Origin of the sequence: Sivoneniella epilithica UHCC 1019 (genome assembly GCF_040830845.1) — a bacterium.
GTDB lineage: Bacteria > Cyanobacteriota > Cyanobacteriia > Leptolyngbyales > Leptolyngbyaceae > ULC077BIN1.
The window spans coordinates 1-115,343 of sequence record NZ_JBFPDP010000009.1 but is presented as its reverse complement, the minus strand read 5'-3'; the positions used below and the strand labels follow the sequence as shown (position 1 = coordinate 115,343).

The window sequence follows — 115,343 nt, the reverse complement described above, 5'->3', positions numbered from 1 at the left end:
CTGGCGGCACCCCTAACCACAACGATATTTCTGGGAATCTCTATATCCTGCTTAAATCTGCGCTCAAGGGCAAGGATTATCGAATTTTCTACGCAGACCAGCGGATAAGGATTCCAGCGGTTAATCTCTACACTTATCCTGATGTCGTGGTGGTGCCCAAGCCGCTGGAACTTCAAACCGGACGCAAAGATACCATTGTGAATCCTTGTTTCATTGCTGAAGTGCTATCTAAATCTACTCAAAACTACGATTCTCCTGCGGAGACGCTATGCGATCGCAGCGAAAAGTTTGCCGCCTATCGCACCATTCCCACCTTTCAGGACTATCTTCTGGTCGATCAACATCAAGTTCACGTTGAACATCATGTGAAAACTGCCGTCAATCAATGGCTGTTCTCGGAATACGATGATCCAAATGTCGTGTTGTCGTTTAGCGCTTTTGAGTGTCAAGTTCAAATCGCCGACCTGTATGAAGCGATCGATTTCACTAGCGTCTAGAGTTTTAGTAGCAGCAGACAGTAGCAGCAGGGAGATATGCAGCGGTTCACGCAGTTGTTTCAGCAGGTGGATGCCACCACCTCAACGAACGGAAAAATTCGGGCGTTGCAAGCCTATTTTCAGGCGGAAGAGGCTCAAAATGCGGTGTGGGCACTGTATCTGCTGTTGGGCAAAACTCGTAAGCGGCTGATCACGTCTCGAATACTGCGGGATATTTTCCTGCAAATCTCCGATATTCCCGAATGGCTGTTTGAAGATTGCTATGCCCAGGTTGGCGACACTGCCGAAGTGATTGCGCTGCTGCTTCCTGCTGCCGTCCCTTCACTCTCTACTTCCCATTTCCCTTTACACCATTGGATGGAAGTGATCATTCCTCAAGTCAAAGCCGTGAAGTCGGAAGTGGCTTTAAAAGAACTGGTGATTTCTTGGTGGTTTTCCCTCAGTTCTGTGGAAGTGTTTGTGTTGAATAAGGTATTAACGGGCGCGTTTCGGGTTGGGGTTTCGACCAAGCTGGTGATTAAAGGATTGGCGGCAACATCGGGCGTGTCGGAAGCAGTGTTGGCGCATCGGTTGATGGGCGATTTTGTCCCCTCGATCGCCGCTTACACCCAACTAATCCAGCATGAAGAATCGGCGCGTGTCCCTAGTCAGCCCTATCCATTTTTTCTGGCATCGTCGTTGGAAGAAGATAAGTTTGCGTTGGAAACCTTGGCTCATTGGCAGGCTGAATGGAAATGGGATGGCATTCGGGCGCAGATCATTCGCCGCAATGGAGAAGTCTTCATTTGGTCGCGGGGCGAGGATTTGATTACCGAACAGTTTCCCGAACTTGCCCAAGGATTTTTAGCGTTGCCCGACAGCTTGGTGTTTGATGGCGAGATTGTCTGCTGGCAGGACGATCGCCCCCTCAGTTTCAACCATCTGCAAAAACGGCTGGGCAGAAAGCGGGTGACGCAAAAAATGATACAGGAAAATCCAGCCCATTTGATTGCTTACGATTTACTGGAATATGAGGGTTTGGATATTCGCGAAACGCCCCTACGCGATCGCCGTTCCCTGCTTGCAGCATCCCTACAAATTGCTGATCCTGCTGTGGTTACTCTGTCCGAAACCATGCCGATTGAGTCGCTGGAAAATTTGCGATCGCTAAGGGAACAAGCCCGTGATCAAGCAGCCGAAGGCTTGATGATCAAAGCCTTAGATAGCCCTTATTTGGTGGGTCGAAAACGTGGCTACTGGTGGAAATATAAAGTTGATCCAATGTCGTTGGATGCGGTGTTGATCTATGCTCAGGCAGGTAGCGGCAAACGGGCAAACCTATTTACCGACTACACGTTTGCGCTATGGCAAGGCGAAGATCTGGTGCCCTTTGCCAAAGCCTATTCCGGTTTAGATAATAAAGAAATTGACGAGCTAGACCAATGGATTCGCAAACACACGATTGAGAAATTTGGACCCGTGCGATCGGTGGAACCCATTCACGTCTTTGAAATCGGGTTTGAAGGCATTTCTCAATCCAACCGCCACAAATCCGGCATTTCAGTCCGCTTTCCTCGCATCTTGCGCTGGCGAAAAGACAAACCCGCCCCCGAAGCCGACGCGATCGCCGCTGCCCTCCAACTACTAGAAATCACTTATAGCAACAGATGAATAGATTAGGACACAAAAATCCTTGAGAAGTAAAGAATAACGGACAGTTGTTGTCTTAACCTTTCCTCGTACCGTTTTAACAGCCAGACAAACCTTAAACCTTTTTGGCTCAAGCATCTCCATTCAACCCTTAGCCCTTATGATTTTGAGAGTTGTGATGGAAGTGGAAACAATGCAGACGATTGTGGAAGTATTGCCCGATAAAAATGAATTGATTGCGCGATCGCTGGAAATCGTGCTTGCCAAAATTGAAGACGCGATCGCCCAGCGAGGCATCGCCACTATCGCTCTCGCAGGCGGCAGCACCCCCAAACCCTTATATGAAAAACTAGCAGAGCAAGATCTCCCCTGGGAAAAAATCCATATATTTTGGGGTGATGAGCGCTACGTGCCTGCCGACCATCCCGACAGCAACCAGGGCATGGCACGACGCGCATGGCTGGATCAAGTGCCATTGCCAGCCGCCAACATTCACCCCATGCCCACGAGCGCACCTGACCCAGCCGATGCTGCCGCCCAACACGAAGCCGAACTGCAAGCCTTTTTCAAACTCTCAGCCGGAGCCTTCCCCGCCTTAGACATCATTCTCCTAGGAATTGGTGATGATGGACACACCGCATCGCTGTTTCCCCATACCGATGCTCTCCAGGTGCGCGATCGCCTAATCACCGTTGGCAACAAAGATGGACAACCCCGCATCACCTTCACCGCGCCCCTAATTAACCATGCTCAGACCGTTCTCTTCCTGGTTGCCGGAGCCAGCAAACGCCCTGCCCTAGACCACATTTTCGCTCCCGAAGACGACGACACCCTCTACCCCGCCCGATTAATCCAGCCCCAAGGCGAACTTTGGTGGCTACTTGATCGCGCCGCTGGGGAAGAGTGACGAAACTCGAAATATCTCCTAGATCAACGCTACGCGAACAAAATTCAAAACTCAAAGCTCAAAGCTCAAAACTCAAAACTCAAAACTATCCCTAACCCCGTCCCCAAAACCCACCCCCTGTTGTACTCAATCGCCGCGATCGCGAATATGATAGTCCTGAGAACTATGAAAACGCTATGATTGTTTGTCCAAATTGCAATCATCCCAATCCCGATGGTGCTGTGCAGTGTGAAGCTTGTTACACGCCCCTTCCAGCTACATCCGCTTGCCCAAATTGTGGGGCGATCGTTCAAGCAGACGCAAGCTTTTGCGGTCAGTGTGGATTTAACTTACGTGCTGCTGGAGTCACTTCTGCGGCGGCTGAACCCGATAACATACCTTCGCCTGATATGGCTCCCGCGATCGCCCAGACTCCAGCAAGTGTTTCGGAGCTAAGTGTTCCCGACTCACCCACACCGCAACCTTTAACCTTCGTGCCTAGCATTTTAGCTGAGCCAATTGAATCGGTGCCCATCTCAGTTGCGCCGCCAGCCGTAGCTGCATCCATTGAGCCAGTTGAGCCAGCAGCTACGGCTGGTAATCTTCCCATAGCGGTTCCCCGCGAAACAAGTACCCAACTCCAAAAACAGACCGCAAAGCTCCTACATATCCAAACCAATACCACTGCCGAGCTACCCCAAGGTTTGATGGTGATTCATATTGGCAAGCCGAACGATCGCATCCCGCCTGATATCGACGTGTCTGGCTTTCCCCATTCTGAAGTTGTTTCGCGCATTCATGCAGATATTCGGCTAGAAGGAGATAGCTATTATATTGAAGATGTCGGTAGTTCCAATGGAACCTACATTAACAATTTGCCCTTAGCCATGGGGAATCGCCATCGGCTGCGACCCGGCGATCGCATTGGGCTAGGGAAAGGTGATAAAGTGACATTTCTCTTCCAACTTTCGTAGATTCCTCTCAAAATTGAGTTACGTTAGATGACGGAGACTCTTTTGAACCTGCTTAAAAGACTGCTGAAAATCGTCCGCACTGAACCTCAGATCTTCATACACTGTTTGTAATTCATTCTGGTTCTCCTATCGCCTTTGAATGAAGCCTTCGATCAACGGGCACCAAAGCACCGTAGGATAGAAGCAACTTTCTGGCATCAGAAGCGCAGTCCGCAGTACAAATTTTCGGCTCTACCTGCCAGCGTGATTACCCTGACCTTGTTGCATCCCATGCAGTCCGTTCCCGTTCAAAGCTGGATCTTTGAACATGAGTCTGTTGTTCGGATTGGACGCTCTACCGATAACCATGTGATTTTATACAGCGCCGTTGTCTCTCGACATCACGTTGAAATTCGTCAAGGGGAAACAGGCTGGGAAATTGTCAACTTAGGAGCAAACGGCACGTATCTTGAAGGACGACGAATTACAAAAGTTCCAGTTGAAGACGGCGTAATTATTCGACTGGCGCGCTCTGGACCGAACGTTCAAATTCATCTTGGCGTAAAAAGCGCTGATACGGCTTACCCTGCATTAGGTGAGAAAACAGTTGGTCAGCGTACTCGCCCTACCTCCACTGCGGCAGCTAATGTCCAAACTTCTGCACCTAGCTCTGAGTTAACCCCAACCTCCAGCCAAGATCCTCAAGCTGATATTAGCAATACGGCTCAGAGCGCTGAGCAACGCGGCACTCATGCCCAAACGGTAGTGGATGTGGAAAGTCAGGCGCTACCCAATTCTGGACTTAATTCCGACGATAAACTAATTCTTTCAGCGTGCTGCCAGCGCTATGTTGCTACAGAACGCTTGTTTTGTCTCGATTGTGGCAAACCGCTGAATACCTTGGGCACGATTGATGCATATCATGTTGTGAAGGTGTTGGAACACGATCGCTTAGGCATTACCCAATTAGTTTGGCAAGATGGGCAAACGTTCATGCTGCGAACTTTAAACCCTGAATGGGCTAGCCATACCGAAGCGATAGAGTTGTTTGAACAAGAAGCTGAGCAACTGCTGAAGGTAAACCATCCCATGCTGCCTCGGTTTATTGATGTTTTTGTTGCAGGTGGACAACCTTATCTGGTGATGCAACCGCTGTATGGGCAGTCGTTACAGCGAGTGATTGCGACCACGGGTGTTGTTTCTTTACAGCAGGCGATCGCCTGGGTGCTTCAGGCATGTCATGCTTTAGAGTATCTGCATCAGCAAACTCCTCCTCTGATTCATCAAGATATTTGCCCCGAAAATTTGCTCCGGCGGGCGGCGACAAATTCAGAAATTACCCTCGTAGGTCTTTATCCCTGTAGAAGCCTAAAAATGGCAATTCAGCCAGACTTTGCTGGATACCCTGCCCCTGAACAACAGCAAGGACAGGCATTTATTGCATCCGATTTGTATGCGCTTGCCCCAACCTTAGTTTATTTGCTCACTGGAAAACCTCCCAACACCTTCTATACTCAGCGCGAACAGGGCTATCGGTTTTATCCAGAGTATGTGCCAGGACTTGATGCTGAACTGGTGCCAATTTTGCGAAAACTTACCAATCCTGCGCCAGATGAACGGTATTCTTCTACCCGCGAGTTAGTTGAAGCCCTACAAGAACTGGTGCCCATTGGAGTTTAGACTCTGAAATAGTCGTTTCAAACCCATTTCTCTTAATTTTTTCTCTAGTTTAGAGAAGGGTTGTTAGAGCATGGAATAATTTGGGCAGTCTGATAAGATTACTTTTTTCAAGCGATTTTATCTTCAGGACATCTTGCCTGTGTCACGTCAATCCTGTCAATCGCTGGCTCCAACCCTATCCGAGGGAAGCTATGAGGCTCTACACTTGGAGTCTACGCTGCAAGACTTGCCTTTGCATCGATTTGAAATTGAAATCCGGGATGCGGGATGGCAACTTGCCGAGGTTTTTGAACATCATCCGTTTCTGCCAGGAGCCGTTTTAGTCAATCAAGGCACCTACGTGGGCATGTTGTCGCGACAACGACTATTAGAATATTTGATTCGTCCCCATGGATTGGATATTTTTCTGGCGGAGCCACTTCAGGTGCTTTACAGCTATGCTCGATGTGATGTATTGGTGCTGTCGGGAACTACGCCGATTTTGGTTGCGGCTCAGCAAGCTTTGCGGCGATCGCCTGACCTATTAGGTGAACCCGTGATTGTTCAAGATGACCAGACCTATTTCCTATTAGATATTCACGAACTCAATATTGCCCACTGGCAAATTCGCGGCATTGAAACACAAGTGCGCTATGAACGCATTCAGGCGCAAATGATTCAGAATCATAAAATGGCAAGTCTAGGACGATTAGTCGATGGGGTTGCCCATGAAATTCTAGATCCAGTTAGCTTTATTTGGGGTAATCTCAGCCATATTGCCAGCTATAGCAACGATTTACTCACCTTGCTAGATGCTTACGAACAGCACTTGTCTATCCCTCCAGCAGCGATTACTCAGCTAAAAACTGACCTGGATATTGATTATTCGCGCCAAGATCTCCCCAGAGCGATCGCCAGCGTTAAAACAGGGGCGGAACGCTTGTCTAAGCTAGCCTCCAGCCTACAAAACTTTTGTCATATTGATGAGGTTTACCCAAAACCAGTTGATTTGCATGAGGCGATCGATGGTATTTTGTTGTTACTCAAAAGCCGCTTGACCAGCGAGATTCAAGTGATTCGTCAGTATGGTCAGTTGCCACCCGTGTTGTGTTTTCCAGGGCAATTGCAGCAAGTTTTCATGAATATTTTAAGCCGTTGTTTAGATACCTTGTTGAATCAGGCAGTTAGCCAAGAACTTGATCAAGCGTTTCGATCGCGTCATGCTTCCCAAAACCCTGCCGTTTCTACCAAACCTACGATTCAAATCACCACTCAAGTTTGCTCCATAGCAATGGGCGATCGCGCTCCGGCTCGGTGGGTGTTAATTTGCATCGCTGACAATGGACCCGGTTTATCGTCTGAAGCGCAGCAAGAGATTTTAGAATCATTCTCCGTTAAAAAACGGGCGGAAAAAGAAACTAGCCTTGCCGTGAGCTATCAAATTGTCACCGCCAAACACGGCGGCAAATTGTGGGTGAGATCGCGAGGCGCAACCCTAGGCGACTCCCGTACCAAACACTCAGACCCTCCACCCATTCATCCCGGTTACCCAGAAAACCCAATCCACGTCGGGGGCACTGAATTCGAGATTTTGTTACCCCTGGGATAGTGGAGTTTGAGTTTTGAGTTTTGAGTTTTGAGTTTTGAGTTTTGAGTTTCCTACCCTCTCGCCCCTCGCCTCTCGCCTGTCTTAAAATAACCAAAGTCATTAATTTCTAGGTATTTAGCTATGGCAGACCCGATCCCAGTGTTGGTGAATGGTGCGGCGGGCAAAATGGGGCGTGAAGTCGTGAAAGCGATCGCCCAAGCAGACGATATGACCCTCATGGGAGCCGTCGATCGCAGCCTTGAATATTTGGGGCAAGATGCCGGAGAACTGGCAGGCTGTGGCGCATTAGAAGTTCCGATTACCAACGATTTTCAACCGATGCTGGCATTTGTTTCTCAAGAAAAACAGCCTGCTGTGATGGTTGACTTTACCCATCCCGACTCGGTGTATGAAAATATTCGGACCGCGATCGCCTATGGAGTTCGCCCGGTTGTGGGCACCACTGGACTTAGCCCCGCTCAAATTGCCAACCTGACTGAGTTTGCCGATAAAGCAAGTATGGGCTGTCTGCTGATTCCTAATTTTTCTATTGGCATGGTTTTGTTGCAACAGGCAGCCATTCAAGCCTCTCAGCATTTTGACCATGTGGAAATTATTGAGCTACACCATAATCAAAAAGCGGATGCTCCTAGTGGAACCGCTTTGCAAACGGCTGAACTGTTAGGAGAAATCGGCAAACCCTTCAATCCACCCAGCGTCGAAGAAACAGAAAAGCTTGCAGGCGCACGCGGCAGCCTCACAGAAGACGGTATTCGGATTCACAGCATTCGCCTACCTGGACTGATTGCTCACCAGGAAGTAATTTTTGGGGCACCGGGTCAGATCTATACGCTACGTCATGATACGAGCGATCGCGCTTGCTACATGCCGGGAGTTTTGCTTGCCATCCGTAAAGTGATGCTGTTGAAATCGTTGGTTTATGGTCTAGAAAAAATTCTGTAACGCCAGTGTCTAAGGTCCCCTACAAGTTACTCAATCTTGGGCTGTGATATCGATCAACCGATTTGCTTGGGTCGATCACCACGATCTCGACCCAAGCAATGAATAATCTAGTAGACCTAGCAAATTGTTTTGTGAAGTCGCACCGAAAGTCGTAGTGCTAACTCAAGGCATTAAAAGAAAATCGCCTGACCCTTAAAAGCCCCCAGGGTCAGGCTGTCTACCTGTAAAAACGCTTTTCTAACTGAAAAAACTAAGCCAACATAGTTGCCCCCTAGTTACTTAGCTTTTCCGAATTACGTTCTTTTCAGATGTATCTTAATTTTGCGGCATAGTGGTTCCATAATCCATCCGCATAGTCCCGAATATTTTACTGGATGCCATATGAAAGCTAGAGCAAGATCTTGCGTAAATTTACTTTAGATTTATCTCAGTAGATTTTTCATCCTAGAAATTGCAGAGATACTTTCCTGTAGCTTCACTTGTTCGTCTGTACTAAATCCCATTCACTACAGACGAACCACAAGTGTTAGGCTCATAGCAATTATCTGAGTATTTGACCCGTCATGCTAGTTCCTCTTACCCGAAAAACTTTTGAGACTCTGATTCCACTAGTCGCAACGGGAGGGCAATATGCCTATTTTTGGGGCAAGCCACGCGATGTGTTGAAGCGGGTTCTAATCTCGGTGGTTGGCATCTTCGCGATCGTGCTGATTCGGGTGCTGCTGTTTGGGGTGATTCCCGATGGCATTCTATTATTTGTCGGGTTAGCCATTGGGCTGTATTGGATTTGGGGACCGATCCTATGGGCAAGCCTACGCAATATCGAATATCGTCGATACGGTTATGCTGGCTTTTGGCAAGGTCGAATAACGGATATTTTTTTGACAGAAGAACTGATTGGCACTGAAGAAAATGTTAATAATCGGGGGGAATTAGTCGTTGTAGAAAACCGGGAGCGCTGCTTGAATTTAGAAGTGGGCGATGAAACAGGCTTTACGGCTCGGTTGCAGGTTCCACTTAAGCGATATCACCGCGCGATCGACTTAGGGGATGTGGCAGAAATGCTAGTGCTGTCGAATCGGGGCGATTTGGGACGTATTGCCCAAACGACTGATATTTACATTCCGGATCATAATCTTTGGGTAAGCGACTATCCCTATTTACAGCAGGATGCCTTTATTGATGTCAGCCGGAGGCTAAGTACTCAATTTCCTGAGGCAGTAAATCCTGTGGAAAATCCGACGGAAACTGAGCCTATCCGCCTTAAGCGAACTCCAAAAAGTGCGAATTCTCAGGGTAGCGCGCTCACACGCAGCCGAGCCGATGAGTCACCCGATCGCCGCAGACGCAGCACACCAGCAGTCGAGTCTGATTATCAGCCAACGTCGTCTCAAAAACGGCGATCGCGTCGTTCCACGAACAACGATTGGTAGTTCTCAATCAACTCACGCCTAGCTGTTCCTGTCCGTAGGCTTGCCATGCTAAATCGACTAAACCATTAACAATTGCCGCTGCAACTACGGGACTGCCTTTTCGTCCGGCAATAGTGATGTAGGGCACGAGCGAATCGGCTAATCGATCTTTTGCTACGTCTGCCCCAACAAAACCAGCCGGGGTGCCAATCACAAGCGCGGGTCGAATGTCTTCGGTTTCAATGAGTTCTGCGATCGCGGTCAACGCTGTTTGAGATTGTCCTATCACAAATATTCCTTCAGGATAGCGACGCGCCAAAGTTTCAATTCCCCAAGCGGCGCGGGTTTTCTCCTTTTGAGGACGGGTTAAGGCATCCATGCTGCAATAGACCGGATTAGCGAAGGTGTGCTGAATGGTAGACGCGATCGCCACCTGCACCATTGGCACATCGACCACAATCGTAGTTCGAGCCGCCAGGGCTGCTGCCCCAGACTGTAAGGCGGCATCTGAAAATCGGATCAGCGATTGGTAGTCAAAATCTGCCGTAGCATAGATTACCCGCCGCACAATCTCATACTCTGCTGGCGAGAACGTATGCTCTCCGACTTCTCGATCAATCAGCGCTAAACTCTGCGCGTCCGTCACATGCCATTCCATGGTTTTGCCTTAAGACTCATCTACTAATCGGCAAAGTGCCGAAGAGACTAAAAACCAGGATAGGCGATTATGTTTCAGATGGCGAAGAACGATTCAATATAGGGACTAGAAATGCCACCAGTGCGCCAATTAAAAAGCCTGCAACATTGCGGAATAGGGGCAACCAATCGGACGTGCGCGTTACTACTGGACCAATGCCAAACGCAATAAACAAAATACCCCAGAGCGGCGAAAAGATTAGCGCCCACTGCCAGGAAAAAACCTGTCCTTCCTTGCGGGGATGGGCGGCAAAACCGCAGATGACTCCACCCAAAATTGAGGTGATTAGGGTTAAAATCCACTGTTCCCTAGGTAAGCCTGGAACAACTTGACAGCCTCCCTGCACAATGCAGGTTTTGATGGACGCGATCGCCCCCAAAATTGCCTGATCTTCCCCATTCTCCCGCACGTAGAATTGATTGCCAAAGCGAGTTTGTAGCTCAATCCAAAACACACGCGGCATCAGCGGATAAAAATCATCCCCAACACTGAAGTTTAAGATATTGCCGCCTCTAGGATCAGCTACCAGCAATACGCTGTGGTCATCCAGTCCCCAATAGTCTTTTACCGCCGTCCCAGGAGTGCGATCGAATTGGGTTAGGACTTTTAGTTTCCAGCCAGTGGTTTCTTGAAACTGCTCTAAATCTTTTGCCAAAGTAGCTTCTTGGTCGCTGTTCAAAAACTTTGCCAGATCAATCACAGCGGTATCTGTTTTTGGCAACAAATCAGGATTGTTAAACGCATAGGCATCAGAACTGGCGAACAGCCCAATCGGGTTAAGCCATACCGAGAGGGTCACCAAGCCACTAAATAAGTAAATCAGCCATTTCTGAGAGAAGCGATGACGAGATTGCATCCCTGTAAGCAGTTCAGATTGAGCCATAGGTAACGCTGGGATGAGCAGTGAGAAAAGCATCCAAAAAAGTTCAATGAAGCAAATTACTTAACACTTGTTAATCGTATTCTAATACTAAGGATGTCGGGCGATCGCCGTCAATGTTGGTTATCCTAAAAATAGGGTGCTTTGCAAAACTTCGCATCTTGTTTATGCTTCTTTATGCTGCGATCGCCTGGAATTTATGAAATGTACGATTAATCGTCGCGCCCAATTTTCTGCTAGTCATCGCTATTGGTTGCCAGAATGCAGCGAGGCAGAAAACCTAACCCGCTTTGGTGCCTGCACTCGTTTTCCAGGACATGGGCACAACTATGTTTTGTTTGTCTCCATGCTGGGCGATTTAGATGAATATGGCATGGTGCTAAATCTCTCCGACGTAAAACACACTATTAAACGCGAGATTACCAGCCAACTTGATTTTTCCTACTTAAACGAGGCGTGGGAAGAGTTTCAGCAAACCCTGCCAACGACTGAAAATATCGCACGGGTCATTTGGCAGCGGTTAGCCCCCCATCTTCCGCTCGTTCGCATTCAGCTATTTGAACATCCCGAACTTTGGGCAGATTATTACGGAGACGATATGGAAGCTTACCTCACTGTTAGTACTCATTTCAGCGCGGCTCACCGATTGGCTCGTCCTGATCTAAGTTTTGAAGAAAACTCAGAAATCTACGGCAAGTGCGCCCGACCCAATGGACATGGACATAATTACCATCTAGAAGTGACAATCAAAGGAAGCATTGATCCACGCACTGGGATGATTGCTGATTTGGTTGGCTTTCAATCGGCGATCGACACTTTTGTAGTAGAGCCGTTTGATCACACCTTTTTAAACAAAGACATTGCCTACTTTGAAAATGTAGTGCCTACCGCAGAAAACATCGCTATTCACATTCGTGATTTGCTGCAAGCACCCATCCAGCAAATCGGCGCACAGTTGTATAAAGTGAAGCTGATTGAAAGCCCTAACAATTCCTGTGAAGTGTATTGTACGGAACCTCAAGAATCTCGGCGATCGCTTCATCAACAAGTCCCTACCTTAGTCCAGGTTTAACCATCCTAAGTAGAAAAAGATTATTATTAAGAACGCTGGATTCAGTGTCTTTTTATTTAATGTTTCTTGTAAAACGCTAAATTTGGTTGAAACTCTTGCCGGATTAACGAGACTGCCTTAGACTAATCACCGGATAACAGGTTAAAGATTAGACTCAGCCAAACAGTTTGTTCTTTATCCTTCAAGATTTTCATTGAGAAGCTTGTGAACCTACGTCACCTGATTCCGTTTTTTGATACTACCGCCCACGATTGGTCTATAGAAGCACGATTGCTTCGTTGGCTAACTTTTGTATGGGTGTTTATTGGCTTAGCGATGGTTTTCTCGGCTTCCTATGCCGTTGCAGATGCGGAACAGGGAGACGGATTGTATTACTTTAAACTCCAAATTGTTTGGGTTCTCATTGGCTTAGTTGGCTTCAATCTTTTGGTTCATACTCCGGTGCGCTTCATTATTGGAGTTGCGGATTGGGTCTTGCTGCTCGTTTTGGGGCTAATCTTAGTGACCCTGATTCCGGGGGTAGGGATTCTGGTTAATGGCTCATCTCGCTGGTTATTCATTGGACCTTTTCCCCTACAACCATCGGAACTGATTAAGCCTTTTCTGGTGCTGCAAAGTGCGCGGATTTTTTCTCAGTGGGATCGGCTGCGGTGGTCGATTCGGTTCACTTGGCTAGGAATTTTCTTAGTGGTTGTGGCGGCGGTGTTGCTACAGCCAAATTTAAGTACGGCGGCACTTTGCGGCATGATGCTATGGCTAGTTGCGTTGGGGGCGGGTTTGCCATACATACAATTGGGCGGAACTGCATTGGCTGGTTTGCTGGTTGTGGCGTTGAGTGTCAGTTTGCGTTCCTATCAGTTGCGGCGCATTCTTTCATTTTTGAATCCTTGGGCTGATCCCCATGGAGATGGCTATCAGCTAATTCAAAGTATTTTGGCAGTTGCTTCGGGTGATGCTTGGGGGACTGGGTTTGGGTTGTCTCAGCAGAAGTTGTTTTATCTGCCGATTCAATATACTGATTTTATCTTTGCGGTTTTTGCTGAAGAGTTTGGCTTTTTAGGCTGCTTAATGCTGCTGATCATGCTGGCGGTGTATGCCACGCTGGCGTTGAGGGTGGCGCTGAAGGCAAGTACGACCGTTCATCGTTTGATAGCGATCGGAATTATGGTGCTATTAATTGGGCAATCGTTGTTAAATATTGGTGTGGCGACGGGTGTATTACCCACGACGGGGTTACCGTTTCCGTTGCTCAGCTATGGTGGCAGTTCGATGATCTCCAGCTTGATTGCAGCGGGGTTGCTGATTCGGGTGGCGCGGGAAAGTGGTGAAGCAAAAGTGGTGCGTTTGGATGATCACCGGAATAATCGTCAGCCTGTTACTCTAAAATCGCGAGTTGTAAAACGTTCGCGAAGCGTCTCCGAAGGAGAATCGCTCCAAGAATCGCCTCGCATTTCTAAGATTCCTCGTCGGGCAACCTGATGTCCCTCGGTACAACGCAGTAAGAAGATTAAGATAGAGAAGTATTTGAACGATCGCTTGTAGTTTAAACAGGCATAGTTAAAAGGCGCGATCGCAACAGAAAGAATGTTTGAAGCCCTCCAGACTCAGCTTTATCAATTGGCTCAGTTTGCCAATACGCTTGTTTCAACCCAACTGGTTCATCTCACGCCCGTCAGCGTGGGGATCATTTTTTTGGCGGGGTTATTGACCAGTCTCACGCCCTGTACGCTGTCCATGCTGCCAATCACGATTGGCTATATTGGTGGCTACGAAGCTAAAACCCGACTACAAGCAGCGGTGCAATCGACTTGGTTTGCTTTGGGGCTTGCAACGACACTGGCAGGCTTAGGAATCTTGGCAGCCGTGGTCGGTAAAATCTATGGACAAATTGGCTTGGGTTTGCCGATTGTAGTCAGCGCGATCGCGATTTTGATGGGTTTAAACCTGCTGGAAGCATTGCCTTTCAGGTTGCCATCCTGGGGCGGTATGGATTGGTTTTCGCAAGAGTTGCCAACCAGTGCAAAATCTTACTTAATTGGCGTAACCTTCGGTCTGGTAGCCTCTCCTTGCAGCACACCCGTTTTAGCTACGCTGCTTGCCTGGATTTCCACCACCAAAGATCCTGTCTTGGGTAGCCTCTTGCTCTTGGCTTATACGGCGGGTTACGTGACTCCGCTAATTTTGGCAGGCACGTTCACCGCTTCACTTAAAAAGCTGCTGGAACTGCGTCGCTGGTCGGGCTGGATTACGCCAGCTAGCGGTCTTTTACTCGTGACTTTCGGGGTGTTCTCGCTGCTATTTAGAGTAACCAGTTTTTGAGTTTTGAGTTGATGCTTCATTTTAAGGATGGGGCAATCGTTTAAAGGCAATAGGGCAATGACTGCAAAAGATACTTTTTTGTCAAAATTTTCTACGATTACTGCCGCTCCTCAAACTTTTTTTAAGCGAGAACTGGTGCCGTTTTTGGCGGATTTGAGGTTGGCGATCGCCCTGCTCTTGCTGATTGCCCTATTCAGCATCTCCGGCACGGTGATAGAACAAGGACAACCGATCGCGTTTTACCAAGCGAACTACCCCGAACAGCCTGCCCTATTTGGGTTTCTTACCTGGAAAGTATTACTCACGTTGGGACTCGACCATGTGTATCGTACTTGGTGGTTTCTCGGCTTATTAATCCTGTTTGGGTCTAGCCTGACTGCCTGCACCTTTAAACGACAAATTCCCTCTCTCCGCTGGTTTTCTCGCACCTGGAATTTTTATACCCAACCGCGCCAGTTTCAAAAATTTGCCCTCAGCGCCACCTTAGACCAGCGATCGCTCGATGATTTAGCGCCCCTGTTGGCAAGTCGTCGCTACCGCATTTTTCGTCAGGGAGATTCTCTTTATGCTCATAAAGGGTTAGTGGGGCGAGTGGGTCCCATCATCGTCCACATCGGCATTCTGATTATTTTGCTGGGCGGCATTACGGGGGCGCTGACTGGATTTATTGCCCAGGAAATGATCCCCAGCGGCAACACGTTTCAAATTCAAAACATTACCGACGCTGGACCCTGGGCAACGCCGCAGATCCCTAAGGATTGGTCAGTTAAGGTCAATCGCTTCTGGATCGACTACACGCCCGAAGGCAACATCGACCAGTTTTACTCTGATATGTCGGTCTTGGATGGTAAAGGTAACGAAGTAAAGCGAAAAACAATTCATGTGAATGAACCGCTGACGTATAAAGGAGTGACGTTGTATCAAGCATCTTGGGCGATCGCGGCTGTGCGGGTGCGGCTGAATAACAGCCCCATTTTTCAACTGCCCATGGCGCAACTGGATACGGGCGGCAAAGGGCAACTCTGGGGCACTTGGATTCCCACAAAACCAGATTTGAGTGAAGGAGTGTCGCTGATTGCCAAAGACCTCCAGGGCACTTTGATTATCTATGGCAACGATGGCAAGCTCATTGCCACGGCGCGAGCAGGCATGGGCACTGAAGTGAATGGAGTCACTCTCAAAATTCTGGAACTGGTGGGCAGTACGGGACTACAGATTAAAGCCGATCCGGGAATTCCCCTCGTGTATGCCGGGTTTGCTTTACTCATGGCAGGCGTAATCATGAGCTACGTTTCCCATTCTCAAATCTGGGCATTGCAAGCAGACGGGCAATGCTATGTAGGTGGCACCACCAACCGCGCTCAGGTCGCATTTGAACGAGAAGTAATTGGCATTTTGGATCAACTAGAGCAGACGAATGAACCAGCTTTGAGCTTAGTATCTTGATGGTTAGAGGATTGTTGGAATAAGTAATGATTCAAAGTATTTATACAGACGGCGCATGTAGTGGCAATCCGGGACCCGGCGGCTGGGGCGTAGTCGTTTATTTCCAGGATGGCTCACGTCATGAATTGGGCGGTGCGGATCGGCAAACCACGAACAACCGGATGGAAATGCAAGCCGCGATCGCAGCGCTGACATTCTTCACCCAGTCTCACCAATCAGACGCGATCGAGCTTTATACCGATAGCGAATATGTCAGAAAGGGCATTACTGAGTGGATCAAAGGCTGGAAACAAAAAGGCTGGAAAACTTCCACAGGCAAGGATGTGGTTAATAAAGACCTGTGGCAAGAATTAGATCTCTTAAACTCCAAACAGGTGCAATGGCGCTATGTACGCGCCCATGCGGGAAATGAAGGGAATGAACGCTGCGATGCGATCGCCCGTGCCTTTAGTCTTGGCAAAAGTCCTAAGCTGACCCAAGTTCAAACCAGTCAGACAATCACTCCCAACAAAACCGAATCTCTGACTATAAAAACTCCGCTCAAATCAGTTCAACTGGAGTCAGCCAACTTAAAGCCCAACACTATACAATCCGAATCTATGTTTACCGATGTTGCGACGCTTGAACCGATGACAGATATACAATCCTCTTTCACGCCAGATCTAGTGGACGGCGCTCCCCGTGAGGTCAAAGTTGCTCAACTGCGCGATACTGTTGAATCTCTTCGCATGGCAGATGAAATTGCCGAAAAAGGGTATTTAATAACTAGTTCAGAACTAGCAGATTTAATGGATGTGAACGCTAGCGCTGTGACCAGCCGTGGAGATAACTGGGTCTGGCGTAACTGGGCAGTCTCCCGCGTTCGCCGCGAAGGAAACCAAATCCTCTGGCAACTAGAACGTCTGAGTTGAGCAGAAGACTAGACTCCATTCTTAAAATTGCGCGGTCCCTGATAGCCTGACTTAGTTGCCAAATCGCTTAATTGCTGAGTGCCAGTTAAATACTGATCCTTAATTTCCCAAGTCGGAAACCCAAAATTCTGCCCCGTTTGTTTCTCAATTTTGGGTGCAACTTCCTGGCAGAGTGCTGTTTTAGAGTTCACTCCATCGGGCGCACATTCCACATAGGGATAGATTGCAGCGGCTTCTTTGCCAAATAGTTCTTTTTGATCATGGCAATGCGGACACCAGTAGGCTCCATACATTTTTGCCCCAATCTGCTTCAGATGCTGTGCCAATTCAATCTCAGCCGGAGACGATGTATTGACAACCGCAGGTCCAGCAGTGCCGCCCGATGCTGAAGGCGAAGACGAGGAAGGAAGATTTGCATAAATGAGCAGGGTCGTGATCAAGGTGATCATCACGGTGATAATCCCCGTGATCACCAGTTGCCCTACATCATCCCAGTCGCGTCCAATTAGAGTTAGGACAAGCATACTGAGGGCAAACAGCGCAGAGGCAATACAGTAGTAGCAAATCCCGCCAGCCCCAAATTTTGAAACAAACTGCGACCCCATGATATACATCAGGTAGCCACTAAAGACGGTCATGGCAGTTGCGCCAATGAACAATAGCCGCCAAGTGATGCCTTCTAAAGTGGTTCGCAGTTTTCGGTTTTGTTCAGGGTTGACTGCTAAGGGCGCTAGAGCAAAGACTGCCATGGCGATATAAGCTGCCAAGCCAAACAGAGCCAAGGGCAACCCAAACACGGTGGCATAGGGACTGTCTAAAACTCGTTCGCACCCGCTTGTTGGGCAAGCCGCAACGGTTTTTGAGAGTTTGGTAATAGTGATGTATGCCGTATTAATCGCGCCGAGAATGGCGATCGCCCCAATAATTTGGCGTGACCAACGGTGAATCCATGGAACATTCCGACGACGACCCACAAGACTAGACATAGCTCAACCCCATACGATTAACCAGAATCCAGATATAGGAATCTCGTCTTTATTTTGCCCCATTCTGTTCCCGTTTGTGTTTAAGGAACGATTTCCTCTGACGCTGCACATACTCCTATTCTGAAATCCTAACCTCTAATACTCGATACCTGCACCTGATCCCCGCCTAAAACTTAGTGGAGCCTTTATACCCAGATGCTTTTGCTAATTCTTCTAAAGATTGGACTCCGACATATTGTTTGCCCTTGATTTCCCAGGTAGGGTAGCCAGTAATTTTGGCGGCTTTACATAAGTTTGGCTGAGCATTTTCACCACGGGGATCGCATTCAATATAGGAAATCGATTGAATTGCCGACTTGCCAAACAGGTCTTTCTGACGAGTACAGTGAGGGCACCAATACGCACCATACATTTTGGCGTTGATTTTCTTTAAGTGCAGGGCTAACTCGGTTAATGCTTTGTTATCGGTAACGCTGACGGAAACTCCAGCAGGTTTGGCGCTGGTAGTCGCTGGGTCAACAGTCATCACTGCGGTGCCCATGGCAAGCCCAAGTAGAGCGATCGCGTAAATTTGACGATTCATGACCAAGTTCCTTCAAAACTGCAAATGGTTAGGAATGTAAGCGAACAGAAGAAAGCGATTGAGGTTGAACGATAGGGACACCCCGCCGCACGGCTTCTACAAACCGACCCACCCGGATGGGATCAATGGGTTGATCCCGACGACCGTGGCGCTTCAACGAGCTACAGGTAATCACGCCATCAGCCGCCTGCATTAAAGTCCCCACATTTTCCCAATCTGCTCCACTGCCGATAAAAACAGGGCTTTCATGTGCTGCGGCTTTTGCAAGTTCCAAGTCTTCAAGACTAGGAGGGCTACCCGTTGCCCAACCCGATAAGATAATCGCATCGGCTAGTCCACGCTCAATCGTATCCTGCACAGCAACGGTCAGATTGGGAGAACTCAGGGGACGGGCATGTTTGACTAATACATCTGCAAAAATCTTGACATCACTGCCTAATTCGCGACGATAGCGCAATAGTTCATAGGCGCAGCCTTCGATCAAGCCTTGATCCGTTGCCATCACTCCTGTTAGCACGTTGACCCGAATAAACTGAGCATTGGTGCAGGTGGCGATCGCGATCGCACTGTGAGCATCATTTCGCAGCACATTAATGCCAATCGGCAGCGTCACCAAATGCATCAACCGCTGCACAATTAGACTCATGGCACTGGTCACCGCAGGATCAACTTGACCGCTGGTAAAGGGTGCATCGAAAAAGTTCTCTACAATAATGCCATCTACGCCGCCTGATGCTAGAGCGACTGCCTCTTGCTCTGCGCGATCTATCACCGCTTTGAGGCTGCCGCCCCATTGGGGTGAGGTTGGCAAAGGCAGGAGATGGACAACGCCAATCACTGGATTTGGAGTTTTGAAAGTTTGGATTAAGTCCACGTGTTTATAAATCGGACTCATCTGAATCTGAAAAAGGTCAGTTGTGGCAGATTAGTCGGTAAGAGTAGATGAGTGACGGGGAGCAATGCCTGTGTAATCCAAGGTCTACTCTGTCATTTATCCTGAATCTTAATCGCTACTGCTCTATCCAAATAATAGCCTTTCACTGGAACGATCCTTACAGTAAATCATCGCTCTCTCTTAATCTCTTTTAAATTGAGTTGAAATCTCTTATTCTGATTCCAGATCAAAACTCTATCCTGTAAAGTATCGTAATATTTTCATTTTCAAGTTAGTATATAAGCTGAACATTATCTGAGCGATTGCACTCAGGAACTGAATAGCTGATGCTAATAGGTTTGATGCGAGGGGATAAGTCCGTCGCGACGCGATCGCCAAAGTACGACGACTGAATTTCCCTTTCATAGGATTATTACTAGCTTCATGGGCACTAAGCCAACTATTGCCGTCTCACATCTAGGCTGTGAGAAAAACCGGATTGACACCGAGCATATGCTGGGTCTCCTTGTTCAAGCGGGATACTCAGTAGACGCAAACGAGGAACTCGCAGACTACGTGATTGTCAACACCTGTAGCTTCATTCAATCGGCTCGCGAAGAATCGGTTCGTACCCTAGTTGAACTGGCTGAAGCCGACAAAAAAATTGTGATTACGGGTTGCATGGCACAGCACTTTAAGCAAGAATTGCTGGACGAGTTGCCCGAAGCCGTCGCCCTAGTTGGGACAGGCGATTATCACAAAATCGTCGATGTGATTCAGCGCACTGAAGTTGGAGAGCGGGTGACAGAGATCTCGTTGCAGCCGACTTATATTGCCGATGAAAATACTCCCCGCTATCGCACGACAACTGAGGGAGTTGCCTATCTGCGGGTAGCTGAAGGCTGTGACTATCGCTGTGCTTTTTGCATTATTCCTCACTTGCGCGGAAATCAGCGATCGCGCACCATTGAATCCATTGTGGCTGAAGCTAAACGGTTAGCCTCAGAAGGAGTGCAAGAGCTAATCTTAATTTCCCAAATCACAACAAACTACGGCATCGATATTTACGGCAAACCCAAACTCGCTGAGCTTTTACGGGCGCTTGGCAAAGTCGAGGTTCCCTGGATTCGGATTCACTATGCTTATCCCACGGGCTTAACCCCTGACGTGATTGCCGCGATTCAAGAAACGCCCAACGTTTTGCCCTATATGGATTTGCCGCTGCAACACTCTCACCCTGAGGTGCTGCGATCGATGAATCGTCCCTGGCAAGGACAAGTCAATGATGCGATTATTCAGCGGATTAAGGAGTCTATTCCTAACTCTGTTTTGCGAACCACTTTTATCGTGGGTTTTCCCGGTGAAACAGATGAACACTTTGAACATTTGCTAGAGTTTGTTCAAAGACATGAATTTGATCATGTAGGCGTATTTACGTTTTCCCCAGAGGAGGGAACTCCAGCCTATACCCTTCCAAACCAACTTCCTCAAGCTGTGATGAACCAGCGCCGTCAAACCTTAATGCAGGTTCAGCAGCCGATTTCTTTAAAAAAGAATCACCTGGAAATTGGCAAGGTTGTCAATGTGCTGATTGAGCAAGAAAACCCTGAAACTGGGGAACTGCTCGGTCGCTCGTCTCGTTTCTCGCCAGAGGTTGATGGCTTAGTATACGTTTCTGGTGAAGCGAGTTTAGGGTCTTTGGTGCCAGTTGCCATTGACGATGCCAGTGAATATGACCTGTATGGTCATATCGCAACCGCAGCAGATTTATTTAACCATCAACCTCTAGCCGTCCCATAAATCGCTGCATTTCAAGAGTAACTCTTCTAAGAGTTGCGGCTTTGTCGGGTATTTTCCTGACGTTTAAGCCTTTTGATCCCGTCTCATTTCTGATATTTATAGGAGATTCAATGACCCTTTCGTTTAACAGCCTTGGTCTATCTGATGCCCGTGTCCGTTTTCTAGAGTCCTTAGGATTCACCGCCCCTACTCCGATTCAAGCCGAAGCGATCCCCCATTTGCTGGCAGGTCGTGATGTAGTGGGTCAAGCGCAAACCGGTACTGGTAAGACGGCTGCTTTTTCTTTACCAATCCTAGAGCGGATCGATGTCTCGTCCCCGGTGGTGCAGGCACTCGTTCTAACTCCAACTCGCGAACTGGCGATGCAGGTTTGTCAGGCAATTCGTGATTTTAATGACGATCGCCATCTGAAAATTGTTTCCATTTATGGGGGGCAAGCGATCGAACCCCAAATTTCCCGGTTGAGACGCGGTGCCCAAATGGTCGTGGGAACTCCGGGTCGAGTGCTTGATTTGTTGAGCCGGGGCGATTTGAAGCTCAACAATGTCCAGTGGTTGGTGTTGGATGAAGCCGATGAAATGCTGAATATGGGCTTTATTCAAGATGTGGAAAAAATTCTGAACCAAGCACCCACTGAGCGACAAACTGCGTTTTTCTCTGCCACGATGGAACCGTCTGTTCGCAAATTAGTAGCTAAGTTTCTGAGATCGCCCGTTACAGTCACTATTGAGCAACCTAAAGCGGCTCCTAGCCGGATTAACCAAGTTGCCTACATGGTGCCTCGCGGATGGACAAAGCCCCGTGCGCTTTTGCCCATCCTTGAACTAGAAGATCCTGCTTCTGCCTTGATCTTCGTTCGCACCCGTAAAGCAGCCGCCGACCTAACCAGTCAGTTGCAAGCAGCAGGACACAGCGTCGATGAATATCATGGAGACTTGAGCCAATCTCAGCGTGAGCGTCTCTTGCTCCGGTTCCGTCAGGGTCAAGTGCGTTGGGTTGTCGCAACCGATATCGCAGCCCGTGGAATTCATGTGGATGACCTGACCCATGTCATCAACTACGATTTGCCGGATAGCGTCGAAAATTACGTTCATCGCATCGGTCGGACGGGACGAGCCGGGAAGGAAGGTATGGCGCTTACCCTAGTTCACTCAATGGATCGCCGCAAGCTAAGAGACATCGAAAATCATGTCCGTCAACGCTTGGAGATCGTCTCTATTCCAACTCGCGCTCAAATTGAAGCACGGCAGATTGAAAAGCTACAAGACAGTCTCAAAGAAGCGCTGGCTGGCGAACGCATGGCATCGTTCTTACCTATTGTGGCGAAACTTTCGGAAGAATACGAACCCCACGCGATCGCGGCAGCAGCGTTGCAGATGGCGTATGACCAGATTCGACCTGCCTGGATGCGTTCTTCTCAAGAAGCAGGTGGAGATTACAACGATGATGACAGAACTTCTTCGCCTAAATTGAAGCCAATCAAACGTGCCAAACCGAATGGCAATCAGCGTCAAACTGCTTCCAGTTCTCACCGCTCCTCTCATGGTGGGTCACACCTCTCTGAGCGGTAGTAGTAAATTGATTCACTAGCTTTAAAGGGCGCGAGATTTCGCGCCTTTTTTCTGTCAGATATTTTTAGCCCCTACAAACCGCCGTGCTATCCACCGAGTTGCTGTATTTTTATCGTCAGGTGAGTCAACAAGTCCTAACAGTCGTAGACGTAGAAACTACAGGACATCACCCCAAATCTAGCCGCGTGATTGAAATTTCGGTTTTGCAAGCCACTTTAGATGCAGGCATTCATCACCAGCAAACCCACTTAATTAATCCACAGGTGCCTGTGCCAGAGAGCATCACTCGATTCACAGGCATTTCTCAAGATATGGTGAATCAAGCAGATTCAGCAGAAGATATTTGGCAGAAATATTTGCCGTTATTGAATACGGGCACCTTGACTGCTCACAATCTCGCATTTGACTATGGGTTTCTTCAGTCAGAGTTTGCTCATTTGGGTGCAGGCTTTACTCGCCCGAATTCTGAACAACTCTGCACCGTGATTTTGGCACGGCTGATGTTGCCTGAGTTGCCGTCTCGCAGTCTGCCCAATCTAGTACAGCATTTTGGCTTTCCGGTTAACACCTCTCACCGAGCAGAGGCGGATACTCTCGCGTGTTGGCTGTTGGCAAAATTGCTATTAACAGAGATTCAAAATGAGCCAGATGAAACCTTGCTCGATCGCTTTGCCAAACAATGGCTATCCCTGCGATCTGCTGCAGCAATTTTAGGAGTTTCAACTCAGCAAGCGCGGACTTCCCTCAAGCGAGCGAATATTCAACCGCGTCTGGTAGGACAATACCGCACTCCTCAATATCAACGAGGAGAGGTAGAACGCCTTTTTCAAGAAAAGCAAAGCTCCAATCAACTTTCGTTACTGTAAGATCTGTAACCTTTCTATAAGCCTAAAACGTTAGCTATAAAAAAGGCTGGGCGATCGCCCAGCCTAAGAACCAAACTTTAGGACAACTGCTGAGTTAGCGTTGCCCTCCATCAATAATCCTTTGCACGTCACGACTAGGCGTGTAGCCATAGCCAAAAGCGCTGGAGTTTGTGTCATCCAAAATCCGTGGAGTAACTAGCACAATCACTTCCCGGCGCTGCTGTTGCTTCTCGGTTCGGCGGAAAAGCGCTCCCAGAATTGGAATATCCCCCAAAATAGGAATTTTGGTCACCGTAGCGCGGTCTTCATCTTGAATGATGCCAGACAGCAGCAGCGTTTGCCCATCGCGTACCCGCACCAGCCCTGAATTAACAATTCGCCTTGCTAACAGGGTAATCGGGTTGGTAACGGTTTGACCCTGGTTTGTAAAGGAAATATTGACGGTTTGATCCGGTCGCGTAATCTCTGGATTAATGGTGAACGAAATAAATCCGTTGTCATCAATTTTTTCAACTCTAACCGGTAGAGTTAACCCCGCTGGCGCTTTTTCAACTTCAACCGTGATTTGAGTAGAATTTTGAGTCGCTGTCACCTGCTGCCGAATGTTGGTGATAACTTCCTGCGCCAACTGAACCTGTGCCTGCTGTCCTTCTTGGACTACCAGGGTGGGATCGGTCAAAATTTTGGCATTGCCTGTGGTGACAGCCGCCTGCAATTGCAGCAAGAAGTCTCGTGTAAATCCGCCGGCATTGTTTGCGATCGCACCTCCAAAAATCGCGGGTGCGGCTCCAATCGTGCTGCCCGTATTCAGCGTAGAACTGAGTCCATTAAAGCTGGGAGTTTGTCGCCCAAAGTTCAGTAAGCCAATCCCACCCGTGTTCACAAACTGCGAGTCGTTCACTCCAAACGAGAAGCTAGCACCCACCCGATTAAAGGCGATCAGGTCAATATCGATCACTCGAACATTAATGGCAACCTGACGACGACGCGCATCAAGCTGCGTTAACAAAGAGGTTGCCACTTCAACTTTGCGAGGAGGACCCACTAAAGTAATTGAGTTCAAGCGATCATCCGTGGCGATCGATAAGCCTCGTAACAACAGAGGAGCCGTGCCCTCTCTTGCCTCTAGGGGACGAATTTCAGTATCGCGGGTTTCAACAAACCGACGGTTAATCCCTGTTCCCACTTCCTCAATCCGTACCACGTCAACGGAACGCAGAGTGGATGCTCCCACGCTACTTAGGTAAGCAGAGGCAGCAGCAACGGTCGCTTGGTTGAGGCGTAAGGTGCGAGTGACGAGACTCCGCGCATTGTCTGGCAGTCGAGGACTGACAAAAATAGTACGACCCACTCGGTTTGCTTCTAAGCCAGTAACTTGCAGAATATAGTTAAAAACATTCTGAACAGGTTCATTTTCAATATCTAGAGTGACTTTGGGACCACCAGTATCCTGCGTTACAGGTGCAGCAGTTTGAATCGTTCCTCCGAGAGGCTGTGGAGGAGCATAGGCAATGTTCAAGCCGACAGAGCGGGCAAGTAGAGAGAGCGCTTCACGGGCGGAGGCATCTCTTAAAACCAAACGGGGGACGCGCTCATTTGTCCCTAAATCAATTGATGTTGAAGTAGAGTCTACTTGCCCAACTGCGATGTCTCCTACTGGAGGCGCAATAGCTCTGGGGAGCAAGTTCGGCGCAAATGGCGGCACGGCTGGCGGGGGTTGGTAGGCGGCACCATCCACTTTTATTTGGGGATTGGGCACCAGCGGGGCACCCCCTTGAAAAGCAGGCAGTGGACTTTGGGCGGGTTGTGATTGGGTGACCGATTGCCCCGGTTGAAATTGACCCGGAGGCGTGACTGAAGCCGGGGGCAATTGGGCAAGCGGTTGAGCGTTGGGCAAGAAGGGAGAGCGAGGCGCTGGTGCTGTTGAAGGCTGAACGGCTGGCAAAGGTGCTTGGAAGGATGGCGCTGGCAAAGGCGGCAGCGTGTTTCCGGCTTGAGTGCGGCGCAGGGAAGTGTTAGTAGGCTTGGCGGCGGTGGTGACAGGTTTTTTGCCTGGTGCTGCCTTGGTTGCTTTGCCTGGTGCTGCCTTGGTTGCTTTGGCGGGTGCTGCGGTCATGCTAAACAGGAGCGCGCCTTGATTGCGGGTGACTTGCCCTGCTACGGCAGATCCGCTGCTGGTGACGGTGACCCGGACGCTGGTGCGATCGAGAGGGGCAACGGTCACCATCGAAATTCCAGGCGCAGGATTTGCCTGCTGAAACCGTCCTCCCGGCATGGCAAGCTGGGTGTTAATCAAGTCTGCCGTCCAAGTGCGACCGCGATTGACTGAAAATACTTGGGGGCGATCGCTGCCATTGGTTCGTAACATCAGCGTTGCTCCCTTTGCGGTAGGAGATATCTGTACCGCAGTCACCTGAGCCGCTGCAAAAACAGGCTGAGCCATTGCCACCATCGCAGCACTGCCCAACAGACTAGTCATCAAAATTTTAGTTAATCCCTGTTCCGGTTTCACGGTTTCTCCTCACATGATAAATAAGCGGGGGACGTTACTTTGTCTGGGCAGGCTGAGGCGCTGCTGGAGCAGCCTGCACCACTTCGTCTGGTCTTAATGGCAGCAATGCCTCTAGCTGAAACTTCGTTGTAATTTTAGGATCGGGTTGGCAGAGTGATAAGCGAGTAAAATCTCCAGTGCCGGTATAAACCGTCGTGTTTTTTGATTTATCGCTTAGGTTTGAGGTTAGTTCTCGAATGACTAGCAAAGGCTGAAGTCGTTCGATACTTTGCAAAATGGCAGAGGTCTGTTCATAGTTGCCGGATAACTCCACTGAAACGGCTTGACGCTTCAGCTTGCCATTGACCTGAGTACCATAAGAACTATCGGTAATCACACCCGTCCGATCCTTGTTGGGCGTAAAGCCTCTTAGTTCAGCTTTAGCAGCCAGATCCCCATATTTATCCTCAAACTCACGAATATTTTGCTGAATGGTCGGCGGACACAGCGCCAACTTCTGCGATCGCCGCTTCCCTAAATCCACATTCCGAGCATCAATTTGACGATTGAGATCGAGCAAAAGCGTATCCAACGAGGCTTCATTTGCAAACAGAGTCAGGACATCATCTCGTTGCCGCTGAGCCGTTTCCAACTCTTTCTTAGCGGTCTCTATTTCTTGTAAACGAGCTTGCTGCTGCTGAATATCATTTTCGGTTTGTTTCACTTTGGCATCCAACTCCTGATACCGTTCCCATTCAGGCAATCCCAAATAGAACAGCAACGCTCCAGCCCCTAGCAATCCCAGCACTGCCAGCGCAATACCGCTAACTATTGGCGTAAAGCGGATGCCAAAAACCGTCGGATAATCGGGTTCTGCATCAAACGGTTGATCACCAGGAATAAAGTCTCCACCTGCACTCATGGCTTAACGACCCCCTTCTGGCGTAACGTTTCAATTCGAGTAACCAGCCCAGTCGCTTTTTTGCTTTCTAGCTCTTGCAATAGCTCCGAGGCAGGCACATCTGTTAGCTCGGTTTGAATCACGAACGCAACCTCACCCGGCAACTTCACTTTATCTCTGTCTGCTGCTGCGCTTGAGCCACCCACTTGAACAGCTTGGGGTAATTTGGGTTCACCCAACGTGGCACTCAGAATTCTAGCGGTGTCAGGTTTAACAAATTTAGACCGCTGCAAAATCAGCAAAAAATCATTGACATCATTAAAACTAGTGGCTGTACCCGTAATCTGAATCACGCCACTTGGCGGGGGCGCAGGTGCTGCGCCTGGGGCAGGGCTAGGGGAAGCCGCTGGCGTAGCAGGACTCGGCTGAGGTAACGCCGCGATTTCTTGTGCGGTCAACTCTTTAATGTCGAGAATGCGAACTTTGGGCGGGGTACGCGCACTGATATCCCCAAATGTTGCCGACCATGGCTTGATCGTGTTGAATACACTGGCAAAGGCAGCAGTATCTGCTTTTGCTTGGGTTGTTTGCGCTTTGACTGAGGCTAATTTTGCTTGCTCCGCTTTAATAGCGCTGATCTGAGCATCTAATTCTGCTTGTCGTTGAACCAACTGCTCATTTTGAGACTGCAGAAAAAACCATCCTCCAGCAGCCAGTCCCAACAACGCTAATCCTGTCCCTGCCCCTAACCAAAGGGGGCGCTTACTTTCAGGAGTGCTTAAATCTCGCCGTCGCGAACTTTGAGTCAGTTCTGGTCGATATTCTGGGCGATCCTTTAAAAAGTTAATGTCTAAGCCGTACATACTACGAAACCTCCCGCAATCCTAAGCCCAGCACAACGCTGAGTCCTGCCCTTTGAGTGGGAGGAATGTCCTCACCGACTTCTAGATCTAATGCGGCAATGGGATCAACCTGAGTGCAAGGCAGACTGAGCCGACTTGCAAAAAATTCGTCTAACTGCCCGATCGCCGCGCCTGGACCTGCCAGCAAAAGCTGTGCCACTTCCAAGTTTTCCCCCTGATTTAAGTAAAAATCGATTGAGCGCCGTAGCTCATCTGCTAGCTCTCCAATAATTCGCAGCATGGCAGCCGATCCGGGATTGGTGCCAGCCATTTTCCCTGTACTGCCAATGGTGTCGGATGGCACGATGGGAATGGTCATCCCTTGCAATAAATCGGTCGTGCGGGAGGGCGGCAGATTCATGGCACGAGACAGGGCGCTTTGAATTTGGTAGGTGCCAATGGGAACAGTTCGAGAGAATTTAGGAACTCCGTCTTGGGCGATCGAAATTTCGGTACTCTCAAATTCAATGTCTACGATCGCAACCGCTTCTTGAGAAGAAAATTGCCGCAGTTGCTCTCGAATCGTGCGAATTAATGCAAAACTTGCGACTTCTAAAACATTAAGTTTTAACCCGGCTGCTTCAAACGTGCGAATATAAGCATCCGTAATTTCTTTGCGAGTTGCTACTAGCAAAACCTGAAATTTCTCAATGCCATCATCATCAACAAATAGCCCCAGTTTTTGATAGTCAACATCGGCTTCTTCGCGAGGAAAAGGTAAATACAAACCAGCTTCTTGGTTTAGCACCATCTCTCGCAGTTCGTTATCATCTAATTCCGCAGGCACCGGAATGATTCGGGTAACGGTATCGCGTCCCCCCATAACGGCTGTAGTGACTTGCTTAGTCTTAATCTTATGTTCTGCAAATATAGATTGCAGTAGCTCTGCCATCCCCGGAGGGTCCATAATTTGCCCCTCTTGAAACATCCCCTCAGGAACCGGAGCCGAAGCCAAAGTAGCGAGCTTAAGGGACTGTCCTTGCTTCCGTAGCTGAGCTACATTAATGCGATCGGGGGCAAGCTCGATACCAATCCCCTTAGTTTTTCTAGACAGTAAATTAGTTAAGGCTTTAACCACAATGTTGCCCGCTCAACTAAAGGTTTTGGACGAAAATAATTCACGGCTCGTAAATGCAATCTAAGGGATTCAAGAACTAATGTATGGTACTCAATTTTGATTGAAATGAGCACTTTAATTAAAAAGATGACTTATTTCTATATTCCTTTTAGTACTCGCTAATTTCTCATTGAATCTTGCAAAAAGAAATTATAAAGGCGTTTCTTAAATTTGAAGCATTTGAGCTAGAAATTTGATTACTCCCTGTATCAGCGATGGTACACACAATTTCGGGAATTGCACACATTTTTTCGAGTGTGCTTTAAACCGTGCGTTAGATTAATGACCCAACTGTCACAATAGCAAAGACACACTTTGAGTTTTCAGGATGTTTCAAGCTACTCGTCGTCGCTTGGCACTATGGTATACGGCTGTTACGGCGGTGCTGTTGCTGCTATTTGCCAGTGGTGTGTTTTTCTATGTTCGCAGTACGCTAATTGAGCGGGTTGATGACACGCTTAATCATGTGGTGGAAGTAGTCCGACGATCGCTGGTGATTGAACCGATCAACAGTCATGTGGAAGGTGGACTATTGCGGGTCAACATTGAAGCTAGCTTTCGCAATAATGCTGCCACCGCAGAAGACGATCGCATTGATATTGAGTGGTTTAGCCCCGTGGGAGAGTTGCTCTGGTCAACCCTTTCTACACCGCTACAGGTGCCGCTGCGTTTTACTCCCAACGGCGAAACAGTCAGAATCGCTCCTGAACAGCTAACAGCCGCAATTACCAAACCTATTTCACCAATGCTGCCCATTTCTGAGCCGCTTGTTTTGCGGCAAGTGACTCAACGAGTTGAGTTGGGGCGGCAAGTCCTAGGCTACTTACGAGTGAGCCATCCGTGGTTTGAGGTGACCAAACCTAGCCGCGAATTCTTTTTTGATCTAGCAGTAGGCACGGGGCTAATGGTGGGTGCAGTGGGTGCGATCGGCTGGTTTTTATCAGAGCTAGCCATGCAGCCCATTCGCGACTCTTATCAACGGCTTAAACAATTTACAGCCGATGCTTCCCATGAATTGCGTAGCCCGATCGCCGTGATTCAAACCAATGTGCAAGTCGCGCTAGCAGATCCCGATCCTGATCTATCCACGCAGCAAGATCATTTACGAGTCGTTGAGCGATTGACCCGGCGATTGGGGCGATTAGTCGATGATTTACTATTTTTGGCACGCCAAGATAGCGGCAGTGTGCAGGCACAGTGGCTCATGGTTGATCTTGAATGGGTTTTAAAAGAAGTGATTGAAGAACAGCGGATTTTGGCGGCAGAGAAGCAAATCGCGATCGCCTTGCAGCAAGTTGAGCCTGAAAAAGAACTGGGGTTATCGACTTCTTCAACAGCGTTAGTGTCAGCGGAATCAAGCAGCCAGATCAACGAGATCGCACAACTCCCTCACAAAAACTGGACAGGAATGCAGGGCGATCGCGATCAGCTTTTTCGGCTATTTACGAACCTGATTGGCAACGCCGTAAAGTACACGCCTTCCGGGGGCAAAGTCAATTTAGAACTTCAGCGAATTGGACGATTGAATCACTTTTTCTTACAAGTGGCGATTACGGATACAGGCATCGGCATTCCACCAGAAGCATTACCTCAATTATTTAACCGCTTTTATCGCGTTGATCCTGCCCGGAGCCAAGCCTCGGCTAAAGGATCAGGCTTAGGATTAGCGATCGCCCAGGCGATCGTCCAAAATCATCAAGGTCAGATTCACATTACCAGCACGCTCAACCAAGGAACCACGGTTAGTGTCACATTGCCACAACGACAGGAGGCAATCAAGGAATGAAAAGTTTTGAGTTTTGAGTTTTGAGTTTTGAGTTTTGAATTTGAAAACATTACCCTTCGTCCTTTCCTCTCGCCCCTCGCCTCTCAACCCTCGCCATTAGTCATATTTTTCAATGCCTAGAAGGTTTACTTCTTCGTAGGCTGCGAGTTGTAGTTTTAAGGATTGATTTTGGTCTTCAATGTCTTTCAATTCGCCCAAGCGTTCTAAGATGCGGCGGGTGAAGTTTTCGGCATCGGGTAGCTGGTCGGCAATCCAAGAGGTGTCGATTTCTATTTCAATCATTTTCAGCATATGTTGATATTCCCGTATCAATCGTTGATTGTTGGCTATCTGTTTGTTCAGGATATCAACAGCAGTCGTCGCACGATAAATTCGGGCTGAGTACATTTCTTGATCAACCTGTGCCATCTTTTGCTTAAGCACGTTGATCTGTTCAATTAATACTTGATTAGATTGACATTCATGAGTCAATTCAGTAACGCGCTGCTCTAACTTGCGCTGCTGGGCAAGCAACCGCTGATCAGCAATGAGGCGCATTCCTTCAGCTTGGGTGGCATTTAATGCAGGACTACTCAACTGAGCGTTATTGGTAAGCTTGAGGTATGCCAACACGCCGATCGCGCTCAGGATGGAGGCAAAAAATACACTACCACCCGTGAGGAAAGACAGCAACACTAAGCCAGTCACAAGGGTGATTAAGGTGACAACATGCTGATTAGTTCCGGGAATTGGATTGGGTAAGACGTAGCTTTTGCCTGTAGTGTGATTGGCGATCGCAACCAATCGCTTCATCAAATATCCCTGCATGGTATACAGCACCGACACCACATCGCCCCGATGCACGGGAATGGAATCACTCTTACCTGGAACCGAGAACTGAAGACATTTAAGGGTGCGATCGGCGGTTGTGATTTGGAAGATGTAATGCCGTTTGTAAAAACTTGGAAGCTTGGAAGTCAGATATAGTAATGCTTCGGTCATTGAAGAACGCTTAGATAGCTTGCCATACACCACGCCATATCGCTGACTGCACGATAAACAGGTTACCTGCATAGGAGGGACGTTGCGATGGAGATCGGCGATCGGCTTGGCGCAGGAAGGGCAGTATAGGGAAAGTCTCATTACCAGATTAAATCAGGGGTAAACAAAAGCAGTTCTTCCTATAGTCTTCTTCCCATGGGAAGAACTAAGCGATTGTTCCTGGATCTTAGCGAGTCTTTTTCAATTTCTGGGATGTCGATCGCCCAAGTTTATAAAGATTTGGGAGCTAAAAATTAAGTTTGAAGTGAAAAACTACTGCTTTCCGCTTTTTGGCAATTCTTTTCTGATTAGTCTCTTCTAATCAGTAGCAATGATTTGAGGGACTTTAAAGAATTCACCATCGCGATCGGGGGCGCTTTGCAAAATTGCTTCGCGATCGCCATGGGTTTCTAAAATATCTTCTCGTGTGATGTTGCTGGCATCGATCGCTCGAAACGTTGGCTCAATGTTGGTTACATCCAGTTCGCTCAACTGCTCAAAATAATCCAAAATGCCGTTTAGCTGCGTTGTAAACGTTTCTTCTTCAGCAGCCGATAATTCTAATCGGGCTAGGTGAGCAACTTTCCGAACTTGTTCGCGATCGATCATGGGTAGAAGAGAATAAGGAACAGAAAAAAGTGAAATTGCGTGAAGACCCTCATTCCCAGCCCTTCTCTCTAAGGAGAAGGGGGAAATTCAAAGTCCTTCTCCCTAGGGAGAGGGATTTAGGGTGAGGGCGCTTTGCGATAGCTACAACTAGTTAAGGTTAATTACCGATTTTAAAAGAACACATCAATTTGCGATCGCCCGGTGGTCTTCATCCAGTTTTGGGCTTCGATATAGTTGTTCGGAGCGTTACGGATGGCGCGTTTCCAGTAGTCTGCGGCTTGATCAAACCAGGCTTCTGCCTCTTCTTCGTTGCCTTCTTCTTCTGCCCGTTCGCCTTTGTAATGAAAGATAACGGCAACATTGTTTAGAGTTTGGGGCATTCGAGGATTGATCTCGATCGATTGAAAATAGTAATCGAGCGCTCGATCGTGCTCGCCATTGCTGGCATGAATCAGTCCAATGTTGTAAAGAATATAGCTGCGATCGTTGTCATCTTCCTCCAATTTGAGGGCTTCGTGATAGTTCTCAAGCGCTTCGGCATACTCGCCATCAGCTTGGGCTGACATGCCATCTCGATAATAGGCAAACGCTATCTTTTCCTTTCTAGTTGCAGGCAGCAACTTCAGAATTAGATCTGCCATGACCGTAAAACTTTTGTCGATGAAATTGTCGTTACGTTGGGTTCTAGGCATATAGAAAAGGAAAGTAAGGTCGGCTAATCTACTGATCTAATGAGGTGCGATCACGAGACGCTCCCTAGTTTAACGTCCTCTTGAGGCAAAGAATAGACAGAAAGCATTAAGAAGGATGTCAAGGATCAGATGTGAGAGATCCGGTGTTGGATACAAGGGATTGGGTAGTGTTCAAGATATCGTGCAAGCGACACAAAAAAAGGGAGGCTAACGATTCAATGGGAATTGTGGTCATTCGTGGACATCAAGGGGGAACAAACTGTAGATCTAGTTGGCGCTCGATGCAAATACGAGAGAGATTGCGGGGGTTGCATTGGCGCACGGGATGAAGCGGCTCACAAGCTGTTTGCTGATTGCACTGCGATAAAACCGATTTAGAGTGCGTCTCATCTGAAGAATCGCATCCACTCTGGGAAATCCACTTTGGGAAAATCTGCGATCGCCCTAATATTTTCTAGTACAGTTGCTCGATTTCCCATCAGTATCGGGTATAACCAATAGGAAAGCCGCTGCGTCCAGAACGCTCGCTAGTTATGCAACTTCCTCGTCCAATGAATTCACTTTCCACCGCTATTGTGATCGGCACCGTTAAAGGTCCGGGCGAAAACGGCAACCAGTATGTGTTTATCACGGCGGATAATCGCTATGTGAAAATCGGCGAATTTGTGTATTACGAAGTGCAGGAAACCGAGGCAGGCGGCGAAATGCGGCAGATTTTGGGCAAGCTGTCGGCGCGGAGCTTGATTGATCACCTCCCCGATCGCATCTTTGCCGATACCGAAGTCAGCCCCGAAGCGGTGGCAGCGTTGATTGGATTCACGGACACAAATCCCGAAATCTATGAAGTGACGGTCGATGTGATTGGCTATTTTGACGATCGCCTAGGTTTTATGAATCCACGCCGCACACCTAATCCTGGCGCAAAGGTTTATCTGGCAGATGATGCCATGCTGCAACGAGTGTTGAATAAGCGGCAACCGGGGGCGATCGGCTCTGCATTTATCGGTGGCTTGCTGCTACGGGAAGTAGGCGCGGTTCCCATTGCCCTGGATGTGAAAGAACTGGTCAGCACCCACATGACCATTTTGGCAGGCACGGGTTCCGGCAAATCTTATACCGCTGGAGTTTTGATTGAAGAATTACTATTGCCTCACAATCGGGCAGCCGTGCTGATTTTTGATCCTCATGGGGAATACAGCACCTTGTCTGAAATGCAGGGACATCCGCAGTTTCAAGGGGAAGACGGCTATTCGCCGAAAGTAAAGGTTCTGACCCCGGATGATATTCGGATTCGCACGTCGTCGCTGGATTACGCTGATATTTTGACCCTGCTGCCGGAAATGAGCGATCGCCAGCAGTCGATTCTCAACAAAGCCTACGCGATCGTCAAAAAGCATCGTAAAGGCGACTATCGCTGGGATGTGCAGGATTTGATCGCGGCGGTGTATGAAGCCGATACGCAAGTCGATGATGAAGGCAACGAAAAACCCGGTTCTTCGGCTCCTGCTTTGGAATGGAAGCTAGAACGACTGGCGCGATCGCCCTACTTTCATCCCTTTCAACACCTTGCCCCCAAGGATTTATTTGAACCCGGTCAGGCAACCGTGCTGCAAATGAACGAAATCAGCCAGGAAGAACAGCAAGTGATTTGTGCGGCGGTGCTGCGGCAGGCAAACCAGGCACGGATGAATACCCAAAAAGAACTGATTACCTCCGAGGACGAAAACTATTTGCCCTATCCGGTTTTCATCATTGTGGAAGAAGCTCACCGCTTCGCCCCTGCCCATGAGCCATCGCGCTGTAAAGCGGTGCTGCGAACGATTCTGAGTGAGGGGCGAAAATTTGGTTTAGGCATGGGATTGATTACCCAGCGACCGGGCAAAATCGATTCTGATGTGCTGTCGCAATGTATGAGTCAGTTTATTATGCGAATCGTTAACCCGGTGGATCAAGAAAGCCTCAAGTTTGGCGTGGAAGCAGCCGGACGCGATTTGCTGAAAGAGTTGCCGTCGCTGACGAAAGGGCAGGTGATTATCTCTGGAGCGTGTGTGAATACGCCTGTGCTGTGTAAAGTGCGGCAGCGGCTCACCAAACATGGCGGCGAAACGTTAGATGCGCCGAGCGAGTGGCAGCGCCATTTTCAAACCCACCGAATTCAAGATCGCAAAATTCAGGAAGCACCCGTCGCGGGTCGAGAGCGATCGCAAACCATTCGCGGAGTCAGCATTGAATAGTCAAGCGCCAAGGGGAAGGGTCATTCAATGGCTGGAAATTGGGTGAGTAGTTTGTTGCTGGTGATGACGACGCTCTATCAAGCGATCGCGTGTTGGCGTGAAGATCGGCGATCTCCACCCGGTCAGCGGATTGATATTGGCGGATACAAGCTGCATCTCTATACCGCAGGTGAGTCTACCAATCAGCCTACCATTGTGCTAGATCACAGCTTGGGCGGCATTGAAGGCTATTTCTTGTTGCCAGAACTGGCGAAATTAGGGCGAGTTTGTTGTTACGATCGCGCTGGCTATGGATGGAGCGATCGCAGCCCCCATTCCCGCACCAGTCAACAGATTGTGATGGAACTCGATCGCCTGCTGACCGCTGCCAACATTGCCCCGCCCTATCTGCTGATTGGTAATTCCTTTGGTAGCTATAACCAGCGGCTTTATGCCCACCAGTTTCCCGAAAAAGTGGCAGGGCTAGTCTTAACCGATGGCTTACACGAAAGCGGCATGTTGCAGATGACGCTGTTGCTGCGGGGATTAAAGCTATTTTTTATCTCTGGTTTTGTCATGTGTGTATTGGGATCTGTTTTAGGAATTATTCGGGTGCTGAAAACTTGCGGCATGTTTGAGCGATTGAAGCCAGAGCTAAGGCAGTATTCCAGCACCGTCTTGAACCCGGTTCAGCGATCGTTTTGTCGTCCCAATCATTGGATCACCATGGCTCAAGAAATGTGGAGCCTCGAAGCCAGTGGACGGCAACTGCAAACCATTAATTCACTGGGTGCGTTGCCCATGGTGAGCATCAAAGCCAACAGTTTTTTCAAGCCCTCTCTTTGGACGCGGTTGATTCCGTTGGGAGCCGCCAATCGACTGCGCGATGACATGCATCAGGAATTATCAAAACTTTCGACAAACTGTATTCAACTTCAAGCTGAAACGAGCGGTCACTTTGTCTGGCTCGATCAGCCGGAGGTCATTTTACAAGCCGTAAAGATGCTTTTAGAAGAAGGGATTTAAGGGCGTTGCTGATTGCAAGTATAATTTTTGACTGTAGGGGTAGGTCTTGTGCCTACCCTGCTGGAGATCAAGGGCAACCACAAGGGATTGCCCCTACAAATTTCTGATCATTTCAACTTTGATAAACTACTCGCTAAATCTTGGGTGGTGTCAATCGCTTGAACGATCGCTTGCTCAGCATCGGTGAACGGTTCCATCTGCTGGGTAGGCAATAAATCGGGGGTGGCATCGGAAATATCACCCTGTCGCTGATGCAGCCAGTTTTGACGAGCCTCTAGGGGGGCGGTGCAGTGCAATATTTGCAGGGAAAGCGGCGGGGTGGAATCGTCTGCATTGGCAGCGTCAACGGCTTGAATCACAGCTTGGCGGTGCGCTTGGCGATCGTACTTGGCATCCAAAATGACGGGGTAGCCTTGCTTTGCTAGGGTAATCCCCAGATGCAAGAGGCGATCGTAGGTTTGCTGAGTCATTTCTGGCGTGTATAAATCAGCGTCACCGCGTTCAGTCAGGGAAACGCCTGCTAAATGCTTCCGCACCGCGTCAGAGCGGATGTATACGGCTCCAATTTTTTGTGCCAACAATCGAGCAACCGTGCTTTTGCCAGAACCCGATAGTCCAGTTGTCAAGAAAATCTGTCCGCGATGGGCTTCACTGGCAGTTCCCAAGGGCGATCGCGTATAGTCCCATGCCAAGCGGAAATAGCGTTTGGCGGTTTCGGTTGCCTCTTGCTTCACCGCATCAGGAATGGTGGGATCATCCAGCAAAAAAGAAGTGACTTTGGCGCGCACATAAGATTGACGACTCAGATAAAGCGGCAACACCTGTAACCCTTCCCAGTCGCCCATTTCTTCGATGTAAGCATTTAAAAACACATTGCTTAAATCCGGGCGATTGCGGGCATCTAAATCCATGATGATGTAGGCAATGTCGAACATAATATCGACAAAGCGAAACGGTTCATTGAACTCGATGCAGTCGAACAGTAAGATATTGTCGTCCCACAGAGCAATGTTTCGCAAATGCACATCCCCATGGCATTCCCGAATCCAGTTGTGCTGCACGCGGTTGGCAAACAGGTCTGCTTGTTCGGCAAACAGGCGATCGGTGTACTGGCGAGTTTCATCAAACTGTAGCTGAGTCTGCGATCGCCCAACATAGCCAACAGTTTGCTCATAGTTTTCATCGATCGCCTGCCGAATTTGGGTCACATCGCCAAACGTGCGAATGTAATCATTGATCGCACCCTTGTTGTGAAAGCTGACTAACTCTTTTGCCAACCGCACCAATAATTCTGCGGTCAGCTTGCCCTGATCAAACAAATCCGTGAATAGCGTCCCTTCCGGAAACTGCTCCATCCGCACGGTAAACTCCACCGCTTCAGCGGCTCCCCCCAAGCGAAACTGCCCCACTGTCTCGGTGATCGGCAATACTTCTAGATATAAATCTGCGGCACCTCGCTGATTCAACCGAATCTCTTCATGGCAAAAATGCTCTCGCTTCTCTAAGGTGGAAAAATCGAGAAAGCCATAATTAACAGGCTTTTTCACCTTATAGGCATACTCTCCAGTCAGCAAAATGTAGGAGACATGAGTTTGCACTAGTTGGATCGGCTCTGTCACCGGGTGAGGATAAAATTCCGGTTGCAGCATTTGTTGAATTACAGGAGGGAGAGCAGTTTCAGTCATTCCAAAGGATGCAAAATGGTGAAGTTGGCAACCGTTAACATACCATGCGGCTTACCTAAACTCATGAATTGAACTGAGAATCTAGTGTTAGGGTACATCTCATATTTAAGGGATTAAGGGATGAGGGCGGTCTAATGACTTTTCTAAATTGACCTGCTCCCAAACAACCCTGTCCAGCAGAGGGGTCATGTGATCAAAATGCCAGCAACTTTATCGTCACTAAGCGTCATGCGAACCACAAACTCATCTCCGCCATCGGCAAAACTCAACTTCCACAGATAAATCTGATAGCTACTTTGTTTGAGATCACCAAAATAAGTCGTTGAATAGCCCTTTGTCATTCGTGGAGCGAGTTGCTCACTCACACCTTCAAACATTTGTTTGGTAATGCCTGCTTTATAACCGGAATCACCCACCGTGGTAAAAAGCTCGTAATCTGCCGACGCGATCGCGTCCAAGATAATCTGCAAACAATCGATCACGTTTTGAGGAGGAGTGATGAGATTCATAAGACCATTCTCACGTTAGCGTTTTATCAAACTGTACAAAAAAATAGTGCTGCATAGAAATAAAATGTTGTGATGGAGGCTGCAATCGCGCCTCCTTCAACCGTCATTAGCTATAAAATTTTGTGCGTGTGGATGTAGTTTCTCCATGCCGCCCAAAAGACTAATCCAGGCAGTGGTGACGACCCAGTGGATTAGCGTAATCACGAACAGGGAGCCAGTGAGGAAATAGGCAATAGTGCAGATAAGACCGAGTAATCCTGTTAGGGTCAAAAACGCAGGATTGAAGAAAGTGGGGTTACCAGGTTTATAGAAAATTTTGGCGTTGAGGGGATGATAGACGATGAATAGAATTAAGCTAAAAACCGCCCAAATCATCCACATTTGCCCGGTGATCCCAGCACGAGGATAGGGCAGCAATACGACGCGAAAAATAAACTCTTCCAGTAGAGCAGGCATGAAAAATAAGCGTCCTGCTAGCAGCAGATAGTCTTGTTTGGAGGCTTGCCAGGGTTTGAATTGCAAGAAGCCTTGAGAGAAGCCAATCGGCAGGGCGATCGCCGCATACAGCAGTAACATCCCCAGAGCAACGCCCAAATGCAACAGGGTTGGCAAACTGATCGCACCTAAGATTCGAGTAAACAGAATGGTGGCGATCGCAACATTCGTACCGGGCAGCGTCCATCTGCCGAAGACTTGCGTCGGGGCGATCGGCAGAATATTGGGATTGTTGCCGCCCACCTGATTTGTTTGCAAGAACCATAGTTTTGCACCATGCCGCAGGAATTGAATGCTGAGTTCATCTTGGGCTTGTCGGGGCAAAATCGTTCTCCAACTGGTCAGTGCGGTGAGAATATTGGCAGTCCCAGACCCAGCACGAACAAAGTCTGGCGATTGGATCTCGGTGCCAGACAGAGCGGCAGCATTCGTTTTCCAGTCTTGCCGCACTAGTCCAAAGGGGGCAAGGTCTCGTTGCAGATCATTTCCCAAGGTGATCAACTGTTCAAATCGTTGAATCGTTGGATCTTCAGGATGAGATGACCACCAACGCTGAATCTCTGGACTCGATTCAACCTGTTTCCGAATGGCTTGAATGGTTGCAAACAAGGCTTGGTTAGAATCCTGCACACAGGACGTTGCAGCAGTAACATTAGCAATGCCGGTGCCGTCACCTGTCCGGTAGCGATCGCCAATGATCCGAAGTTGACGCATCAGTTCAGAAAACGGCGAAATCGTGATACCGCCGAAATCATAATCTTGGGCGATCGTATCGAGTTTAACAATCACATCGGTCACCGGACGAGTGCCCAACCAGCCCCGTTGCAGGTTGCCCATGTAGTTTGTCCAAGAATTCTCTCCCGAAATCACCCCTTCAATGTTGTTGGCATACACCTGTTGATAGCGCACGTCTAGCTGAAGTTCGTTGGTGAACGGATCGCGGATCACCTCTGCAACACCATAGGCAAAATGTCCGGTGACGGTGCCGCCCACAGATCCCTCGCCGCTCGTGCCACCTCTGCCGCCAAACAGATGCATGACCAAGGCGCGATCGCCCGCTTGCCACTGAGCGATCGCGTCTGCTGAAGTCTTCGCCTTGGGGTTCACTAAAACCGTTTGAATCGTGCCCTTTCGTTGCTCCGTATTTCGCCAGTTTTGATAATTAATGTAGTCCAACCCCTTGCCTGTCCCTAGCAACACTTGCTGTGGGTTGAGTTGGAACAGCGATCGCGGTTTGATTGACTGCACGGTAAACAATCCCGCCTGATCCTGTGCGCCATACAAGTACCAGCCTGCCGCGCCTGCCGGGGATTTTTCCAACTCTCGCGGGGTGGAGGCGTACACGCCATTGCCATCGATTGGCTGTTGGGGAATGCGAACTGTGGATTGCACACCGTCAAATTGTTTGGTTGCCGGATTGTAGTGCTGCACTCGAAACAGTTCACTAGGGCAGGGACGCTCTCCTGGGCACGCTTTGGGAATGAATTGGGTTGGCGAGTTTGGGACTGTCCCTAAAATTTTCACGAGGGTGACGTATCTGCCCGTATTCAACAACGGTTCCCGCTCAATTTGCAAGGCGGGTTGACCCTCCGGTGTCTGGCTCAAGGTTGCGGCGGTTAGCGATACGGTTACGTCGTCCTTCGGTCTGGCTCCCGCGATCGCCTGTAAAGCGCCCACCCGCGATCGCCCATTCAAGCGATCGGCGTAGATATCAGCTTTCGTGCGGCGCAGTTCTGCCACTAGCGGCGAAAATTTCACATCCCGCGTTCCGGCTGCTACATCGCGCTGCACCGATGGCTTTTGGCTCCATTCCAGCCGGATCTGTTTGCCAATCAAATGGGTCGCATTGGGCGGCGCATGGGTGACTTCCATCCAGACCCAATCGGTTTCGCCTTGCTGCTGAGCATCGGGCAAAATCAGTCGTCCTGTCCAGGGTGCAACGGGGCGGTATAAATCCGGGGGGAGCGTTTGCTGAACTGGATAGAATCCCGGCTGGTTAAATGGCGCTCTACTAGTGATGGCGTAGTTGGATTCTATTGTGGTTCCAGAAGCGATATGGAATAGCAGCGTGGCAGCGATAGCGCCCATCAGGAGTAGCACCCATCGAATAATTCTATTGCCAATTGGCGATAGCGCTGAATTGTCAGTTCGCTGCGATCGAGCCATCTAAGTGCAACCTCGCTTCACGGCGGCTTTGAACAGCCTTTTGCTTCACTATTTTAGTCCCATCAAAGAACTACAGTCTTCAATCTAACAATATTCCTTTGAAAAGACGTAATTCTAAAACCGCTGGAGTATCAAGGCTACATCGCGTCCAAAAAGCGCTCCTTCTATGGCATTCGGGTATAACTGCTCGCGACTAAAGACGGCTTTCCAGTGGAATTTGTCTTTAAATACCTCTCACCCCAGTTTGACCAATTCTATTGCCGCATAGCAACGGCGATCTTTCTCTTTAAGGATGAATAGAGTCGTTGGATTTGCTGCTCGATGTTGGATGAATACGGAGTCATAGAATCTAAAAAGTCAGTAGACAGATTCAATCTACTATCTCATAGGTGATTTCTGGATCTTATTTAATCCGTGTTCCCATTAGCACAGTGCAGGGGCAAACAAAGCAGTGTCAACTCGGTCTAAAGCTTTTTCAAAATCATCATTCACAATCTGAATATCAAATTCGCTGGCGGCGTTAATCTCTGTTTCTGCCCGGTTTAAGCGACGCGCGATCGCCTCTTCCGTTTCAGTTCCACGGCTGCGGATGCGATATTCCAACTCAACAAGGGAGGGCGGCAGAATAAAGATTCTTAGCGCATCGGGAAAAGCTTGACGCACTAAGCGCGCTCCTTCCAACTCAATTTCCACAATCACCCACTGTCCTTGACGAATTTTCTCTTCCACCGCAGCACGAGGAGTGCCATAAAGATTTCCAGCAAATTCCGCCCATTCTAAAAACTCGCCATTGGCAATCATGCGCTCAAACGCACTCCGGCTGAGGAAGTAGTAATCTTTGCCTTCCACTTCGCCCACCCTAGGAGATCGCGTTGTTGCCGAAATAGACAAACACAATTCAGGGTGACGCTCCATCAGCGATCGCAGCAGAGTTCCCTTACCGACCCCACTGGGTCCCGTTAAAACAATTAATTTGCCCGTGCCCATGCGCGTTCTCCCTTTGCCTAGAATCATCTATTTAATATTTCTTAATGTTCTGTCATATACAGAAAAAGAGCAACTTCTTGGTATCAGAAGTGCTAAAACTTGCAAACAGAACTAGAGTTATCTAAGGATAGAGTAAGCAGAATACTTTCAGTCTAACAATTTGGTTTTTCTGGTCTGCTGGATTTCCTTTATTCGCTTTTAAACAGCTTAAAGTTAGATGAAGTTAGATGGGTCAATCTTCTCCTGCGCCGTCTTTACTAATCACAAATCGATTTGCCACGGTTTCAGGCTGAATAGCAGAAAGAATGACATGACCAGAATCGGTGATAATCACGGCGCGAGTCCGCCGACCATAGGTTGCATCAATTAAATGCTGAGTTTCTCTAGCATCCGTAATAATGCGTTTAATGGGTGCCGACTCTGGGCTAACAATGGCAATAACCCGATTTGCCGACACAATATTGCCAAAGCCAATGTTGATTAATTTGATATCCATATTGGCTGAATCCGGGGTGAGATGAGTAGGCTGGATGGGCGATCGACCTGAAAAAATGAGCCACAAGGCAATGAGTAGCTGTGCAACCTGTTGACTTTACTACCCTAACCGCGATTTGTTCTGAACTCAGAGCAGACTGGATTCCGGCTCGCGTTGAACAAATTTATCAGCGCGATCGCCACACCTTATTTTTAGGGCTTCGTACCTTAGACGCTCGTCGGTGGCTAATGGTTTCCTGGCATCCTCAAGCCGCTCGGCTGTGTTTGAGCGATCCCCCGCCCCGCATTCCCGACACCTTCACCTTTAGCCAGCAGTTACGTCATCAAATCGGCAATTTAGCTCTGGTGAAAATTGAGGCGATCGCCCCGTGGGAACGCGCGATCGATTTGCAATTTGCTCGTCGTCCTGGCGACCCGGCTCTGTGGCATCTCTACATCGAAGTGATGGGCAAATATAGCAACGTCATTTTGGCAACCGGAGAGAACCAAATTGTGGCGGCGGCTCACCAAGTTAGCGCTCAGCAATCCAGTGTCCGCCCGATTCAAACAGGGCAACCCTACGAAGTTCCACCGACTCTAACGGAAGCAATGCCAACCTTGAGTGAACCGTTTGAGCGCTGGCAAGAGCGGCTCAGCCTGATTCCTGGTGGGTTGAAACGAACCCTGCTAAAAAATTATCGGGGGCTAAGCTCGGCGCTGGTCATCAGTCTGATTCAAACTGCTGGATTAAACCCAGAGCAATCTACCGCTGATCTCACTACGACTGACTGGCAACGATTATTTCAACAGTGGCAAACCTGGCTAACGATGCTGGAAAAACAGCAGTTTCAACCGGGCTGGACGGAAACAGGCTATACCGTTTTGGGGTGGGGAATGACCCGCGAGGCAAACAGCCTGCAAAAACTCATCGATCGCTACTACAGCAACCAACTCAATCAGCAAGAATTTATCCAGTTGCGTCATCAACTCACCCAAAAACTGGGTCACGTACTAGCAAAACTGCGGGTGAAAGCGGCAACTTTTCAAACCCGGCTTGACCAATCGGATGGAGCAGATCGCCAACGAGAACAGGCAGACTTACTCATGGCGCATTCCCATGATTGGCAACCGGGACTGAAAGCAATGACTCTGCCCGACTTTGTGACCGAGAAGCCCATTACCATTGCCCTAAATCCTGAACGGAATGCAGTTCAAAATGCTCAGGCGTTATACAAACAACATCAGAAATTGAAGCGGGCACGAAACGCGATCGACCCTTTGCTTGCCATAGTTAACACTGAGCTTCATTACTTGGAGCAAGTAGAAACCGCATTGATTGAGCTATCTCACTATGAATCTCAGGACGATTTAAGCGCTTTAGAAGAAATTCGCGATGAGCTAATTCAACAAGGATACCTCCCCAGTCCAGCGCATCAAACCACGGCTCTAGCACCTGATGAGTCTGCTAGCCAGCCCCGTCGCTACACCACTTCTAGCGGCTTAGAGGTTTTAGTAGGACGGAATAATCGCCAAAATGACCTCCTCACTTTTCGCACCGCCAGCGACTATGACCTGTGGTTTCATACTCAAGAAATTCCTGGCAGTCATGTATTGCTGCGGCTAAATCCAGGGGACACTCCAGAAACAAAAGATCTAGAGTTAGCCGCAGATCTGGCAGCCTACTATAGCCAAGCTCGGCAGAGTGAACAGGTGCCTGTGATTTACACCGAGCCAAAGCATGTTTATAAGCCCAAAGGAGCAAAACCAGGAATGACGGTTTACAAACACGAGCGTGTTTTGTGGGGACAGCCGCAACGAGTTTTCAAAAGGCTGCTAGTAGACGGTGAGCGACGTTGAGTCAAGTTCATATAAATTATAAAGAAATTTATATTCATGAACTTTTGTTAAATAAATGGTTGTATTTGTTGTTACAATCTTCCTTATGAGGGATTAATAATCTTTGGAAGCCTGCTGCAAGTTTGGGAACGCGGAGCGGTTTCCTCCCTTGAGGAGAACAACGAAAAGATGATTAAAAGACCAGTGGAAAGCTTGGTCTTTTTTCTTTAAGTGCCACTCCACAAGCTGCCTATTGTTTGAGCGATCGCCCACAACCAAAGCGTTATCATGCTCAACATCGTAATTAGTGCCTTTCAGCATTCAGCCGTTGATTTTTTGCCGGATTTTCGCTAACACAGCTAACTCAAAAAGTCGGCTGTTAGTGTATCTAGGTGTGTAGGAAGTGGTAGCGTTTTGAGGACTATTGTGGGCAATCCTGCGGCTCTAGCAAATTTAAAGGTTGCATTAGTGCATGAATGGCTAACTCCAAAAGCCACGGGCGGCTCAGAGTTAGTTGTTCAGGAGATTTTGCGATCGCTGGATGCCGATCTCTATGCGCTGATTGATTTTGAATCAACCAATCCCGCTAGCTATCTATTTGGGCGATCGATTGGTACAACGTTTCTACAAAATTTTCCATTGGCGAGAAACGGTGTGCAGAAATATTTGCCCTTGCTGCCCCTAGCGATCGAGCAGCTAGATGTCCGCCAGTACGACATTATTTTGTCTTCCTCTCACGCCGTTGCCAAAGGGGTATTAACAGGTGCCCATCAACTGCATGTGTGCTATTGTCATGCGCCGATGCGCTACGCCTGGGATTTAACGCTAGACTACCTGCAAAGTAGCCAGTTGGGACACGGCTTACCCGGTGGATTAACGCGCTATCTACTGCATCGTTTGCGTCAGTGGGATGTGGTTTCGGCAAATCGAGTCGATTATTTCATTGCCAATTCTCAGACAACGGCGCGGCGGATTTGGCGATGCTATCGTCGTCCGGCGGAAGTGATTTACCCACCCGTTAATATTGATCGCTTCCCATTTCAAGCCCAAAAGCAAGATTTTTACTTAACCGTGTCGCGATTAGTGAGCTACAAAAAAATCTCACTGATTGTCAAAGCGTTTAATCAACTAGGGCGATCGCTCGTAGTGATTGGGGATGGAACCGAACTAGAACCCCTGCGTCAAATTGCCCAACCCAATGTCAAAATTTTAGGCTGGCAGCCCAATGATGTCGTCGATCGCTATATGGCAGAAGCCACTGCTTTTGTCTATGCCGCTCATGAAGATTTTGGCATCGCCCCCGTTGAAGCTCAAGCCTGTGGCACCCCTGTGATCGCGTTGGGTTTGGGGGGAACCTTAGAAACAGTCCGAGACATCCGGCACCATCCTGACAATGGCACTGGCGTTCTTTTTCCTACCCAAACAGAGGCAGAGTTGATGGCAGCCGTTCAAACTTTCGAGCAATACCGCGATCGCTTTAATCCAGAAGTGCTACGCGATCATGCGCTCTCCTTCAGTGCAGACCTCTTCCAGCAGCATTACTTGAGCTTCATAGAGCAGTGCTATCAAAATTTTCACACTGACTCTAGGTCGCCCAGCAATCAAAAATTTTTAAGTTAAACAAGATTTTCACTGAATTGCATCAAAACAAAGCGTAATAAGGGGTCACTGGCTTTACAATCAGGTTGTGTGTGTGGTGTGGATATGCAAGGAGTAAAATGACTGCTGAAAGTCAACTCGTTTCTCGCAGATCTCTTCGAGCAATTCTAAAACGCGGTGTTCTACCGTTTTTCTGGGATTCTTTGAATGGTGATACTGCCAAGCGGATCTTTGATATTTGTTTTTCGTTAACGTTTCTAATCGTTTTTTCCCCGCTCTATCTACTGCTAATTCTGTTAGTGGGGCTCAGTTCTCCGGGTCCTGTCTTTTATGTTCAAGAGCGGGTCGGTAAGAATTACAAGCATTTCAACTGCTATAAATTCAGAACAATGATTGAAAATGCCGATGAGGCACTGCACGAGATGATGCAAACCTCACCGGATACGCGCCGAGAATTTCAAGATACCTTCAAGCTTAAACGCGATCCTCGAATTACCAGGGTTGGAAAATTCCTGCGGATTACCAGTTTAGATGAGTTCCCTCAGTTTTGGAATGTTCTAAAGGGGGATATGAGTGTGGTAGGTCCCCGCCCTTTGGTAGTCGAAGAGCTACCGAGTTATGGTGAGTATATTGACCGGGTACTAACAATTCGCCCTGGTGCTACTGGGCTATGGCAGGTTTCTGGACGCAATAATATTCCTTATCCTCGCCGCGTGCAGATTGATGTGTACTATGCTACTTCTCGTCATTTTCTAATGGATCTTTGGATCATTGTGAAAACGGTAGGGGTTGTGGTTTTTCTGAAAGACAACGGCGCATATTGATCAGCAGTTAGCCTTTGTGTTTCTAGGACGTTGTGGGTCTCTGAAATATTGTTGGTTTGGAGTGTGCCACTGAAAGTTGAGGAACAAGCTCATAGAGGCTAGGTTCTAATATGCGCCTATAGTTTTAAAGACTAGTCTGTTCCCTCTGAATCAACAGATTATTTTTAATTTCACCTTGTAATACGGAAATGTTTATGATGATTCGTCAGGTGCTTGGCAAGTTTGCAGTATCGAGTGCTGTTGCAATGATGATAATCGGGGCGATCGCAAATCTTGCGGAAAGTGTTCCGATTACGGATGGACAAACTATTAATGGGTTTATTCGCGCCGCTTCTCGCGCCTATCAATTCAAAAACTTGGCTAGACCCGGAACGGCAACCCAAACTGCACGGGGTGATGAATACACGTTTACCGCTCGACGGGGCGACAGTCTTGAGGTGGCAGTGACAGCCGAAGATGGGAGTACTCTCCGTCCCGCGATCGCCCTGATTGACCCGATGGGACGGCAGGTTAGCTATAGCGAAAATCCTAATTTCTTCAAATATCAAATTGTTCGAGCAGGCACTTACAAACTGTTGGTATTGGCGCGTAATAATTCTTTAGGACGTTACACTGTGGCGATCGATGGGCTAAGTGCAGCGGCGGCTCAGGTGCCTCTCGCCGATCAAGTCATGCGAAATACTTTGCGGTTACGGGCGATCGGCTGTGGTGTTCCGAACGTTGCCAAGATTAAAATTGGCACAGAAGAGCGCTGCACTCGCGATATTGAGCCAGGTGTTTATCTTTACGAAGATGCAACCAAAAGCATCAAGATTGTGGATGCTCGTCGTGATTTGATTGCCAAACAACTTCAGGTTTCGGTATTGGATCGGTGCCCCTCTGCGGGAATACCCGTGGCTCAAATTACTATTGCTGAACCGCAAGATGGTAGAGACTATACCTACTGCGCCACGCCTAGCCGCTTTGTCCAAGCAGGCAGCTATCGCTATAACCCAATCACCGATACTTTAACGCCCCTCAGTACTGCTATCATGGGTACGACTCCGCCGATACCCCAACCTCCAACCACGCTTCCTCCAACGACTGCACTGCCCACTGACGCTAGACGACAACAGTTGCAAAGGGACTATGGGTTGGCAGTGCTGGATAATTGTCCTGCGGTTCGGAGCGCTTATGTTGTGGTCAATTTTCCAGAAGCCAATCAGATTTATCAATACTGTGCGCCTCCCACGCGGTTTCTGACGGCTGGGGAGTATACCTACAATCCGACTACGGGCAATCTAGATGCAGCGGCAAAGCCAGCAAACTGCACAATCACAATCGGCGGCATTTGTGTTGTTAAGTAAGCTTCAAGAAAGCAAGTTCCCTTAACAAATTCCTAAAAAGTGCCGTAAAACGCTGTTCTTGGAGTGGTAAGCTAGCGGATGCACTTAAAAACCAGTAGGACAATAGTTAAATGACCGGGTCTGCCCAGGTGCCTTATTTGTTGAGAGCCGCTCGCGGTGAAATATTAGAGCGACCTCCTGTTTGGATGATGCGCCAAGCAGGGCGGTATATGAAAGTTTATCGGGATCTGCGCGATCGCTATCCTGCTTTCCGCGATCGCTCTGAGAAACCAGAATTAGCGATCGAGATTTCACTCCAACCCTTTCGAGCATTCCAGCCCGATGGGGTGATCATGTTTTCCGATATTCTGACCCCGCTACCTGGGATCGGCATTCCCTTTGACATCATTGAAAGTCGTGGTCCGGTCATTGATCCGCCCATTCGCACCCTTGAACAAATTCGTCAACTGCATCCCTTGCAGCCCGAAGAGTCTCTACCCTTTGTAGGGCAAACCCTCAAAGCGTTACGGCAAGAAGTGGGCGATCGCGCAACAGTATTAGGATTTGTGGGTTCACCTTGGACGCTGGCTGCCTACGCGATCGAGGGCAAAAGTTCTAAAGACTACTCCACCATCAAACGCATGGCATTTACCGAGCCAGCGATTTTGCATGAATTGTTGGGCAAGCTATCGGATGCGATCGCCACCTATGTGCGCTATCAAATAGATTCAGGCGCTCAAATTGTGCAGTTGTTTGACTCTTGGGCAGGACAGTTAACGCCTCAAGACTATGACGTTTTTGCTTTGCCTTATCAGCAGCGCATTGTGCAACAGGTTAAGGAAACCCATCCTGATACCCCGTTGATCTTATATATCAGCGGCAGTGCTGGAGTGTTAGAACGTATGGGACAATCGGGTGTAGATATTGTCAGCGTTGACTGGACTGTCGATATGGCAGAAGCGCGTCAACGGTTGGGTGCAGCGATGGGAGTCCAAGGAAACATTGACCCCTGTGCTTTGTTTGGGTCAAAAGATTTCATTCGCGATCGCATCTTAGACACCATTCAAAAAGCAGGTCGTTCAAAGCATATTCTCAACTTGGGACATGGCATTTTGCCAAACACCCCTGAAGAAAATGCTGCATTCTTCTTTGAAACTGCTAAACAAGCGGATCAACTTTTAGCAACCCGTGCATAACATCTGCCTAAACCGTCAGAGTTGGCTCAATTTAAGCATTACCTGTGTGGATAGGCTCTTGATGCTTTGACGGTTCCTATTATGGATTGTAAACAGTCTGGTGTACGGTACGAGGACTATAATTATTAGCCTCTAGTTCAATCCCGTAATCCAGACTAAAATCGCAGAACCCAACAACTGAGCCTTAAATCTCCTATCCATCTTAAAGCCCCGATGACATCCAAACGGATTTTTGTGACTGGTGCGAGTGGCTGTATCGGTCACTACGTAGTCGAAACCTTAATTCAAGAAACCGATCACGATCTATTTTTGCTCGTCCGCAATCTAGATAAGTTGAAGATTGACTACAATACTCGTCCCGGCATTACGGTTTTGCAAGGAAATATGCGAGAGATTGAGCAATTTAGCGACTTGCTTAAAACGATGGACTGCGCGATTTTAATTGCTACCGCGTGGGGCGGTCCTGAAGAAGTATTTGATATCAATGTGGTGAAAACGGTTCGGTTGCTCAATCTGCTCGATCCAGAAATTTGTCGTCGGGTTCTTTATTTTTCTACTGCTAGTATTCTCGATCGCAACAATCAGCCCTTGAAAGAAGCGGGTGAAATTGGCACAGACTATATTCGTTCTAAATACAATTGCTTTCAGCAGTTATCCAAGTTAGCCATTGCGCCGAACATCACGACATTGTTTCCCACGCTGCTGTTGGGTGGAGAAGCCCAAAAGCCGTGGTCCCATATTTCGGGTGGAATTTCTCAGGAAGCGAAATGGATTAACCTAATTCGCTTTTTTAAGATTGATGGGAGTTTTCACTATATTCACTCGAAAGATGTGGCTCAAGTGGTTCGCTACCTGGTTGATAATCCTTTAGAAGCAGAAGACTGTCCCAATTTGGTGTTGGGTAATCCAGCGATTACCGCAGATCAGGCGATCGCAGAAGCCTGCGACTATCTCAACAAACGACTCTACTTCCGCATTCCTTTAACCCAACGACTGTTGGATATTATTTTTGGTCTTTTTCGGGTTGAGGTAGCAGCTTGGGATCGGTTTGCGATGAAATATCGTCATTTCGTCCACACCAACCCTGTTACGCCTTCCACTTTTGGCTTACCCACCTACTGTTCTAGTTTTGCAGATGTCCTAAAACTCAGTGGCGTTCCCCGAAAGAAGCGACGTTAACGCAAGCTGATATTTTTAACCTCTGCCGTCTTATTGCTAGCTCGATGTCTTATTGCTAGCTCGATCTAGTTTTGCGCTAATTTGACGCTATCGGCAAAAGCACTGGAGTGAACGTGCCTTTTGCAATCAAACTTTAACGTCAGATCTGAATAAATGTGGTTTAACAGTAGACGTATACGAATAAACCGACCTTGCTCAAGGTTCAGTCATCCAGTTGAATGAAGCGATCGGATGAAGTGTGCCGTGGTGCGATCGCCTAACATAAGCGCGATTCGGTTTACCTGTCTCTTAACGTTGAACAAGTGTTTAGAGAACAGAATTTAATCCTGTATACTCCTGCTCAGCTTACTCAGTGCGTCTAAAAACAGTGCAAGGTTCAATTGTCAAAGCCAACTGTGGCAACTCTCAACTCATTCACTTTTTGCAAGAAAAGCTGAAGCTTTCCACCAGCGCGATCGCGATCGCGTTACGGCATTGTGAACAAGATCCTGGACCTTTACCCATGATTTTGTGGCAATACGGGCTAGTGTCGTTAGAAGAGCTAGACCAAATTTTTGATTGGCTTGAAAGTTAGTCAAATCGACTGAATGGGCTTCTATTCTATTAAAATATGTAAATTGTTGGATGGGTAAAGCGGTTTATCTTCTCGTCTCCCTTCAACGTCTTCCTATTTGAACTTGAAGCAGAACAAAATGCGAGTTGCGATCATTGGTGCAGGATTAGCGGGATTGGCAGCAGCCGTAGAACTGACCGATGCTGGACATGAGGTTGAACTGTTTGAGGCGCGATCGTTCATTGGTGGCAAAGTAGGCAGTTGGATTGATGCAGACGGAAACCACGTTGAGATGGGACTGCATGTCTTTTTTAATAACTATGCCAACCTGTTTAATTTGATGAAACGAGTCGGCGCGTTCGACAATTTATTACCAAAAAATCACGTTCATACTTTTATCAATCGCGGTGGACAAATTGACACCCTGGATTTTCGTTTTTTGCTGGGTGCGCCCTTCCATGGGCTAAAAGCCTTTTTTACCACTGGTCAATTGACAGTGCGGGATAAGCTGCAAAATGCGATCGCCCTAGGCACCAGCCCCGTCGTCCCCGGTTTGATTAGCTATGATGCCGCCATGAAGTGGATTCGGGCACTCGACACCATCAGCTTTGCCGATTGGTTTCGCAGCCACGGCGGTTCTCAAAATAGCCTCAAGCGTCTGTGGAACCCGATCGCCCTTGCCCTCGGCTTCATTGACACTGAGAACATCTCCGCCCGCTGTATGCTCACCATCTTTTTGATGTTCGCAACCAAAACCGAAGCCTCTCGCCTGAATATGCTGGCAGGCTCTCCTGCTGAATATTTGCATCAGCCGTTGGTCGATTACCTGGAAGCACGGGGCACGAAGCTTCATACTCGTCGCCAGACTCGGCGTATTCTGTTTGAAGAAGTGGGCGGCGAAACGCGAGTAACCGGGATTGTTACAGCAAACGGAGAGGACGAGGAAACCATTATTGCCGATGCTTACCTGGCTGCCTGCGATGTTCCTGGTATTCAGCGGTTGTTGCCCCCGGAATGGCGCAAATGGCAAGAGTTTGACAATCTCTACCAACTTGAAGCCGTGCCCGTAGTCACCGTGCAACTGCGGTTTGATGGTTGGGTCACCGAAATGCAAGATGCCGAACAACGCCGACAGGTGAACCATGCTGCTGGGTTAGATAATCTACTCTATAGTGCCGATGCTGATTTCTCTTGCTTTGCCGATCTTGCCCTAACCAGTCCCAAAGACTATTACCGCGAAGGGCAGGGTTCCCTGATGCAGGTGGTGCTAACTCCTGGCGACCCGTTTGTCAAAATGAGCAATGAGGCGATCGCCCAACACGCCCTTAAACAACTTCACGACCTATTCCCGTCTTCCCGCGACCTGACCATGACCTGGTATGGGGTCGTCAAATTGGCGCAATCTCTCTATCGCGAAAAACCCGGCATGGACCCCTATCGCCCTTCCCAAAAAACCCCGATCGCCAATTTTTTCCTGGCTGGCAGCTACACCGCCCAAGACTACATCGATAGTATGGAAGGTGCCACCATTTCTGGGATGCAAGCCGCCCAAGCCATTTTGGAGCCGACAGGTTATAAGGTGAAGGGAGAGGGACTGTTTAGGTATTGATATGTCCAACTGGTTAGAACATTCGGTTCAAATTGAAGTCGATGCATCGCTGGATCTTGTGTGGGGTCTATGGTCTGATTTAGAACAGATGCCCCAATGGATGAAGTGGATCGATTCAGTCAAAATACTGGAAGAAGATCCCGATCTCTCCCGCTGGAAACTGGCAACGGGCGGGTTCGACTTTACCTGGCTATCGCGGATTACCAAGTTAGTACATCACCAAATCATTCAGTGGGAATCGGTGGATGGGTTACCTAATCGGGGAGCGATTCGCTTTTACGATCGCGGTGAACAGGGCAGCATTGTCAAATTAACCGTTGCCTATTCTGCGCCTGGTTTTTTGCTGCAATTAATGGATAACTTGTTTGTCGGGCGGATTGTGGAATCGACTCTGCAAGCCGATATGGAGCGATTTCGAGAATACGCGCTGCGAGCAAAAGCTCAGGCATCTAACTTAGAATCGACCTAAATTCCCGCTTAAATGTGGCTTGCGCTAGAGTCATTAACACTGGTGCATTATGGGTGATTCATGACGGATTCGGCTGCTGACTTAACTCAGCTTACAGAAGGGCTACCGGAGCGGTTGGTCAAATATCAGGTGCGATATGCCAACCATCGGGATGTGAATCGTGAGGCACTTACCCCGATGATGCGACATTATGTGGAGATTAAAGACCAGTATCCCCACGCACTGCTGCTCTATCGGATTGGGGATTTTTATGAGACGTTTTTTCAGGACGCGATCGCGATCGCCCGTGCCTTAGAACTGGTACTCACCGCCAAACACGCTGGCGAAGAAATCGGACAGGTGCCCTTGGCAGGCATTCCGCACCATGCCCTCGATCGCTACTGCACCCAACTGGTAGAAAAAGGTTTTTCTGTGGCAGTTTGCGACCAAACGGAAGACGCTGCGGAAGCTCAGGGGCGGTTGGTGCAGCGGGAAGTAACGCGGGTAATTACTCCGGGCACTGTCCTAGAAGAAGGAATGCTGAATGCGCGGCACAATAATTTTTTGGTAGCCATAGTCATTGCCGGAAATCATTGGGGCTTAGCCTATGCGGATGTTTCCACGGGCGAATTTTTGACCACCCAGTCGGAAGCCTTGGATCAACTCACTCAAGAGCTTTTGAGACTCCAGCCTGCTGAAGTTCTCGTGCCTACAAACGCCCCTGATTTGGGTAGCCTGCTCCGTCCGGGGGAACGCTCGGAGCAATTGCCCGATTGTTTTCCGCCTCAGTTTTGCTACACCCTGCGATCGCAATCGTCATTTGTGCTATCCGAAGCCCGGTATCGATTATTGCAGCGATTCAAGCTGCGATCGCTCGAAGGCGTAGGCTGTGATCACCTTCCCTTAGCAGTCCGAGCCGCAGGCGGTTTACTAGAATATCTCCAATCCACCTCAGAACGTGGCTTTACGAGAACACACGACATTCAAGAGCCAGATTCACCTCAAAACTCAAAACTTAAAACTCAAAACTTAAAACTTGCTCACGCCTCCCTTTACCAAGTTCCCCTACAACCCCTCTGTACCTACACGCTGACCGAATTTTTGACGATCGATTATCAAACGCGACGCAACTTAGAAATTACTCAAACGGCAAGAGATAACACCTTTCACGGATCATTGCTGTGGGCACTCGATCGCACCGTAACGGCAATGGGCAGTAGATCGCTGCGGCGTTGGCTACTGCAACCCCTGCTTAAGCTATCAGAGATTCAGGCGCGGCAAGACTCGATCTCGGAACTGGTTCAGAACAGTGCTTTGCGGCAAACGGTGCAAAAGGTACTCAAGCAAATCTATGATTTAGAGCGATTGGCAGGTCGAGCCGGATCGGGCACCGCCAACGCACGGGATTTAACCACCCTAGCAGATTCTTTCTCTAGACTGCCCGACTTGGCAATGGTGGTGGCAAAGGCAGAGTCGCCCTACCTAAAGGATTTACAATCTGTGCCGCCCCAGTTAGAAGCTTTGGGACGACATCTGCGATCGCACCTCACCGAAAATCCGCCCCTCACTCTCACCGAAGGCAACCTGATCCGTTCAGGGGTTAACGCCAAACTGGATGACCTGCGACAGCAAGTGGACGACGATCAAACCTGGATTCGCGATTTGGAAGCGATTGAGCGCGATCGCACCGGAATTTCTACCCTAAAAGTTGGCTACAGCAAAACCTTTGGCTACTACATCAGCATTTCTCGCGCCAAAGCCACCCAAACCCCAGACGACTATCAGCGTAAACAAACTCTGACCAACGAAGAGCGCTACATTACCGTGGAACTCAAAGACCGGGAAAGCCGGATTTTCGCCGCACGGGATGAACTGAATCGGCTGGAATATGAGATATTCGCCGAGTTGCGTCTAGAAGTCGGCACCCACGTCGAACTAATTCGCACTGTTGCGAAATCCGTCGCCGCTGCCGATAGTTTATGTGGCTTAGCCGAACTCGCCGTCCTCCAAGGCTACTGCCGCCCTCAAATAATTCAAGGACGAGAAATCCAAATCCTCGAAGGCCGCCACCCCGTCGTTGAGCAATCCCTGCCAGCCGGATTTTTTGTCCCCAACTCTACAGAGCTAGGGAACAGGGAACAGGGAATAGGGAATAGGGAACAGGAACTAGAAGCCGGGGAAGAAACCCAAGAACTCTCCTTAACTCAAAGCTCAAAACTCAAAACTCAAAACTCATTCCTCCCGCCTGATCTAATCATCCTGACGGGACCCAACGCCAGCGGTAAAAGCTGCTATCTGCGGCAGGTGGGGCTGATTCAGCTATTGGCGCAAATGGGTAGCTATGTGCCAGCGCAGGCGGCAACCTTGGGCATTTGCGATCGCATCTTTACTCGTGTGGGCGCGGTAGACGATTTGGCAACTGGACAATCTACATTCATGGTGGAGATGAATGAAACGGCGAATATTTTGAACCACGCTACGCCGCGATCGCTAGTGCTGCTAGATGAAATTGGGCGTGGCACGGCGACCTTTGATGGACTGTCGATCGCCTGGGCAGTAGCAGAATATTTAGCCACCAACATTCAGGCAAGAACTATCTTTGCCACCCATTACCACGAACTCAACGAGTTAGCCTCGATTCTGCCCAACGTGGCAAACTACCAAGTGACAGTTAAGGAACTACCTGACCAAATTGTGTTTTTGCACAAAGTGCAGCCCGGTGGAGCCGATCGCTCCTATGGCATTGAAGCCGGACGCTTGGCGGGATTGCCCGCATCGGTCATAGATCGCGCCAAACAGGTGATGACCCAGATCGAAAAGCATAGCAAAATCGCGATTGGGTTGCGCAAAAGCAATTCGCCGGAAAAATCCGCAAAAGAAAAAACTGGTAGATATGCCGCTAAGCCAGACGAACAGTTGGATATCTTCGGTTGAGCAGGGCGATCGTTTGGTGAGCGATCGCTCAATCCTGATTTTCTACCTGCGTAATCCTTTTTTTGGTAGTTGAGTATCTGTGTTGGGTCAAGGCAACGCACTTACCAAGCTTTGCAAGTTTTCACTTAATAGAGCCGTGAATTGATGTGTTACGGGCAAGCTATCAAGTGCCATACCAGCACAGAGCAGCATTAAGTAAAAGATGGAATATTTAAACACCGATCGCGCGACTTGCAAATCCGATGGAGCCTGCATCAGTTGCCATGCCTTTTGTACAAAGATACCGCCTAGCAAAAGGGCGATCGCGGCATACACAGCACCCATCACATGCAGCGGATAGACGAGCAGCAACGTGACGGGGATTAGTGCCAGCGTGTAGTAAAAGATTTGGCGGGCAGTGGGTTCGTTCCCTTCGACGACTGGCAGCATCGGCACACCGACCTTGGCATAATCATCGCGAATTAGTACCGCCAACGCCCAGAAGTGGGGTGGAGTCCAGAAAAAGATAATGGCAAACAGCACCCAGGCTGCCCAGCTTAGATCCCCGGTGACGGCTGCCCATCCAACTAGAGGCGGAATTGCTCCAGCCGCTCCCCCAATCACAATATTCCAGGTGCTATGGCGCTTTAGCCAATGGGTGTAGACCAGCACATAAAAGACGATGCCTGACATCGCTAGACAGGCGGCTAGCAGATTGGCAAAAGTAGTGAGCAGTGTAAAGGAGGTTACAGTAAGGACGATCGCAAAGATGAGTGCATGAAGCGGCTGCACACGACCGGAGGGAAGGGGGCGATGCCGAGTGCGTTCCATGATGTAATCAATGTCGCGATCGTAGAGACAGTTGATGGTATTTGCCGCCCCGGAAGCAAACGCGCCACTCACGAGCGTAATCAAAAGCAGCACTGGATCAACCTGCCCCTCTGCCGCAATCCACATCCCGCCTGCGGTGGTAATCAGCAGCAGCAAGATAATCCGAGGCTTCGTTAGCTGATAGTAACTTTGAATAATTTGAATGAGATTGTCGTGGTGCCGAGTCGTTGTAGAGAGAGTTTCTTGCATTTTCGAGTGTTCCTCACAAAATGATTCACCGATGCCATGGGTTTGATTCAGTGCATCAGTGATGCAGGGGGATTAATTTAGTCAAGTATTAGAGAAGCAATTATCAGAGCGTTAACAAGTAACACCGATCAGGAAATAACCACTGCTGTTATTGACGGTACTAGGACTTAAGCAGGGTGTCCATCGGCTGGGTGAGCGATCGCCGGACTCATGGACACAGAATCAATCGGCGAATCAGCGGTAGGCAGAATTACTGTAGCAGGGCTAGCCACATCTCGAAACGCCAACACAGCAAAGGTCACCAGCACTCCTAGCAACCCTGCACCGATCGACTGATGGGCAATAGTCAAGGGTTCTACCTGTAACCGCAACTTGAAGGTAGCAACTCCTAAAGCAATTTGCAGCACCAGCAAACTTCCGGCAAAATTAGCTAAGCGTCTCAGGCTAGGGTGTAGGGCTGGAGTGCGCCATGCCCAAACAGTTAGGGTCAGCGTGGTGAGGGTCGCAGGAATAACTCCAGCAAGGTGGCTGTGCATCACGCCACACAATGTCGAATCGCTCAAGCATTGATGCAGCGCCCACTGAGAGCCAACGAGTGCCCCCAAAATACTTTGGATGTAAACGCAAATTGCGGCGATCGCAGCGACTAAATGCAGCTTGCCCGCCGTTCCAGTTCCTTGATAGGGCTGAAGCGCAACTCCCATCGACAACAGCGTCATGAAAAATAGCAGTGCCGTACCCAAATGTGCAGTCACAATATCAAATCGCAGCAGTTCTGTGACGGTGAACGCCCCCAAAATGCCTTGAAAGACTACTAAAAACAGGACTAATAATGAAATCCAGGGTGCCCATTTAGGCAGGTTCCGACGATACCACCAGCAAAAACCGACTAACGCGATCGCAAACAGCCCCATTGAAGAAGCCGTCAGCCGATGAAACCATTCCAAAAAGACCTGTAGATTCATCTGCTTCTGCGGCACCAGCGCGCCATAGCAAAGCGGCCAATCAGGACACGCCAGCCCTGCATTCATCACACGGGTCGCACTTCCTAACGCCATTAAAAACAGCGTTTCACCTGCCATTCCCAGCACAAATCGACTAATCCATTCGCGAGGGCGAGAAGGCTTATCGTCCATTCGCTGGTAGAAGGTAATGTCAACCATGAGCGTTCAACCTCATTCCAAAAATCACATGCTCTTTAAAATAATCCTGAGTCATCGCTCAACCTACAGCCGAAAGGTTATTTTCGATGAGGCAGAGATTCTTCGCAATAGTTATCACTGTAGTAAGTTTGTCTAACTTAATGTGTAAGATTTAGCAATTTCTTCCGATTAGTTTTGATTCTGCAAATCTCATTCAAAAAATGAGTATTCTTTAACACATTTTTGCTCACTATAGTGAGGTTTATTGGATGTTCTATGGGCATCCCTGCCAAGGTAGAAAAGAATAAAACTTGAGACTTATTTTGCCGAGAATCTATCTAAAGAGTGACGATGACAACTCACGCTTTGAGAGGATTTGACGCTAGAGTATCAGTGCTGTCTGTGTTGGAGAAAAGGGGAATGCTAGAGCTATACCAATTTGAGATGTCCCATTATGTCGAAAAGATTCGCCTAATTTTGGACTACAAAGGATTGGAGTATCGCAGAATTAACGTCGCCCCTGGCATGGGTCAGTTGGATTTGATGCAGATCTCAGGGCAACGGCAAGTGCCAGTGTTGAAAGACGGCAGCGAAATTATTGCAGATTCCACGGCGATCGCAGAATATTTAGACAAACAGTATCCCGACAAACCGATTATTCCTCACGATCCAAAACTGCGTGGCTTGTGTCTGATGATGGAACAATGGGCAGACGAATCGATTGGACTGAATGCTCGTAAATGCCTAATTGGTTCCTTAGGGCAAGATCAAAGCTTCCGCACCGCCGTCCTTCCCTCTAATACGCCAGATTTCCTCAAAAACCTGGTAGGCTCAGTTCCTAGCGATTTGTTTAGCTTTTTCGGGTTGGGCGTGGGTCTGGGTCCCGATGCGATCAAATCGGCTCATGAGGCTATGAAGCGCGACCTGACTGCGCTGTGCTTTATTTTGCTAGAGCAACCCTACTTGGTTACCGATCATCCAACCCTGGCAGATTTCGCGGTTGCGGGTTTAACGATGTATGTCAAGTTTCCTGAGGGACACTACCTCAACATTCCTGAGTCGCTGAAGGGTAAAGGAGTGACTGGCATTGCTGACCTTGGCACCTTCAAGCCCTTCTTTGACTGGCGAGATAAGCTCTACGCCGACTATCGCAAACCTTTAACCGAGATGCCCCCCAGTGGAGCGCGTCCGACCTCGATCGAGATTGATTAAAGGCGAGGGGTGAAGGGCTAACTACTAACAAAAGGCAATGCGATGATGAAGCAGACTTGTTCTGAAGCGCTTTTAACGGTGATGGTGCCGCCTAGATACTCGACTAGCTTTTTAGTTAAGGAAAGCCCTAGTCCTGTACCGCCTTTTTTCCAAGGATCATGATTAGGAATCCGGTAAAACGGGTCAAAAACGCGGCTCAGTTCTTTGGGGGAAATAGTCACACCAGAGTTTTGTACTGTTAACTGAAACTGGGACGCTTCAATGGTAATGTCTAGGCTAATTTTTCCGTTTTCAGGAGTGTATTTACAGGCGTTGTTTAAGAGTTCTACTAAGATCCGGGTGAGGATAAAGGAATCTGAAACAAGCGGTGGCAAGTTTTCAGCTAGGTTGATGGTGAGGGTTTGTTGGTTCATCTGAGCGCGATGTTGAAAGGTTTCAACAATATGCGATGTCCAGTCTTCTAGACAAATTGTCCCAAGGCTGAGCGGATGCACACCGGCGTTGAGGTGTTGGGTTGCAAGAAGATCGTTAATCAAAATAATTTCGCGATCGCATTCGTCTTCTAGCACCTTAAGATACTGCTTCACTTTATTAGCCCGTTCTTCTAGAAAAGAGGGCAAGGCATTTTCTGGGGCTTTGCTAAGAATAATTTTGAGCAGGTTGGTCACCATTTTGATGCTAGAGAGGGGTGTTCTCAATTCATGGGAGACGGTGCTTAAAAAATCATCCTTAAGCTGATTCAATCGCTCTAGTTCTTTAACTTGGGTGTGAGCGGCTTGGTAAAGACGAGCTTGACGAAGGGCGATCGCGCAATAACTAGCGACCTGTTGCACCAATCGCTCTTCTTGCCCATCGAAAATATGGCTTCGCCGTGCATAGAGCCGCAGGCTACCGAGATAGCCTTGATCGTCAAAAATCGGGCAGGCAAAGATGGCGCTTTGTCCTGGGTTTAGAAAAGGTTCGGTTGGGCAAAATTGACAAAATTGTCCCTGTTGCAACTGCTGGGAAAGTGCTGAAAATGCCTGAAAACGATCGGTCGGTGGCAGATCTGATAAAGAAAGTGCTGTATACTCGCGATCGCAGTTAGATTGCGTTGGTTCTTCTAAGTTGCACAAAACTGCTTGACAAAACTGAATTTCTGCAACTGATGCCAGTTCTTGCACTGCCGTTTGCAAAATTTGGTTTTCGTCCAAACTGTCTCGAACGTGATCAGTAATTCGCTTGAGTTTTGCCTCAAACTCTAGAGTTTGTTGCAGCCGGATGGTGTGTTCTTGCGCTTGATAGCCCACATCTGCCTGCAATTGGTGTACCTGTTTCCGCAATCGTGCCCGTTCTACTGCCATGCCTAACAAAACCGCTAGTCGGCGTAAAAATTGCACCTCGCGTTCTTGCCATTGGCGGGGTACAGAGCATTGATGGACTGCCAGCAACCCCCACAGATCCTGCTCCCGAAAAATAGGAACCGCTAACCGAGCTTGAATTTGAAAAAACTCAAGTAGCTTAACGGTGCTGCTGTTGATCGCGATCGTTTGGTAGGAACCAACAGTGTCAACGTTGTCTTGGCTAGCCGTTCTAATATCATTAATTAGCGATGCTTGCCCTTGAAGATTAGCTTGAATCGCCGTCTGGTCAGAGGTTAGCTGATCGCAAATCACGTATCCCAGTTGAGAAGGGTAGGGCGGCATTACACATTCCACTACTGCGGAACTGCTCCAATCTTTATGAAGCTGATAGATACAAACGCGATCGCTTTTTAGAAAAGTTTGAATATGTTGAACTATTACTTGAAAAGTCTTCTGAATATCAATCGATTGTTGAATGAGTTGTGTAATTTCATGAAGAACACGATCGCTCTCCTGCATCCAATCTAACTGTGCTTTGAATTGTTCTTGCTTTAAAGTCACGTCTTGCAATTTTCGGGTGATGTAAGAAAGTTCGGCTGCTTGTTGTGCTATAGCTTGTTGAATAATGGGGTCAGGTTTCGATAAGGGCGATTGATTTGGTGGGGAAAAGTTGACATTTGTATGGGCTTCCATTGCATTTTTACTATCCATTTATTTGAGAGTTTAATTATTAATTCTTAATCAAATTTGTCTCTTTCCTTATATAGAGAAGATGTCCTAATACCTGTAAACACACTATGTCAGATTCCAATGTCTTCAGAAAACTTAATAAGAATAAGGCGAATAGGACTAATTTTATCCGGAGCAGTTTTTTGGCAGAAATAATTTGTGAGATTGCTCAAGAAAATCTGTGATTAAAACTTTGTGATTAAGACTTTAAGTCTTTAAGTTTGCGTAAATTTCTGTAAGACACCATTCGGAAAATACGGTTTTTCTTCTTAAGACAATCTTAAAAAGAAAGTTTTTCTAAAGAAAATAGTGATTTAGTAGATCATTAATTACAGCTAGAACTGCGTTCTTCAGCGAGTTAAACTTCTTTTTTTAACTATTTTTTGTTTGTTTAACGTAATGAATAAATATTGCTGCCCATGGTGAGCGCCACTCAGCTTTTTTGTTGCTTCAATTCCAAATTCTGCATGTAACATAGCATTCCATATAGGCTGATGATGTGGGGGCGATAGGATGGCAAAGCAACAAACAAGAAATATTGGCTTGATCTTTGGAGTCGCGATCGCGGGGTCATTGCTCGTGGCTCCCATCAGTCCTGCTCAACAAGCATTGCCGCCGCCGCCATCGGTGCCTAATCTAGCGCCCTTGCCCTCCTTGCAGCCTGTTAATGCTATGCCGGGAATGATAATTGCGCCTCAAGAAGGCTTTTTCCAAGCGCCTGCCCAACTTCCCAGCAACACTTTTCCTAGCAATACTGCCAGCTACCAAGTGTTGGTGAATGGAGACAGCCCCTATTTACTGCAACAAATTCAGCGCGTGGATGCTGCCTCGTTTGTGCGGGAATATCAGGGTAAACAGGTGATTCAGGCAGGTGTATTTAGTACAACCGCAGAAGCCCAGCAGCGGGTAGCAGTGTTGAATCAGCAGGGAATTGGTGCCCAAGTGGTGACGGCAACGGTGGGGTATCAAAGCCAGGTAATGCCCCCAACGTATCCTGGTGTTCCCAATTCAGCAATGGGCAACCCAGCGATGGGTCTGAATCCAAACGCCATGAATGCTGACCTGCCAAGGATTCCTTTTTATCAGGTGGTCGTGCCTACGCCTGCCGCGAACTACGGGATGATTACGAACAAAATGATGACAATGGGAGTGCGCCCGGAGGCAATTCAAACGCGGCGATCGCCCAATGGTCCTCATGTGGCGGTGGGTCCCTTTACCCAACAAAGAGAAGCAGAAAGCGTCAGTAGCTATCTTCGCAGTGGCGGCATGGATGCACGGGTCTTTTATTCGAGATGACACGGCAGCCACTTTTCCAGCAGCATCAGATTCAGCAGATCGTGGTGACGGCTGCTGAAATGCGCGAAGTGGAAGCGCGGATTTTTGCAGCAGGAATGCCTGTGGCAGCCTTGATGGAAAAAGTGGCGATCGCGATCGTCCAGCGGATTGCAGAGTTATACCCTGCTCCCATGCAAGTTGGGATATTAGTTGGATCAGGACACAACGGCGGCGACGGGCTAGTTGTGGCACGAGAGTTGCACTTTCGCGGCTACGCAGTTTCGGTCTATTGTTGCTCAACCCAGTTTAAGGAACTCACTGGCTATCATGCAAATTACTGTCAAAGCTTAGGAATTCCCTTTATAGAGCAGGTTGCTGCGCTGCAAAACTGCAATCTGCTGATTGATGCGCTCTTTGGCATTGGGTTAGCTCGGCAGCTATCCACGGATCTAGTTGCCCTCATCAATCAGGTCAATACCTGGATGAAACCCGTTATCAGCATTGATCTACCATCGGGATTGCAGACCGATACAGGGCAGCCTTTAGGAACTGCGATTCAAGCAACGCACACGCTTTGTTTAGGGTTGTGGAAGCAGGGGTTGTTGCAAGATCAAGCGCTGAAGTTTGTTGGCAAAGCAGAACTGATCGATTTTGATGTGCCGCTAGCCGATGTGTTGGCAGTGGTGGGTGAGTTGCCCAAAGTGCGGCGGATTACCACAGACAGCGCGATCGCCCATCTTCCTTTACAGCGTCCTGCCACAGCACATAAATATACAATGGGTCACCTGCTGCTCGTGTGTGGCTCTCGGCAATATGCAGGGGCGGCGATTTTGGCAGGTTTAGGAGCGCGTGCCAGTGGGGTAGGGATGCTGTCGATCGCGGTACCGGAATCACTGAAGCCGATTTTAATTGCCCAACTACCGGAAGCGCTGATTGTGGGCTGTGCTGAAACAGAGTTGGGCGCGATCGCTCATTTGCCCATGGATGATTTAGAGAGCTATAACGCGATCGCCTGCGGTCCCGGTTTAACCAGCGATGCGGGTGCCGTTGTGCAGTGCGTTTTGGACAGCGATCGCCCGTTGCTGCTGGATGCGGATGGACTCAATTACCTCGCCAGTGCAGGTGCGATTCCCACTTTGCAATCGAGATCGGCGGCAACCATTCTCACGCCCCACTGGGGGGAATTCAACCGTCTGTTTCCCGATCTCGCTGATAACCCAACCTGTCGGATTGCCACAACTCAACAAGCCGCCGCCCAAACCGGGGCGATCGTTTTGCTCAAAGGTGCCCACACTATCATTGCTGATTCCCACATCACCTGGATCAATCCCGACAGCACCCCCGCCCTTGCCCGTGGCGGCAGTGGCGATGTCTTCACAGGCTTACTCAGCGGACTCCTAGCCCAGCACTCCGCCTCTAACGTCCACCCCCCAACACCTCTCGCCTCTTCCCTCTCGCCTCTCACCTCTCTCGTCCAATCTGCAACTTGGTGGCATTCCCAAGCTGGGATTTTGGCGGCTCAAGAGCGGACAGAGTTGGGTGTGGATGCCTATACTTTGACTCAATATCTATCCCAGATTTGGCGGGTGGTTTGAGTTTGGGCGATCGCGGCTAGAGCTAAGTCCGTTTCTGCACTCAACATATCCATAACGGCTATTAATCCTCTTCTTCCACAGGTGTTAATGGTGTCTCAGGCGGCAGCGGCACAACCAGGACTTTATCGACTCGCGTACCGTCCATGTCCATTACTTCAAACCGAAAGCCGATCGCCTCAAAGAAGTTTCCCGATGTGGGCACTCGTCCCAAAACCGCCATCACAAAGCCGCCCAGCGTATGGTAATGCTCTTCTTCCTCCTTGGGTAATATCTCTTGCTCCAACAGGTCTTTCAATGGCTCGATTGGCAACAATCCATCTAGCAGCCAAGAACCATCCTCTCGACGAATGACTTGGGGTTCTTCTTCATCTTCTACGGAGGGCAATTCGCCCACGATCGCTTCCACCAAGTCATTCAGTGTCACTAACCCTTCAATACCGCCATACTCATCGGTGATCAAAGCAATATGAGTCCCGGATTCCTGGAAGATTTCTAGCACTTTTAAGGCGCGGCTGTTTTCGGGAATATAGAGCGGCGATCGCAGCAAGCTATTGAGATCAACGGGAGCGTGTGCCAACTGCAAAGAGAGAATATCCCTCGCCCTCACAATGCCTAAACAACTATCCAGGCTCCCCTGGGCTACGGGAAACCGAGAATAGGTATTGTCTAAAATTTCTTGCTGATTTTCTTCCCAGGGTGCCTCAACATCCAGCCATGAAATCGCAGTGCGAGGAGTCATCAAGGTTTTAATAGCGCGATCGCCCAATCGAAACACCCGCGACACGATCTCCTGTTCCGCTTCCTCAAACATCCCCGCTTCAGTGCCTTGTTCAATCAGCACTTTAATTTCTTCTTCTGTCACACTCGGTTCATCGGATGCCTGAATATTTAGCAGCTTTAGCAGACCCTCCGTTGAAACACTCAGCAAATGCACCACGGGAGCCATCAAGATAGACAGCGATCGCATGGGACCTGCCACACTGCAAGCAATTTTTTCAGGATTATTCAGCGCGATCCGTTTAGGCACCAACTCACCGATCACTAACGACAAGTAGGTAATCGCAGATACTACAGCCAGAATGCTAAGTGGTTTACTGTAGGGCGAGAGTAGAGGAATAGTGATCAGAACTCCTTCCAGTCGCTGAGCGATCGTTGCTCCAGCCACAGTACCGCTGAGAATGCCGATCAAGGTGATGCCAATTTGGACTGTGGAAAGAAAATTGTTGGGAGAGCTAGCTAGCTTCAGCGCCAGCCGCGCCCTTTTATCGCCTTGCTTCACCATCTGCTCTAAGCGAACCTTTCGGGCAGAAAGAATCGCAAGTTCTGAGCCTGAAAAAATACCGTTGGCGATCATCAACGCAAGAATGAGAGCAATTTCGGTGGCAACAGAAGACATATTGGAAAGACTTTTACTCCAAAGACTACATTCTACGCTCTCCAGCATCGAACTTCTGTTTGCCTGTCACCTCAGATTTTTGAGAGGTCTAAGACAGAACGGTTTATTTCCACCTGTCATTTTTTGTTGATTGACAGATCTCTGTAGGGGCGCGGCATCCCCTGCGGAAAGCAAGCTTGTATCTTGAAACTAATCAGGAACTGACTACCAAATGCTACGCCCTTAGCCACATTAAGACGATTTTCCAGGTTCTAGGTTAATAAAGGGTAGCGCACCATTCCCACCCATCACCTGCGGAAATTTGCCGTCCCATTTGTCGATCGCCTGTTTTTGCAGCAGTTCTGGCGTAAGAGTTTCTCGCAGCAATCGCTGAGCTTCTGCCTGTCCTTTTGCCCGATTCACATTGGCTTCTGCTTCCTGCTCCGCTTCTTGAGCAATGTAAACTGCCCGTTGAGCGCGTTGTTCTGCAATTTGTTTTTCTTCCACCGCCTTAGAAAACTCAGTCGAAAAAGTTAGATCAACCACGCTAGTATCCAGCACAATAATGCCGTATTTTTGCAGACGTTCCCCCAGGGCAATATCAAAGTCTTGCTTCAATTCGTCGCGCTTAGTAATTGCCTCTTCCACTGTGCGACGGGCAGCAGCGACTTTGAAGGATTCTTGCGTTTGAGGCGCAATGATTTTGGAAACGATGTTTTGCAGCGATCCTTGAGTCCGGCGAATATTGACCACTTGCACCGGATCGAGGCGAAAGTTAATCGCAAAACTGGCGGTCAACTGCTGCAAATCTTTGGTGGAGCTTTGAGCCGGAACTTCAAACTTTTGTACTGTTAAATCGTACATATCTACCCGTGAAACCAACGGTGGTTTTAGATGAATGCCTTCTAGCAACACTCCGTCTCTTGCTTTTCCTAAAATACTGAGTACTCCCGCTTCACCTGGATTGATGACTACATAGGCATTTAGCCCAATCAACAGGGCGATCGCGGCTAGAAAAAGCAGCACAGTTGTCTGCCAGTTTGTTTGACTTTTCATAGTAGAGTTTTGTTACCACAATGCCCGAATTTCACACGCTCCCAGTGTAGACCGCATTACCCCATCATTGCCTTGATAGCGGGCTGGAATGTAGCCACTCTGTTGGACAATACGGGTGTAGGAAGATTCAACATAGGGAATGCGTACCCCAATATAGGAGCGCCCGTCAGCCCCTAAACTTGTGTTGGTTCCATTGGATAGCTCAACTTTGTCTCCTCTGGTTAAATTCCCTAACCTATTTCCAGGTTGCGCCACATCATTGAATGGAATAGAGCGATCAGCGACGATTCTGCGGCAATTCCGGTTGCGCTGAGCCAGTTTGCCATTGTTTGGCGATCGCCCCAATTGCCCAATTTGGATATCATCTGCACGAGCAAGTGTGAGTGATTGGGGGCTGAGTGCGATCGCGGTATTGCCTTCAAGCAGGGCGATCGCGCCCAAATATACTGCCCAAATGAATTGTCTTTGTATCCTTAGTCTGTCCATAGACAATCCAAGCTCGATAGAACATCTACGACGATAGACGATTCGTTCTACAACAACTAAAATTTGCAGGAATTATTTAGCAACGTGGGCGCTCTCTGAGCCTAATGTTTTTAAGAGAAGCTCTTCTAACTTATCAGCCTATGCAGGAGATAGTTCTCAATCCCCTTGACCAATCAGTTTTGACTCTGCATTGTAGATATAGGGTTGTTTCGATCCGCTGGATCGAGAATTACAGCGGTTTTCACTTGAGTAGACCACAAACCCCTGTAGGGGCAGTTCGCGAACTGCCCCTACCTGTGTGGCTTACCCGTCCGACAATTGCTGTAGTACTAAACGAAACTGACGCTGGCAGCACTATGGCAAATTTGCTCCTTCTTGCTTGGATTTTCTTGATTTTTTGGTCTATTACCCTTGTCTTTTCCAATGGTTTATGGGCATTTCTTACATTCATACTCTCTTGTATTGTTCTAGCAGCTTGGTCTAATACTCCAGAAGCTAAGGCAATCCGTGGGAAGCAAGAAACTGAGGCTAAGCGTGCTGAACTTGCTGCTACTAAGGCAACCCAAGGGCTAGAGAAAAATTTTCAACAATTGTCTAAAGATCCTACCAATACTGAAGCACTAGACTATGTTCTAGATGTACTGGAGGGTCTTAGCAAGGAAAAGCTTAAGCCTTTAATCAGCAACATTGTTTTACCGTTATTAGAGATTAAGCCATTAGACGAGCGTGTACGCGCTACAGTCTTTTCCTGCGCTCAAAGGGCTATTTCTCGTTCTGCTTTGTCAACGCAGGTTTCATCTAAAGCGTTTTATGATGCAGCTTTGGATATTCTTCAGCAGCATCCCGATCAGACCTCTCTTAAAAAATATGCCTTAGAGGTTGGTCGCTGGCACTATTCCATATCTAGACCAGATGGCAAAGTCACAATATACGACGAACAATCTATACAAAATGACCTTCTTGTCAGATCAAGATAGTCTCTCAAGACCGTTAGTTTAAAGCATTTCGTTCAGTGCTAAGCCTTAAGGAGGTATCTGTGAAAGCACGTGATTTTATCAAACCTGGTGAAAATATATTAGTGATCTTCACTCACGGTATTAACTTTGAACTCGATGATGATAATACGGGTTCGACCGGTGAGTGGGAGATTGATCCAAATCGTTCAGTTAATCGTGTTATTGTCTATCACCGTCATGATGCGATGAAAACAAACACCTTGTATATCGCCAATCATGCTGGTGTGAAGCCAGCCAACAGACAAGGGCGACACAACATTCAACTTACTCATGTTCAATACATTGGGGCAACGTCTAAGAATTGGCTTGAGTTCGCTGAAGGTGGGCAGCATCCAATTCGGTATCTTCCGTAAACTCGACTCAGTATCAGTGCATAACCGAATCTAGCGCGTGATTAATCTGGATACCAATACTGCGATCGCATTTGTTGCGGAAGGTTCCACCGTTCGCCATCAGCTAAAGGCGTTTGTTCAAGACCAGCAACTGGTTATGGCAAAAACTGCTTTCGATGAATTCGTCAATATTGTGAAGTATTCAGGCGGTAGCTCAGAACAGGCAAGAGCCAATCGATTCTTGCAACGAGTCACTGTGGTTCCAGACAATCCTTCGATCTCAGCCCAAGCGTTGCAGCCAACGCGGAGTTTAGACCCCAACGATATAATCATTTTAGGCACGGGCGACCACATGGGAATTATCACCATGACTGCTGATGCAAAAGCAGTTCGAGCCGCTAGCGCACAGGGAGTTGATTTCAACGTTTATCTTCATCTTTCTTATCCATTGACAGGTTGCTGAATGATGCAAAAAACAATTCCAGCCCATCTCGTCAGTACCTATCGGTTGCTTCAATGTGCATTTCCTCAAGGCATTGAAGATCAAGAGTATCTGCCGTTACTATCAATTCTCTACGAGCAAATGTCCGATCGCAGTTTAGCGCAGGCGATCGCTGAATTTACAGGCAGAGAGTATCACATCGTCTTGAATGACGTGTACCACATTGGAGCAATAGCAACATTTTCAGCCAAAGTGACCGATCTGATCAAACAGAAATTGATCCATTGCGGCTATGAAAAGTGGTTGGTAGAAGAGTCATCTCAATCGGCAATCTAAACAATGCTGATGTATCTAAAATTAGGTTGAAGTTACCCAGCAGGTTCGAGAGTTGCTCTGTTGCAAGTGATGGGCAATTATAGTAGAAACACTCCGGCGGTTTTTGTATCTATGATTGAAGCCTGTAGTGAGTGTAAAAAGCTTTGGTGTTTGATTCAACGTCTCAAAAACCGCTGCCTAAAGTGCGATCGCTAACAATCGCCTGGAGTCTTGTGGTTTTGACTGCCACTGCCGATATTGCGATCGGTGCCTGGAGCCACAGCCTAGCGCTGATTGCCGACTCTGGACATTTGTTTGCCGATGCCGCCACCTTTGGGCTATCGGTGATTGCAGCTTGGTGGGTAAGCCGCAGGCAAAAAGTCTCTACAGGCACCTCTCGACTAGAAGCGATCGCTGCCTTAGTGAATGGCGTGGGGCTGCTAGGTATTGCACTAGAGTTGCTCTGGTCTGGGCTGCATCGCTTAGGCGGAGCAACTCCAGAGATTTTGAGCGTACCCATGGTGGCAATGGCGGGGATTAGCCTGATTGCCAATGTGATCAATGTGCGATTGCTGCATGGGCACAGTCACCAAGATTTGAACGTGCAGGGCGTATTTTTACATTTGTTAGGAGATTTAGTGAGTTCAATCGGTGTGCTGCTAGCGGCGATCGCGGTTTGGCTGTGGCACTGGACTTGGGCAGACTCCGCCATCAGCCTAGTGGTTGCCATCATCGTTGGAGTGAGTGCGTTTCCCCTAATTCGCCGTAGTCTGCAATTCTTGAGGACAGGAGCCGCGATCGCCGATTTGAGTCAAACGGCTGCGTCCTCCTGCCTTTGCTGTACGCCTGCTGAACTGAAAAAGCTTTTGCAGCCCAAACTGGAAGAACTGATCTAAAAAGATTGCAAATCGCCTTGTCGAATAGCAAGTAGGTATTCACGAATTCGATCGCATCAGCGCCCGATTTGCATCTCTGAAATAGTCTAGTCATTCAAGAACTTGGATGGCTAGTTGGTATTAAGCAAGGATGAGCATCAATCCAAACAATTTACACCGATACATTTACGAGATTTTGAGTTTTCCTACAGCCAAAAGTTCCGGGTAGCTTCCGTAGCGGGGAACACTATACCTCTGTAAAAGTATGGGTGAGAGGATAACTTTGAAACGGTAGAGCCTATCCAAGAAATCTGAAATGTCTAAGTGCCATAGGCTCTGTGATGCTTGCATAAAGGAACTCATAAGATTTCCGAACCTTCCATAAAGTCTCTCCAAGATATTCGGATATCACTGAGAACTCACGGTTAAGGTAGTCGATGGCACACGCGATCGCCCGATTTTGTATTTTATCTTCACCCGTAGTAATTCAAACACTGCCTCAATTCACCCCGTCCACCTCATCCTTAACCTCTGGAGCGTCTATTCATGCCCGTTAACTTCACTGGCTCTTACACCCAAAGCTTTAATAGCTTAGCCAACAGCGGCACCAACAGACCTTGGACGAACGATAACACGATCCTTGGCTGGTCGCTCTTCCGGCAACCTACCTCTGGCACTGCTATCACCACATATTCAGCAGGCAATGGGACTTCTACAACTGGATCTTTTATAAGCTATGGCTCCACTGGCAGCACTGACAGAGCCTTGGGTGGACTTGGCTCCGGCTCTTCTTATTTTGGTTCTCCTGCAAATGGAGCGGTTGCTGGGTGGATTGCTTTTGCGGCTACGAACACCACAGGTGCCACCCTCAACACGGTCAACCTTGCCTTTAACGGCGAACAGTGGCGCAATGGAGGCAACACCACCGCCCAAACAATGGTTCTTCAGTATGGTTTTGGGGCAAGTTTTGCCGCTGTCTCCACCTGGAATACCCCCGGCGGCAACTTTAATTGGGCATCGCCAGTGGCAACGGCAACCGCAGCCGCAGTGAATGGCAATGTTGCTGGTCGCGTTGCCAATCGGGGTGGGATGCTCAATGGTCTCAACTGGGCAAATGGCAATACCCTATGGGTGCGCTGGGTCGAGAACAACGACAATGGCAATGATCATGGGTTGGCGATCGATGACTTTTCCCTATCCCTTCCTCCCACCGTCAACCTTTCAGTTAGCACCACCGCTGGCACGGAAGCAGGCACTACCGTTGTCACCGTCACCGCCACTGCCTCCAGTGCGGTTGTCGGCGCTCAAACCCTCAGTCTGGGAGTTTCCGGCACAGGCATCACCGCTGGCGACTACAGCCTCAGTAGCCCCACCATCACCATTCTCAATGGACAAACCACGGGAACTGCCACTTTCACCGTCGTCGATGATGCCATAGTGGAAGGAACAGAAGCCGCTACGTTGACCATTAGCAATCCCTCTGGTGGCATTGTCCTCGGTAGTACTACCACTCAAGCGATCGCGATTGCCGACAATGACACTGCCGGAGTCACCATTACCCAAAGCGCAGGCAATACCGCGATCGCCGAAGGTGGTATCACCGACACCTATACCGTAGCCCTCACCTCCCAACCCACAGATAATGTCACCATCAATCTGAACCCCGGCACCCAAACCAGCACCAACATCAACACCCTCACCTTCACCGCCGCCAACTGGAATACTGCCCAAACTATCACCGTCACCGCTGTGGATGACAATGTTACTGAAGGCAACCACAGTGGCACCATCACCCACACCACCACCAGCATGGATGCCAACTATAACGGCATTACTGTTGGCTCTGTCATCGCCGCGATCGCCGACAACGACAATCCCCCCACCGATCTGCTGCTCAGCGCTACCACTACCAACGAAAACGTCGCCCCCAATACCCTCATTGGCACCTTCACCACCCTCGACCCCGATGGCGGCAGTTTCACCTATACCTTCGTCTCTGGCAGCGGCAGCACCGACAACAGCGCCTTTACCCTCACAGGCGAACAACTGCGGCTCAATGCCTCCCCCGACTTTGAAACCCAATCCAGCTATAGCATTCGGGTTCGTACCACCGACTTTAGTGGACTGACGTATGACAAAGCATTTTCGATTATCGTCAACAACCTCAACGATGCCCCGATTTTGAACGATACCGTCGTCACTCTCAACAGTGTGCGGAGCAATGCCCCCGCTCCCCTCGGTGCTGTCGGCACCCGCATCACGCAACTGGCAAACCTCATTGGCGGCAGCGGACAAAACAACGTCATCGACCCCGATGCTAGCGCACTCACCGGCATCGCCATCATCGCCACCGACAGCAGCAACGGCACTTGGTTCTACAGTCTCAACAACGGCACCAACTGGACAATCCTCGACGGAGTCTCCAATACCAATGCGCTCCTGCTTGCCGACGATGCCAACACCCGCTTATATTTTCGTCCCAACACGGGCTACACTGGCACCCTCGCCAACGCCATCACCTACCGCGCCTGGGATCAAACCAGCGGCATCAATGGGACAACTGCAGACACCACAACCAACGGCAACGCCACCGCATTCAGTGTGCAGTTTGATAGCGCATCGCTCCAAGTTGACCGCACCGCCACCACCGACTTCACCCAAGATGGCATCACCGACATCCTTTGGCGCAATGGGTTGAATGGGCAAAACCTCGTCTGGGAAATGGATGGCACCACTTACAAAAATGCTACTTTTATCAATAGCGTGGCAGTCAACTCGGGTTGGAATGCTGTGGGAACGGGTGATTTCACGAAAGATGGTAAAACCGACATCCTTTGGCGCAATAGTGGGAGTGGGCAAAACCTCGTCTGGGAAATGGATGGCACCACTTACAAAAATGCCACTTTTATCAATAGCGTGGCAGCGGGGTCAGGGTGGGAGGTGGTGGGAACGGGTGATTTCACGAAAGATGGTAAAACCGACATCCTCTGGCGCAATAGTGGGAGTGGGCAAAACCTTGTCTGGGAGATGGATGGCACCACTTACAAAAATGCTACTTTTATCAATAGCGTGGCAGCGGGGTCAGGGTGGGAGGTGGTGGGAACGGGTGATTTCACGAAAGATGGCAAAACCGACATCCTCTGGCGCAATAGTGGGAGTGGGCAAAACCTCGTCTGGGAAATGGATGGCACCACTTACAAAAATGCCACTTTTATTGAGAGTGTGCCGAATAGTTCGGGGTGGAAGGTTGCTGGGGTGGGTGATTTTACGAAAGATGGCAATGCGGATGTGCTTTGGCACAATAGTTTGGATGGCAGCGTTGGCATCTGGGGCATGAACGGTACGACCTACAATGGCTATATCAATATCGGCAGTGTCTCCCCCTCAAGTGGCTGGAATATTGTTTGAGGAACTACTTTCAATAGTGTCTAGATCTGTTATTGGGACGCGACGTTAATTTTCGACGGAAATACCACGCGATCGCGTCTCTACAAAGCTCTCTACAAAGATTTTAGAGTTGACCAACAATGGTTTCAGACCATCACCATGAATCCGCACAAGAAATTTGTTTGGTAAAGAAAGCTTTTGGAGGTGAGAGATTCAAGCAGTATTTACGAAATTATTCCTAGCAATACGCTACATATAGCGTGGAGTAAGATAGTGCCAATAGTAGCGAAGCGGCGATTCGCTAGGATAGAGCAGCATGGGAACAGTAAAGATCATGACACGAAGCGGGGTTGGCATTCGGACGGCTCAAACGAGATCGGAGCGGTTGACTGGGCAAATCCATGTTTACGACGGGGCTGGAAAAGGCAAATCGCAAGCGGCGCTGGGTGTGGTACTGCGTTCCATTGGGTTAGGCATCCATAGTGATTTACAAACCCGTGTGCTGTTGCTGCGGTTTCTCAAAGGTCCAGGGCGCACCTACGACGAAGATGCGGCGATCGAAGCTTTGCAACGCGGCTTTCCGCACTTAATTGATCAGGTTCGCACCGGACGCGCTGAATATTTTGGAGCCGAGCAAATTACCCGATTCGACAAGTTGGAAGCGCAGCGAGGCTGGGATGTGGCAAAAGGCGCGATCGCGTCCGGGTTATATTCCGTCGTTGTGCTAGACGAGTTGAACCCCGTCCTTGATTTGGGTTTGCTGCCCGTGGATGAAGTGGTCAGCACCCTGCAACGCAAACCCGATCATATGGAAGTGATTGCCACCGGACGCGCCGCCCCCCAACCCTTGCTGGATATTGCCGATCTGCACTCCGAAATGCGCCCTCATTATCACTCCAATGCACAAACCAATGGCATTGAGGGGATTGAAATCTACACGGGTGAAGGAAAAGGGAAGTCTACCAGTGCTTTAGGCAAAGCGCTTCAGGCGATCGGGCGCGGCATTAGTCAGGATAAATCCCATCGGGTACTGATTATGCAGTGGCTCAAAGGCGGCTCAGGCTATACCGAGGATGCCGCGATCGCTGCCCTCCGCCAAAGCTACCCCAACCTAGTAGATCATCAGCGCTGCGGACGCGATGCAATTGTCTGGCGCGGACAGCAGCAAGAATTGGATTATGTGGAAGCTGAACGCGGGTGGGAAATTGCCAGAGCCGCGATCGCCTCTGGGCTTTACAAAACCCTGATTTTGGATGAACTCAATCCCACCGTTGATCTAGAACTGCTGCCCGAAGAACCCATTGTGCAAGCACTACTCCGCAAACCGCGCGATACGGAAATCATCATTACTGGGCGCTGCAAAAACTTACCTGCCTACTTTGACCTAGCAAGCGTTCACTCTGAAATGATCTGCCACAAACACTATGCCGAAAAAGGCATAGACCTAAAGCGAGGCGTAGACTTTTAAGGTGGATTTCATGAAGATCCATACGATGCAGGAAGGCGACTGAAGCAGTAGAATAATTGTGGCTAATCCTCTTCCATCTCCCCGATTAACCCATGCCTTGCTTGGCAAGAGGAGTAGGCAGTCCATCTACGCTGACAACGTTTTTTTGCTGGCGATAGTCTTGTAACCCAGCGTCTCCCTTCTTCGCTGCCCAATCTACCAACTGCGATCGCTGATCTTGCAGTTCATATAGCGGCACACCCAAACCACAGGACGTTTGCACCCGGTCAATCTCTGCCACAATAATTTGGCGCGCTCCAGGCAGAGGAGAAAACAGCGAGTAGAGCGCCTGCCAATCGGAGGTATGCGGCAGCACGACAGCCCCTTGACCATAGAGCCGCAGAATCAGAGGCGGTTCCTGAAAAGCGCAAAACATCAGCGTAATTCGTCCGTTTTCTAGCAGATGTGCCGATGTTTCGTTGCCGCTCCCCGTCAAATCGAGATAGGCGACTCGATTAGGCGACAAGACCCGCAAGCTATCCAATCCTTTTGGCGACACATTGACATGTCCAGCGGAATTCAGCGGAGCCGTTGCCACAAAAAAGAGAGGCTGCTGACGAATAAAGTTCTGCAACTCATCGGAAATGCGATCATACACTTTTGCCATAGCTGTCCAGGTTTGATTAAAAAACAGTAAAAATCCGAGGTGCAGAGTTACATTTTTATCATTAGGTCAGTAAACCTATCACATTGAGATTAGTGACCAAGAGAGACACTTCTAACATCTCTCGTTAAGATGGGATGTGACGGGAACGTTACATCCCACCGTTAGCTAGTCCTTTACTTCAAGATTTCACTCAAACATCATTTATGGATATTGGCAGTCGTTCTAATCATGCATCTCAACAGTCTAATCATCGAGTCGCAAATGTCGTAGGAACCCTGATTGCTGTCTTGACGTTGATATTACCCGCTTTTGTGATTCTCTACTATTCTCAGACCAATTCTGAAGTCCCTTCAAGTTACAACTATGCGCTAACGCGATTCCCGTAGGGATCTTTTCACGAATCGCCAACTTTTTAGCGTCTTCCTCAGAGTTTGTTAATCAAAAATTATTTTACATCCCCAAATTGGCACCAAGATCGCTATGATCCTAGAGATAAAGTTGTATTGATTTTGGAAGTATTTTAAGTTGTCCATGGCATCTTATGCATCCTCTACGGCAAGAGCCGAAATGAGCGAATTGCGACGACTGCGAGGTCTGCTGCCTCCAGAGTTGCAAAGTTGGGTTTCAGTGGAAGCGACGACTGCTGTCAACCCCACGCTGATTCTCTCTGAAGAGATCGGCAAGGATGAGGTTGAAGTTCAGATTGATATGGTGAAGTGGGAGCAGTTGGCAACCGATCAGCGCAACCTGTTGTTTTGGCATGAGGTTGGGCGCATTCAAAATGACACCATTCCACGGGACGGGTGGGAAATGGCAGCGCTGGCGATCGGCTTAGGCGGCGCGGTGGGTGAGCTATGGGTGCAAGATGGGCTGCTCTTAGTGCTGGCTTTGTCACTTTGCGGAGTGTCTGGCTGGCGACTTTGGCAAAAGAATAATAATGAAAAGACCTTGCAAGAGCTAACGGATGCAGATGAGCGCGCGATCGCCCTTGCAACTCGGTTTGGCTATACGCTACCCAATGCTTACAAAAGTTTGGGAAGTGCCCTTAAAGTTCTCATCGAGCAATCGCCAAAAAAGAAGCTCCGATCAAAGTATGAAGCGCGGCTCAATGCTTTAAAGAAAAGCGCCGCAAAAGCTAAGTCAAAGATAAAAGAGACCGAAGAAGTCCTTTAAGAAAAGCGTCTTTTATCACTTTTTTCAACTTGGATGCCAGAAACATTGGGTCAGTTTTCCCTTTGCTTCTGGCTTTCTCTTTCCCCATACTAATACAGGGGTTTTCCACAGACAAACAGCACATTATGCGAGTTTTCCACAGATTATTTTGAGTTTTCCACAGTCGCCTGCGGAAAAACTCACTCCCACTCAATGGTTCCGGGTGGCTTAGATGTGATGTCATATACCACTCGATTGACTCCTTTTACCTCATTCACGATTCGGTTAGAGATAGTTTCCAACAAATCGTAGGGTGCCCGTGACCAATCTGCCGTCATGCCATCTTCACTGCTGACAAACCGCAACACAATTGGATAAGCATAGGTGCGCTGATCGCCCATGACTCCCACACTCCGAATCGGCAACAGGACGGCAAATGCCTGCCAAAAATCGTTGTAAACTCCGTTGCGGTTAATTTCTTGTCGCACAATCAGATCCGCATCTCGCAGAATATCTAAGCGCTCTTCCGTTACTTCGCCCAAAATACGAATGGCTAAACCGGGACCAGGAAACGGATGACGTTTGATAATTTCGTCTGGCAAGCCAATCGAAGTTCCTACTCGGCGAACTTCGTCTTTAAACAATTTTCGTAGGGGTTCCACTAGCTTAAAGCGCAGATCTTTCGGCAATCCGCCCACATTGTGATGACTTTTAATTTTCACAGCAACTCGATCGCCCGTTTTGGGATCAACATTGGTATCTGCCGATTCAATCACATCCGGGTAAAGGGTGCCCTGCGCTAAATAGTCAAACGGTCCGAGTCGCTTAGATTCTTCTTCAAAAACGCTAATAAACTCGTGACCAATGCGTTTGCGTTTTTCCTCAGGATCAGTCACCCCCGCGATCGCTGCCAAAAAGCGATCGCGAGCATTCACATATTGCACCGGGATATGAAACTGCTCATGGAACAACTTAATCAAGCGTTCTGGCTCCAGTTTTCGCATAAAGCCCTGGTCAATAAACATGCAGGTAAGCTTATCACCGATCGCCTGATGCAGTAAAAATGCCAGAGTGGATGAATCAACCCCACCCGATAGCGCTAGCAAGACGCGCTTATCGCCTACCTTTGCTCGAATTTCTCGCGTTGCTTGCTCGACAAATGCGGCAGTCGTCCAAGTGGGTTCACAATTGCAAATGTGGTAAACAAAATTGCGAATAAGTGCCTGTCCCCCGATCGAATGCACGACTTCTGGATGAAACTGCACCCCATAGAGTTTCTTTTCATGATGGGCGATCGCGGCAGAAGGCGTATTATCCGTATGTGCCAAAACCTCGAATCCATCTGGCAAATGGGTCACCGAATCGCCGTGGCTCATCCACATGGTCGTGCCATCATTCACATTAGTCAACAGGTCGGTTGGGTCATCAATCACCAAAGACGCTTTGCCATATTCGCCCCGTTCTGACTGTTCCACCCCGCCGCCCAACTGCTGCACCATCAACTGCATCCCGTAACAAACGCCCAAAATAGGGATGCCTAAGCTCCAAATTTTGGGATCACAGTGGGGCGCGCGATCGCCATACACAGAACTGGGTCCACCCGATAAAATGATGCCCTTCGGTGCAATCTCCTGAATTTGTTCGGCAGTTGTGCGATAGGACAACACTTCAGAATAGACTTGGGTTTCGCGGATACGCCGAGCAATCAACTCAGAATATTGAGAGCCAAAATCTAAAATAACAATGATTTGGCGATCAAGCTTCTCTACCGATTCAGCTTGTTCTTGTTGAGTTTGTAGAGTCACCATAATTCTGACTTGAGTGAATGTGAGCAAAAATTAATTTAAAGGTCTATCTAAAAGTAGCTTTACAAATATTAAAAGTTAATCCTTTTATTCTAACCCGACTCAATCAATCGTTTAAGTAAACCTGCTCCTGTTTTGCTAGCCACAATAATGTTTCGGTGCCGATCGAACAAAACGCTGCCAACCGTAAGCGCACGATCGCTGTGGGCATGAATGTAGATCTGCGATCGATGATCGATCGCTTCAGCCAGTTCACCATAGACCTGTTCTGTCCAGGTCGTGCCGCTGTTGGCATCCAGATTTCTTAAATACTTCAACCCATCCTCGGCAGTCGGCACTGCAAAAATAATGGGCAAGTCGGCAGTAGGCACCCCCACTTTTGCACAGTGCGCGGTCAAAATTTCCATGCGTCCATCGGCAACATAATGATGAGTATGAAAAATTCCGCCAGCGAGTTTCAACAGTTTTCCGTGATAGCCAAACAAAAGAATCGATTGCACCCCCTGAAGCGCCGCCTCCACCAGCATCGGTCCCAACCAGTTTGCAGTCTTGACTAATCGGTTTGGTTCAACTCCAAGCTGTTGTGCCAAATCCAGACCGTTTTCGCCAATACAAAATATCAGTTCATTAAACTGAGTTTGCTTTTGCTTGAGATCTGCCCGATAGAGTTCCAATTGCCCTGGAGCGCTGAGGGGTTGGGAAATACCGCTCGTTCCCAACAGCGACAATCCTTCAACCACGCCAAATGCTTCATTGGAAGTGCGTTTTGCCAATTGTCTACCTTCCGGCAAAATCACGGTGACTCTGAGCTTTTTTCCGGGTGGCAGCAAAGGCAATAGATTTTCTAGCAGCAACCGTTTTGCATAGGCATAAAAAGCAGCCTGTCCATCGGCAAGCCGTCCAACGCCTTCTCCACCTTGCAACGCGATCGCGTCGGTTTGTTCAGCGGTGCCCCATTCTACCAGTGCCCAAATGGGGGTATTGCGGGTCAGATCCAAGTTATCGCCCGGATCGCTGCGAGTGATTGCCAGAGAAACTCCCGGCTGTAAGCAGACCGCTTGCTCGATCGCAATTTCTACTCGTTCATCCGGTTCAACTAGATTGAGAAAAACCGACAGAACCGGATTAGGATCTTGCAATTTTTGTAAAGCCGCGATCGCCGCAGCACAAGCAAAAACCGGCAGCGTATATCCAGCGCGAGGGGGAGTAAGCATAAAAACAATGGATAGGGGTGATAGGTGATCTAGATCCTAGAAAAGGGTGATAAGCAACACGCGATCTCAGGACGTAAAACACTTTTTATGATGACCAGCGACACCCGTTGAACTGACGAAAGACACAAAAAGGTGTGACCCAGCGATCGGCTTTTTCCATGCAATTATCTCACTCTAGAAGGGTGAGAACTTCTCCTTTCCACTGTCTATCGTCACCCGCGCAACTGTTTTAATTAGGTTCCTATGGAAAGCACTCTTCATCGCCCTGAAATCCCCTTTGAAATTGACCCGCCCAATTCCTTCAATCCACAAACTATTGTGCTTCAGCCCAATAATGACCTATCTTCTTCTAGCAACAGCTTTCAACAATCCTTGGAAGAAGCGCTAGATTTAGCTGGAGAACGTGTGATTGTAGACTTCCTGTGGGGGGATGTCACCGACTCTCAAGGAGTAGAAGCATTAGTGGCAGGGCTGGAAAAAGCAACCCTTTTAGGAAAATCTCTGTCTTTTCAGTCGATGAATCCTCAAACTCGCACCTTGGTAGAAGCAGAATGGGATCGCCAGCGTCACCTGCGATTTGGTGCTTGGGATGATGTTTTTGAATTGGAGCTAGAACGGTTTTTAGATGCAATCCATCACGACCCTTAGACAACTCAAATAGAGGATGCGACAGATCTAAGGTTGAGACCATGACTGAGTAAAGCTTCTACAGTTCAAACTATCTCCTAGGTCAACGCTACGCGAGCAAAACTCAAGGTATTACGTCTCTTCACAAAAGCTCTTTCTGAAGTAGCAAGGAAACAGGCTGAATGTTATCTAGTATGAAAACGTGATCTGAGCAGCAATCCCCAAGGCGGTAATTGGAAATGGTGGAGCCAGGAATTCCCTTATGCATTGGCGATTCTCCAGCTACGGTTAATTCAGATTTAGTAGGGACACTGGATAAAAAAGAGACGGTTGATCAGGTACTTAGTCTCACGATTCCCATTTCTAAAGACCAAGTTCGGACTAGCTTGCAAGCTTCTACGCTTGATGGCATCTTTGCCACGATCTTCTCCAATGCAACGGGCGGGGTTTTGCTTAGCAGTTTTTTGGTCGGGCTAAATGCTAGCCCTAGCCAAATTGGATTGCTGTCATCAATCCCCATGCTGGCAAATTTGATGCAGCCTTTGGGGGCGCTGTGGAGCGATCGCACCTCTAGCTATCACTGGTATTGCTTTTGGATCTATGTGCCGTCGCGGTTATTGTGGCTCATTTTGGCAGCCGCCATCTTTTGGGCTGGACAGTGGACTGAGCAAACCTGGGTAAACTTGACCCTGGGAATTGTGGGATTAACCTACTTTTGGGGAGCATTAGGCAGTGCTTCTTGGCTGAGTTGGATTGCAACCTTGGTGCCATCTCGGCTACGTGGGCGCTATTTTGGCACTCGTGCTAGTGCGATTAGCTTAATGAACTTATTATCGATTCCTGCTTTAGGCTGGATTGTATCCGCATGGGGCGGTGGGGCACAACAAGGCTATGGCGTGGTTCTGCTGCTTGGAGTCGTTGCCGGACTGATTAGTTTGGGGTTTCAATTTTGGATGGCAGATGTTCACCCCGGCGATCGCCAGATTGTTGAGGTAACAGAAATAGAACCCGTCCTGGTGTCTACCAGCAATCCACAGGACTCAGCATCGCAACCGTTGCCCACATTAAACTCCCCATCACGTTTGCAACGGCAAGATACCAACTTCCTATTATTTCTACTGTATTTTGCCCTATGGATGTTTGCAGTGAATTTGAGCGCCCCATTTTTTAATGTGTATTTGCTAGATACCTTGGCGATCGATTTACGCTGGGTCACCAGCTACACAAGCTTGCAGGCAGGTGCCCATTTAATTATGTTGGTCGTGTGGGGAAAATTGGCAGATCGGATTGGCAATCGCCCCATTTTGCTGATCGATGGCATTTTGGTGGCGTTGTTTCCGTTGTTATGGCTGATTACGGGCGCAAATGAGGTTTCTCTATGGGTCTGGTTTCCACTGTTGCACCTATTGGCAGGCGGCAGTTGGGCAGCGATCGACCTATGCACCAATAATTTACAGCTAGGAGTTGCGCCCTTACGCCACCAACCCCTTTATTTTGCAGTTGCAGCCGCGATCGCCGGAATCAGCGGTGCTTTAGGTACTTCAGTCGGGGGCTTCCTCGCAGAATTTACTGACTATGGCGGTATTCCTGGATTGTTTGCTCTATCCGCGATCGCCCGTCTGCTTGCCCTCATTCCACTTATATTTGTCAAGGAACAAGGGCACTCTTTACAGCAAACCTTGCAAAAATTGCTGTTGTCTCGCTCACCTCACTTATCTAAAACCCGCCATTCACCGACGATAGAACCCGTCAATTCCTTGTCAGATACCGCGATTACAGTTGAAATCAACCAATAGGAACGCCTATTATCTCAGCAACTCAGATCAGCAACTCAGAGAATCCGGCACAATGAAAGTATGAATGCAATTGATTATCTTCGGATTAGCTTAGTCGATCGCTGTAACTTCCGCTGTCAATACTGTATGCCGGAAGGTGCTGACCTCAGCTATGTGTTGCAGCAAGATTTGATCACCCACGATGAGCTATTGACGCTGCTTCAGGAAGTATTTATCCCGATCGGGTTTACTCGATTTCGGCTAACGGGGGGCGAACCGCTGATTCGCCCTGATGTGGTGGAGATTGTGAGGGCGATCGCCACCCTGCCCGAAACTCAAGATCTGTCTATGACCACCAACGCATTTTACTTGGAAAAATTGGCGCAGCCGCTCTATGAAGCAGGCTTGCGGCGCATCAACATTAGCCTCGATTCGCTAAAACCAGACGTGTTTGATCAGATTATTGGCAATCGAGGACGCACTCGCTGGCAGTCAGTCTGGAATGGGATTCAAGCCGCCCATCAGGTGGGGTTCAATCCACTCAAGCTAAACGTTGTCGTGATTCCCGGTGTGAATGACTCGGAAATTCTAGACTTGGCTGCACTGAGCCTCGATCGCGAGTGGCATATCCGCTTTATTGAATTCATGCCGATCGGCAATGGCGATTTGTTTAGCGATCGCGGTTGGGTCGCTTCCGAAGATCTGCGTCGCCAAATTTGCGATCGCTGGGGCTTAACTGAGGGTCAGGTGCGCGGCAATGGACCTGCGGACATCTTCCAAATCCCTGGCGCAAAAGGCACTTTGGGCTTTATCAGTCAAATGTCAGAATGCTTTTGCGATCGCTGTAACCGGATGCGCCTGTCTGCGGATGGCTGGCTGCGTCCCTGCCTGCTGAACGAAACCGGACAGATTGACTTGAAAGGAGGATTGAGATCGGGCGTTCCCCTCTCAGATCTTCGCTGTCAAGTGCGCGAACTGGTTTTCCTCAAACCCGAAATCAACTACAAAGAACGCGATTCTGGCACCACTGGACGCTATGCCCGCACCATGTCTCAAATTGGCGGATAAAATGAAGATCCTATTTACGGATATGCGATCGCGCCCATACCCGACGCAGATTTTCCCTCAACCCTAGCTTTAGTAACGCTCCCAATCACCCGCCGTAAATCAATTTCTGAGATAAAGCCCTGGCTGAGCAATTCTTGAGAGTCTTTGGGCATCTCGATTCCGCAAGACGATGAGTGGCGCACCTGCTTTCATGCGATCGCCCGCCTGGACAAATATCTGCTCAACGGTGACATCCTCTTGACGGGTTGGTTGATAAGTCATTTGAATCAGCCTCTGAGCCTACCTTTGGCTTCATGTCAACACCCTGCTCAAAACTGAACTGCCATCACTCCAAGCAAACAACAAAGAAACCAGGTTTCTGGATGTAACTTGGATTGCTCAAACGATATATTTTCGTTGAGAAACTCGGTTTCTAATGCCCGATCGCAGTATCAGGAAACGTGCGCTTAAATTCGTCAATCAAGTCATCCACTTCCTCGATCGCTTGATTCACATCAATTCTCAAAGTACCTAAGTTGGGTTGCTCCAAGAGTTTCACTAAAAACTCACGCTTGCTTTCAATCTGAGTAATTTGCTCTCGCATCGCTTGCGGATCTAACATTAGCCTTCCTTTTCCTCTTTAATATCAACTGATCATAAAAGCCTATTCTACGGTAGGAGCAGTATTAGGAATGGTGAGATACGAGGAAAAGTTTTGAATTTTGAGTTTTGAATTCAACCTTCGCCATTCGTCACTAGTCATTCCATTCGCCACTCGTCATTCGCTCTGCCTTCTGCCTATCGCAAAAATGGGGGACGTTTTGGATCAACGGGTTTCGTTTTAATCACCTCATCCATAAATCGTTTAAGGGCTTGTTCGCGATTTTTCATGAATGCCGCCCAGAAACCGGGATGAAATTCGTCCATTGTTTTAGCGATCGCCCACACATCCACCGCCAAAATATTCTGCAACATTTCGTCTTCCCGCTTGAGGGAATTGATTTGCTCCATTAAAATCCGATCTTTAGAAGCCTGTTGATGATCATCTTTAGCCATTGTCATAGTTCAATCCAGAAAACTTGATTCACCAATTGGCGGTGACGCGGTTCAGGAGTCAGGGATAATGAAAGTTGACCAGTTATTTATAGCGCGACTGATTGTAACTCTATGCTACGTCAAATTTCCTTGGGAATGGTGGGGTTGGTGGTCGGTGGTATTTTAACCATCGTTGGTTTTATTGCCTACTTTATTTTGGACAATGCCACTCTTAATTTAGTGGGTTTTTTCTATGGAATTCCCATTTTGCTGGGTGGGTTGGCGCTCAAAGCCTCTGAGCTAGAACCTGCGCCCTATTCGCAGCCGACCTCGGAAGCAATTGTGGCACTGCGCGATCGCCAAGCCACCGCCACTCAAACTCAGATCCGTAAAGATGTGACTCGGTTTCGCTATGGGCAAAGCGCCCATTTGGATACGTCTCTCAAAGCGTTGAAACTTAGCCCCACGGATGAAGAATGCCCGATGCTTCAGAGCATTCGTGAAACGGAAACCGATGGAGCCTATACGCTAGTGCTGCAATTCGAGTCGCCGTTTTTTCCGGCTCAGGCTTGGAAAGATAAAGAACAAAAGCTAACGAGCTTCTTCGGTCCCGGCGTTCGGGTGGAAGTAACCGCGCTGAATGACGAATTGGTTGAGGTTGCCCTGATTGCGACTCCGGTGGCTGGTGAAACTCCTGTGGTGGCATGAGCAAACCCTTACAAATTTCAAAGCAATCGCTGTCGGGTTGGTTTCAGCAGGCAGATAATCGGGTGCTGGCTGGAATGATTGCAGTCAGTACGGCGATTTTGTTTTTGTGTAGCAGCATTCGGCATTTATTGTTTCACTCTACCGCCTATGATCTAGGCTACTTTGACCAGTTGGCTTACTTGCTGAGCCAGGGATTGCCGCCCGTGATTTCCTTTTGGGGATATCACTTTTTAGGCGGACATGCAGACTGGATTATGGTCTTTGTGGCAATCCCATACAAGATTTATCCTTCTGTGTTTTGGTTGTTAGGGATTCAAGCGATCGCGCTGTCTATGGGCGCTCTGCCGACCTATCATCTAGCACAACAGGCGGGACTTAAAGACGGTCAGTCCACGGCAATTGCGGCAGCTTATTTGTTGTATCCATTAATTTTCAATCTAAATCTGTTTGATTTTCATCCAGAAGTGATTGCCCTACCGCTGATTTTGACTGCAATTTTGACGGCAAAGCGGAAGCAAGTAGGCTGGTTTGTCGGGTGTTTAATCCTAATTTTGGGTTGCCGAGCCGCCTTATCGCTCACCGTCTTTGCCATGGGTTTTTGGCTTTGGCTCTTTGAGAAAAGGCTGAAGTGTGGCGCGATCGCGCTGATCCTAGGCGGGGGCTGGTTTTTGTTTGCCACCCAGGTTCTCATTCCTGCCTTTCCTCCCGGTGGCGTGATCTCGGTTGCCCGATTTGACTATTTAGGCAGTTCTGTGGGGGAAATTGTGCTGAATTTATTCTTAAAACCCCATTTGGCTTTATCCGCTTTACTCACCCTGCCCAATCTCCAATATCTTTGCCTGATTTTTTTACCCGTTACTTGGGGCTTGTCATGGCAGCATTTGGCACCGCTAATCGCCATTATTCCTACCTTGCTGCTGAATCTGCTTAGCACGTTGGAAACCCAAAAGGATTTGTTGCACCAGTATTCTTTACCCGCGCTACCGTTTTTGATGGTGGCAGTGATTGCATCTCTTGCGGATGGCAAAGGGTGGGTACAAAGTCGGCGTGGAATTTTGCTGTGTTCATTGATTGGCTTTTTGGCATTGGCAAAGTTTGGCTATTTTGGCGATCGCTATCTCAACTCGCTGGATACCTGGCAAGCAAGCCGCAGCGCGATCGCTCAAGTTCAGCCTCAAAGCCGCCTTTTGACTACCGCATATATGGCACCCCATCTGACCCATCGCCCTACAGTGCAATTGGCGATCGCTGGGACAGAAGCGATCGACTTCGATCAATTCGACGAGGTGTTGCTAAATGTGCGGCATCCCGGTTGGGCGAGTACTTCCAGCCTTCAACAGGCTCTAGTCGATCGACTCCAGCGCGATGCTCGATTTAAGCCTTTAGTGGAACAAGAGGGTGTGTACTTGTTCACTCGTGCTGGCTCTTAATCAGTAGTCCGGACACTTTTGCGCCCAACCGCCCATCCTGCGGGAGGCAAGCTACATCCCCCCACCCCCTGCTCCCAAAAAGAGATTTAGGGTGAGGGTCAAAATTGATGACGTGCAAGGGTTTTCAGCATTTTTACAAAAACTGTCCGAAGTATTGCTAAAAAAGACTTTTGCTATCAGCCAGGAAATTCATTTTCTGGTGGAAAACTTGTTAGTGAGATTGGTACATCCGAGTTAAGGTTGAAATCTGGAAATGATCAAGATGCAGCGCCTATTTTGGTCAAGCAAAAAACTACATGAGCGTTTTTGTAGATTCAGGTTTACAACATTTGCCGTAGACCCGTCCAACCAATAATGATGTAGCCGATCGCCAATAGTAAGCTATTCAAGCCAGTTCTGAGTCCAGAGCGCAGGGCGTTTCCCTGAGTTTGGCTTTCTAATTCCTGCTTGCGGGTTTTAATTTTGTTGAGTTCTTCGGTTTTCTTGGGGGCAATTTCGGCATCAAATGCTTTCGGATCAGACTTCAGCCGTTTCAGTTGGGTCTGCTGTTGCTTTGCTTGAGCCAACTGAGGATCTTTGAGTTGCCCACTACTAATTAGCTGATCAATTTGAGCCAACTGAGAATCTAGCTGTCCTCTAAATTGCTGGACTTGGGCATCAATTTGAGTTTCCGCTTTCGAGGCTTCTTGAGCAATCTGCTTCATTTGAACGTCCACGGCATCACGAGTGGCAACAACACCCCACGGCACAATTAGCAAGAAAAATAGCCCCAAGATGCTTGATAAAATGAGTGCGGTGAGTTTTAGCCAGGGCGCAGTTCGGGTTGCGTCGGTGCTGCCAGCCTCTAGCCAATACCCAATGAACAGCAATGCTAGTCCAATCAGGGGGAAGACTCCGCGATCGACGACCTGTGTTGTAAACGTGATCACCCACTGGCTATCTTGAAACTTGGCGGTGGAAAGCAACACAAGATAGTCAATGAGGCTCGTTAAAAGGAGTAAGGCTCCAATGAGTTTAAGGATTAGGGGAGTCCAGGGGGAGGAATTAATGGCTTTCATAGCTCGGTTTCTGGTGTCAGTGGCTTGTGATAAAGGTGGCTTGTGCTAAAAGAAGAGGGCGATCGCCGTAGGGATTCCTGTAAAAAGTGTTACTCACGTTTTACGAATCGCCAACTTTGAGCAGCAGAAGTTTAGACCAATCTGTCGCTTACCTATACTAGACCAGATGGGTCAGTCGGCATAAACGCCTATGCCATGAAGCTAGCGCGAGATAGGTGGCAAGCTCTGGTATGATCTTGTCCTAAATTCGGCATTCATCTTGTAAAGTTGATAGAACTAAATACGAATGGCGATCGCGTCTTCTCTAAAATCAATCCCTCAAAGAAATCCTCTAAAAATCATCCACTCATTTTTGACAAACCGGGTTATGCTTACCTGACTTTGATTCCTCTGAAGTTTTCGCAAGTGTTGCCTACGCCTGAGTAATCTCCAGAACTTAATAGAGATTGTTCTAGGAGTCCTTTAGATCACTTCTTTATTCACCTAGTTTGGCTATCCTTTTTGCCAAGTGTTGCCCTGATGACTGCTGTGCCTCTTCCTCGACAACCCTCTCAACCGCCCGATCGCCCTGGTAGCAATATGCCGCCGGAGGTAACTCCTGTGTTTGCGTTGAAAGAGTTAGTAGCGCGTTTGAATCGAGAGCAGCATAAGATTCAAGATTTGCTGAGTTCGTTGGGCTTTGCGCTCCGGAGCTTTAATAATCTCAATCAGTTTTTGGAGTTAATCCCGCTGATGGCAAGCCGGGTGACCGATTGTGATGGAGGGGCGCTGCTGCTGTTTAAACCGAATGGGCAAGTGCGTCTAGAGCGGTTGCACTGCCAAGATAGCCGCTGGAGTAAGGATTTACGAAAAGCGCTGGAAGCTGCCACGCGGCAGTCGCCTGCTTTTGGCAATCGCAATGATGGCGCGATCGCTCCCACAGCCCAAGCGATCGCTGATTTGGATCATCAGGTGAGCCACTACTTAGGCACCAGCGTCCAATTATTTGGCACTGCCATTCTCGTGAAAAATGCAGAACGCGGTCGGCTGTATGTGTTTAGCCGCGATCCCCAATATACCTGGACGGAAACACGCCAAAAACTGGTGAGATTGGTGGCAGACCAAACCTCGGTTGCGATCGAAAACGACGAACTATCGGTGGAACTTCGTAAAAAAGAACGGCTCGATCGCGAACTAGAGATTGGCGCAGAAATCCAACTGCGGTTACTGCCTCGCCACTGTCCCCAAATCTTAGGCGTGGATCTGGCGGCACGATGCCTAACCGCTAGCCGAGTTGGAGGTGATTACTACGACTTTATTCCGGCTAGCTACGACCAAATTCGATCGAAGCGGGATGGTGGCAGCGAAACTGCAAAATGGAGTGTGGCGATCGGGGATGTGATGGGTAAAGGCGTTCCCGCTGGACTGATTATGACCATGACTCGCGGCATGTTGCGGGCTGAAGTGCTGAATGGTCACTCACCAGCGCGAATTTTGCAGCATCTCAATCGCGTCATGTACGCCGATCTAGAAAACTCCAATCGATTCGTCACCCTGTTTTATTCAGAGTATGATCCGCAGACGCGAATTTTGTCCTATAGCAATGCCGCCCACAATCCGCCGCTGCTTTGGCACGCTGCCACCAAAACGATTAAACGCTTGGATACTTTGGGAATGCTAATTGGTCTGGATGCAGATACGCATTATCAAGATGCCCAAATTCAGCTACAGGAAGGTGACACGCTGATTTATTACACCGATGGCTTTACGGATGCTGCCAATCAGGGAGGAGAGCGATTTGATGAAGAAAATCTAACGAAAGCGTTTCAAGCCGCCTGTGAACAGTGTCAATCACCCCAAGAAATTCTGGATCATTTATTTGAGCAGGTTCAAGATTTTATTGGATCTGGCAATCGCAATGCAGATGATATGACCTTGATTGTGATGCGAATCCAGCCCATTTAATATTTCAGTATTCTTGCTGTAAGATTATCCTCTTGAGACTGCGATTCGATAGGAGGAAAAGATATGGTAATGCACATCGTTCAAGACTCAGCATCATTGTTGATCAACAGCACTCATTGGGTCGATTCACTGCCGCTAATGTCCTGGCATTTGCCTTCCGATGTTTCAGTCCTAGCTCAGCTTAAACAGACCGATATCGGTAGAGATATTGGCGTTTGGTGGAATCACTTTGTGAAAACCGGGCAACTTGCCGCGTTTATTGCAGGGATTGTTTTTGGATATATGGTGAAAACATTTACCAGTTTTGGTTAGTTGGTGAACTTTAGATCGTCAGTTGATCAGGTTCAATAGATAAATCACTGAATCTGGATAGCTTTTGCTTTGAATAATCCTGTGCCACACTCTGCTTCTAACCCATCGGCTTCTAACCCAGCTGAAACGAACTCGCCTGAAACTTGGAGTCAACGATTTGAGTCGGCGCTGCATCCCGCGATCGCCCGATTTAATGCCAGCATCGGCTTTGATATTCAACTGATCGAATATGACCTGACTGGCTCTCAAGCCCATGCCAAAATGCTGGCGCACACGGGCATCATCCCGGCGGACGAGGGCGAACAATTGGTGGCTGGTTTGGAGCAAATTCGTCAGGAATATCGGGCGGGTCACTTTACTCCCGGCATTGAAGCGGAAGACGTGCATTTTGCCGTCGAGCGTCGCCTGACAGAATTGGTGGGCGATGTGGGCAAAAAACTCCATACTGCGCGATCGCGCAACGATCAGGTCGGCACCGATACCCGGCTGTATTTGCGATCGCAGATTCAAACCATTCGGCAGCGACTGCGGGAGTTTCAAACCGTTTTGCTAACCTTAGCAGAGCAAAATGTCGAAACCTTGATTCCGGGCTACACCCATTTGCAACGTGCCCAACCCCTCAGCCTTGCCCATCACCTGCTGGCATATTTTGAAATGGCAGAGCGTGATTGGCAGCGCTTAGGCGAAATTTATCAGCGGGTGAATGTGTCGCCATTGGGATCAGGTGCGCTGGCAGGCACCACTTTTCCAATCGATCGCCACTACACGGCGGAGTTGCTCAATTTTGGCGGTGTCTATGCCAATAGTTTGGATGGAGTCAGCGATCGCGACTTTGCGATCGAATTTCTCTGTGCCTCCAGCCTGATCATGGTGCATCTCAGCCGCCTGTCTGAAGAAGTGATTTTGTGGGCATCGGAAGAGTTTCGCTTTATCACCCTGAAAGATAGCTGCTCCACGGGTTCCAGCATTATGCCACAGAAGAAAAACCCCGATGTGCCAGAACTGGTGCGGGGGAAAACCGGGCGCGTATTTGGACATTTGCAAGGGCTGCTGGTGCTAATGAAAGGCTTGCCGCTGGCATACAACAAAGATTTGCAGGAAGACAAAGAAGCGCTGTTTGATGCGGTGCTGACGGTGCAGTCTTGCCTGGAAGCCATGACGATTTTGCTGCGAGAAGGCATGGAGTTTCGCCGCGATCGCCTGCTAGAAGCCGTCAGCGAGGACTTTTCCAACGCCACCGATGTAGCAGACTATTTGGCAACCAAAGGCGTTCCTTTCCGCGAAGCCTATAACCTGGTAGGCAAAGTAGTGAAAACCTCCTTGGCTCAAGACAAACTGCTGAAGGATCTCACTTTAGAGGAATGGCAAACCCTGCATCCCAAATTTGAAGCGGATATTTATGACGCGATCGCGCCTCGGCAAGTGGTCGCAGCCCGCAATAGCTACGGCGGCACTGGGTTTGACCAGGTTCGCCAAGCCCTCAAATCTGCCCAACACCGCATCCTTAATGGTGGTTAGCAGTTCGCTTTCAGTAGACGGGTAGTTGTACTGTTGAGAAGCTAACCATCTACTGATAGTGCCTTTGTCTTACGATAAAGGCAGAAAATAACAACCTGGAAGAGGAGACTGTTTTTATGCCTCATCCCACGCTCAGTAGTAAAGAAATTGCTCAACGTGGCAAAGAACTATATCAATACCGTCTGCGTACTCAAGTGGAAACAACAGACAACAATGGCAAAATTATTGCCATTGACCTCAACACAGGTGATTACGCGATCGATAAAGACTTGCTTGTGGCTTATGACCGCTTGAAAGCCAAACAACCTAACACTGTTACCTGGATAGCGCGGGTTGGCTATGATGCGGTCTACGCTATTGATGGCACATTAATTAGGACAGCAGAGTGATCAGCGGGACAGTGGTTGGGCTTCAGGCGCGCATCGAGTCATCCCAGTTTTAGCAATGGGTCGTCGTCCGCTAATTGGTACGGCGCTGCTGGAGGATTATCATCTCAGCATCGATTTCTGCGAGGGAGGGACAGTTTTGGTTGATGAAATTCTATGATGAACCTGATTGAATGGATTCAAACGGCGTTACAAAACTCCCTGGTGTGGGTCAAAGATTTGGGAGCCGTGGGCGTATTGGCTTACATCGTGATCTACAACTTGGCGACCGTGCTGTTTATTCCTGGTTCCCTGCTCACCTTGGGTGGTGGCGCAATTTATGGCGTAGTTTGGGGTTCCATTTACGTGTTCATTGCCGCCACTTTGGGAGCCACCGTTGCTTTTTTGCTAGGTCGCTATGTTGCTCAAGATTGGGTCAGCAAAAAGATTGCCGGAAACGTCACGTTCAACGCAATTTCAGCCGCAGTTGCCCAAGATGGTTTCAAAATTGTGCTGCTAACTCGTCTCTCGCCGATTTTTCCATTTACCCTGCTGAATTATGCCTTTGGCGTGACTCAAGTTTCCGTTAGAGATTACATACTGGGTTCCATTGGGATGTTGCCAGGAACCATCCTGTATGTTTATCTGGGGTCTTTGGCGGGTGATTTAACTACAATTTCTACTCAGCCATCCCTCACTGCCGAAGCTCAAATTGCTCAGTGGATCATTCGCATCCTTGGGCTAGCTGCCACGATCACCGTCACTGTTTACATCACCCGCATTGCCAAAAAAGCCTTGGCTGAAAGTGTTAAAGGAAGCACAGATGACCGTTCCCCTCCAGACTGAATCCCTAATTTCGCCTTGGGATGACTATAATCAAACCCTAATTAGTCAAGTGCATCCATTGGATTGGGTGAATCCGGCTCCGGCTGAGCGATACGATTTGGTGGTGATTGGAGCCGGAACTGCTGGATTGGTGGTTGCCGCTGGTGCCGCTGGTTTGGGCTTGGGCTTGAAAGTGGCATTAATTGAAAAACACCTAATGGGCGGCGATTGCCTGAATGTGGGTTGTGTGCCGTCTAAATGCATGATTCGTTCTTCGCGGATGGTGGCTGAACTGCGAGAGTGCGATCGCTTTGGAGTGAAGCTGAATGGAGCAGTCGAGGTAGATTTTCCTGCGGTCATGGCACGGATGCGGCAGATTAGAGCCGAAATCAGCCCGAATGACTCCGCTCAGCGGTTGCAAAAGCTAGGCGTGGACGTGTTTCTAGGACAGGGACACTTTCACTCTAGCCACACGATTCAAGTAGACGACGCAATCTTAAAGTTCAAAAAAGCCGTGATTGCCACGGGCGCACGGGCAAGCCAACCGACTATTCCCGGACTAGCGGAAGCAGGCTTTTTAACCAATGAAACGGTGTTTAATCTCACCGATCGCCCTGCCCGACTCGCCATCATTGGCGGGGGACCGATTGGCTGTGAACTAGCGCAAACTTTTCAGCGGTTAGGATCTGAAGTTGTGCTATTCCATAAAAACGGTCACTTGCTCGATCGCGAAGATGAGGATGCCGCCGAAATTATTCAGCAAGTTTTCGTTCAAGAAGGCATTCAGCTTCAACTCAATTCGCAGCTTGAGCGCGTGGAAAAAACTGAGTCTGGCAAAGTGCTGCACTTCACCCGCAACGGTCAGCCAGACCACATCACTGTAGACGAAATTTTGATCGGAGCCGGGCGATCGCCCAACGTAGAAGGACTTAACCTAGAGCAAGTGGGCGTGAACTACGATCCCCACAAAGGCGTGATGGTCAATGACTACCTGCAAACCACTAACCCCAACATCTATGCCGCTGGTGACATCTGCATGGACTGGAAATTTACCCATGCTGCCGATGCTGCCGCTCGGATTGTGGTGAAAAATACCCTCTTTTCTCCCTTCGGTATCGGGAGATCGCGGCTAAGCAATTTAATCATGCCTTGGTGTACCTATACCTCCCCCGAAATCGCCCATGTTGGGTTATACGAACAGGAAGCAAAAGCCCATGGGATTGCAGTAGACACCATCACCATTCCACTGGATACCGTCGATCGGGCGATCGCGGATGGCGAAACCGCAGGTTTCATTAAAATTCTGCACAAACGCGGCTCCGACAAAATCTTAGGAGCAACCATCGTTGCCACCCATGCCGGAGACTTGATCAGCGAAATCACCCTCGCCATCACCGCCAAAATTGGACTCAGCAAGCTTTCTACCGTCATTCATCCCTATCCCACCCAAGCAGAAGCCATCAAAAAAGCCGCCGATGCCTATCGCCGTAAACTCCTCACCCCAAAAAGCAAACGACTGTTAGGACTTTTAGCCCGATTCGGATAGCGGCGAAGTCCGAAGAGTTGGGTTTAAGTTTTGAGTTTTGAGTTTTGAGTTTGTTACTGACCAATCGCCATTTGTCACTCGTCATTCGCCATTTGCCCTTCCTCCCCCCCTCGCCTCTTGCCTTCCTTATACGGCAATCTCTCCATTGGTTGTCGAGTATCTTCCTAGAGATTGTTTGAGGGAGTGATTTAAAGTAGGACTATAGATTATGAGATGACCTATCTGGTCATAGATGGAGGCAGTCGAATGGGTTCCTTGGGCGATCGCTTTAATCAAATGACAGGCAAAACTCGCTTTGTCGTTTTTCGCCTATTTCTTCATTTGGCTGGCAAGGAAGTAGCTCCTTTGCTAGGGGTGCTAAACAGTTCTGCGCGTCATGCCATAGATGCAGATGGAGACATTCAAACGTTTGGTGAGGGGCTGGCTGAAATTTGCCAAAGCTTGTTGCAATACGATGTTTACTGGCAGTCGGTTTCAAACGAAGGGGATGTTTTTTGGGATGAAGGAGAAGCGGGCGACTTTGTTGAAGAGTTGTTTACCGATTCTGCCCAACGCTACCATAGCGGCATTGAAGTGGAAGGCTTGGAGTCGCCTGATGATGTTTTTTCGGTGCCCATTACCCAAAATCTGATTGTCATGCTGACGGTTGCTTATGAAGGTGACGTGCCTGCTTTAGAAACCGACCTTTCTAATATCAGTGCGCTCAAAACAGCGCTGAAAGCATTAACTAACTTGCACTACCAAGACCGATTACGCGCCGTGCAGATTCACTTTTCGCCAGCCCAATTGGGGGATGAGTTGACTTCTGATCAGCTAATGCTGCATTTCCCAGAATTGATTCCGTTGTAACGAATCCGTAAATGGAAATATCTTAGAGCGTTTTCTTAAACGGTACATATGGGAACTACTCGGTTTTATCTTTCACCTGGATAGCAGTACGAGGAAAAGTCAAGCCAACTATTTCTTGATTTCCAAGGATCTTTGGGCCCTAACCTATTCATCCGTTGCCACAACCCTCATTTTTTTGAATTTGTATTATACTTCCAACTCTTTATCTTCCTATGAACATGCTCCGTCGATTTCTTGTTTATGCAATGGTTTTGTCTCTAGCCGTAACAACGGTTGCTTGTGGAAGCAGCCCCACTCCAAGCGGTTCATCTACTAACCCTACGGCTCAGACAGCAAGGGATACTCAAAATCGCTTGAGCGATGGGCAGTATCCCGTGCAGCAGGCAACCTACAACGATGCCAATGGTGAGTATACTGTCATGCTGTTGAACACCAAGCCAGGTGAGTCTTCCGCCTATCGCACGACCAATCTTCAGATGGCTCAACTGACCGACGAAGAAATCTCAAAAGGACAAAAGAACTACCTGAAACTGGAAAACAATCAGGCTTCGATGCACGTTGAAAAAGATTTCAAAATTGACTATGTGCATAACGTGACGGAGGAGCAAACCAATCCGCAAACCGGGCAAACAGAACGGGTTGTGGTGCGGCAAGAATCTAGTTTTTGGTCGCCGTTTGCCGGGGCGCTAGCAGGACAGGCGATCGGCAGTATGTTGTTTAGACCTCAATATTATGTTCCGCCCATGTATCAACCCGGTGGTATCAGTGGTTTTGGCGGTTATGGCAGTAACTATAACCAGGCAGTTAGCGGTTACCAACAGCGCTACAATGCTCCCCCGGCAGCGGTTCGCAATCGTCAAACGGTACGCAGTACAGGCAATTTGAGAACACCGACTGCTAGCCAACGACGGACTACCGGGGGCGATCGCTCTACAGGGGCAGGCTTTGGCACCAATACTCTCCGCCGTAGCAATAGCCCTAGTTATCGTCAGCCTTCCAGAACTGGCTTTGGCAGCGGTTCTCGCAGTCGCAGCTTTGGCAGAAGACGGTAACCCCATCTAGTTCCCTCTCCGTTGGGAGAGGGCTAGGGTGAGGGCAAAGTTGGCGGCACGGTTTTGGGTGGAAAGGTACATTTCACAGAGATTTCCAGGTTGCTTTCGGCTGAGCCTTCGGTGATATAGGGAACACCCGCTTTACCGCCCAACTTCACGCCGAATTTAAGGCTGACTTCCTGCACGTCTGCTGCGCCAAAGTTGCGAAAGGCACTGACGGCTTGAATCGCGCAGGTGCGAATCATCAGCCGGGTGCGATCCATTTGGGCGATCGCATCTTCCATCGGTCCATACCGCTCATACTCATCATTTGTGGGTGATTTCGCTGTGATAGTCATTTCATGCACCTGACCGTCTGCCTCAAATGCCAAATATGCTTCTTCCATTGGGTTCTTGTGCGAGTCCATAGGTTCTGGAGTTTAGAAAAGTTTCATTAATCTTAGCGGCGTGCGGAAAAATGCTGTGCCTGAATGAGGTTAATCATAACCCCATCGCTTCTACCCAATGGCTCAGCGCTACGCCCTCATCATTGGCATCTCCAACTATCATCGCTCTGTCGGAAACCTGACCAAACCTACCACGGATGCTCAAGCCGTTGCCCACTGCTTGCGGCACCACGGCGGTTTTGAAGTCACGCTGCTGACGGAAACCCTGACCCTAGAAGCGCTGCGGCAAGCGCTGAAGCAGTTTTTGCTGGAACAGGCAAACAATAATGACGCGCTGATTTATTTCACGGGGCACGGCATTCTGCTGGAAAGCACCACTGGATATCGAGAAACCTTTCTGGCAACTTCCGACACAGAGATCATCCGGCAGGCTGGCAAACCGATGGAGCCGCTTTACATTTTGCCCTTTGGCGAACTGAATAGCCTGATCCAGCAATCGAACCTCAGCAGTTTGGTGTTGCTGCTGGATTGTTGTCACAGTGGCGATATGCTGGAGCGCGACCCGATGGAACGGGCGTTGACCGCATTCAACTCCACTCAGCGTAACTACTATTTCATCACCGCCTGCCGCAGCTTTGAGGAATCTCGTGCGAAACGCAGCGATCAGCACAGCCTGTTTACGGGTGCCTTGCTGGAGGCTTTGGCTGCGCCCACCCGTCCAGACGATGAGTCACTGATCACCAGCGGATTGCTGTTTTATCGGCTGTCCCAAAGCCTGAAGGGATCGGGACAGGAAGCGCTGCATTTGGGCTGGGGTAATGATATTGCGATCGCCACCTATCCCGCCATCAAATCAGCCGCTACTACGCCAGAACTGAATCTGCATAATCCTTACATTGGTCTAGCCTCCTTTGATAGCGCCACCGCCCAGTATTTTTATGGTCGGGAACAGGCAGTCCGGGCATTGCAGGCGCGATTACTCAATTGTCGAGTGCTGACCGTTTTTGGTCCCTCTGGCTGTGGTAAGTCTTCGTTGATTAAGGCGGGACTGCTGCCAGCGATCCAGCACGACCCAGTTTTTGGCGGCGGCACTTGGGATACAAAAGTCATTACTCCCACGGCGCAACCGCTGACTGTTTTGCGTGACTTATTGAATCAGCCGCCCAAACCGTTTGTGCTGTTTATTGACCAGTTCGAGGAGTTGTTCACCCTGTGTGAAGATGAAGCCCAGCAGCGGGAATTCATTCACTTAATTGGAGAGTCAGTGAGTCGGATGGATCACCTGAAGCGGCTGATCATTGCGATCCGGGGCGACTTTTTGGATCGCTGCGCTAAAATCCCTGAATCGGCGGCGCTGATCAACCGGGAGAATGAACTGACGACCTACATGGTGACTCATCTGTCGAGTAGCGAAATGGCAGCGGCGATCGAGTGTCCGGCGAGACAACATGAGGTTACGTTTCAAGCAGGGCTGGTGCCTCTGATGATTGCCGATGTGGGGAATGAACCCGGTGCTTTGCCGCTGTTGCAGTATGCCCTAACCAAGCTATGGGAAGTGTGCATCAAACCCGATGCGGCTGTGCTGACTGAAGCAGGCTATACCCAAATCGGCGGCGTACAGGGTGCATTGCAACAACGCGCTGACCAGCTTTACCGCAATTTGCATCCTGATGATCAAGCTTTTGTGCGGCAACTATTCATGGAGTTGGTGCAACTAGGCGAAGGACAAGAGGTGACCCGCCGTAAGGCAAGCTGGGAAAAGCTGCGAGAGACGCGATCGCCTGCCCAACTGAGCCGCATTATTGAACAGCTAACCCATGAACGGCTAATCGTCACCGACGAAAAAACCGTCGAAGTCGCCCATGAAGCGCTGCTATCGCAATGGACGCTGCTGAAAAACTGGATCGAAGAAGACCGCGAAACCATCCGCCTCAGCCGCCGCCTGGAAAGCGATTGCCATGAGTGGCGGCAGAAAAATCAATCAGAAGATTTTCTCCTATCCACGGGTCGGCTGGCAGCAATTCAAGAATGGGTGGCAAAAGAACAGCCAAGACTCACTCATCTCGAAACCGAGTTTTTGAATCAAAGTATTGAGAAACGCGATCGCGAACTGCAAGCCCAAGTAACTCAAGAACGCAGGTTGAGAGAAGAGGCAGAGGGAAGAGCGATCGCGGAAATTGGCGAAAAAATTGAAGCTGAAAGACGAGAAAAAGAAGCTTTGGGCAGAGTTAAAGCGGAAAAACGTGGAAAAAGATTTGCGATCGCTGCTGGGATTTTAACAGCTTTAACGCTAAGTTCTGGAGCCTTTGTACAAATACAGCAGCAGCAAATTGGAAGCGAAAAGACGTATGCCATCAGATCGTTGATTGAAAAAGCCCAGCAACGTTTAGCCAGTCATGATGAGCTAGAAGCAATGATTATTAGCGTCGAAGCATTAGCAAAAATCAAAGAAGCAAATGGCGTAGCTGAGACTGAAATCCAAAAGATTCGAGCAGTCCTATCTCAAGTGCGAGAGATAGATAGAATTCAAGCTCATCAAGGCAAGATTACAAGTCTAGCCATTAGCTCTGATGGGAAATTAATTGTAACCGGAGGCATAGATAAAAAAATTAGAATTTGGGATGTAGAGAAAGATAATTTAACACCACTTATTCCAGCACATGACAACCTCATCCGAGGAATGCGATTTAGCTCAAATAATCAATTATTTGCCTCTACTAGTGTTGATAAAACGGTAAAAGTCTGGAGCCGTCAAGGAAATCTCGTCCATCAATTTAACTATGGTGATTACGCTTTTGACGTAGATTTTAGTAGTGATGGAAAGGAGATCGCTGCTTCTGGAAATAATCGCGGTATAGTTATCTGGAATCTGAAAAAATCGACAATCACTAGGACAATTCAAGAGAAAAAATTAGAGCCTGGAAAATCCTTCAGGATTTATAAATTGGATTTTCATCCAATTATAAAAACATTCCTTATTTCTACAGGAAATAAAGGTTATGACTTGATACTCTTTGACTTATCTCAGGAAAATAGTAAGCCGAAATATATTGGGAAAAGCATTCTTGAGACTGGTACAGTAAGATTTGACCACGATGGTAAGATGATTGCTTTACATGATGAATTGAACAATATAAGTATTAGAAATATAAATGGAGATCTACTCGCTAAAATTAGAGACTCCGGTGACTCATTACGGTATGTAGAGTTCAGTTTTGATGGCAAAAAACTTGCTTCTCTTGATAGAGGTGGAAATGTCAAAATATGGAGCATTGACGAAGCCTTACTGAAATGGAAAAGCCATCAAGAGATAGCAGACAAATCAATTGAAATGCTTCAAGTGGGAGATGGCTCCATCTCCCAAGTTGCTTTTATGGTGAACAGTAAGTTCTTATCATCAAGAAACAGTGGTGAAGTTATGGTATCAGGTGATACGAGCGGTTTTATTAGGGTGTGGGCAGTTTCTCAAAATAAGCGAATTTATGACAACAAGAATGTGGAAAACATGTTAACTCAAAGCTGCAATCAATTAGAGAAGTATATACGTAGAGAAGAAAAGACTAGAAGCAATATTCTGACTATTTGCAAAAAATAGCTCAAAGCACGAGTATTTCACTTATTATTGTTTGGTAGATATTTTGTATAGTTAGGGGTTTAATTATGGGCGACATTGGGGAACCTTGTAACACTGGGGATACGGTTGGTAATGGATTCAGATTTATTAGAACTGAGCGCATTCATCCAAAGAAGGAAAATCTTGAACAAAACGATAACAGAGAGTATGAGGAGATTAAACCTCAGATTATTGATGATTTGACTAAAAGTGAAATTAAAGAGCAGATTAGTATCCCGCTTCTTGAACTCCTTTTGGTAAAAAAAAGAGATGGCAGCACATTAGACTATCGAGCTATTCAACAGATTGGAATTAATCTTGCTAAAGTAGGCATTGAATTGATAGAAACATCTAATCAAGAAATTTCATTATCTGAGGCAAGCCGTAATGAACTTCTAAACAGAATTACGGAAATCCTCGAAGAAATACTACTACGTTGTTGATATCGAGATGTTTCCTTGAAGTATTGATGGATTTGTTGTAGGAAAGGATAATCGCTGCTTGCACTTTACATATCCAGCGCTTTCTACTTGCTACTCTTCCAAAGAGTGTACCCCTTTTGCTCAGCTAAAACCGCGATCTCATTTCCAAATTCAAACATTAAGCGATCGCCCTTTTTCTAATCAGAAACGCGATCGCATTTTCGAGTTCAAATATTGAGCAATCGTGTGAATTAATTGGAAGCGCGATCGCATTTTTTCTAATCAGAAACGCGATCGCCCTAAGTAAAGTTGATGCTTGTAACTGCTTGAATTTCATGGAGCTTTTGATCAGCAGTTACCAAATTTGCGTTCATTTGAATGGCTGTGGCGACAATAATTGCATCAGGAAGTGGCAAACGATATTGCTGGCGTACTTGAACAATTTGAGTAATTAAATTGTTTTGCTCTGCCGATAAACCAATTACTTCAATCTGTTGTAGAAATTGTTCAAACAGTTGTCTATCCTCATCTGTTAAGCGTGTAAATGCTAGAAACTCAAGTTGGCTGATGAGAGAAATACCAATCCACTCAGCGTTTTGAAGAGACCCACTTACCTGTTGATTTCCTTGAAGTAAAGCGATAATTGCGTTGGTATCCAATAGATAGCGGCTACCATTCATTTCGGATCGCTCTTTGTTCTGCAACAGCGTCTCCCCGCCAATTGAGTTTGCCAGTCAGGTTAGAAAAATCGTAGCATTTAGGCTTTTTATCTTGAAACTTAGGATGGATAACTAGCACTAATTCTACTTGTCCTGGGGGAAGTTGAGTAGAGACATCTAGCCGAAGATGACCATCTGTTTCTATTGCGCCAGTTAGAGTAAATGTTTCCATTATTTTTGTAGATTCAAAGTAAGAGGATTTTAACACTTAAGAATTTTTGAAGCGATCGCCCTTTTTCTAATCAGAAACGCGATCGCGTGTTCCAATTTGGGAATTCTGATAGAGAATGTTTTCGCAATAGCAATGGCATATAACCCTGCAAAACATCATAGGCGTTCTATTCGCCTCAAGGGATATGACTATTCCTCGCCCGGTGCCTATTTCATCACAATTTGCACCCACCAGCGAGATTGCTTGTTTGGTGAAATTGCCGATGGCACAATGCACCTAAACCAGCTTGGGCAAATCGTTTCTGCCTCTTGGCAACGACTACCCCACCATTTTTTGAATGTGGAATTGGATGCATTTGTCGTCATGCCCAACCACATCCACGGGATTTTGATTTTATGCGATCGTAGGGGCGCGGCATTGGGTCAAGAAATCTGCCACACAACCGGGGATGCAATCCCCAATGCCACGCCCAATCCCACCCAATTGAATCCGCGTGGTCAAGAAATCTGCCACACAACCGGGGATGCAATCCCCAATGCCACGCCCAATCCCACCCAATTGAATCCGCGTGGGCAGGGATTTTGTCCGACAACCGGGGATGTATTGCCCAATGCCACCGAATCAAATGCGGGCGTGGCATTCGGAACCGGGGATGCATTGCCTAATGCCACCGAATCGAATGCGGGCGTGGCATTCGGAACCGGGGATGCATTGCCCAATGCCACCAAATCAAATGCGGGCGTGGCATTCGGAGCAAAAATAGGGGTGAATTGCGATGTCTGTTTGCCGAATGCCGCGCCCCTACGGTCGGGGTCTTTGGGGGCGATTCCCGTAGGGATCGTTTCACGAATCGCGCTTAATTTCAAATCGGTGACAACCCGTCGGATCAATCGAATTCGGCGGATGGCAGGTGTTCCGGTTTGGCAACGCAATTACTATGAACATATCATTCGAGATGAGATGGCATTACAAAATATTCGAGACTATATTGAGACCAATCCCCTTTCTTGGCAACGTGATAAGCTGCATTCCGATCATCTAGTGCCATGATGAGGGCGATCGCATTTTTGGATTCAGGCATTGAGCGATCGCGGTTGCTCAGATAAAGCGCACAGAATACGGTCTTACAGTAGAATATGACGGTTGTATTGTGCGACACGAACCTTGATTGAGCGCTATACTCTGCCCGCGATGGGCAACCTGTGGACGGACGATTACAAGCTGAAAACCTGGCTGGATGTGGAGATCGCGGTATGCGAGGCTCAGGCAGATCTGGGCTACATTCCAGCAGAAGCGGTGGCAGAAATTAAGGCGAAGGCGAAGTTTGATCCGCAGCGAGTGCTGGAGATTGAAAAAGAAGTTAAGCATGATGTGATTGCTTTTCTAACGAATGTGAATGAACATGTGGGCGATGTGGGTCGCTACATTCACTTGGGCATGACCAGTTCGGATATGTTGGATACGGCGCTGGCACTGCAAATGGTGGCTAGCCTGGATGTGATTTTGACGCAGCTTGAATCCGTGATTCAGGCGATTCGGTTTCAGGCGCAGCAGCATCGCGATACGGTGATGATTGGGCGATCGCACGGGATTCACGCGGAACCGATCACGTTTGGCTTTAAGTTGGCGGGTTGGCTGGCAGAAATGTTGCGTCATCGCGATCGCCTCTCCTATTTGCATAATGACATCGCCGTGGGCAAAATCTCTGGTGCAGTCGGCACCTATGCCAATGTTGACCCGCAAATTGAAGCGCTCACCTGCCAAAAATTGGGGCTGCAACCCGATTGTGCCTCTACTCAGGTCGTATCCCGCGATCGCCATGCTAATTTTTTCAATCATCTGGCATTGCTGACTGCCTCAATTGAACGTATCGCCGTCGAAATCCGTAACCTGCAACGTACTGATGTTTTGGAAGTAGAAGAGTTTTTCTCGAAAGGGCAAAAAGGCTCCTCTGCCATGCCCCACAAGCGCAATCCGATTCGCTCGGAGCGGCTGACCGGCATGGCACGATTGGTGCGCGGGTATGCGGTGGCTGCACTGGAAAATGTGGCGTTGTGGCACGAGCGGGATATTTCCCACAGTTCTGTGGAGCGCGTTGCTCTGCCCGATGCCTGCATTCTGACTCACTTCATGCTGGTGGAAACCACGGATTTGGTGAAAAGTCTGCTGGTCTACCCCGACAACATGAGTCGGAACCTAAACATCTACGGCGGCGTGGTGTTCAGCCAGCGAGTGATGTTAACCCTGGTGGAAAAAGGCATGAAGCGAGAAGAAGCCTACGCGATCGCCCAATCCTGCGCTCACACTGCCTGGAATAAACCCGATGGCAACTTCCGCGCCCAAATCGAGCAAGATCCGCGCGTAACGGCACTGCTCACGCCCGAAGACATCACAGCCTGTTTCGACCCACTACATCACCTCCGCAATCTCGATCAAATCTACCAGCGCCTAGGAATTTAAATAATGCTAGAAACAGGCTCAAGAGGAAGATGAGTAACGCATTTAGTTAGGATTTTTTATGTGAATTGCAAGTACTAATTGTGGGAATCCTTGGTTTAGAAAATGTTGATTATTAGTATTTGTATTTTTACTTGCAACTTAGCAAAAACGTAAAAACATGATTGAGGTAATTAGGCGCACTCTCACTGATTTGAAGCAGGGAAAATATGTTGAGTCATACATCATCATTTTCTTGACTCTGGTCATCATAACCATAGACATCTTCAATTTATCTCAGCAAGATTGGCTTAACGAAGTTACCTTGGCGTTACTTGCCTTACTAGCTTACGGACAAATGGAGAGTCGTCGTGCAACAGAACAAATTATTCGGGAAAACCAAAAAAAAGCTAACGCCTTACTCCTTAAGACGTATCCTGAAACATTTTAAGAAGATATAGAGAGGGCTAATGAGCTTTGGATTGTGGGTTTTACTTTAGAACGCACTGTTAAATACCTACCTTCCAAAGATCAGAGATAAGTTACGGAGACAGGGTAAAGTGAGGATTCTTGTTCTTAAGCCGGATAGTGAAGCAAGTCGTATGGCTGCAAGGCGAGACTACAGACCGCAAAGAACAGAGGAAATTTGGCATTGCTGAATGCAGACATGATTTTCATTGGTAGGGGGAACGCCTTGTGCCTACCCTTGCTGGGATAAGGGCAACCACAAGGGATTGCCCCTACGAATTTCATATCTAGATTCAGCAACGCCGGAAATTTATAATTAAAAGATTCATGCAGTACTTCATGAACTCTGCTATCTGACAAAAAACGAAAAGAGGGCGAGAAACCTCCAGATTAAAACTTCAGGGATAATGTATCCATTTGGCTACTACGCAGTAGATCCTGAGACACCTGAAGGAGTGATTTACATGGAGCAGTACAGCATCAAATCTGAGGGCGATATGCCAAAGCTTGTTTTTCATTCCTACGATGGAGAGTGGTACCAATTCTTTAGACAACAGCTATATACGCTATGGGAAGATTCAGTGGAATGGAAGTGTGATAACACGTTATGCAGGTAAAGTGTAGCGGCTGTTAATTGCGGCTTTGATGCGATCGCGAAAAATTTGATCCTAAGATACGATGCCAAAACACAGAGAGGGCGATCGCACTAGTGCGATCGCCCTCTTTAGCCACTGAATAACAAATTCTTACCCTACGGCAAAGGATGGAACAGCAAATCAGGGAAGAAGCGATTGAATTCAATCAAAATGCCAGCCGTAATCACCATCCAAACGGTGGCAATCACCGGAGCAGTAGACAGATACTTCAAAAAATATTTCATGAAGAGTTCTCCTAAGAATAAACAGGGTGAGGGATTTTAGCGGGGTGAAACAGTAATTTCATTGTCCTTAGCGGTCAATTCCCCGGTGGTGAATTCCTTCAAAGCCATTAGGGGCCACGCAAAACCAGAAAGCGCGAACTTGATAGCAACAGGAACATCAATAATGATTTCCTTCTCTTCAGGCGAGCCACTTTTCTTGGCTGCTTGGAGATATGCCCGTCCGACCCAGCCAATCCAGCCTGCAATATACAGAAATAGAATGCTAGGGATCAAAAACTCACCAGCATGATCCAGGCTGCCATCCACAATCAGGTGAGGCAGACCGTCTTCACCACACATGACTCCAGACTTCGCATAGGCATCGAAGCGTCGAGCGGCTGTAGGGCTGATCGAGTCTTTGGCACGTTGGGCGAAGGCGGCGCTTTCGCTGCAAGGAGTCAAATTAAAAGCATAAGCGGGCTGAGACGGAGTGAATCCGAACCAGAGGGTAACCGCAAGCATGAGAGCAAACAATCGGCGCATGGAATTGTTTCCCTTCGTTACAAGAGTGAACGTTGTTTTAACAAAATGAGACTGGACGTTTGTAGGGCTATGTTCGCTAGACTGTTCAACATTAAGCTGTTTAACACTTAAGCGCGTGAGCGTATTCGTCCAAGTTTAAGCTCAAAAAATAGCTTATTTCTTCAAGAAATTACCAGCAAATGGCGACCATTTTAGCAATTGAAACAAGTTGTGACGAAACAGCCGTTGCGATCGTCAACGATCGCAACATTTTGAGTAGTATTGTATCGTCTCAAATTGAGACTCATCAACCCTATGGCGGTGTGGTGCCGGAAGTTGCCTCGCGTCAACATGTGGAGTTACTGAACCCGGCGATCGCCCAAGCGCTCTCCTCTGCCCAGCTTAACTGGTCAGATATTGATGCAGTTGCCGCTACCTGTACGCCTGGATTGGTGGGCGCGCTACTGGTGGGAGTGACTGCCGCAAAAACGTTGGCGATCGTCCATCAAAAGCCTTTTCTAGGGGTGCATCATCTGGAAGGGCATATTTACGCTTCCTATCTCAGCAGCCCTGATTTAGAGCCGCCTTTTGTCTGTCTGCTGGTTTCCGGTGGGCACACTAGCCTCATCTTAGTGAAAGCTTGTGGAGACTACGAAACTCTGGGGCAAACTCGCGACGATGCTGCTGGAGAAGCGTTTGATAAGGTGGCGCGGCTGATGAATCTTGGCTATCCTGGCGGTCCAATTCTCGATCGCCTCGCAACCAAGGGCAACCCCAAGGCATTTCCCCTGCCAGAAGGTCAAATTTCGTTGCCAGAGGGAGGCTTTCACCGCTATGACTCTAGCTTTAGTGGCTTAAAAACCGCCGTTCTGCGCCTGACTCAAAAGCTCCAAAAAGAATCGCCTGATTTGCCTGTGGAAGATTTAGCGGCAAGTTTTCAGGAGACGGTGGCAAAAGCGTTAACTAAACGGGCGATCGCCTGTGCCTTGGATTGTGGATTAGACACGATCGCCGTGGGCGGTGGAGTGGCAGCAAATAGCGGATTGCGCCACCATCTTCAAGCTGCTGCTGCCAAACACAATCTGCGAGTTTTGTTTCCGCCGCTGGAATTCTGTACCGATAACGCCGCCATGATTGCCTGTGCCGCTGCCGAACACTTTAACCAAGGAGAGCGATCGCCGTTAAGCTTAGGCGTTCTCTCCCGAATGGCGATCGCCCACGTCAGCCAGCTTTACACTCCCTAAAATCACCTCCTAAAATCGCCTGCCCAAAAGCCGCTGCCGCACTCCTTCGGCAATTTTCTGCCCCAAATACTCTGGGATAATGCTTTCGTTCGGTCCCAGCAGATAAAGAATCAAGCGAGTTCTCCCGCGCCACACGAGCAAATTAGCATTGACAACCATCAAGTCTTCTTGCCAAATGGCATACATAACCTTGTAAAACAGCCCAGGTTGGTTATCCGCCTCAATCAGCAGCGCTGGCAAATGAAACACGGGATCGACGTAAAATTCGGTTTCTACTTGCTCCAAGCCCGCATCTAAATTAAATTCAACTGCGAGCATTTCTTCCACTTCAAACCGACCCGCTAGCGCTTCTCGAACGGCTCTGCAAACGTTTTCAGCAGTTTTTTCAGTTAATGCTTTGCCGCTCCGAGACACGATTAGCTTGACAAAGACTAACATCGGTGGATAGATCTGCCCGTATAGGCTCAAACTGTGAATCGTTAAGCCATAGGCGGCCAATACGCCAAAAATGTCGCTGAGCAAAAAAGATTGATTCCGATAAGCAAAATGCAGGGCGCTTTTACTGCCTTCGGGTTTGAGTTCGATAACAGCTTGTTTAGTTTTGTAAAGCTGATACGCTAACCGTAAGTTTTGCAGTTGGATTTCGCTGCTCACAAACTGCTCATAAAACTGGGGAAACGCTCGATTAAAACGTTTCAGAAGTTCTACCGTGGATGACTTTAAGCCTAAAGCCATAATTAAAAATTTATCTCACTTACTTAAGTTAAAACCCTAAAGTTGGTGCAACTGCTGCAATAGAGAGGTTTTGGAAGAGAAGCTATCACTCTAAACTAATTTAGAAGCCTTGGCTACGCCTTTGCTTTATCTCTTTTTGCCTTACCTCTTTTATTTTGCCTTACCTCTTTTATAGGCTGATTTGCTTACTCCTGACTTAAAAGCTGAAGAATCAATGATAAAAGGGGATGAAGGCTATACTATTCTGTACTGAGATCAACCTTTTATTAACCTTTAACTACGCTTACATGGGTTTTTGGAAAAGCCTATTCAGTAGCGCTGATGCTCCTTCTGCTACTAAATCTATGTCGATCGCGCTGGAATCTGTTGAAGGGGCGAGCGATCGCGGCTCTCACGTTTACTTTAGTACTGATCGAGAGATTGATCTATACGAGTTAGAGGAGCTTTGTAGCGCTGTAGGGTGGTCTCGTCGCCCTCTGCGAAAAGTGAAGAAAGCGATTCAGCATAGCTTTCTAGTCGTGACGATGTGGGAGCAGCGGGGCACCCAACGTCGTCTAATTGGATTTTCACGGGCAACCTCTGACCATGCCTTCAATGCCACGATTTGGGATGTGGTGGTGCATCCCGATTTTCAAAGTCAAGGGTTTGGTAAAGCCTTAATGAAGCACATCATCAAAAAATTACGCAGCGAAGATATTAGCAATATCACGCTGTTTGCCGATCCGCAGGTCGTCGATTTTTATCGCAGACTTGGCTTTATGTCTGATCCTGAAGGCATTAAAGGAATGTTCTGGTATCCAGATTGATTGCTGCTATGCGATTTGTTGCCCTGCGATCGCTCAAAAACCTGATCCATTGTCGAACGCTTTCTGCATAATCGTTGGCAAGGTGTCTTGTAGTAATCCATCTTGGACAAACTTTGTATAAGTTTGGGATTCGATCGCTAAAACTTTTGCTTGATGTTGTTGAAGGCTAAAGGCTTGTAGTTCGGGATTTTGGTCTTGCAGGTAGGCAATATCTAGCTGTAATTGGTGTAGCTGCTGGTTCACAAAGTCTAGATGCGTTTGATGCTGCGTGGCGCTAATGGCTGACTGGGATTGGGTTTGAATCAAATGCTCAAATACTTGCTGCAATGCCTCTCGACGAGCAATCAACTGCATAAATTGCTGCTGCAATGAGGTATCTTCTACCAACTTTAGTTTTTCTAGCAGAAACTTTGCCGTCAACCCTTGGACGAGTAGGGTGAACCAGACGACTCCAAAGGAATTGGCGATAATTTCATCGCGCCCAACGACGGCAGCTGGAATGCTTAAGGCAAGAGCGATCGCCACTGAACCGCGTAACCCTGTCCACCAAAGTAGGGTTTGTTCTTGCCAGGAGATTTTGATAGTTGCCAGCCCTGTGAGTAATGCTGTCAACCCATAAATGGCGATCGCCCGTGACACAATAATGGCAACAATAGCGACTGTGGTTGTTTGAATATTTTGAACCAGCTTGGGTAGATGAATTTGATCGCCCAAGAGCAGAAACAAAATAGAGTTGACAAAAAATACAATAAATTCCCAGAACTCAATCATACTGGAGCGCTTGATCGGTTGAGTGCCCGGTTGAATGCTAAAGTTGCCAATCACTAAACCCGCCGTCACAACCCCAATCACGCCTGATCCACCCAGTTCTTCGACTAAAAGATAGGTGCCATACGCCGTAACCAGGGTCAAACTTTGCTCAACCCAATTTAGTTCATAGTGTTGGCTAAGTAGAGCAACGCAAATCCCAATCAATCCACCCACTCCGATCCCGATCCCGGTGACAATGAAAAACCGGAGAACCGTGGTAGAAAGCTGAAACGGCTGGGGATCAACTGCAAGTTCCACTAATACCCCAAAGGCAACAACGGCTGCACCATCGTTGAACAAGCTTTCGCCTTCGAGCAGTGTGGTCAGGCGTTTTCCGGCTCCAACTTCGCGAAATAAGCCTAAGACCGCCGCCGAATCAGTTGCGGCTAAACAGGCTCCCACCAGTAAGGCAGTCATCCAGGGAACAGTCATGAATTGATGGAGCGCCCACCCGACTCCCGCGATCGACAGCAAAACGCCGCCCACTGAATAAAACGTGCTGGGTAAGATCTGTTGGCGTAGCTCAGTCCATTTCATCGTCCACCCGGCTTCAAACAGCAGCGGGGGCAGAAACACCATGAGAATAAAGCCAGGTGACAGATCTAGCAGGCGAACATCCACGATCGCTAACCCTAAGCCGACTAAAACCAACAGCAGCGTGTAGGGAACTTGACGAAGTGCCACAAAAATTTTGGGCAGAATTGCCGCGCCTAGGGCAATCAGGAGAATGATCAAAAACTGCTTGAGATCTTGTTCGATCGCAACATCCGTAGCGTTCGTCAAGAAACTCATAGGTTCTTCACGAGATGAATCAGATCTTGGGGTAAATGACTGATCTCAAACCATAGACTTTTTGGACTAATACCAAAGCCATATTGCAGCACTAAAACAATGGCAACAATAGCCAAAATGAGTCCTAATCCAACATTTAAGAATCGAAAAATTAATCGAATGAGTAATAGGGATACGGCGATCGCTGCAATCAACAATACTGCTTGTGAATCTACAGCATTTGTCAAAGAATCCATGAAACAACCTCATGACTCACTGAATAATTCCTGAATTTTTAAGCATTTTATGAAAAACATTAGTCTGGCAATTTTTCCTGTATCATTTTCATCGCAGCGTTAATTTTTTCACCAATCATCTCTGGCGTAGGCATAAACTGTTCAGCATTCTTCATTTTTGCGCTAATTTTCTCGCTAACTCCCTCCGGTAAAGAGGTTCCTTTCATTTTCATACTGGCGCTAATTTTCTCGTTAATGCTTTCAGCCGTGGGCATAAATACCTCTTTCTTTTTCATGAAAAATTGCTTCTTTTCTTCAGGCGTTAGGGCTGCTAAGGTGTCTCTTTTGGGCAGGGTTTTTAGAACCGTTGCCAATTTGGTTTTCTGATCAGGAGACAGGGTAATCGACTTAAATACTTTGCGTAAACTCGTTTCCCCCTTTAATATTGTGGCTTCCAATTGATCGCTTTGCTCAGAGGTAAGAATATTTTCAATTTTTGGAAAAACTTGAGTTTTTAGTTGCTGAATAAAGGGTAGGTTTGAGTTAGCTTGCTCCGCTAAAGTAGAACTCAAAGAAGTTTCTGCAACCAACGCTTGAGCGCTGGCGTTGTTAGCAACCACAAGATTTGATACTGCTATCAAACTAGCCAATACTAAGATGAACAGCCGTTTCATTATTTATTGTCTCCTAATGGTATTTGGATAAAACAGTAGTTGGATAAATAGGTCACCAAGCTTTAGAAACCTAGGCAACCGCAGACGATCGCCTATGCTGCACATAAGCCGCGATCGCTAGGATGATAATTGCCATCAGCGGTAGGATTAAGCTCCACCAAGTCTCGGACAGCAGAATAAAAATTGCCGCCGCAGCGCCCCCCAACGCAAACCCTGTAATTACGGGAATAAAGCGCCCCATGCGCTCTAACGCTTCGGCTTCTTCCTGTTGCAATCCTTCGCTCGGCGATCGCGACAGTTTAGAACTGAGAACCTTCACTAAGTCGATAGTTAATTGCGTTGTATTACCTGTCATTACAGTGGTTGGAATGTAGCTCTTAAAGACTCCATGAGACTCTTTCATCAGAGCATTTTGAATCGCCATGGCAATCACTCCCGCCATACCGATGGGCAAAATATATTCCTCTTGCACATCGAGCAACAAGGCGGGGGAAAGCGTGGTGCCAATAATCAAAAAAACCGTTAGGGCGATCGCCTCAGCCGTGAGCAACACCGCAAACACCGACCATTGTCTCTGGCGGGCATACCGAGCCAACAGCGACGTTAAGGCAACAGTCACCATAAACGCAGGCAACATTAATAATCTTGTGACGGTTGAGCCTTCATCAGCACTCACAAAAGAGGCTCCTGCCAAAGCAATGTTGCCTGTCACATGAGCCGTAAATATGCCAAACAAAATGATGAACGCAGAGGTATCAACGAATCCGGCGACCCAACTGAGGATGAAACCCGCAGGTCGATCGCTGGTTAAAAACTCACTGAGGCTAAAGTTGCTGCCTTTGTTTGAAACTACAGTCATCGCTCCCTCTTCTTCAGGTGCAATAGGGTTTATGGAATGCTGGGGCGATCGCAACACTACTCGGAAACTAACTACTCGGAAACAGGCTCCTCAGTAGTTTTTCCTGCTGCTTTTGCCATCTCTTCAGCTTTCTTCGCTTCCTTCAGCTTTTTCGCTTCAGCCTTTGCTGCTTCCTTAGCTTTTTTTGCTTCAGCCTTTGCTGTTTCCTTAGCTTTTTTTGCTTCAGCTTTTGCTGTTTCCTTAGCTTTTTTTGCTTCAGCTTTTTCCGCTTTCTCCGCTGCTTTCTTTGCTTCCTTCAGCTTTTTCGCCTCAGCTTTTGCCAAGTCTTTAGCCGCTTCTTCCGCATCCTCAACCGTCTCCTTTACCGCCTCTGTCGGAGCATCCATAACTGGAGCCTCAGCAACATCAGCGAGTAAGGAAGAAAAGCCAAAATCACCTACTAAAACTAGATGGGCAGCCTCAAAATTTGCGGCTCTAGCAACAACTGGATTGCCAACTACAAGGCTGATGCAAAAAGTGGCTACCAGGATGAGAACACCGCACTTCGATAAAAACTTGAACATATTGACGCATTCCTCTAATCAGAGCATTAGGAACCAGTCCTTCTCAGGGAAGGGAAAAACTGACCCATCTATTGCTCAGTAGTTTACGTCTAGACCCCAAGGCATCTTCTGTCTTACAGGATACGGAACGGGTTAAAAACACGGTATACCGTATACATAGTTGTAAAAGCATCACTTTCTTGCCAAACGTTTAAGAAAGTTGAGCATAGCCGTACTTGCTGTCCAAAAGGTAGACCAACAGATTTTTGCTACAGCGTTTCAACGGCTGACAGCAAAGGGCGATCGCCACTGAATACTATGTACATCGGGATATCGGTTTCGTTCCATTCATCGATCGCGGATTGAAAAACTTCAATTAGGGTTTTCCAGTCTTTGGGATGAGCTTGGGCAAAGGGGTTGGGGTGGTTGTAGAGCAATAGGTAGCCACTCGCAGGCAGCCATTCCAAATCGATGAGGCACTCTTCTAACGCATCCCAATTGTGCCCAAAATGGCTAGGAAATTGTAGTGCTGTAGCGCAAGCGCTGAGGAATTCTACTTTGTTGGTGATGCTGGAACCATCGAGATATCCCAGTTGAAAATCTTGCTCCTGACAAATGATACCAAGCTCCTCTAGGTCTAAATCTGCTGCACTTTGATAAAGCCCCGGAGCGCGATCGCCTTGCAATGCTGAAATCAGTTCATCCATGCTGTCTGCCTTTGCTGCGTTTAAAGTTTGACTTTAGCAAAGCTGCGGTAGTGATTTTGAGTGTAGTAGTATTCTCGCTGATACCCAGTCACAATCCGCCGTGCGCCGCGATCGCGAGAACCGGGCGTAGGCACGGTATATTCTCGGTAATAGCCCTTGGCTGCCAGGGGTAACCGTTTTTCTCGATTGCCAAAAACGGTGCCATCTTTGCGATAGGGAAAAGGACCGCCGCGTTGAATCAAGTCAATCGTTTGGCGAGCTTCTGGGGGAAGTTGCCGAATCGAAACCGTCGGCATGGCAGGTTGAAAAGCCAATTCCAGCTTGGAGTTAGCCAGAGCAACGGGTAACGAATCAGGCGGATTGAGCAGCGACTGGCTTCCCAAAAAAAGCAAAAAGGCAGTAGTACAGCGAATACCCAAGTGAATCATTTTCATATAGATGAGGAGGCTAATTTTTGACGCTGGCGTTGAAGTTGCCAATTGCCGCAATCCGCCTTTCAAATACTTTCAAAACGGCTTGCACAATGCTGTTAACCACAGTGCGATCGCACAGGCTCAAAAAATCCTCCCCCGACAGGTTTTGCTTAAAATAGTTTTTTGCTTGCATGAGTAATTGCTGGGATTCAGAAAAACCCAACGATTTAATGATGTAAGTAGCAACGGGAGAATTTTTGACATCATAGCTAGACGATTTGCTGCGTCCTTTTTCTAACAGTTCCAAAACCTCTTGTTCTAAAGGCGTTGTGGGCAAAACGGGACGAGAAACCGTCGGTAAAAAATTCTCCAGTTGCGCGGTAGACAAACCACGACCCGGCAATTCCCCCATCATGGTTGCCAGAGGAATATCTTGTCCTAACCGTTGAGAAAGTGCTTCGATGACGGCAATAGACAGCAATTTACTACCCAAGTAGAGCCGCGCAACTTCCAGGTTCTTTTGAGTGCGCCTAATCGCCGTGGTGTAGGTCGGCAAGTCAGGCTCATCCAAGTAGCGCTGAAAGACAACCTCTGGTTTAAGAAAATACATGAAGCCTTCCATTTTTTGGAGCGACAGGCGATACCCAGAAACCGTGTAAGAATTGGCGCTAATCAGATCATGATTTGTTTCTGGCATTAGGTTCCAGGTGTTGTCCAGAAATTCGGCTGAAGAAGGATAGGCAAAATTTTCAACGTCTCGGTTTGCCAGTCGCACCGCTCGTCGCACAATCGTATGCAAATCTGCTTCACTCCAGCCAAAACCAAACTGCTCATTGGTGACTATGAGGCGATCGCACAGGCGCTCTCCAGCCGTTTGTCCACTTTCAGATTTAGACCGAAACGGAATCGTCGCTTCAATACACGCTGCAACCTCAGCAATGATGCTCATGGGCAAAGCATGTTCCAAACATTTTGCCCCAATCACAGCGCTCAGAAATTCATTTTGTCCGGCGGTTGGCTGAAGAGTTTGCTCTGGAGCAAATCGAAAGATTTGGGCAACCATATCAAACACGCGATCGGGTAAAAGCTGGGATTGGCTTAAGATCACCAACTGCCCATCGATCTCTTTGACAAAAGGCGCAATCCGGCGACTAATATTAACGCTGACTCCTTGATCAACCTGAACGTAAACTAAATCGTGAAACAAGGCAGCTAAGATCTCGATCGCATCGCCCGATCCGCCTACCTCAAAAATGTGTTCTGACGTGTGAAAATAGCGCCAAGGTCCTGACATTGTTTGAATGATCAGTTCAGCCGTAATGGCAAGCTGTTCTGGATCTGCGCTGCCACCGAGTTGAGCGATCGCCCAGTCTAAACTTTTCAGGCAACGCTCATAGTCTCGTCCAAATATCTGATCTTGTCCGTGCCGCATGGCATTTTCCCCACTCTAGTTGAGTGCGATGCACTGAGTTTTTTGAATGGTATCAGGAATGCTGAGGCATTGTGACATACCTCGATACTATTCCCGATAACTATGATTGAAATTGCTTGAATAGGTTCAGATTGCCCAAATCGATCGCAACTCAAGCAACTCAGTTCATAAAACGACAAAAGAGATGGGCGACTGATCCTTATTTTTGTATCCAAAGCGAATTGCAAGCGACCTTTTCATGAAGCGATTTAGGGCGTTGCTGAATGAGAATATGATTTACTGAGGGACAGGCACATCACCAAATTTGAGGTAGTGAAGTAGCAACCAAATTGAA

At 48.3% G+C, this 115,343-nt stretch carries 105 protein-coding genes (1 of these 105 running past the window's edge); 61 read left to right on the top strand and 44 right to left on the bottom strand.

Going from position 1 to position 115,343, the window contains the following annotated elements:
- The 8 genes from AB3R30_RS08245 to AB3R30_RS08210 all read left to right on the top strand — a co-directional run.
- Positions 1–497, top strand: the 3' portion of a protein-coding gene (locus AB3R30_RS08245) for a Uma2 family endonuclease (protein ID WP_458648689.1). 109 nt of this gene lie to the left of the window's left edge; 497 of the gene's 606 nt are visible here — the last part of the coding sequence; its start codon lies beyond the left edge, outside the window; its stop codon occupies positions 495–497.
- Positions 498–533: 36 nt separating this feature from the next.
- On the top strand, positions 534–2,147 hold the full coding sequence (locus AB3R30_RS08240; protein WP_458648688.1) for an ATP-dependent DNA ligase: 1,614 nt from the start codon (positions 534–536) through the stop codon (positions 2,145–2,147).
- A 139-nt stretch (positions 2,148–2,286) separates the two neighbouring features.
- On the top strand, positions 2,287–3,033 hold the full coding sequence (pgl, locus tag AB3R30_RS08235; protein ID WP_458648687.1) for a 6-phosphogluconolactonase: 747 nt from the start codon (positions 2,287–2,289) through the stop codon (positions 3,031–3,033).
- A gap of 176 nt (positions 3,034–3,209) precedes the next feature.
- Positions 3,210–3,986, top strand: a complete 777-nt coding sequence (locus AB3R30_RS08230) for an FHA domain-containing protein (RefSeq protein ID WP_458648686.1) — start codon at positions 3,210–3,212, stop codon at positions 3,984–3,986.
- Between the two features lie 135 nt (positions 3,987–4,121).
- A complete protein-coding gene (locus tag AB3R30_RS08225) occupies positions 4,122–5,645 on the top strand; it encodes a protein kinase domain-containing protein (RefSeq protein ID WP_458648685.1) in 1,524 nt (507 codons plus the stop codon).
- Between the two features lie 139 nt (positions 5,646–5,784).
- Positions 5,785–7,233 (top strand): sensor histidine kinase, encoded by a 1,449-nt coding sequence (locus tag AB3R30_RS08220; protein WP_458648684.1) that lies wholly within the window; start codon positions 5,785–5,787, stop codon positions 7,231–7,233.
- 120 nt (positions 7,234–7,353) lie between these two features.
- Positions 7,354–8,175: a 4-hydroxy-tetrahydrodipicolinate reductase gene (gene dapB / locus AB3R30_RS08215; RefSeq protein ID WP_458648683.1), complete on the top strand. Its 822-nt coding sequence runs from the start codon at positions 7,354–7,356 to the stop codon at positions 8,173–8,175.
- A gap of 563 nt (positions 8,176–8,738) precedes the next feature.
- Positions 8,739–9,608 (top strand): phosphate ABC transporter permease, encoded by an 870-nt coding sequence (locus AB3R30_RS08210; protein ID WP_458648682.1) that lies wholly within the window; start codon positions 8,739–8,741, stop codon positions 9,606–9,608.
- A gap of 7 nt (positions 9,609–9,615) precedes the next feature.
- Here AB3R30_RS08210 and AB3R30_RS08205 read toward each other — a convergent pair whose 3' ends face one another.
- Both AB3R30_RS08205 and AB3R30_RS08200 read right to left on the bottom strand, forming a co-directional pair.
- Entirely contained in the window at positions 9,616–10,245 is a 630-nt protein-coding gene (locus AB3R30_RS08205) for a precorrin-8X methylmutase (RefSeq protein WP_458648681.1), read from the bottom strand.
- A gap of 67 nt (positions 10,246–10,312) precedes the next feature.
- Positions 10,313–11,167, bottom strand: coding sequence for a TPM domain-containing protein (locus AB3R30_RS08200; RefSeq protein ID WP_458648680.1), 855 nt, complete (start codon positions 11,165–11,167; stop codon positions 10,313–10,315).
- 196 nt (positions 11,168–11,363) lie between these two features.
- Between AB3R30_RS08200 and AB3R30_RS08195 the strand changes: the two genes are divergently transcribed.
- The 5 genes from AB3R30_RS08195 to rnhA all read left to right on the top strand — a co-directional run bounded on the left by AB3R30_RS08195 (position 11,364) and on the right by rnhA (position 16,912).
- Positions 11,364–12,236 (top strand): 6-carboxytetrahydropterin synthase, encoded by an 873-nt coding sequence (locus AB3R30_RS08195; RefSeq protein ID WP_458648679.1) that lies wholly within the window; start codon positions 11,364–11,366, stop codon positions 12,234–12,236.
- Positions 12,237–12,440: 204 nt separating this feature from the next.
- On the top strand, positions 12,441–13,715 hold the full coding sequence (locus tag AB3R30_RS08190) for an FtsW/RodA/SpoVE family cell cycle protein (protein WP_458648678.1): 1,275 nt from the start codon (positions 12,441–12,443) through the stop codon (positions 13,713–13,715).
- A gap of 105 nt (positions 13,716–13,820) precedes the next feature.
- On the top strand, positions 13,821–14,555 hold the full coding sequence (locus AB3R30_RS08185; protein ID WP_458648677.1) for a cytochrome c biogenesis protein CcdA: 735 nt from the start codon (positions 13,821–13,823) through the stop codon (positions 14,553–14,555).
- 57 nt (positions 14,556–14,612) lie between these two features.
- Positions 14,613–16,001 (top strand): cytochrome c biogenesis protein, encoded by a 1,389-nt coding sequence (locus AB3R30_RS08180; protein WP_458648676.1) that lies wholly within the window; start codon positions 14,613–14,615, stop codon positions 15,999–16,001.
- Between the two features lie 26 nt (positions 16,002–16,027).
- On the top strand, positions 16,028–16,912 hold the full coding sequence (gene rnhA / locus AB3R30_RS08175; protein WP_458648675.1) for a ribonuclease HI: 885 nt from the start codon (positions 16,028–16,030) through the stop codon (positions 16,910–16,912).
- A gap of 8 nt (positions 16,913–16,920) precedes the next feature.
- Here the strand turns inward: rnhA and AB3R30_RS08170 are convergent, their stop codons facing one another.
- From AB3R30_RS08170 to btpA, 3 genes are all read right to left on the bottom strand, one after another.
- Positions 16,921–17,898: a vitamin K epoxide reductase family protein gene (locus tag AB3R30_RS08170; protein WP_458648674.1), complete on the bottom strand. Its 978-nt coding sequence runs from the start codon at positions 17,896–17,898 to the stop codon at positions 16,921–16,923.
- A gap of 166 nt (positions 17,899–18,064) precedes the next feature.
- Positions 18,065–18,481 (bottom strand): hypothetical protein, encoded by a 417-nt coding sequence (locus AB3R30_RS08165; RefSeq protein WP_458648673.1) that lies wholly within the window; start codon positions 18,479–18,481, stop codon positions 18,065–18,067.
- 28 nt (positions 18,482–18,509) lie between these two features.
- The gene (btpA, locus tag AB3R30_RS08160) at positions 18,510–19,376 is read right to left on the bottom strand and encodes a photosystem I biogenesis protein BtpA (RefSeq protein WP_458648672.1); all 867 of its coding nucleotides are present in this window, start codon (positions 19,374–19,376) and stop codon (positions 18,510–18,512) included.
- Positions 19,377–19,799: 423 nt separating this feature from the next.
- Here btpA and rimO point away from each other — a divergent pair, with 423 nt between their 5' ends.
- The 3 genes from rimO to AB3R30_RS08145 all read left to right on the top strand — a co-directional run bounded on the left by rimO (position 19,800) and on the right by AB3R30_RS08145 (position 23,592).
- On the top strand, positions 19,800–21,155 hold the full coding sequence (gene rimO, locus AB3R30_RS08155; RefSeq protein ID WP_458648671.1) for a 30S ribosomal protein S12 methylthiotransferase RimO: 1,356 nt from the start codon (positions 19,800–19,802) through the stop codon (positions 21,153–21,155).
- 110 nt (positions 21,156–21,265) lie between these two features.
- Positions 21,266–22,726, top strand: a complete 1,461-nt coding sequence (locus AB3R30_RS08150; RefSeq protein WP_458648670.1) for a DEAD/DEAH box helicase — start codon at positions 21,266–21,268, stop codon at positions 22,724–22,726.
- 83 nt (positions 22,727–22,809) lie between these two features.
- Positions 22,810–23,592 (top strand): 3'-5' exonuclease, encoded by a 783-nt coding sequence (locus tag AB3R30_RS08145; protein WP_458648669.1) that lies wholly within the window; start codon positions 22,810–22,812, stop codon positions 23,590–23,592.
- 94 nt (positions 23,593–23,686) lie between these two features.
- On the opposite strand, the gene AB3R30_RS08140 is transcribed toward AB3R30_RS08145, so the two are convergent.
- Genes AB3R30_RS08140 through pilM form a run of 4 tightly spaced genes read right to left on the bottom strand, consistent with a single transcriptional unit; the run spans position 23,687 to position 28,964 of the window.
- Positions 23,687–26,104 carry a secretin N-terminal domain-containing protein gene (locus tag AB3R30_RS08140; protein WP_458648668.1) on the bottom strand — a complete coding sequence of 806 codons (2,418 nt, stop codon included), beginning with the start codon at positions 26,102–26,104 and terminating at the stop codon, positions 23,687–23,689.
- A gap of 34 nt (positions 26,105–26,138) precedes the next feature.
- The gene (locus AB3R30_RS08135; RefSeq protein WP_458648667.1) at positions 26,139–27,005 is read right to left on the bottom strand and encodes a hypothetical protein; all 867 of its coding nucleotides are present in this window, start codon (positions 27,003–27,005) and stop codon (positions 26,139–26,141) included.
- On the bottom strand, positions 27,002–27,847 hold the full coding sequence (locus AB3R30_RS08130; RefSeq protein ID WP_458648666.1) for a PilN domain-containing protein: 846 nt from the start codon (positions 27,845–27,847) through the stop codon (positions 27,002–27,004). The genes AB3R30_RS08135 and AB3R30_RS08130 overlap by 4 nt, the downstream gene beginning before the upstream one ends.
- A 1-nt stretch (position 27,848) precedes the next feature.
- A complete protein-coding gene (pilM, locus tag AB3R30_RS08125) occupies positions 27,849–28,964 on the bottom strand; it encodes a type IV pilus assembly protein PilM (RefSeq protein WP_458648665.1) in 1,116 nt (371 codons plus the stop codon).
- A gap of 367 nt (positions 28,965–29,331) precedes the next feature.
- Between pilM and AB3R30_RS08120 the strand changes: the two genes are divergently transcribed.
- Positions 29,332–30,789, top strand: a complete 1,458-nt coding sequence (locus tag AB3R30_RS08120; protein WP_458648664.1) for a sensor histidine kinase — start codon at positions 29,332–29,334, stop codon at positions 30,787–30,789.
- Between the two features lie 96 nt (positions 30,790–30,885).
- Here the strand turns inward: AB3R30_RS08120 and AB3R30_RS08115 are convergent, their stop codons facing one another.
- The 3 genes from AB3R30_RS08115 to AB3R30_RS08105 all read right to left on the bottom strand — a co-directional run bounded on the left by AB3R30_RS08115 (position 30,886) and on the right by AB3R30_RS08105 (position 33,110).
- A complete protein-coding gene (locus AB3R30_RS08115) occupies positions 30,886–31,911 on the bottom strand; it encodes a hypothetical protein (protein ID WP_458648663.1) in 1,026 nt (341 codons plus the stop codon).
- Positions 31,912–32,127: 216 nt separating this feature from the next.
- Positions 32,128–32,418, bottom strand: coding sequence for an Asp-tRNA(Asn)/Glu-tRNA(Gln) amidotransferase subunit GatC (gene gatC / locus AB3R30_RS08110; protein WP_458648662.1), 291 nt, complete (start codon positions 32,416–32,418; stop codon positions 32,128–32,130).
- A 170-nt stretch (positions 32,419–32,588) separates the two neighbouring features.
- Entirely contained in the window at positions 32,589–33,110 is a 522-nt protein-coding gene (locus tag AB3R30_RS08105) for a photosystem I assembly protein Ycf3 (protein ID WP_458648661.1), read from the bottom strand.
- Positions 33,111–33,661: 551 nt separating this feature from the next.
- Between AB3R30_RS08105 and AB3R30_RS08100 the strand changes: the two genes are divergently transcribed.
- Both AB3R30_RS08100 and AB3R30_RS08095 read left to right on the top strand, forming a co-directional pair.
- A complete protein-coding gene (locus AB3R30_RS08100; protein ID WP_458648660.1) occupies positions 33,662–35,344 on the top strand; it encodes an ATP-binding protein in 1,683 nt (560 codons plus the stop codon).
- Positions 35,345–35,371: 27 nt separating this feature from the next.
- Positions 35,372–36,349, top strand: coding sequence for an alpha/beta fold hydrolase (locus AB3R30_RS08095; protein WP_458648659.1), 978 nt, complete (start codon positions 35,372–35,374; stop codon positions 36,347–36,349).
- A 107-nt stretch (positions 36,350–36,456) separates the two neighbouring features.
- On the opposite strand, the gene AB3R30_RS08090 is transcribed toward AB3R30_RS08095, so the two are convergent.
- From AB3R30_RS08090 to remA, 5 genes are all read right to left on the bottom strand, one after another.
- On the bottom strand, positions 36,457–38,034 hold the full coding sequence (locus AB3R30_RS08090) for a bifunctional aminoglycoside phosphotransferase/ATP-binding protein (RefSeq protein ID WP_458648658.1): 1,578 nt from the start codon (positions 38,032–38,034) through the stop codon (positions 36,457–36,459).
- 185 nt (positions 38,035–38,219) lie between these two features.
- Positions 38,220–38,543: a hypothetical protein gene (locus AB3R30_RS08085; protein ID WP_458648657.1), complete on the bottom strand. Its 324-nt coding sequence runs from the start codon at positions 38,541–38,543 to the stop codon at positions 38,220–38,222.
- A 96-nt stretch (positions 38,544–38,639) separates the two neighbouring features.
- Positions 38,640–41,204, bottom strand: coding sequence for a CPBP family glutamic-type intramembrane protease (locus AB3R30_RS08080; protein WP_458648656.1), 2,565 nt, complete (start codon positions 41,202–41,204; stop codon positions 38,640–38,642).
- A 423-nt stretch (positions 41,205–41,627) separates the two neighbouring features.
- Positions 41,628–42,191, bottom strand: a complete 564-nt coding sequence (gene gmk, locus AB3R30_RS08075) for a guanylate kinase (RefSeq protein WP_458648655.1) — start codon at positions 42,189–42,191, stop codon at positions 41,628–41,630.
- A 232-nt stretch (positions 42,192–42,423) separates the two neighbouring features.
- Positions 42,424–42,753 (bottom strand): extracellular matrix/biofilm regulator RemA, encoded by a 330-nt coding sequence (gene remA / locus AB3R30_RS08070; protein ID WP_458648654.1) that lies wholly within the window; start codon positions 42,751–42,753, stop codon positions 42,424–42,426.
- 14 nt (positions 42,754–42,767) lie between these two features.
- Between remA and AB3R30_RS08065 the strand changes: the two genes are divergently transcribed.
- The 10 genes from AB3R30_RS08065 to mutS all read left to right on the top strand — a co-directional run bounded on the left by AB3R30_RS08065 (position 42,768) and on the right by mutS (position 56,168).
- On the top strand, positions 42,768–44,522 hold the full coding sequence (locus AB3R30_RS08065; RefSeq protein ID WP_458648653.1) for an Rqc2 family fibronectin-binding protein: 1,755 nt from the start codon (positions 42,768–42,770) through the stop codon (positions 44,520–44,522).
- A gap of 393 nt (positions 44,523–44,915) precedes the next feature.
- Positions 44,916–46,121: a glycosyltransferase gene (locus tag AB3R30_RS08060; RefSeq protein WP_458648652.1), complete on the top strand. Its 1,206-nt coding sequence runs from the start codon at positions 44,916–44,918 to the stop codon at positions 46,119–46,121.
- A 98-nt stretch (positions 46,122–46,219) separates the two neighbouring features.
- Positions 46,220–46,924 carry an undecaprenyl-phosphate galactose phosphotransferase family protein gene (locus tag AB3R30_RS08055; RefSeq protein WP_458648651.1) on the top strand — a complete coding sequence of 235 codons (705 nt, stop codon included), beginning with the start codon at positions 46,220–46,222 and terminating at the stop codon, positions 46,922–46,924.
- Between the two features lie 194 nt (positions 46,925–47,118).
- A complete protein-coding gene (locus tag AB3R30_RS08050; RefSeq protein WP_458648650.1) occupies positions 47,119–48,270 on the top strand; it encodes a hypothetical protein in 1,152 nt (383 codons plus the stop codon).
- A gap of 110 nt (positions 48,271–48,380) precedes the next feature.
- Complete coding sequence (gene hemE, locus AB3R30_RS08045; protein WP_458648649.1) at positions 48,381–49,445, top strand: uroporphyrinogen decarboxylase; 1,065 nt, start codon at positions 48,381–48,383, stop codon at positions 49,443–49,445.
- A gap of 213 nt (positions 49,446–49,658) precedes the next feature.
- The gene (locus AB3R30_RS08040) at positions 49,659–50,624 is read left to right on the top strand and encodes an NAD-dependent epimerase/dehydratase family protein (protein ID WP_458648648.1); all 966 of its coding nucleotides are present in this window, start codon (positions 49,659–49,661) and stop codon (positions 50,622–50,624) included.
- 367 nt (positions 50,625–50,991) lie between these two features.
- A complete protein-coding gene (locus AB3R30_RS08035) occupies positions 50,992–51,198 on the top strand; it encodes a DUF2949 domain-containing protein (RefSeq protein WP_458648647.1) in 207 nt (68 codons plus the stop codon).
- Positions 51,199–51,316: 118 nt separating this feature from the next.
- Positions 51,317–52,786, top strand: coding sequence for a 9,9'-di-cis-zeta-carotene desaturase (gene zds / locus AB3R30_RS08030; protein WP_458648646.1), 1,470 nt, complete (start codon positions 51,317–51,319; stop codon positions 52,784–52,786).
- A gap of 1 nt (position 52,787) precedes the next feature.
- Complete coding sequence (locus AB3R30_RS08025; RefSeq protein WP_458648645.1) at positions 52,788–53,255, top strand: SRPBCC family protein; 468 nt, start codon at positions 52,788–52,790, stop codon at positions 53,253–53,255.
- A 60-nt stretch (positions 53,256–53,315) separates the two neighbouring features.
- Positions 53,316–56,168: a DNA mismatch repair protein MutS gene (gene mutS / locus AB3R30_RS08020; protein WP_458648644.1), complete on the top strand. Its 2,853-nt coding sequence runs from the start codon at positions 53,316–53,318 to the stop codon at positions 56,166–56,168.
- 87 nt (positions 56,169–56,255) lie between these two features.
- On the opposite strand, the gene AB3R30_RS08015 is transcribed toward mutS, so the two are convergent.
- Positions 56,256–57,227, bottom strand: coding sequence for a heme o synthase (locus AB3R30_RS08015; RefSeq protein WP_458648643.1), 972 nt, complete (start codon positions 57,225–57,227; stop codon positions 56,256–56,258).
- A 167-nt stretch (positions 57,228–57,394) separates the two neighbouring features.
- The gene (locus AB3R30_RS08010) at positions 57,395–58,390 is read right to left on the bottom strand and encodes a COX15/CtaA family protein (RefSeq protein WP_458648642.1); all 996 of its coding nucleotides are present in this window, start codon (positions 58,388–58,390) and stop codon (positions 57,395–57,397) included.
- 330 nt (positions 58,391–58,720) lie between these two features.
- On the opposite strand from AB3R30_RS08010, the gene AB3R30_RS08005 reads away from it, so the two are divergent.
- The gene (locus tag AB3R30_RS08005; RefSeq protein ID WP_458648641.1) at positions 58,721–59,581 is read left to right on the top strand and encodes a glutathione S-transferase family protein; all 861 of its coding nucleotides are present in this window, start codon (positions 58,721–58,723) and stop codon (positions 59,579–59,581) included.
- A gap of 17 nt (positions 59,582–59,598) precedes the next feature.
- Here AB3R30_RS08005 and AB3R30_RS08000 read toward each other — a convergent pair whose 3' ends face one another.
- The gene (locus AB3R30_RS08000) at positions 59,599–61,635 is read right to left on the bottom strand and encodes a GAF domain-containing protein (RefSeq protein WP_458648640.1); all 2,037 of its coding nucleotides are present in this window, start codon (positions 61,633–61,635) and stop codon (positions 59,599–59,601) included.
- Between the two features lie 531 nt (positions 61,636–62,166).
- Between AB3R30_RS08000 and AB3R30_RS07995 the strand changes: the two genes are divergently transcribed.
- On the top strand, positions 62,167–62,949 hold the full coding sequence (locus tag AB3R30_RS07995) for a hypothetical protein (RefSeq protein ID WP_458648639.1): 783 nt from the start codon (positions 62,167–62,169) through the stop codon (positions 62,947–62,949).
- Entirely contained in the window at positions 62,946–64,523 is a 1,578-nt protein-coding gene (locus tag AB3R30_RS07990; protein WP_458648638.1) for an NAD(P)H-hydrate dehydratase, read from the top strand. Before AB3R30_RS07995 ends, AB3R30_RS07990 begins: the two co-directional genes overlap by 4 nt.
- 61 nt (positions 64,524–64,584) lie before the next feature.
- On the opposite strand, the gene AB3R30_RS07985 is transcribed toward AB3R30_RS07990, so the two are convergent.
- The 3 genes from AB3R30_RS07985 to AB3R30_RS07975 form a co-directional block, all read right to left on the bottom strand.
- Positions 64,585–65,919 carry a hemolysin family protein gene (locus AB3R30_RS07985; RefSeq protein ID WP_458648637.1) on the bottom strand — a complete coding sequence of 445 codons (1,335 nt, stop codon included), beginning with the start codon at positions 65,917–65,919 and terminating at the stop codon, positions 64,585–64,587.
- 231 nt (positions 65,920–66,150) lie between these two features.
- Positions 66,151–66,954: a prohibitin family protein gene (locus AB3R30_RS07980; protein ID WP_458648636.1), complete on the bottom strand. Its 804-nt coding sequence runs from the start codon at positions 66,952–66,954 to the stop codon at positions 66,151–66,153.
- Between the two features lie 12 nt (positions 66,955–66,966).
- Complete coding sequence (locus AB3R30_RS07975) at positions 66,967–67,440, bottom strand: hypothetical protein (RefSeq protein WP_458648635.1); 474 nt, start codon at positions 67,438–67,440, stop codon at positions 66,967–66,969.
- A gap of 356 nt (positions 67,441–67,796) precedes the next feature.
- On the opposite strand from AB3R30_RS07975, the gene AB3R30_RS07970 reads away from it, so the two are divergent.
- The 7 genes from AB3R30_RS07970 to AB3R30_RS07940 all read left to right on the top strand — a co-directional run bounded on the left by AB3R30_RS07970 (position 67,797) and on the right by AB3R30_RS07940 (position 75,275).
- The gene (locus AB3R30_RS07970; RefSeq protein ID WP_458648634.1) at positions 67,797–68,417 is read left to right on the top strand and encodes a hypothetical protein; all 621 of its coding nucleotides are present in this window, start codon (positions 67,797–67,799) and stop codon (positions 68,415–68,417) included.
- Between the two features lie 59 nt (positions 68,418–68,476).
- On the top strand, positions 68,477–68,809 hold the full coding sequence (locus AB3R30_RS07965; protein ID WP_458648633.1) for a hypothetical protein: 333 nt from the start codon (positions 68,477–68,479) through the stop codon (positions 68,807–68,809).
- A 37-nt stretch (positions 68,810–68,846) separates the two neighbouring features.
- Positions 68,847–69,251 (top strand): DUF1308 domain-containing protein, encoded by a 405-nt coding sequence (locus AB3R30_RS07960; protein WP_458648632.1) that lies wholly within the window; start codon positions 68,847–68,849, stop codon positions 69,249–69,251.
- Positions 69,252–69,566, top strand: coding sequence for a hypothetical protein (locus tag AB3R30_RS07955; RefSeq protein WP_458648631.1), 315 nt, complete (start codon positions 69,252–69,254; stop codon positions 69,564–69,566).
- 146 nt (positions 69,567–69,712) lie between these two features.
- Complete coding sequence (locus AB3R30_RS07950; protein ID WP_458648724.1) at positions 69,713–70,441, top strand: cation diffusion facilitator family transporter; 729 nt, start codon at positions 69,713–69,715, stop codon at positions 70,439–70,441.
- A gap of 525 nt (positions 70,442–70,966) precedes the next feature.
- A complete protein-coding gene (locus AB3R30_RS07945) occupies positions 70,967–73,828 on the top strand; it encodes a beta strand repeat-containing protein (protein ID WP_458648630.1) in 2,862 nt (953 codons plus the stop codon).
- A 313-nt stretch (positions 73,829–74,141) separates the two neighbouring features.
- Complete coding sequence (locus AB3R30_RS07940) at positions 74,142–75,275, top strand: cob(I)yrinic acid a,c-diamide adenosyltransferase (RefSeq protein WP_458648629.1); 1,134 nt, start codon at positions 74,142–74,144, stop codon at positions 75,273–75,275.
- 85 nt (positions 75,276–75,360) lie between these two features.
- Here the strand turns inward: AB3R30_RS07940 and AB3R30_RS07935 are convergent, their stop codons facing one another.
- Positions 75,361–75,921 carry a pyridoxamine 5'-phosphate oxidase family protein gene (locus AB3R30_RS07935; RefSeq protein ID WP_458648628.1) on the bottom strand — a complete coding sequence of 187 codons (561 nt, stop codon included), beginning with the start codon at positions 75,919–75,921 and terminating at the stop codon, positions 75,361–75,363.
- 203 nt (positions 75,922–76,124) lie between these two features.
- Here AB3R30_RS07935 and AB3R30_RS07930 point away from each other — a divergent pair, with 203 nt between their 5' ends.
- A complete protein-coding gene (locus AB3R30_RS07930) occupies positions 76,125–76,307 on the top strand; it encodes a TLTLP motif-containing protein (RefSeq protein ID WP_458648627.1) in 183 nt (60 codons plus the stop codon).
- A 145-nt stretch (positions 76,308–76,452) separates the two neighbouring features.
- Positions 76,453–77,094, top strand: coding sequence for a DUF3318 domain-containing protein (locus AB3R30_RS07925; RefSeq protein WP_458648626.1), 642 nt, complete (start codon positions 76,453–76,455; stop codon positions 77,092–77,094).
- Positions 77,095–77,273: 179 nt separating this feature from the next.
- Here the strand turns inward: AB3R30_RS07925 and guaA are convergent, their stop codons facing one another.
- Positions 77,274–78,881: a glutamine-hydrolyzing GMP synthase gene (gene guaA, locus AB3R30_RS07920; RefSeq protein ID WP_458648625.1), complete on the bottom strand. Its 1,608-nt coding sequence runs from the start codon at positions 78,879–78,881 to the stop codon at positions 77,274–77,276.
- A gap of 89 nt (positions 78,882–78,970) precedes the next feature.
- Positions 78,971–80,092 (bottom strand): cobalt-precorrin-5B (C(1))-methyltransferase CbiD, encoded by a 1,122-nt coding sequence (gene cbiD / locus AB3R30_RS07915; protein ID WP_458648624.1) that lies wholly within the window; start codon positions 80,090–80,092, stop codon positions 78,971–78,973.
- A gap of 243 nt (positions 80,093–80,335) precedes the next feature.
- On the opposite strand from cbiD, the gene AB3R30_RS07910 reads away from it, so the two are divergent.
- The 3 genes from AB3R30_RS07910 to moaA all read left to right on the top strand — a co-directional run bounded on the left by AB3R30_RS07910 (position 80,336) and on the right by moaA (position 83,562).
- The gene (locus AB3R30_RS07910) at positions 80,336–80,740 is read left to right on the top strand and encodes an STAS domain-containing protein (RefSeq protein ID WP_458648623.1); all 405 of its coding nucleotides are present in this window, start codon (positions 80,336–80,338) and stop codon (positions 80,738–80,740) included.
- Positions 80,741–80,958: 218 nt separating this feature from the next.
- Complete coding sequence (locus tag AB3R30_RS07905; RefSeq protein ID WP_458648622.1) at positions 80,959–82,515, top strand: MFS transporter; 1,557 nt, start codon at positions 80,959–80,961, stop codon at positions 82,513–82,515.
- A 60-nt stretch (positions 82,516–82,575) separates the two neighbouring features.
- Positions 82,576–83,562 carry a GTP 3',8-cyclase MoaA gene (gene moaA / locus AB3R30_RS07900; RefSeq protein WP_458648621.1) on the top strand — a complete coding sequence of 329 codons (987 nt, stop codon included), beginning with the start codon at positions 82,576–82,578 and terminating at the stop codon, positions 83,560–83,562.
- 99 nt (positions 83,563–83,661) lie between these two features.
- On the opposite strand, the gene AB3R30_RS07895 is transcribed toward moaA, so the two are convergent.
- The 3 genes from AB3R30_RS07895 to AB3R30_RS07885 all read right to left on the bottom strand — a co-directional run bounded on the left by AB3R30_RS07895 (position 83,662) and on the right by AB3R30_RS07885 (position 84,603).
- Positions 83,662–83,823 carry a hypothetical protein gene (locus tag AB3R30_RS07895; RefSeq protein ID WP_458648620.1) on the bottom strand — a complete coding sequence of 54 codons (162 nt, stop codon included), beginning with the start codon at positions 83,821–83,823 and terminating at the stop codon, positions 83,662–83,664.
- Between the two features lie 151 nt (positions 83,824–83,974).
- On the bottom strand, positions 83,975–84,163 hold the full coding sequence (locus AB3R30_RS07890; RefSeq protein ID WP_458648619.1) for a hypothetical protein: 189 nt from the start codon (positions 84,161–84,163) through the stop codon (positions 83,975–83,977).
- A 176-nt stretch (positions 84,164–84,339) separates the two neighbouring features.
- Positions 84,340–84,603 (bottom strand): hypothetical protein, encoded by a 264-nt coding sequence (locus tag AB3R30_RS07885; RefSeq protein WP_458648618.1) that lies wholly within the window; start codon positions 84,601–84,603, stop codon positions 84,340–84,342.
- A gap of 105 nt (positions 84,604–84,708) precedes the next feature.
- Between AB3R30_RS07885 and AB3R30_RS07880 the strand changes: the two genes are divergently transcribed.
- Positions 84,709–85,284 (top strand): DUF2854 domain-containing protein, encoded by a 576-nt coding sequence (locus AB3R30_RS07880; RefSeq protein ID WP_458648617.1) that lies wholly within the window; start codon positions 84,709–84,711, stop codon positions 85,282–85,284.
- On the top strand, positions 85,281–86,714 hold the full coding sequence (locus AB3R30_RS07875) for a DUF2079 domain-containing protein (RefSeq protein ID WP_458648616.1): 1,434 nt from the start codon (positions 85,281–85,283) through the stop codon (positions 86,712–86,714). Before AB3R30_RS07880 ends, AB3R30_RS07875 begins: the two co-directional genes overlap by 4 nt.
- Before the next feature lie 320 nt (positions 86,715–87,034).
- Here AB3R30_RS07875 and AB3R30_RS07870 read toward each other — a convergent pair whose 3' ends face one another.
- Positions 87,035–87,772: an HpsJ family protein gene (locus AB3R30_RS07870; protein ID WP_458648615.1), complete on the bottom strand. Its 738-nt coding sequence runs from the start codon at positions 87,770–87,772 to the stop codon at positions 87,035–87,037.
- Between the two features lie 519 nt (positions 87,773–88,291).
- On the opposite strand from AB3R30_RS07870, the gene AB3R30_RS07865 reads away from it, so the two are divergent.
- The 8 genes from AB3R30_RS07865 (at position 88,292) to AB3R30_RS07830 (ending at position 96,183) form a co-directional block, all read left to right on the top strand.
- Positions 88,292–89,716 carry a PP2C family protein-serine/threonine phosphatase gene (locus AB3R30_RS07865; RefSeq protein ID WP_458648614.1) on the top strand — a complete coding sequence of 475 codons (1,425 nt, stop codon included), beginning with the start codon at positions 88,292–88,294 and terminating at the stop codon, positions 89,714–89,716.
- A gap of 63 nt (positions 89,717–89,779) precedes the next feature.
- Positions 89,780–90,028 (top strand): hypothetical protein, encoded by a 249-nt coding sequence (locus AB3R30_RS07860; RefSeq protein ID WP_458648613.1) that lies wholly within the window; start codon positions 89,780–89,782, stop codon positions 90,026–90,028.
- An 81-nt stretch (positions 90,029–90,109) separates the two neighbouring features.
- Positions 90,110–91,546, top strand: coding sequence for an argininosuccinate lyase (gene argH / locus AB3R30_RS07855; protein ID WP_458648612.1), 1,437 nt, complete (start codon positions 90,110–90,112; stop codon positions 91,544–91,546).
- A gap of 116 nt (positions 91,547–91,662) precedes the next feature.
- Positions 91,663–91,935, top strand: a complete 273-nt coding sequence (locus AB3R30_RS07850) for a hypothetical protein (RefSeq protein ID WP_458648611.1) — start codon at positions 91,663–91,665, stop codon at positions 91,933–91,935.
- Positions 91,936–92,088: 153 nt separating this feature from the next.
- Positions 92,089–92,757 (top strand): TVP38/TMEM64 family protein, encoded by a 669-nt coding sequence (locus AB3R30_RS07845; protein ID WP_458648610.1) that lies wholly within the window; start codon positions 92,089–92,091, stop codon positions 92,755–92,757.
- Positions 92,735–94,282: a mercuric reductase gene (locus AB3R30_RS07840; protein WP_458648609.1), complete on the top strand. Its 1,548-nt coding sequence runs from the start codon at positions 92,735–92,737 to the stop codon at positions 94,280–94,282. The genes AB3R30_RS07845 and AB3R30_RS07840 overlap by 23 nt, the downstream gene beginning before the upstream one ends.
- Positions 94,283–94,495: 213 nt before the next feature.
- Positions 94,496–95,131 carry a DUF1517 domain-containing protein gene (locus AB3R30_RS07835; RefSeq protein ID WP_458648608.1) on the top strand — a complete coding sequence of 212 codons (636 nt, stop codon included), beginning with the start codon at positions 94,496–94,498 and terminating at the stop codon, positions 95,129–95,131.
- 212 nt (positions 95,132–95,343) lie between these two features.
- The gene (locus AB3R30_RS07830) at positions 95,344–96,183 is read left to right on the top strand and encodes a hypothetical protein (RefSeq protein ID WP_458648607.1); all 840 of its coding nucleotides are present in this window, start codon (positions 95,344–95,346) and stop codon (positions 96,181–96,183) included.
- A gap of 32 nt (positions 96,184–96,215) precedes the next feature.
- On the opposite strand, the gene AB3R30_RS07825 is transcribed toward AB3R30_RS07830, so the two are convergent.
- On the bottom strand, positions 96,216–96,590 hold the full coding sequence (locus AB3R30_RS07825) for a CU044_2847 family protein (RefSeq protein WP_458648606.1): 375 nt from the start codon (positions 96,588–96,590) through the stop codon (positions 96,216–96,218).
- 97 nt (positions 96,591–96,687) lie between these two features.
- Between AB3R30_RS07825 and AB3R30_RS07820 the strand changes: the two genes are divergently transcribed.
- Together AB3R30_RS07820 and AB3R30_RS07815 are read left to right on the top strand one after the other, a co-directional pair.
- Positions 96,688–100,164, top strand: coding sequence for an nSTAND1 domain-containing NTPase (locus tag AB3R30_RS07820; protein ID WP_458648605.1), 3,477 nt, complete (start codon positions 96,688–96,690; stop codon positions 100,162–100,164).
- Positions 100,165–100,229: 65 nt separating this feature from the next.
- Positions 100,230–100,625, top strand: a complete 396-nt coding sequence (locus tag AB3R30_RS07815; RefSeq protein WP_458648604.1) for a hypothetical protein — start codon at positions 100,230–100,232, stop codon at positions 100,623–100,625.
- Positions 100,626–100,903: 278 nt separating this feature from the next.
- On the opposite strand, the gene AB3R30_RS07810 is transcribed toward AB3R30_RS07815, so the two are convergent.
- Positions 100,904–101,284, bottom strand: coding sequence for a type II toxin-antitoxin system VapC family toxin (locus AB3R30_RS07810; protein ID WP_458648603.1), 381 nt, complete (start codon positions 101,282–101,284; stop codon positions 100,904–100,906).
- Complete coding sequence (locus AB3R30_RS07805; RefSeq protein WP_458648602.1) at positions 101,274–101,495, bottom strand: hypothetical protein; 222 nt, start codon at positions 101,493–101,495, stop codon at positions 101,274–101,276. Before AB3R30_RS07805 ends, AB3R30_RS07810 begins: the two co-directional genes overlap by 11 nt.
- A gap of 132 nt (positions 101,496–101,627) precedes the next feature.
- Here AB3R30_RS07805 and AB3R30_RS07800 point away from each other — a divergent pair, with 132 nt between their 5' ends.
- The 3 genes from AB3R30_RS07800 to AB3R30_RS07790 all read left to right on the top strand — a co-directional run bounded on the left by AB3R30_RS07800 (position 101,628) and on the right by AB3R30_RS07790 (position 104,382).
- Positions 101,628–102,545 (top strand): transposase, encoded by a 918-nt coding sequence (locus tag AB3R30_RS07800; protein WP_458648601.1) that lies wholly within the window; start codon positions 101,628–101,630, stop codon positions 102,543–102,545.
- A 114-nt stretch (positions 102,546–102,659) separates the two neighbouring features.
- Entirely contained in the window at positions 102,660–103,955 is a 1,296-nt protein-coding gene (gene purB, locus AB3R30_RS07795) for an adenylosuccinate lyase (protein WP_458648600.1), read from the top strand.
- Between the two features lie 157 nt (positions 103,956–104,112).
- Positions 104,113–104,382: a hypothetical protein gene (locus AB3R30_RS07790; protein WP_458648599.1), complete on the top strand. Its 270-nt coding sequence runs from the start codon at positions 104,113–104,115 to the stop codon at positions 104,380–104,382.
- Positions 104,383–105,150: 768 nt separating this feature from the next.
- Here AB3R30_RS07790 and psaJ read toward each other — a convergent pair.
- Both psaJ and AB3R30_RS07780 read right to left on the bottom strand, forming a co-directional pair.
- The gene (psaJ, locus tag AB3R30_RS07785) at positions 105,151–105,279 is read right to left on the bottom strand and encodes a photosystem I reaction center subunit IX (RefSeq protein WP_458648598.1); all 129 of its coding nucleotides are present in this window, start codon (positions 105,277–105,279) and stop codon (positions 105,151–105,153) included.
- Positions 105,280–105,315: 36 nt separating this feature from the next.
- Entirely contained in the window at positions 105,316–105,801 is a 486-nt protein-coding gene (locus tag AB3R30_RS07780) for a Photosystem I reaction center subunit III (protein ID WP_458648597.1), read from the bottom strand.
- A 179-nt stretch (positions 105,802–105,980) separates the two neighbouring features.
- Here AB3R30_RS07780 and tsaD point away from each other — a divergent pair, with 179 nt between their 5' ends.
- The gene (gene tsaD, locus AB3R30_RS07775) at positions 105,981–107,024 is read left to right on the top strand and encodes a tRNA (adenosine(37)-N6)-threonylcarbamoyltransferase complex transferase subunit TsaD (protein WP_458648596.1); all 1,044 of its coding nucleotides are present in this window, start codon (positions 105,981–105,983) and stop codon (positions 107,022–107,024) included.
- A gap of 9 nt (positions 107,025–107,033) precedes the next feature.
- Here tsaD and AB3R30_RS07770 read toward each other — a convergent pair whose 3' ends face one another.
- Entirely contained in the window at positions 107,034–107,759 is a 726-nt protein-coding gene (locus tag AB3R30_RS07770) for an ACT domain-containing protein (RefSeq protein WP_458648595.1), read from the bottom strand.
- Positions 107,760–108,046: 287 nt separating this feature from the next.
- Here AB3R30_RS07770 and AB3R30_RS07765 point away from each other — a divergent pair, with 287 nt between their 5' ends.
- The gene (locus AB3R30_RS07765; protein WP_458648594.1) at positions 108,047–108,565 is read left to right on the top strand and encodes a GNAT family N-acetyltransferase; all 519 of its coding nucleotides are present in this window, start codon (positions 108,047–108,049) and stop codon (positions 108,563–108,565) included.
- A 33-nt stretch (positions 108,566–108,598) separates the two neighbouring features.
- Here the strand turns inward: AB3R30_RS07765 and AB3R30_RS07760 are convergent, their stop codons facing one another.
- The 8 genes from AB3R30_RS07760 to AB3R30_RS07725 form a co-directional block, all read right to left on the bottom strand.
- Positions 108,599–110,167: a cation:proton antiporter gene (locus AB3R30_RS07760; protein WP_458648593.1), complete on the bottom strand. Its 1,569-nt coding sequence runs from the start codon at positions 110,165–110,167 to the stop codon at positions 108,599–108,601.
- Complete coding sequence (locus AB3R30_RS07755) at positions 110,164–110,403, bottom strand: hypothetical protein (RefSeq protein WP_458648592.1); 240 nt, start codon at positions 110,401–110,403, stop codon at positions 110,164–110,166. The genes AB3R30_RS07760 and AB3R30_RS07755 overlap by 4 nt, the downstream gene beginning before the upstream one ends.
- 59 nt (positions 110,404–110,462) lie before the next feature.
- Positions 110,463–111,056 (bottom strand): hypothetical protein, encoded by a 594-nt coding sequence (locus AB3R30_RS07750; protein ID WP_458648591.1) that lies wholly within the window; start codon positions 111,054–111,056, stop codon positions 110,463–110,465.
- A gap of 70 nt (positions 111,057–111,126) precedes the next feature.
- Complete coding sequence (locus AB3R30_RS07745; protein WP_458648590.1) at positions 111,127–111,915, bottom strand: YoaK family protein; 789 nt, start codon at positions 111,913–111,915, stop codon at positions 111,127–111,129.
- 71 nt (positions 111,916–111,986) lie between these two features.
- Positions 111,987–112,478, bottom strand: coding sequence for a hypothetical protein (locus AB3R30_RS07740; protein WP_458648589.1), 492 nt, complete (start codon positions 112,476–112,478; stop codon positions 111,987–111,989).
- 248 nt (positions 112,479–112,726) lie between these two features.
- Complete coding sequence (locus tag AB3R30_RS07735; protein ID WP_458648588.1) at positions 112,727–113,164, bottom strand: barstar family protein; 438 nt, start codon at positions 113,162–113,164, stop codon at positions 112,727–112,729.
- 20 nt (positions 113,165–113,184) lie between these two features.
- Positions 113,185–113,598: a guanyl-specific ribonuclease gene (locus AB3R30_RS07730; protein ID WP_458648587.1), complete on the bottom strand. Its 414-nt coding sequence runs from the start codon at positions 113,596–113,598 to the stop codon at positions 113,185–113,187.
- A gap of 13 nt (positions 113,599–113,611) precedes the next feature.
- Complete coding sequence (locus AB3R30_RS07725) at positions 113,612–115,009, bottom strand: hypothetical protein (RefSeq protein WP_458648586.1); 1,398 nt, start codon at positions 115,007–115,009, stop codon at positions 113,612–113,614.
- Positions 115,010–115,343: the final 334 nt, after the last annotated feature.

Excerpts from the sequence above, each read along its gene's own strand:
- AB3R30_RS07735 (WP_458648588.1), bottom strand. The coding sequence starts at position 113,164 with ATGGATGAACTGATTTCAGCATTGCAAGGCGATCGCGCTCCGGGGCTT.
- AB3R30_RS08205 (WP_458648681.1), bottom strand. The coding sequence starts at position 10,245 with ATGGAATGGCATGTGACGGACGCGCAGAGTTTAGCGCTGATTGATCGA.
- AB3R30_RS08105 (WP_458648661.1), bottom strand. The coding sequence starts at position 33,110 with ATGCCTAGAACCCAACGTAACGACAATTTCATCGACAAAAGTTTTACG.
- AB3R30_RS08185 (WP_458648677.1), top strand. The coding sequence starts at position 13,821 with ATGTTTGAAGCCCTCCAGACTCAGCTTTATCAATTGGCTCAGTTTGCC.
- gatC (WP_458648662.1), bottom strand. The coding sequence starts at position 32,418 with ATGATCGATCGCGAACAAGTTCGGAAAGTTGCTCACCTAGCCCGATTA.
- AB3R30_RS07770 (WP_458648595.1), bottom strand. The coding sequence starts at position 107,759 with ATGGCTTTAGGCTTAAAGTCATCCACGGTAGAACTTCTGAAACGTTTT.
- AB3R30_RS07935 (WP_458648628.1), bottom strand. The coding sequence starts at position 75,921 with ATGGCAAAAGTGTATGATCGCATTTCCGATGAGTTGCAGAACTTTATT.
- AB3R30_RS07885 (WP_458648618.1), bottom strand. The coding sequence starts at position 84,603 with ATGACAATGGCTAAAGATGATCATCAACAGGCTTCTAAAGATCGGATT.
- AB3R30_RS07850 (WP_458648611.1), top strand. The coding sequence starts at position 91,663 with ATGCCTCATCCCACGCTCAGTAGTAAAGAAATTGCTCAACGTGGCAAA.
- AB3R30_RS08050 (WP_458648650.1), top strand. The coding sequence starts at position 47,119 with ATGATGATTCGTCAGGTGCTTGGCAAGTTTGCAGTATCGAGTGCTGTT.
- guaA (WP_458648625.1), bottom strand. The coding sequence starts at position 78,881 with ATGGTGACTCTACAAACTCAACAAGAACAAGCTGAATCGGTAGAGAAG.
- dapB (WP_458648683.1), top strand. The coding sequence starts at position 7,354 with ATGGCAGACCCGATCCCAGTGTTGGTGAATGGTGCGGCGGGCAAAATG.
- AB3R30_RS07930 (WP_458648627.1), top strand. The coding sequence starts at position 76,125 with ATGGATATTGGCAGTCGTTCTAATCATGCATCTCAACAGTCTAATCAT.
- AB3R30_RS07880 (WP_458648617.1), top strand. The coding sequence starts at position 84,709 with ATGCTACGTCAAATTTCCTTGGGAATGGTGGGGTTGGTGGTCGGTGGT.
- AB3R30_RS08170 (WP_458648674.1), bottom strand. The coding sequence starts at position 17,898 with ATGTCTAGTCTTGTGGGTCGTCGTCGGAATGTTCCATGGATTCACCGT.
- moaA (WP_458648621.1), top strand. The coding sequence starts at position 82,576 with ATGAATGCAATTGATTATCTTCGGATTAGCTTAGTCGATCGCTGTAAC.
- AB3R30_RS07860 (WP_458648613.1), top strand. The coding sequence starts at position 89,780 with ATGGTAATGCACATCGTTCAAGACTCAGCATCATTGTTGATCAACAGC.
- AB3R30_RS07745 (WP_458648590.1), bottom strand. The coding sequence starts at position 111,915 with ATGACTGTAGTTTCAAACAAAGGCAGCAACTTTAGCCTCAGTGAGTTT.
- AB3R30_RS07800 (WP_458648601.1), top strand. The coding sequence starts at position 101,628 with ATGGCATATAACCCTGCAAAACATCATAGGCGTTCTATTCGCCTCAAG.
- AB3R30_RS08080 (WP_458648656.1), bottom strand. The coding sequence starts at position 41,204 with ATGGCTCGATCGCAGCGAACTGACAATTCAGCGCTATCGCCAATTGGC.
- AB3R30_RS08015 (WP_458648643.1), bottom strand. The coding sequence starts at position 57,227 with ATGCAAGAAACTCTCTCTACAACGACTCGGCACCACGACAATCTCATT.
- AB3R30_RS07765 (WP_458648594.1), top strand. The coding sequence starts at position 108,047 with ATGGGTTTTTGGAAAAGCCTATTCAGTAGCGCTGATGCTCCTTCTGCT.
- AB3R30_RS07925 (WP_458648626.1), top strand. The coding sequence starts at position 76,453 with ATGGCATCTTATGCATCCTCTACGGCAAGAGCCGAAATGAGCGAATTG.
- zds (WP_458648646.1), top strand. The coding sequence starts at position 51,317 with ATGCGAGTTGCGATCATTGGTGCAGGATTAGCGGGATTGGCAGCAGCC.
- AB3R30_RS07940 (WP_458648629.1), top strand. The coding sequence starts at position 74,142 with ATGACACGAAGCGGGGTTGGCATTCGGACGGCTCAAACGAGATCGGAG.
- AB3R30_RS07970 (WP_458648634.1), top strand. The coding sequence starts at position 67,797 with ATGGCAAATTTGCTCCTTCTTGCTTGGATTTTCTTGATTTTTTGGTCT.
- AB3R30_RS07865 (WP_458648614.1), top strand. The coding sequence starts at position 88,292 with ATGACTGCTGTGCCTCTTCCTCGACAACCCTCTCAACCGCCCGATCGC.
- AB3R30_RS07890 (WP_458648619.1), bottom strand. The coding sequence starts at position 84,163 with ATGTTAGATCCGCAAGCGATGCGAGAGCAAATTACTCAGATTGAAAGC.
- cbiD (WP_458648624.1), bottom strand. The coding sequence starts at position 80,092 with ATGCTTACTCCCCCTCGCGCTGGATATACGCTGCCGGTTTTTGCTTGT.
- AB3R30_RS07910 (WP_458648623.1), top strand. The coding sequence starts at position 80,336 with ATGGAAAGCACTCTTCATCGCCCTGAAATCCCCTTTGAAATTGACCCG.
- AB3R30_RS08090 (WP_458648658.1), bottom strand. The coding sequence starts at position 38,034 with ATGACTGAAACTGCTCTCCCTCCTGTAATTCAACAAATGCTGCAACCG.
- rimO (WP_458648671.1), top strand. The coding sequence starts at position 19,800 with ATGGGCACTAAGCCAACTATTGCCGTCTCACATCTAGGCTGTGAGAAA.
- AB3R30_RS08165 (WP_458648673.1), bottom strand. The coding sequence starts at position 18,481 with ATGAATCGTCAAATTTACGCGATCGCTCTACTTGGGCTTGCCATGGGC.
- AB3R30_RS08230 (WP_458648686.1), top strand. The coding sequence starts at position 3,210 with ATGATTGTTTGTCCAAATTGCAATCATCCCAATCCCGATGGTGCTGTG.
- AB3R30_RS07730 (WP_458648587.1), bottom strand. The coding sequence starts at position 113,598 with ATGAAAATGATTCACTTGGGTATTCGCTGTACTACTGCCTTTTTGCTT.
- AB3R30_RS08055 (WP_458648651.1), top strand. The coding sequence starts at position 46,220 with ATGACTGCTGAAAGTCAACTCGTTTCTCGCAGATCTCTTCGAGCAATT.
- mutS (WP_458648644.1), top strand. The coding sequence starts at position 53,316 with ATGACGGATTCGGCTGCTGACTTAACTCAGCTTACAGAAGGGCTACCG.
- AB3R30_RS08240 (WP_458648688.1), top strand. The coding sequence starts at position 534 with ATGCAGCGGTTCACGCAGTTGTTTCAGCAGGTGGATGCCACCACCTCA.
- AB3R30_RS07975 (WP_458648635.1), bottom strand. The coding sequence starts at position 67,440 with ATGGACAGACTAAGGATACAAAGACAATTCATTTGGGCAGTATATTTG.
- AB3R30_RS08005 (WP_458648641.1), top strand. The coding sequence starts at position 58,721 with ATGACAACTCACGCTTTGAGAGGATTTGACGCTAGAGTATCAGTGCTG.
- AB3R30_RS07825 (WP_458648606.1), bottom strand. The coding sequence starts at position 96,590 with ATGGACTCGCACAAGAACCCAATGGAAGAAGCATATTTGGCATTTGAG.
- AB3R30_RS07870 (WP_458648615.1), bottom strand. The coding sequence starts at position 87,772 with ATGAAAGCCATTAATTCCTCCCCCTGGACTCCCCTAATCCTTAAACTC.
- AB3R30_RS08025 (WP_458648645.1), top strand. The coding sequence starts at position 52,788 with ATGTCCAACTGGTTAGAACATTCGGTTCAAATTGAAGTCGATGCATCG.
- AB3R30_RS07955 (WP_458648631.1), top strand. The coding sequence starts at position 69,252 with ATGATGCAAAAAACAATTCCAGCCCATCTCGTCAGTACCTATCGGTTG.
- AB3R30_RS07755 (WP_458648592.1), bottom strand. The coding sequence starts at position 110,403 with ATGGATTCTTTGACAAATGCTGTAGATTCACAAGCAGTATTGTTGATT.
- AB3R30_RS08115 (WP_458648663.1), bottom strand. The coding sequence starts at position 31,911 with ATGAGACTTTCCCTATACTGCCCTTCCTGCGCCAAGCCGATCGCCGAT.
- tsaD (WP_458648596.1), top strand. The coding sequence starts at position 105,981 with ATGGCGACCATTTTAGCAATTGAAACAAGTTGTGACGAAACAGCCGTT.
- AB3R30_RS07945 (WP_458648630.1), top strand. The coding sequence starts at position 70,967 with ATGCCCGTTAACTTCACTGGCTCTTACACCCAAAGCTTTAATAGCTTA.
- AB3R30_RS08210 (WP_458648682.1), top strand. The coding sequence starts at position 8,739 with ATGCTAGTTCCTCTTACCCGAAAAACTTTTGAGACTCTGATTCCACTA.
- AB3R30_RS07985 (WP_458648637.1), bottom strand. The coding sequence starts at position 65,919 with ATGTCTTCTGTTGCCACCGAAATTGCTCTCATTCTTGCGTTGATGATC.
- btpA (WP_458648672.1), bottom strand. The coding sequence starts at position 19,376 with ATGAGTCCGATTTATAAACACGTGGACTTAATCCAAACTTTCAAAACT.
- gmk (WP_458648655.1), bottom strand. The coding sequence starts at position 42,191 with ATGGGCACGGGCAAATTAATTGTTTTAACGGGACCCAGTGGGGTCGGT.
- AB3R30_RS08120 (WP_458648664.1), top strand. The coding sequence starts at position 29,332 with ATGTTTCAAGCTACTCGTCGTCGCTTGGCACTATGGTATACGGCTGTT.
- AB3R30_RS07810 (WP_458648603.1), bottom strand. The coding sequence starts at position 101,284 with ATGAATGGTAGCCGCTATCTATTGGATACCAACGCAATTATCGCTTTA.
- AB3R30_RS08085 (WP_458648657.1), bottom strand. The coding sequence starts at position 38,543 with ATGAATCTCATCACTCCTCCTCAAAACGTGATCGATTGTTTGCAGATT.
- AB3R30_RS07980 (WP_458648636.1), bottom strand. The coding sequence starts at position 66,954 with ATGAAAAGTCAAACAAACTGGCAGACAACTGTGCTGCTTTTTCTAGCC.
- AB3R30_RS07725 (WP_458648586.1), bottom strand. The coding sequence starts at position 115,009 with ATGCGGCACGGACAAGATCAGATATTTGGACGAGACTATGAGCGTTGC.
- AB3R30_RS07990 (WP_458648638.1), top strand. The coding sequence starts at position 62,946 with ATGACACGGCAGCCACTTTTCCAGCAGCATCAGATTCAGCAGATCGTG.
- AB3R30_RS07895 (WP_458648620.1), bottom strand. The coding sequence starts at position 83,823 with ATGACTTATCAACCAACCCGTCAAGAGGATGTCACCGTTGAGCAGATA.
- AB3R30_RS08095 (WP_458648659.1), top strand. The coding sequence starts at position 35,372 with ATGGCTGGAAATTGGGTGAGTAGTTTGTTGCTGGTGATGACGACGCTC.
- AB3R30_RS07830 (WP_458648607.1), top strand. The coding sequence starts at position 95,344 with ATGAACATGCTCCGTCGATTTCTTGTTTATGCAATGGTTTTGTCTCTA.
- AB3R30_RS08200 (WP_458648680.1), bottom strand. The coding sequence starts at position 11,167 with ATGGCTCAATCTGAACTGCTTACAGGGATGCAATCTCGTCATCGCTTC.
- rnhA (WP_458648675.1), top strand. The coding sequence starts at position 16,028 with ATGATTCAAAGTATTTATACAGACGGCGCATGTAGTGGCAATCCGGGA.
- AB3R30_RS07805 (WP_458648602.1), bottom strand. The coding sequence starts at position 101,495 with ATGGAAACATTTACTCTAACTGGCGCAATAGAAACAGATGGTCATCTT.
- AB3R30_RS08195 (WP_458648679.1), top strand. The coding sequence starts at position 11,364 with ATGAAATGTACGATTAATCGTCGCGCCCAATTTTCTGCTAGTCATCGC.
- pgl (WP_458648687.1), top strand. The coding sequence starts at position 2,287 with ATGATTTTGAGAGTTGTGATGGAAGTGGAAACAATGCAGACGATTGTG.
- AB3R30_RS07740 (WP_458648589.1), bottom strand. The coding sequence starts at position 112,478 with ATGTTCAAGTTTTTATCGAAGTGCGGTGTTCTCATCCTGGTAGCCACT.
- AB3R30_RS08000 (WP_458648640.1), bottom strand. The coding sequence starts at position 61,635 with ATGGATAGTAAAAATGCAATGGAAGCCCATACAAATGTCAACTTTTCC.
- AB3R30_RS07905 (WP_458648622.1), top strand. The coding sequence starts at position 80,959 with ATGGTGGAGCCAGGAATTCCCTTATGCATTGGCGATTCTCCAGCTACG.
- AB3R30_RS08100 (WP_458648660.1), top strand. The coding sequence starts at position 33,662 with ATGAATTCACTTTCCACCGCTATTGTGATCGGCACCGTTAAAGGTCCG.
- AB3R30_RS07815 (WP_458648604.1), top strand. The coding sequence starts at position 100,230 with ATGGGCGACATTGGGGAACCTTGTAACACTGGGGATACGGTTGGTAAT.
- AB3R30_RS08010 (WP_458648642.1), bottom strand. The coding sequence starts at position 58,390 with ATGGTTGACATTACCTTCTACCAGCGAATGGACGATAAGCCTTCTCGC.
- AB3R30_RS08135 (WP_458648667.1), bottom strand. The coding sequence starts at position 27,005 with ATGAGTGCAGGTGGAGACTTTATTCCTGGTGATCAACCGTTTGATGCA.
- hemE (WP_458648649.1), top strand. The coding sequence starts at position 48,381 with ATGACCGGGTCTGCCCAGGTGCCTTATTTGTTGAGAGCCGCTCGCGGT.
- AB3R30_RS07995 (WP_458648639.1), top strand. The coding sequence starts at position 62,167 with ATGGCAAAGCAACAAACAAGAAATATTGGCTTGATCTTTGGAGTCGCG.
- AB3R30_RS08040 (WP_458648648.1), top strand. The coding sequence starts at position 49,659 with ATGACATCCAAACGGATTTTTGTGACTGGTGCGAGTGGCTGTATCGGT.
- AB3R30_RS07840 (WP_458648609.1), top strand. The coding sequence starts at position 92,735 with ATGACCGTTCCCCTCCAGACTGAATCCCTAATTTCGCCTTGGGATGAC.
- AB3R30_RS08130 (WP_458648666.1), bottom strand. The coding sequence starts at position 27,847 with ATGTACGGCTTAGACATTAACTTTTTAAAGGATCGCCCAGAATATCGA.
- AB3R30_RS07750 (WP_458648591.1), bottom strand. The coding sequence starts at position 111,056 with ATGAAACGGCTGTTCATCTTAGTATTGGCTAGTTTGATAGCAGTATCA.
- AB3R30_RS08180 (WP_458648676.1), top strand. The coding sequence starts at position 14,613 with ATGACTGCAAAAGATACTTTTTTGTCAAAATTTTCTACGATTACTGCC.
- AB3R30_RS07780 (WP_458648597.1), bottom strand. The coding sequence starts at position 105,801 with ATGCGCCGATTGTTTGCTCTCATGCTTGCGGTTACCCTCTGGTTCGGA.
- AB3R30_RS07790 (WP_458648599.1), top strand. The coding sequence starts at position 104,113 with ATGATTGAGGTAATTAGGCGCACTCTCACTGATTTGAAGCAGGGAAAA.
- AB3R30_RS08150 (WP_458648670.1), top strand. The coding sequence starts at position 21,266 with ATGACCCTTTCGTTTAACAGCCTTGGTCTATCTGATGCCCGTGTCCGT.
- AB3R30_RS07845 (WP_458648610.1), top strand. The coding sequence starts at position 92,089 with ATGATGAACCTGATTGAATGGATTCAAACGGCGTTACAAAACTCCCTG.
- AB3R30_RS07875 (WP_458648616.1), top strand. The coding sequence starts at position 85,281 with ATGAGCAAACCCTTACAAATTTCAAAGCAATCGCTGTCGGGTTGGTTT.
- AB3R30_RS07760 (WP_458648593.1), bottom strand. The coding sequence starts at position 110,167 with ATGAGTTTCTTGACGAACGCTACGGATGTTGCGATCGAACAAGATCTC.
- AB3R30_RS07820 (WP_458648605.1), top strand. The coding sequence starts at position 96,688 with ATGGCTCAGCGCTACGCCCTCATCATTGGCATCTCCAACTATCATCGC.
- AB3R30_RS07835 (WP_458648608.1), top strand. The coding sequence starts at position 94,496 with ATGACCTATCTGGTCATAGATGGAGGCAGTCGAATGGGTTCCTTGGGC.
- psaJ (WP_458648598.1), bottom strand. The coding sequence starts at position 105,279 with ATGAAATATTTTTTGAAGTATCTGTCTACTGCTCCGGTGATTGCCACC.